This is a genomic window from Hymenobacter sp. BT18 (assembly GCF_012273015.1).
GTDB classification, from domain to species: domain Bacteria; phylum Bacteroidota; class Bacteroidia; order Cytophagales; family Hymenobacteraceae; genus Hymenobacter; species Hymenobacter lutimineralis.
Window position 1 is genome coordinate 2437263 of record NZ_CP050954.1, and the last position, 115343, is coordinate 2552605.

Here is a 115343-nt window from a genome sequence, read left to right on the forward strand (position 1 = left end):
CCCGATACCACGCCGGTGAACTGCTCGCCCACGCGGTCCTGCAGGAACTCTACTTGCTTGTACTTGATGCTGGCGCGCTCGGCATTGGCGGCCAGCTTCTCGCGCTCGGAGGAGTGCTTGCACTCTTCCTCAATGGGCTCCACTTCCACGTTCTTGCCGCCTTCCAGGTAGTGCTCCAGCAGGCGGTGCGCCATCATGTCGGGGTAGCGCCGGATGGGCGAGGTAAAGTGCGAGTAGTGCTCAAAGGCCAGACCAAAGTGGCCGCGCGGGTCGGTGGTGTACGTGGCCTTGGCCATGGTCCGGATAGCCAGCGTCTGGATGACGTTCTGCTCGGGCCGGCCCACCACTTCACTGCTCAAATCGTTGAGCTCGGCACTCAGCTTTTTGGGGTTGGAAAGGTCGAGCTGGTGGCCAAACTTCTGAGCAAAGAGGGCAAAGTTCTGCAGGCGCTCCTCGTCGGGGGCGTCGTGCACCCGGTAGACCATGGTGTAGCGCGGCTTGCGGTTCTTGAGCTTGAACACGAACTCGGCCACCTTGCGGTTGGCCAGCAGCATGAACTCCTCAATCATCTTGTGCGCGTCCTTGCGCTCCTTCACGTACACACCCAGCGGCTTGCCGTCGGCGTCGAGCTTGAACTTCACTTCCTGGGTTTCGAAGCTAATGGCGCCCTGCTTGAAGCGCTGGGCGCAGAGCTTCTTGGCAATGGAGTTCATCAGCTGGATTTCGGCCGTGTAGTCAGCTTCCAACCCTTCGATGCGCTCCTGGGCATCTTCGTAGGCGAAGCGGCGGTCGGAGTGGATGATGGTTTTGCCAAACCAGGAGTTGTAGAGCTTGCCGTTCTCGTCCAGCTCGAACACGGCCGAGAAGGTAAGCTTGTCCTCGTTGGGGCGCAGGGAGCAGAGGCCGTTGGAAAGGCGCTCCGGCAGCATCGGAATCACGCGGTCTACCAGGTACACGGAGGTAGCGCGGTAGCGGGCTTCCTTTTCCAGGGCCATACCGGGCCGCACATAGTGCGTTACGTCAGCAATGTGCACGCCAATTTCCCAATGCCCGTTTTCGAGCTTCTGAATCGACAGGGCATCGTCGAAGTCCTTGGCATCGACGGGGTCGATGGTGAAGGTGGTGATGTGGCGGAAGTCGCGGCGGCGCTCAATCTCGCCGGCCGGTATTTCCAGCGGAATGCTTTCCGACTCCGCTTCTACCTCGGCCGGAAACTCAAACGGCAGCCCAAACTCGGCCATGATGGCGTTGATTTCGGCTTCGTTCTCGCCGGCCTGACCGAAGCTGCGTGCTACCTCGCCCACGGGCTGGCGGCCGGCATCATGCTCCGGAAACTCGGTGATGCGCACCAGCACCTTCTCGCCGTGGTTGGCGCCGTGCAGGTTCTCGAAGGGCACGAACACGTCGAAGTACAGCTTGCGGTTGTCGGGCTTCACGAAGCCAATGCCACCTTTCAGGTAGAGGCGCCCCACAATCTCGGGGCGCACCCGGTTGAGGACTTCCACCACGTCGCCCACGGGGCGGCCGTCGCGGGAGCCGCGCAGGCGCAGGCGCACGGTGTCGCCGTGCATGGCAAACTTCAGCCGGTCGGTGAACACGCGCACATCCTGCTCGCTTTCCTCGGAGATGATGAAGGCGTACTTGTCGGTAGCCAGGGCCACGGTGCCGGTGATGGTGTCGCCCCCTTCGGAGCGGCCAGCGCGGCGCGGGGTGGTGGGCGCATCGGCGTCGGGAAAATCAAACCCGGCTTCGCGGCGACGGTGTACCACCGGGTCCTGCCCTACCAGCTCGGCGGGTCGGCCACCGCGGTTGACGGCGGCGAATGGCTCCCGGTCATTTTTGCGGGTTTTGCGGCCGCTGGCGGGCTCCGTAGCGGCTTGCGCGGTACTGGCATCGGTCAGGCGGTAGTCGTCGTTCTGCAGCAGGGTAAGCTGGCCGGATTTCTTCAGGCTCTTGAGGTGCGCAAACACGTCTTCGCGCTGCTCCTTGGTGGCCACGCCCAGGCGGCGGGAAAGCTGACGGTAGGATAAAACTTTGCCCGGGTTGTCGCGGAACACGCGAAACACGAGGTCTTTGGAAATGGGAGTGGCTTGGTCGCCACGGGCTGCCTTCGCGCGGGAGGCGCGGGGGGCGGCGGATTCGTCTTTTTCTTTCATGTAGAAAACGGGCCGCCAGTGGGTGTCTTTTTCGTAGGCGGCGGGGTTAAGTAAAATAGAAAGCGGCCGGATCAGGTGCTTTCCGGGGTGAAATTTGCAAGCCGTGTTACGGGCTTTGCAGGGATACTACGGAATATAGCGGGCAATAACTATTGCCGATCAAAAAATAGCCGGTTACCGTTGCGTTATGGCGGCCGAAGCGCGGTAGATGGGCCGCCGTTATCTGAGGTCTAAACGCACTTGCCGACGGAAAAGTGCCGAGTGTTTTTGTGCGAAGAGAATTAATAAACTGTCATGCTGAGCGGAGTCGAAGCATCTCTACCGCTTCACCGGCATCATTCAACGAAGCAGTAGAGATGCTTCGACTCCGCTCAGCATGACGGTCGACTATTGACATGAGCCTATTTAACCGCTACGCCCGGCTGGCAACGGCGGCCCGGATGTCGGCGGGGGTGTCTTTGGGAATGGCGGCCAGCAGCTGGCGGGTGTACTCGTGCCGGGGGTTGGCGTAGACTTCGGCGGCGGGGCCACTTTCCACGATCTGCCCCTGGCGCATTACTAGTAGCCGGTCGCTCATGAAGCGGGCTACCGACAGGTCGTGGGTGATAAAGAGGTAGGTGATGCCGAACTCGCGCTTGAGGTCGTTGAGCAGGTTGAGCACCTGGGCCTGCACCGATACGTCGAGCGCCGACACGGACTCGTCGCAGATGATGCACTTGGGCTGCAGCGCCAGGGCGCGGGCAATGCAGATGCGCTGGCGCTGGCCCCCGCTGAACTCGTGGGGATAGCGCAGGTAGTGCTCCTCCTTCAGGCCCACGGTGCGCAGCAGTTCCAGCACCCGGGCTTTCTGCTCCTGCTTGGTGCCGCCCACACCATGCACGCGCATAGGCTCCAGAATGGCCTCGCCTACGGTCATCATCGGGTTGAGGGCCGCGTAGGGGTCTTGAAACACCATCTGAAACTCCCGGCGGCGGCGGCGCAGCTGTTCGGCCGGCAGCTTGGCCAGGTCTACGCCTTCAAACAGAATGCTGCCCGAAGTCGGCTCCACCAGCCGCAGAATGGTGCGGCCCAAGGTGGTCTTGCCGCATCCCGACTCCCCTACCAGCCCTACTGTCTCGCCCGGATAAATATCGAAGCTTACTCCATCCACGGCCCGCACAAACTCCGGCTTGCGGTTGAAGAAGCCTTTGCGAATGGGAAAATGGACGTTGAGGTTTTGGATGCTTAAAAGGGGGCCTTGGGGGCTTGGGGGCTTGGGGGCTTGGTTAGTCGATACCTTGCTGGAAGTAGAACCGGAAGCTGTTTCGGCAGTAGGGGCTGGCAACAAAGTTTCTAGTCCGGCTTCCAGCGGCAACAGCTGACCCGATTCCAGCCCAGGAGCATTTTCTAATCCAAAAGCATGGTCTTCGAAGCGTGAAACAGCATGTTCCACGGGAAACGTTTTGGCGGTGTCAGGGCCATTTTGAGAGGCTGCGGCTGAGCTATCAGCTGGGTAGCCCTCAGCTACTTGCGCCGCCGTGGTTTCAGTGCTAATGAAGCTACCATCGGCGGTTTCCTGCATGAAATCGGCCACTACGGGAAGTTTTTTGCGCCCCACCGAAAGTTTTGGGCGGCAGGCCAGCAGTCCTTTGGTGTAGGGATGCTGGGGATTGGTGAAGATGTCGAGCACGGGCCCCTGCTCTACCACCCGGCCCCGGTACATAACCAGGATGCGGTCGGCTATTTCGGCTACTACGCCCAGGTCGTGGGTGATGAAGATGACGGCGGTGTGGTGCTGGCGGCGCAGGTCGTCGATGAGGCGGAGCATGCGGGCCTGCACCGTCACGTCAAGGGCCGTGGTAGGCTCGTCGGCAATGAGGATGGCGGGGTTACAGGCCATAGCCATGGCTATCATCACGCGCTGCTTCTGGCCACCGCTGATTTCGTGCGGGTAGCTTTTGAAGATCTTCTCCGGGCGCGGGAGCTGGGCCATGGTAAACAGCTCCACGGTGCGGGCCTCGGCCTCCTTTTCCGTGAGCGGGGTGTGCAGGCGCAGGGCCTCCACCACCTGGTGCCCGCAGGTATACACCGGGTTCAGGGACGTCATTGGCTCCTGAAATATCATGCCGATGTCGTTGCCGCGGACCTTCTGGAGCTGCTCCTCGGGTAGTTTCAGTAGGTCTACTTCCCCCAGCGCCTCACTCTGAAACCGAGCCACGCCGCTCACAATCTGGCCGGGCGGTAGCGGAATCAGCCCCATCAAAGCCAACGACGTTACCGATTTGCCCGAGCCCGATTCGCCCACAATGGCCAGCGTTTCGCCCCGCCGCAGGTCAAAGGAAATATCCGCCACGGCTCGCGTGTTGCCGCGGTGGCTCTGAAAATCGATGGTGAGGTTGCGGACGGAAAGCAGGGGCTGAGACATAGCAGATAGACAGACAAGTATGTAAAGATACACTACACTTCCTCCTGTCATCCTGAGCGCAACGAAGGACCTTTTCACGCGTGAACAACGCCGTCCAGTTGCTATCAAGGCACAATAAGGTCCTTCGCTGCGCTCAGGATAACAGGTAAAATAGTAAGCAAAAAGGCCCGCTAGAGCTATCCAGCGGGCCTTTTACCAGGTAGTCAAACGGACCTATCGTACATCAGTAGCCCCGGCATCGTGGCGGGCTTGGGCGGCGGCTACGTCGTCGGCGGCCAGCGGGTGGCTGTCATCCTGCTGGCTGAAAAACTTGCTTTGAAAGAGCAGAATGCAGGCCACGCCCACGAAGATGGCCGAATCGGCAATGTTGAAAATAGGCCACAGCGACAGATGCGTGCCGCCCACCAGCGGCCAGGAAGCGGGTAGGAAGCCTTCGTAGATGTCCACGTACAACATGTCGATTACCTGCCCATGAAACCACGGTGTAGGGGCATTAAACGGCGCATTGTTGTAGAGGATGCCGTAGAAGATAGAATCGATGACGTTGCCCAAAGCGCCGCCCAAAATCATGGCTACGCACACCAGCAGGCCTTTAGGCGCCTGCTGTTTCCAGAGGCGGTAGATGTAGTAGGCAATGCCCGTTACGGCCACCAGACGGAAGCTGGTCAGCAGGATCTTGCCGTAGGGCGGCGGCAATTCTACCCCGAAGGCCATGCCTGGGTTCAGCGTGTAGTGCAGCTTGAACCAGTCGCCGAGCAGCGGGATTTCGCCCGCCACCCCCAGGGGCATGTAGCGGTGCACAGCCCACTTCGACAGCTGATCAATGACGATGACCAGCAGCGCCACGAGGTAGTATTTCCAGTATTTCATTCGGTAGAAGTGAGAGGTTAGAAGTGAGACTTCGCCCTGACGCTCTGTCAGACTCGGAACCTCTCCCCTCTCGTAGCACAAAGTGACGAAGAATTTTAGACTTTCCGGCCGGCGACACCTCACTCTGCTTCGGAGCCCCGGTATATATTTTTCGGGCCTTTTGTGCCCTTTTTAACTGATGCGGCGGCCTGCCAGAAAGCTTTGTGCGCCGGTGTGCCAACCGACCTTTTCACGGAATCGGTTGGCACCTGACGCTTAGCTGTTTGCGACTTCCAGCTGCACGGGCACGTTGTACTCGTCGAATTCGAGCACCGAGCCACCGCTGATTTCCGGGGCGAAATTCAGGGCCAGCGCCTGCACTTCTTCCCGGATATAGTCGCCGAACGACTGCACGGCGGCTTCCAGCTCGGGCTGCTGCTGCAGCGTCACGCGGATTTTGTCCTGCACTTCCAGGCCGCTGTCTTTGCGCAGGTTCTGGAGGCGGTTCACCAACTCGCGGGCCACACCTTCCTGGCGCAGCTCGTCGGTCAAAGTCACATCGAGGGCCACGGTGAGGGGGCCGTCGGTGGCTACCAACCAGCCGGGCAAGTCCTGGGTGCGGATTTCCACGTCGTCGGGGACCAGGGTGTAGGCTTCCCCTTCGATTTCCACCGCCAGCTGGCCAGTCTTTTCGAGGGTGCTGATTTCCTCGGCCGTCATCTGCTGAATGCGGGCTCCTACGGCTTTCAGCTTGGCCCCGTACTGCTGGCCAAGGCGCTTGAAGTTGGGCTTCACCGACTTCACGAGCACCCCGCTGGTATCGTCGAGGAACTCCACGTGCTTCACGTTTACCTCGGCACAGATCAGGTCTTCTACTTTGCCTACCTGCTCCCGGGTGGTGTCGTTGAACACTGGCACCAGAATGCGCTGCAATGGCTGGCGCACCTTCAGCACCGACTTCTTGCGCATGGAGTGCGTGAGGGAAGAAATGCGCTGGGCTAGCTCCATCCGCTCTTCCAGGGCTTTGTCGATGCGGCTTTCATCGGCCTGCACCAGCAGCGTGAGGTGCACCGATTCGGGGGCCAGGGGCGTATTCTTAGCCACTGCCTCCTCGCGCATGCCGTCCGTCATGTTTTTGTAGAGCCACTCGGCGAAGAAGGGCGCAATGGGGGCCATGAGCTGGGCCACCACCACTAGGCATTCCTGCAGGGTTTCGTAGGCCGCCTTCTTATCAGCGGTCAGCTCCCCCTTCCAGAAACGGCGACGCGAGAGGCGCACGTGCCAGTTGGAAAGCTGGTCGGTGACGAAGTCCTGGATGGCGCGGGCCGCCTTGGTGGGGTCGTAGCCATCATAGTAGCCGCGCACTTCGAGGATAAGCGACTGGAGCTTGCTCAGAATCCAGCGGTCCAGCTCGCTCAGCTCGGCGTGCGGCACCCGGTCGAACTCACGGGCCTGGAAGCCGTCGAGGTTGGCGTAGAGGGCGTAGAACGAGTACGTGTTGAAGAGCGTGCCGAAGAAGCGGCGCTGCACCTCCGTGATGCCGTTCAGGTCGAATTTGAGGTTGTCCCAGGGCTGGGCGTTGGCAATCATGTACCAGCGCGTGGCGTCGGGGCCGAACTGGCTGATGGTCGTGAACGGGTCGATGGCGTTGCCGAGGCGCTTGCTCATCTTGTTGCCGTTCTTGTCGAGCACTAGGCCATTGGCCATTACATTTTTGTAGGCCACCGAGTCCTCCAGCATCACCGCCAGGGCGTGCAGGGTGAAGAACCAGCCCCGGGTTTGGTCCACGCCTTCGGCAATGAAATCAGCGGGGAAATTCTTCTCGAACTGCGCCTTGTTTTCCAGCGGATAGTGCCACTGGGCATAGGGCATGGCGCCGCTGTCGAACCACACGTCGATGAGGTCGGTTTCGCGGTACATGGGCTGGCCGCTGGGCGACACGAGGAACACATCATCCACGTAGGGACGGTGCAAATCCTTCATTTCCCCGGTAGCAATGGGGTTGTGCGTCATCACCTCGGCGGCTACAGCCTTGTCGATTTCGGCGCTCAACTCGGCAATAGAGCCGATGCAGATTTCCTCCGTGCCATCCTGGGTGCGCCAAATGGGCAGCGGCGTGCCCCAGTAGCGGGAGCGGCTCAAGTTCCAGTCGACCAGGTTTTCCAGCCAGTTGCCGAAGCGGCCGGTGCCAGTGGTAACAGGTTGCCAGTTGATGGTCTTGTTGAGCTCGATGAGCCGGTCCTTCACCGCCGTGGTCTTGATAAACCAGGAGTCGAGCGGGTAGTACAGCACGGGCTTATCGGTGCGCCAGCAGTGCGGGTAGGTGTGCTCGTACTTCTCTACTTTGAAGGCCGTGCCGTCGCCTTTCATGCGGATGGCAATGCTTTCGTCGAGGGTTTTGTAGTCGGCTCCGCTCTGGTCGTGGCCATCGTAGTTTTTCACCCAGCGCCCGCCGAATTCGCCCATCTGGGTTACGTAGCGGCCGGTGCGGTCTACCACAGGGCCGATTTTTCCCTGGTCGTCGGTTACCAGCAGCGCGGGAATGTCATTCTGCTGGGCCACGCGGAAGTCATCGGCGCCAAACGTGGGCGAGATGTGCACGATGCCCGTACCGTCTTCGGTGGTCACGAAGTCGCCGGGAATTACGCGGAAGGCGCGTTCCTCTCCTTCAAACGCCGGGAAGCCTTTATCCTGCCCGAACAGCCGCTCGTAATTGATGCCCACGAGGTCAACCCCGGTGAATTCGGCTTCTATTTCCCAAGGAATCTGCCTTTCTAGACTTCCCCAATCTGAGTACGTTGGCAGAATAGGCTTGCCATTTTCAGTAAATTCAGAGAAGTAGCTCTTTAACCTCGCTTTCGCTAAAACGACCCGGATATACTGTTTGGTGTAAGGATTAATAGTGCGTACAAGAACGTAAGGAATGTTCTTGCCAACAGCCAAAGCAGTGTTGGCTGGTAGTGTCCAAGGTGTTGTAGTCCAAGCCAGAATGAATACGTCAGTATTCTCGATTAACCAAGATGGACCACCAAACAGCTTCTCCGACTTCTCGTCCCGCTTTACCTTGAACTGGGCCACGATGGTCGTGTCCTTCACGTCGCGGTAGGTGCCGGGCTGGTTGAGCTCGTGTGACGACAGGCCGGTGCCGGCGGCCGGGGAGTAGGGCTGGATGGTGTAACCTTTGTAGAGGTAGCCTTTGTCGTAGAGCTTCTTGAGCAGGGCCCAGCAGCTTTCGATGTACTCGGGTTCGAAGGTGATGTAGGGGTCATCGAGGTCCACCCAATAGCCCATTTTCTCGGTGAGGTCGTCCCACTGGGCCTTGAAGCGCATCACGGTTTCGCGGCAGCGCTGGTTGTATTCCTCGATGCTGATTTTCTTGCCGATATCCTCCTTGGTGATGCCCAGCTCCTTCTCCACCTGCAGCTCAATGGGCAGGCCATGGGTATCCCAGCCGCCTTTGCGGTTTACTTGCTTGCCCAACAGCGTCTGGTAGCGGCAGAAGATGTCCTTCACCGTCCGGGCCATCACGTGGTGGATGCCGGGGGCGCCGTTGGCCGAGGGCGGGCCCTCATAGAACACGAAGGTGGGCTGCCCTTCGCGGGAGCTCACGCTTTTCTCAAAGATGCCGTTCTGCTTCCACCACGCCAGGATATCGGTACCAACCTGGCCATAGTTGAGCGGCTGCTTGTATTCGGGGTAGTTCATTATGGGAGTGCGTTGTATCAGGACATCATGCTGAGCGAAGTCGAAGCATGACAATTAACAATGAGTTTAGCTGTCCAGCTTGGGCTGTACCTGCATACGACCTAGGTTGAGCTCTAGGTCGTCGTCTTCCTCGTGGTAGTTGTCGTCGTAATGCTTGATGCCTGACTGGTTGATCGTGTCTTCATCGGCCCCGTGCTCGAAGGTGACGAGCAGGCAGGGCAGCAGTATCAGGTTGGAGAAGTTGGTAATCAGCAGGGAGGCCGACATGAGCAGGCCCAGGGCCTTGGTACCGCCAAACTCGGAGAAGGCAAACACCGAGAAGCCCAGGAACAGCACAATGCTGGTGTAGATCATGCTGGTGCCCGCCTCGCTGAGCGTGGTGCTGATGGCGGCCTTCACCCGGCGCCCGTTCACGGCCATTTCCTGGCGAAACTTGGCCAGCAGATGGATGGAGTTGTCGCCATCAATGCCCAGGGCTATGCTGAAGATCAGGGCCGTGCTGGGCTTGAGCGGGATGCCGAAGTAGCCCATAATACCACCCGTGAGCAGCAGGGTGAAGAAGTTGGGCAGCAAGGTGAAGAATACCGCCCGAATGCTGCGGAACAGAATCAGCACTACCAGGCCCACCAGCACAAAGGCTATAACAAGGCTTTCCTTGAGCGTACCGATGAGGTACTCATTGCCTTTGGTGAACAGGATAGTAGTGCCCGTGAGCTTTACCTCCATGCCCGTGCCCTTGAAGATGCGGTTGATTTCGGGCTTGATGCGGTTGTTAATGAGCGTATCGAGGTTCTGGGACCCGATATCGGCAATCTTAAGGCTGATGCGGGCTTCCTGGCCGGTGCTGTCGGTGAAGGAGCGCAGCAGCTTGTTGGTGAGCTGCCCCTCGGCTCCTTTCACCGACTGGGAGCGGGCCAAGTAGCTAAGCACGAAGTTTTTCTCGTCGTTGTCGGGCAGGCGGTAGTAGCTGGGGTCCCCGTTGTAGAACGACTGCGTGGCAGCCTTCAGAAACGTGACGATGCTGACGGGCGTGGTCAGCACCGGCTGGGTGCGCAGAAACTTCTCCAGGCGGTCAATCTTCTCCAGGTTTTTCAGCTTCAGAATGCCGCGCTTCTTGCCCGTATTCACCACCAGTTCCAGGGGCATCACGCCGTTGAAGTGCTGCTCGAAGAACTTCAGATCGGAGTTCACCGACGAGTCCTTGGGCAGGTCATCCACCATGTACGACACCGATTTTACCTTGGTAACGCCCACGGCAGCCAGCACCGAAAAGACCAGGGCCGCCAGATAGACCGTGCGGCGGCGCTCCAGCACCAGGTAGTCGAAGAACTCCAGCAGCTTGGTAAGCGGCTTGGCTTCCAGGTGCTCCAGCTGCTTGGGCGTGGGGGGCGCCAGAATGGTAAACACAATCGGCATCAGAATAAACGACACCGCAAAGGCCACGAAAATGTTGATGGTGGCTACCGCCCCAAACTGAAACAGAATGGCAATGTTGGTAAAGCAGAACACCACGAAGCCAATGGCCGTGGTGGTATTGTTCATGAGCGTGACCAGCCCGATTTTGCGCACAACCCGCGTCATGGCCAGCACCTGGTTGCCGGATTTGCGGTAGTCGTAGTGGTAACGACTTAGCAAATAGGTGCAGTTGGGAATGCCGATGACGATGATGATGCTCGGAATCAGGCCCGTAAGAAGATTAATCTTATAGCCCAGCAGCACCATAGAGCCCACGCACCACACCACCACCATCAGCACAATGAGCAGGGGAAACACCACTGCCGACCACGTGCGGAAGAACATGAGCAGGGTGAGGGCCATCATCACGATGGTGAGGCCCACGAACAGCTTCATTTCCGAGGCTACTTTGGTAGTCATGGTGGCCCGCACGTAGGGCAGGCCGGCGTAGTGCATCTTGATGCTCGTCTTCTGCTGGAACCGCTCGGCATGGCCCAGAATTTCCTTCATCACCGCCTCCCGACGCGAGGAGTTCAGGTACTTGGGGTCCATGGTGAGGGCCAGCAGCGTAGCCCCGGTTGTGGGCGAAATCAGCTGGCCTTTGTAGAACTCCTGGGAGTTGACGACCCGCATCAGCGAGTCGAGTTCCAGCTGCGTCTGGGGAAAGCGCCGGAAGATGGGCACCGCCCGGAACGTCTGGGTGGTGGTGTCCTTCACTAGGCGCGGCAGGCGCGTCACGCCCAGAATGCCGTTTACGCCCTCCACCTTGCTGAGCGTATCGGTCAGGAGCCGCAGCTCGTTGAAGTTGCCCAGCTGATACACGGAGCTATCCTGCATGCCCAGCACCAGCACGTTGCCGTCTTCCCCAAACCGCTGCTTGAAGCGCTGGAAGTACACCATGTCCGGGTCGTCGGGGCGCACTACCTGGGCAAAGTCGTAGGTCATTTCGACTTTGCGGGCCTGCCAGCCCATGAACACGGTAATAGCGGCCAGGAGCAGGACCAGAATCCGCCGGTTCTTGATAATAAAAAGGGCGAGTTTACTCCACATAGGCCGCTAAAATGCAGCAAAGGTACGTAATGCCCGGCAGCCGGAAGAAGTTACCCGCGCACCAGAACCTTCAGGACAAAAAATAGTTGTATTCCTACGCGAAGGATTTCGCAAATTATAGACAACTTTGTGTGCAACAGATTACGTAAAAGGCCAAATTTCAGAATATTAAGTGTGGTTTAATTTGCACTTTATTTAGTTCTGACTGGTTTTCACTCCGCCATGACCCTGTACCAGACGCCGGAAGCGTCCCTCACCTACCATCCGGCCACCGAAACCCTGCACCTCAGCTACAACGCTACCCGGCTCTCGGTGTCGTTTGGCCAGGCCTACCAACGGGCCCTGGAGGAAATGCTGCAGAAAAACATCGGCAAGCTCTTGCTCGACCTCAAGCGCAATGCCCCGCCGACGGATGAGGAGGAACACATCCTGGCCCCGCTCATCAACGATATTCCGGCCACCTTCAACCGCCCCATCTTCATAGCCGCCGTGCTTTCTGAAGGCCAGTATCAATACCAGATCGGCAACTACTCGGCCGGCACCACGCTGCCCCCGGAGCACGTAGAGTTCAACTACTTCACCTCCCGCCGTGAGGCCACCGCCTGGTTAGGCGACAATTAGCCAGCTCTCCTTTTTTACAGGTACCACAAGAAAGCCCCTGGATGCGCGCACCCAGGGGCTTTCTTGTGGTCTTCCGTTCCGGCTCCGGTAGGACGCCTTACAGCTGCTCGAAGATGCGCGAGAAGCTCACGGCGTGCCCAATGTAGCCGTGCAGCTCGCTGATGGGCATGCGGGTCTGCTCGCGCGAGTCGCGGTGGCGCACCGTTACCGTGTTGTCTTCCAGCGTCTGGTGGTCAACGGCAATGCAGAAGGGCGTGCCGATGAGGTCCTGGCGGGTGTAGCGCTTCCCAATGGCATCTTTCTCCTCCACAATAACGCGGAAGTCGTAGCGCAGGGTCTGGTAGATTTCGTTGGCTTTCTCGGGCAGGCCGTCCTTTTTCACCAGCGGGAAGATGGCGGCTTTCACCGGGGCCACGGCCGGGTGCAGGCGCAGCAGCTTGCGGGTTTTGGTTTTCTGCTCCTCCCCTTCGCCCTCGGTAATGGTTTCTTCCTGGAAGGCCTGGCAGAGCGTGGCCAGGAATAGGCGGTCGGCGCCCACCGAGGTTTCCACCACGAAGGGCACGTAGTTGCCGTAGGGCTTGCCGGTTTCGGGGTTGATGTCGTTGTCGAAGTAGTTCTGCTTTTTGCGACTCAGGGCCTGGTGCTGGGTCAGGTCGAAGTCGGAGCGGGAGTGAATGCCCTCAATTTCCTTGAAGCCGAACGGGAATTCATACTCAATGTCGACGGCGGCCTTGGCGTAGTGCGCCAGCTTGTCGTGGTCGTGGAAACGGAGCTTGGCGGCGGGCAGGCCCAGGGCCTCGTGCCAGCGGCGGCGCGTTTCCTTCCAGTGCTGGTACCATTCGCCTTCGGTGCCAGGGCGCACAAAGAATTGCATTTCCATCTGCTCAAACTCCCGCATACGGAAGATGAACTGACGAGCCACAATCTCGTTGCGGAAGGCCTTGCCAATCTGGGCAATGCCAAACGGCACCTGCTGCCGCGCCGACTTCTGCACGTTCAGGAAGTTCACAAAAATGCCTTGGGCCGTTTCGGGACGCAGGTAGATCAGGCTGGAGCCCTCGGCCACGGCACCCACCTGCGTGGAGAACATCAGGTTGAACTGGCGCACGTCGGTCCAGTTGCCGGTCTTGCTGACGGGGCAGAGAATTTTCTCGTCGATGATGAGCTGCTTAACCCCGGCCAAGTCCTCGGCCGTGAGCAGGCGGCCCATTTCGGCCAGCAGGGTTTCGGCGCGGGCTATTTCGCCGTTCTTCTCGTACTCGGCGGCTTTTTCTTCGAGCAGCACATCGGCGCGGTAGCGCTTCTTGCTGTCGAGGTTGTCAATCATCGGGTCGGAGAAGCCATCCACGTGCCCGGAGGCCTTCCAGGTGAGCGGGTGCATGAAAATGGCCGCGTCGATGCCCACCACGTTCTGGTTGAGCTGGGTCATGGCCTTCCACCAGAGCTGCTTGAGGTTGTTCTTCAGCTCCACGCCGTTGGGGCCGTAGTCGTACACGGCAGCCAGGCCATCGTAGATTTCGGAGGAAGGAAACACGAAACCATACTCCTTGGCGTGCGACACGATGTCGGCCAGGGTGCTTTCGGTAGTGGCAGCGGAGTTCTGGGCAGGGTTGCTCATGGAAGAATAAGGCGAAGTCAGTAAGTCAGGGCAAAGCCGCAGGGGCCCGCACAAAGTAACGGAAGCAGTACGTAGCGACGAAGAAACGGCCGGGAAAGCCCGCTGGCCGGGTGTCGGTCAGCAAAAGTAGTGCATCCGGGGCATGTGGCTTCAAGAAACTCAACTTGTTGAATATTCCTGCGTTTAGCGTCCCAACTGTCCGCGGTTAGGGCGGCGCGTAACAATTTCATAATCTTGCGCCCCTCATGGGCTTCCTACCTTTGATTGTTGAAAACTGATTACCCACCAACTCCCTTTTTATGTTTGGCTTAGAGCCTCATGTGCTGGTGCTGCTACTGCTGTGTCTGATAGCCGCCTGCGCGTTTGAATTTGTAAATGGCTTCCACGACACGGCCAACGCCGTGGCTACGGTTATTTACACCAATACCCTGCGGCCCTGGGTGGCCGTTATCTGGTCGGCATTCTGGAACTTCATCGGCGTGCTCACGGGCGGTATCGGCGTGGCCATGGGCATTGTGTACCTGCTGCCGGTAGAAAGCCTCGTGGACCAGAACATCTACCATGGCGTGGCCATGGTGGGGGCCCTCATCCTGGCGGCCATTATCTGGAACGTGGGCACCTGGTACTACGGCATTCCGGCCTCGTCTTCCCACGCCCTCATCGGCTCCATTTTAGGCGTAGGCATTGCCTTCTCCCTGCTCCCCGAATCGGGTGGGGCGGCCGTGAACTGGAGCAAAGCCACCGAAACGGGCATTGCCCTGCTGGTAGGCCCGCTGTTTGGCTTCACGCTCACCATCTTGCTGATGTTTGTGCTCAAGCGCTTCGTGCGCAACAAGGCCATCTTCAAAGAGCCGCACAAGCGCAAACCCCCACCCCTCTGGATCCGGCTGATTCTGGTGGCCACCTGTACCCTGGTAAGCTACTTCCACGGCTCCAACGACGGGCAGAAGGGCGTGGGCCTGATCATGCTGATTCTGATCGGCATTGTGCCCACCTTCTTCGCCCTGGACAACGACAAGAACCCCCTGGATATGCGCGACTCGCTGACCAAGGTGGAACTGGTCATCAACAAGATTGACCCCAACGAGCTGTCAGTGAAGGACCGCGGCAACCTGCAGCTGGTAAAGCAGCAAACGGCCGCGCTAGACCGCATTTTTGCCGGCAAGACCGATGTCAGCCAATTGCCGCAGGCGGAGCGTTTCCAGATCCGCAAGGCCATCCTGCTCACGTACAGCCGGGCCAAGAGCATCATGAGCAGCGAGAAGGTGAGCCTGAGCACCGCCGACCGCAAAACCTACGACGACGCCATTGCCAATATGCGCACCTTCACCGACTACGCCCCCTGGTGGGTGCTGCTGATGGTGTCGTTGTCGCTGGGCATTGGCACGATGGTAGGCTGGCAGCGCATCGTGAAAACCATTGGGGAGCGGATTGGCAAAGAGCACCTGACCTACGCGCAGGGCGCTTCTTCCGAGCTGGTCGCCGCCGTCATGATCGGGGCTTCTACCTGGGCGCATCTGCCCGCTTCTACCACCCACGTACTGTCGTCGGCCATTGCCGGCTCCATGGTGGCCAACCGCGGCATCAAGAACCTGAACCCCCAGATGGTACGCAACATTGCCATGGCCTGGGTACTCACCCTGCCGGTAACCATGTTCCTGGCGGGGGGCCTGTTCCTGCTGTTCCGGGCCCTCATTTAAGTAGCTGACTTCTAAGCGCAATCTTGGTTATACACAAAAAAGCCACCCGATTGGGTGGCTTTTTTTATGGAAGCACTTTGAAGTGCATAACTTTTGAATTATGCCACCTAAGGTTAGAGCAATATTAAAAACCAGCTGAAATGCCGGTGAAACCAGCGGGTTATGAATTACTTATCCACTTATCAACACGGAAAACAGGGTGTTTTGTGGATAACTAGGATTAGGAGGGCCACTGCACTTCCAGGTCCTCGTTGATAAACACTCCAAAGTTGATGAACTGCAGCTCCCCTTCATCAAAGTAAAGGTCAATCATTTCCTTTTCGTAGGACAAGCGCATTTCGCCGGTTTCCATGGTTTCGGTTTCGCTGGCCGTGTAGCCATGCTCACTCATCAACTCCTGGATAGCCTCGGGGCTACGGCCATGAATGGACTCCCCAAAAAGCCGCATACCGGGGTGGTCGGTTTCAATGCAGCTCAGGCGGTAGTCATCCTCCCGGTCGAAGTAAAGTGAGTAGCCTTCGTCGAGGTAGTTCCACGCCTGGTGCTCAAACTCGTCTTCGTCGTCCGACTCTTCGATTTCCTCGGGCTCTCCCATCAGGGCCCGCACCTGATCCATGCTGGCGCCAAACTTTAGCGGGCCCATGCCCTGGCCTAGTACGATTTCGTTTTCTTCGATGCTATTAGGGGTGCTCATTGGCGAATGGAATTTAGGGTTGGTGTCCGCAAAGGTAGGCTGATTGTTGAACGGCCGGATGAGTAGAGGGTTATATGGTTTTGGGGTAGAGGCTTGTTTCTGACACCGAAGGCAGACCCGCTTGCAACCCACCTGCTTTTGTAACCACCTACTTCTCGTAGCGGGCCTCAAAAGCGGCGCGCTGCCGCACGTACTCGGGGTGTAGGCGGGCCTCGTCCCACTTCTGCTTGAAAATGCGCGCAGCGGCCGCCTTTTCGGGGTCCTCGGGGGCGCGGGGTAGCTCGGCCCGCCCGTGGGCGCCACTCTGTCCCTTCTTATCAGCCGGCACGGGACCATCATACTTCTTGCCACCCCGGTGGTTGGCGTAACGCCGCGCCCGGGTGTAGCCCATCTGCAGAAACTTACGGGCCATGTCGGCCCCCACAAAATCTTCCTGGCGCAAATAGTCTTCAAACAGGGCGTAGATGCGCTCCGACGACTCCTGGGCTACTTCCGGCGTGCGAAAGCGCCAGTGCGGCAGAATCTCGCCCTTGTAGGGCTCTACCAGCAGTACCCCCTGCTCGCCCTTGCCCACCCGGTAAAGCTCCGGGTGCTCCCGAAAATTCAACTGGTGAAAGTTCTGGTCGTAGTTGAAAGGCATACCCGGCTATACTTCAGTTGCCCATTTTCAGTTGCCCGGTGTGCAGCAGTTCTCAATCGAACACGGACAAACTGAAAACGGGCAAACTGAAAACGGCCCCGAGTTATCCACTCAGTTAATAACTTTTTAAAAGTCTTTTTTTAAATCTCTTTTTTAATCCCCCGTCGTTAGGGCTGTGCATAAGTGGATAAGCAGCCGAGGTTGTCCACACGCGGAAAACTTGTGGACAAGCCCCACCTTATACACCCCTAATCCACAGCCATTGTGGATTACATAAAGCTGATTTAAAGGAGTTTAACTAAGTAATTCACAATCCACAGGGTTATCAACGAATCCACAATTCACAAAAAATGCCGTTGTGGATAGGACCTGAAACGTGGGGAAGTTGTCCACGCTTATCCACGTTGATAACTCGGGCAATGGGAGCTGTCAGAATAGGGGAACGGGCAAAAAAACTTTTCCGCAACTTCTCCACGCATTATCCCCAGGTTACGCCACTATTATCCACAAGTAAACACCCTGGTTCCTGAGGCGGTGGATAACCCTGTGGAATACCGATTGGGCTAGCAGCCAAAACCTAGATAGAAGGCTGAAAACGCAGTTTTGGTTGTGGATAAGTGCTTGTGGCGCACTTACTATATAGACCCGTGCCGGTAGAGCAGCCCCAAACAAAAAGCTCCCGACTGAACAGCCAGGAGCAAAGTAAGAACAGTAGATAAGACGCTCAGAAGGCTACCTGAATATCTTCCTCCTCCCAGTTGGCGCGTACCTGGAATGTGCGTGACAAGTTAAAAACCGGCTCGGGCAGCAGCCGGAACTGCGGGTCGCCCCCCTGCCAGCGTCCATCGGCGTTGGCATCCACGAATACGCGAATCCGGTACGTGCCCGGAACCAGGTTATCGAACCGGAACGTGCGGGGCGAGTCGAGGCTGCGGATGCGCTGTCCTTTCTCATCCAGTAGCAGCAGCTCGTAGCGTTTGTAGGTGGTCTGCACTTTGCCTGCCAGGCTACCCGTGGAGGCCTGTTCCGTGAGGGCAAAGCGCAGGGGCTTCAGACCCAGGCTGCGGCCAGAAATAGCGGTAACCACAGTGCTGTCGAGCTGAATACTGACGGTTTGCTTGGCCTTGGTATTCAGGTTTACGGTGAGCAGGGTACGGTCGGGGTTGAGGCTGGCATCGGTAGGCAAGCGCAAGGGCCGGCGCTTGGTGGAGTCTTCTACCAGCGTACCGATGGGCTTTTCGGCTACCAGGCGCAGGGGCTCGGTGAACTGCAGCGCCACCTGGCCTTGCCGAAAAACCTCCTTGCCATTGCCCACGAGCTGCCAGGCCGGTGGCCGGCGCGCCGGCACCGTGCCCGCGAATTTTACATTGAGCGTGTCGCGGCCGTCATTCCCGGCGCTGTCGGTGGTGGCCAGCAGGTAGCGGCCCTCCGGCAGCAGGGCCGACTTGTACAAGGCTACCGAACGGCCGCCATCAATGAGCTGCAAGGCTTCATTGGGGGTGGTGGTAGCCGTGCCGATGGGCGCAATGGTAGCCGAGCGGATACCTTCATTGAGACCAACCAGGAAGCGCACCGGATCGGCTTTTTGGGAGGTAATGAGGGCCCGGCGGGCATCGGGGCGGGTGAGCAGCAGCTGCACTGAGTCCGTACCGGGGCGGATGGTCAGCAAGTCGGGTAGGTACCCTATTTTTTCGCCGTCCTCGTAGCGGCTGCTTTGGTTTTTATCGGCCAGGGCAAAAATGCGGTAGCGGCCTTCGCGCAGGTTGCGCAGCTGGTAAACCCCGTTTTTGTCGGTACGGGCCAGGTAGTAAGGCCGCCCCTTGCGGATGTTGGCCGTATCGATAGCCGGGTACAGCAGCACCGAAACGTCGGCCGCGGGCTGGGACGTGAGCAGGTCGCGCACCCGTCCGGCCACGGCGCCCGAGTCAAGGGCCGGGCCGGTGCTGAAGCTGATGGCGGCGTCGCGGGCCGGCGTGCTTTCCGTGATATCGGTAATGGCGTCCCGGAAGTTGAAAGAATAGGTGGTATTGGCTTCGAAAGGCTTTTCAAACTCCAGCTCGACCGTGTTCTTGCCCTGGCGCACCTTGTACTTGTTGTCGTCGGAGAGCAGGGGGGCCACCAGCAGGTTTTTGCTAAGGTCCTTTACCTGCACAGGCTCCGAAAACTCCAGAATCACCGAGCGGCTGCGCACGTTCACGGTGCGGTTGGCGGGCACACTGCTCACCAGCTTCGGCGCCTCAGTGTCACGGGCGCCCCCCTCGGGCGTGCTGATGGCCGCGCAGCCACCCGCGGCGGCACCAACAAGAACAAGCAAAGGCAGGGCAAAACGAGCAGACATGAACAAGCAACAAGGTGAAAAGCCGAAAACGAGAAGCACCGCGCAAAAGTACGTAGGGCCGGCTCCTGACAGCCGGCCCTACGAAAACGGTGCCCGAAACAACCGGGAGCCTCCCTCCTACCCTGGCGAAGTGGCTAGGTTAAGCGCTGGCTGGCCGCTTGGTGGCCACGTAAATCAGGCTGCTGTACTGCTGCTGGTGGCGGGCGGCGTACTGGTTGGAGTGGTAGCCATTGCGCAGCACGGCCAGCATACCGGCCCCCCGCTCGGCGCGGTTTTTCTCGCTGAGCATGCTCACGTAGTAGGCATCCAGGGGCATGGGCAGAGTGTCGCGCAGCTTCAGCTTGTGCTTTTTGAGCAACTGCGCCATGGTTTTGGGGCTGAAATGGTAGAGGTGGCGTGGCACGTCCAGCGCGGCCCAGTCCTGCTGGTAGTGCTGGGCGTCGAAGCTCTCCACGTTGGGCACGGCAATCAGCAGCACCCCATCAGGTTTGAGCAGGCGAATGAGCTGGGTTAGCGTTTCGTTGAGCTCGTGCACGTGTTCGAGCACGTGCCACAGGGTAATAGCATCAAACGCGCCGGCCGGAAACTGCACCAGGCTTTCGGTGCCGATGGGCTGGCCTACGCGCCGGGTAGCTTCTTCACGGGCCCGGGCACTGGGCTCCCAGCCGGCCACCTGCCAGCCATTGCCTTTGGCGGCAGCCAGGAAATGACCGGTGCCGCAGCCGTAATCCAGGAGCTTGCCTTTGCGGGGGGCCAGCTGGTTGAGCAACGCCACCTTGCGGCGCATGGTGAAAAAGCGCGCGACTTTATAGGCCTGGTTGATGAGCCCGCCCGCCCCGCTGTTGTGCGACACGTATTCGTCCGACTCGTAGTAGCGGCCGATATGGGCGGCGTCGGGCCGGGGGTTGGTGAATTGAAAGGAGCAGGCCAGGCACTGCTGAATGGCAAAGCTTTCCTTGCTGACCGATTTGTCTTCAACGACCAGCTTGTTGCGAAACTCCGTTTTCCCGCACACCGGGCACTTGTCCAAACGCTCGTAAACCACAGACTCGGATTAAGGGTATTGATGCGCTGCGGCAAGGTGCCACAGCCCGGCAAAACACGAAGGTACAAAACCAAAGCGGCTGCAGAATCCGAAATGAATCTGCAGCCGCTATGATATGAAAAAGGTCTGTCTGAAAAATTACCGACCCAGGTAAACCATCAGTACCGAAACGTCGGCGGGGGAAACGCCGCTGATGCGCGAGGCCTGGCCCAGCGTTTCGGGCTGAATCTTGAGCAGCTTCTCCCGGGCCTCGTGCGAGAGGGCCGGCATGGCTTTATAGTCGAGGCGGCCACGGATGGTGAAGTTTTCCAGCTCCTGCACGCGGGCGGCCTGCTGGTGCTCCTTCTCCAGGTAGGCCTCGTACTTCACCAGGATTTCGGCCTGCTCCAGCGCATCGGGGCGGTACGGGGCCAAAGCCAGCGTGAAGCCGGGCAGCACCCGCGCCAAAGCGGCCAGGTCCACGCCGGGGCGGCGCAGCAGGTTCACCACGCGCGTTTTCTCGTGAATGGTGGCTGAGCCGATTTCCGCCAGCCAGTCGTTGATTTCCTGGGGCTCTATGGGGTGCGTTTTCAGCAGCTTGGCTACGGCGGCCGTCTGCTCTTCTTTTTCGCGCACGAGGTTCATCCGCTCTTCCGACGCCAAACCCAGCGCATAGCCCAGCGGGGTGAGGCGCAGGTCGGCGTTATCCTGGCGCAGGAGCAGGCGGTGCTCGGCCCGGCTCGTGAACATGCGGTAGGGCTCGTCGGTGCCTTTGTTTACCAAGTCATCAATGAGCACGCCGATGTAGGCTTCGCTGCGCTTGAGCACGAAGGGCTCCTTACCGTGCACCTTGTTGTGGGCATTGATGCCGGCCATCAGGCCCTGGCAGGCGGCTTCCTCGTAGCCCGTGGTGCCGTTGATCTGACCCGCGAAGTAGAGGTTCTGCACCAGCTTGGTTTCCAGCGTGAGGTTGAGCTGGGTGGGCGGGAAGAAGTCGTACTCGATGGCGTAGCCGGGCCGGAACATCTTGGCATTCTCGAAGCCGGCAATTTTGCGCAGGGCGCGGTACTGCACGTCTTCGGGCAATGATGAACTAAAGCCGTTCACGTACACTTCCACCGTGCTCCAACCCTCCGGCTCCACAAAAATCTGGTGCCGGTCCTTGTCGGCGAAGCGGTTGATTTTGTCTTCCACGCTCGGGCAGTAGCGCGGCCCCAGCCCCTTGATGCGACCCTGGAACATCGGCGACTTCTCGAAGCCTTCCTTCAGGATTTCGTGGACTTCGGCGTTGGTGTAGGTGATGTAGCAGGGGCGCTGCTTCGTTAGCGCGGGCGTATCGAGGTAGGAGAACTTGCTGGGCGTTTCGTCGCCGGCCTGCTCTTCCATTTTCGAGTAGTCAAGGGAACGGCCATCCACGCGGGGCGGGGTGCCGGTTTTCATGCGGCCGGCCTCAAAGCCCAGCTGCTTGAGCTGCTCGGTGATGCCGGTGCTGCCTTTCTCGGCGGCGCGGCCACCCCCAAACTGCTTTTCGCCGATGTGGATGAGGCCATTCAGGAACGTTCCGTTAGTCAGCACCACCGACTTGCCCCGGAACTCGATACCAAGCTGAGTTTTCACGCCCACGGCCGTGCCGTTTTCCACTACGATGCCCGTTACGGCCTCCTGCCAGAAGTCCACGTTCAGGGTTTGCTCCAGGGTATTGCGCCACTCTTCGGCAAAGCGCATCCGGTCACTCTGCGCCCGGGGGCTCCACATGGCGGGGCCCTTCGAGCGGTTCAGCATCCGAAACTGAATCATGGTTTTGTCGGTGATGATGCCCGACTGCCCGCCTAGGGCGTCTACCTCGCGCACAATCTGCCCTTTAGCCACCCCACCCATGGCCGGGTTGCACGACATCTGCGCAATGGTGTTCATGTTCATCGTCACGAGCAGGACCTTGGAACCCATGTTGGCGGCGGCGGCGGCGGCCTCGCACCCGGCATGGCCGGCTCCTACTACAATAACGTCGTACTCTTCTTGCTGCATGGCGGAATAAGCTCTGGCGCAAACCGCAAGGTTCGCGTTTCAATGGGAAGCGGTGAGGTAGCTGAAGAAACAGAAAACGCGAACCGCAAAGTTCGCGCTACCTCGCCCGCGCACTAGTTTTTGAGTGGGCGCGTTACCCGGCCCGCAACGGCAGTCAGCGCACGCAACCCCCTCAAAACGTGGGTAAAGATACGCACTCAGGCGCTTTTTTTAGTACGCGCTGCCTACCCCAGCTCGGACTCCTCCACGGCGCCATCCGACAGGCTGTCCATAATAGCCGCCGATTGGTTTGCTACCGCGGCCCACGAAAACGGTACCCAATGGCCACGCAGGCAGTCGAATACTTCCGTGGCGGCTTCGCAGGCAAAGAGCTTGTAATCAAACTTGGGATACTCGTGCACCACGTAGCCGGGGTAATAGTAGACGTGCTGCTGACGCCGGCCGTGGTTTATTTTCTGCAGCATAAGGTACTTGCCCAGGCTGTATTTGCGGTAGGCGGGGTCGTAGAAGTTCATAATGCCCGCCAGGCTGCGCGCCCCGCTGTCGAAGATGCCGGCCGCAATCAGCTGCTTTCCGTCCCGGATTTCCACCACGCCCGTGTTGAAGACGTTGTTGGTGGCGCCGGCCAGCAGGAAGGCTTCCACCGTTTCGGGCGCATCGAAGGTGATGGAGGCACGGTAGCGGGCGTACAATTCCTCCAGCTCCTCGGTGAGGCGGAAGGGCCGCAGCACAACCGAAAAACGCTCGTTGATGCGCAGCAGCCGGCGCTGTTCGGGCCCATACTCCACGCGGTTCAGCGCCAAACGCAGCCAGTGGGTGGTGTACAGCTGATTATCAATGGGCAAAAACCGGCAGGTAAATAAATCCTGGTGCATGCGGTAATACCCCTGCCCCAGATAATAATCCAGCGCTTCCCCCGGAATAGTTAAGATTGACTGCGGCGTGGTCGACATAGTAGAACGAGTGCAAAATTAGTAAACCGTCATGCTGAGCGAAGTCGAAGCATCTCTACCGCTTCGTTGCAACGGTAATCGATTAGCCAGAGGTAGAGATGCTTCGACAAGCTCAGCATGACGGTTTACTAATGGCGAACCAACGAAAACGCCCGCCGGATGGGCGGGCGTTTCAACGTGCTGGCGTAAGCTGGCTGCTTAGAACGTGCGCAACTGCAGGCAGTCGTCTTCTTTCTTGCGCATGGCCGTCTGGCTGAGCAAATCCTTATCAGCGTAGCCCAGCAGGTGGAGCACGCCGTGAATCATCACGCGGTGCAGCTCGTCGCGGAAGGAAACGCCGTGGGTTTGGGCATTCTCGCGAATACGCTCCACGGAAATAAAAATGTCCCCCTCAATGATGTCGGCGTCGTCGGCATTGTCGAAGGTGATGACGTCGGTATACGTGTCGTGGTCGAGGTACTCGACGTTTACCTTGTGCAGGTATTCATCGGAGCAGAAAATATAAGTGAGGTGCACGATTTCGTGTTCGTGCACTTTGGCAATCTTCTCAATCCAGGAAGTTAACTCCTCGGCGTCAGCCAAGGCAAAATCCACGTCTTCGACTACGAACTCAATGCCCAGCCGCTCGTGGTCGAAGTGGTCTTCGGCGAAGTCGTCGTGCTCGTTGGGGGGCAGCGTGCTCATGCCGCGGTGTGGTCAGAATCGGAGGAAGAAGTTTCAGTACCCGAGTTTTCGGGGGTGAGGAAAAACGTGAGCTGCACGTTGCGCCCGTCCTTGGAAAACTCTACCTCATCGGCCAGATGGCGGATCAGGAAGATGCCACGGCCCCCGGGGTTTTCGAGGTTTTCGGGCGCGGTAGGGTCAATCAGATTATTGAAGTCAAAGCCCTGGCCCTGATCTTCTACTTCAAACTTTACCCGGTTGGCATCGACCTCCAGGGAAAGGTGCACGTTTTTATCACGGTCAAACTTATTGCCGTGCCGAATGGCATTGTTCACCGCCTCCGTGACGGCCACCATGATGTTTCCGTAGATGTCGTCTTCGATGTGAAACGTATCCTTCGAGTTGTCGATGAAGCTTTCTACTACGCGAATGTTCTCGACGAGCGAAGGAATCTGAATCTTGACCTGTTTCATAAAAAAGGGAAAGGCGGCAAAGGCGGTAAAAATAGCAGAACGCTATTTCATTTTCTGAAAATATTCACTGACCTCACGCTGGTAGTAGGGCGTGAAGGCCGGCGGAACGGAACGGAGCACTTCCGTGGACTGATTTTTCTGCTGACGGTAACGGTTAAAAGCCGGGGGAAACACGGGTGGACGGTTTTCGGCGGCTTTTGCTTCCCGCTGCGTATCCTGGTCCCGCTCCCGGGCCGATTTCTCGGCTTCGAGCAGGCGAGTCAGGATTTGCTGCTGGCGCATCACCGTTTGCTCCGTTAGCCGCTTGTTTACGAGGTCCGTCTCCGTTTGTTCCATCATTTTTTTGACGTCGCCGAGGCCTCCGGCCCCCTGCTCACCTTTGCCCGGTTTCCCGCCCTGCTGCATCTTTTCGAGCTCTTTGAGGGCTTCGCGCATCATTTGCTGCTGGGCAGCTAGCTTAGCCAGCTCCTCCGATAAAGCCCGGCCGCTCTTGCCGCTTTGCTGCAGCTGCTGAATCTGCTGGTTGAGCTGCTGCTGCATCTTGCCCAGCTGCCCTTCGCCGGCCTGGCTGCCTTTTTTCTTTTTCCGGCCGGGCTTGCCCCCACCCTGCTGCTGGCTTTGGCTCTGGCGCTGCTGCTCCTGCATCTGCTGCAGGGCCGAGTTCAGCATCAGCGCCAGGTTGTTCATGCTCGTCATGGCCTGCTGCTGGCTGGCGGTGGCGCGGCCCACGTTGCGCTGCTGCAGCTGCGTGAGCGACTCATCCATGCGGCCGTTCATCTCGCTTACCTCGCGCGTTACGAAGCTCTGGAGCTGGAACACGCGCTTGGCCAGGGCGTAGAGCGAGTCCTGCACTACGCGGGCGTCGTCCTTGAGCTTGCGCTGCTGCTGGCCGAGTTGCACAAAGCGCGGGTCCTGCTGGTCTACCTGCCGGAAGTCTTTCATGAGGCCTTCCTGGTCGAAGGAGAGCTTGAGCAGGTTTTCGAGGATGTCGCGCAGGTCGTCGATGTTCTCCTGCTGCTCGTCCTGCTCTTCCTCGCTCATTTGCTGCTGCATCTTCTGGGCCATCTGCTGCATTTTCTGCGCGGCCTGCTTCTGGCTCTGGCTGGCTTTCTGGTTCTGGTTTTTGCCTAGCTGCTCCTGGCTTTGCTGCATCTGCTCGTCGACTTCCTGCTGCTGGTCCTTCATTTCGTCGGCCCCGTTCTGGTTGTCGAGCTGCTCATCCATTTTCTGCAGGTCCTTCAGGTTCTGCTGAATCTGGTCGAACTGCTGCTGCTTTTCCTGCTGCTCCTGCTTGAGCTGCTCATTTTTAGCTTTCTGCTCCTGGTTGCTGGCTTTGTTGTCGGGGTTCTGCTTGTCGTTCTGCTCGGTTTTCTCGGCCAGCTGCTGCTCTTCCTTGGCTAGCTGCTCCAGCTGTTTCAGGGTGGCTTCCTGCTTTTGCTCGAACTGCAGCTGCTTGAACATTTCGAGGGCACGCTCCAGCTCTTTCTGCAGGGTGTTTTCCTTGTTTTCGAGCTTTTGCATGAGCTGCTGCATTTCCAGCTGGTTCTGGTCCTGCTTCTGCTCCAGCAGCTTCTGCAGCTGGTCGTAGAGCTTCTTGGTTTCGGGGTCGAGCAGGGAGTCCATCAGCTTCTGCAGCTCCTGGGCCTTCTCTTTGAGCTCCTGACTTTTGGGGTCGAGCTGGTCCTGCTGCTGGTTGAGCTGCTCAAACATGCGGCGCACGTCCTGCATCTGCTCATCAAACTGCTGCTTTTGCTCCAGCATGTCCTGCAGCTGCTTGCGGTCCTGGAAGTTCAGGTCGCGCTTGGTTTTGAGCTTGTCTTCGGCCTTGGCCAGCTCCCGTTCCAGCTTCTTGCTTTGCTCCTGCGACTTGCTCAGCTGGCTTTGCACCGACGAAGCCTGGGCATTCAGCTGAGCCTGCTGCTCCCGCTTGGAAGGCACGCGGAACTCCACGGCGCGGGTGCGGACACTTTTCGGGCCGTGCACACCGTCGTTGTCCCACACCTGCAGAAAGTATTCCAGCCGGTCGCCGGGCTGCAGGCGCAGGCCGCGCAAATCCCACTGGTAGGCGTATACCTGGGCCGCACCGTGCTGCAGCGGAATAGCGCGGGTCTGGTAGGCGGCATTCGGCCGGGCTTTGGCACCCAGCACGCGGTAGTGCAGCTGCAGGCGCGAGAGGCCGTAGTCGTCGCGCACGGTCCCGCCCAGGGCCAGGTACTGCCGCGAAACGGTATCAGAAAAAGCTTCGAGCTTAATGTCCGGAACTTGGTCGGGAATGGCCGTGAGCTGGTACTCGATGGGGTCCCGGTTCAGGCTGGCGGCGTTGCGCAGGCGCACGGCGTAAGCCTGGGTGCGCATAATGCGGCGCGTGGCCTGAAACTGGCTGCCGCTGGCCTGCGCCGTCACCGTTTCGTCGGGGGCGCGAAACTGCAGCTCCAAGGCATCGGTAGCGGCCGTGCTGAACTCCCAGCGTAACGTACTGCCCTCGGGTACGGTGGCGTTGCCGGTGTTGCGGATGGTTTCGGCAGCTTTGCCGGTATAGGCCGGGTACGTGATGTGCAGGGCGAAGTCGCGCAGATCGGGCCGCTCGCGCACCGTCAGGGCGTAGCTATCCGAGGAGAAGCCAGCGGCGGCTAACTGAAAATCCACGTCGCGGCGCAGCTGCCGAAACTCGAAGGAGTACTTATTACCAGCTTCTTTGGTCAGGTGCCGCTCGTGGCCGTCGTATTGAATGGTAATGTCGTTGGGCAGGGCCTCGCCTTCCACGGCCACCTGCAGGCGGAAGTCTTCCCCTTTGAATGCCCGCAACGACTTATTCTCTACCACGAACCGAAACGGCGCCGGCGGCGCATATTTCTGCCGGTAGTTGAGGATGCGGCCCGTACCCTGCACAAACAAACTGGGATAAATCAGCAATACGGCCACGGCTACGGCGGCGGGCACGGCTACGTACTTCCACAAAGGCCGCGTCTGGGCCGGAATGTTTATGCCTTGGGCAAATTCGAGGCCCGTGAACTGGGCGGCTCGCTGTTCCAGGCTGGCCGCAATCAGGGCGTTTTCGCGGGCCTGGCCCTGCAGCTGCAGAGCGTTCAGCAGCTTGTCTTGTACCTGCGGAAACAGCTCCCCCACGCGCTGAGCGGCTTGTTCGTCGCTCAGCAGGCGGCGCAGGTTGGTGAGGGCAGCCAAGGGCTGCCAGATCCAGCGCACAAACGCGTACACGCCCAGCCCCAGAAATCCAAACAGCAGCCCGCCACGCACCCAGGTTGGCAGGTACAGAAAGTACTCCAGCAGGTTGAGCACCACGAACAGCGTGAGCAGCAGGCCACCAGCCACGAGGCCGCCGCGCACCAGCAAACTCAGGTAAAACTTGCGCTTAAAAGCTTCCAGCTGCGTGAGCACCTGCGCCAGCGCCGAGGAGCGGGCTGCAGGTGCCTTCGTCAGCCGGGGAGTTTCTTCCACCAGCATAAAAGAGGGCAATAAAGGGGAAAGCGGTGCAGAGGGGTCGGGCAGCAAGCTGCCGAACGGCACCGCCCCGTTAAATTTACGTCAGAACCCGCAGATACGCCGCAAAGATTCCCCAGCAACTACGGGGCAGAACTTAGCGGGCGGCGGATAGCTGCACGTAGGCCGGGCAATGGTCCGAATGCACCACATCGGCCAAAAGACCCGCCCCGGCCACGCGTGGTTGCAACGCATTGTCTACCAGGAGGTGGTCGAGGCGCCAGCCCACGTTGCGGGCCCGGGCACCGGCCCGGTACGTCCACCAGGAGTAGTGCCCGGGGGCGTCGCCGTGGATGTGACGGAAGGAGTCGGTGAAGCCATCGGCCAGAAACTCCCGGAACCACTGCCGCTCCTCGGGGGTGAAGCCGGGGGAGTTCTGGTTGGCTTTGGGATTGTGCAGGTCCAGCTCCCGCTGGCAGCAGTTGAAGTCCCCGCCAATAATGAGCGGGGGCGTACCGGCCGCTTGCAGCTCCTGCACGTAGCGCCGGAAAAAGTGCAGCCACTCTACCTTGAAAGCCTGCCGCTCGGGGCTGCTGGTGCCCGAAGGCATATACACGTTCAGCACCGAAAAGTCGTCGAAATCCAGGCGCAGCACGCGGCCTTCCAGGTCGTAGCAGTCGGTGCCGCAGCCTACTTCTACGTGGCGCGGTAGCTGACGCGTGAGCGTGGCTACACCGCTGTAGCCGGGTTTCTGAGCTGGGTGCTGGTACACGTGGTAGCCCAGTGCTTCCAGCCCGCTCACGTCCAGGGGCTCGCGCCCGGCCTTGATTTCCTGCAGACACAGCACGTCGGGTACCTCGGTCTGCACCCAGGCCAGCAGGCCCTTGCTCAGCGCCGACCGCAGCCCGTTGACGTTATAGCTGATGATTTTCAAATGGGGAGGAATGGTTAGGTGCTATTCTTGAAAAGGGCGATGCTGTTTGGCAACTGTCATGGCCAAGATTTGCACGTCATGACAGTTGCCAAACAGCATAACAACTTACCCGTTCAGTCGGTCCATTTCCTGGAAGTATTCCAGCATGTGCCACTTAAGCATGCGTTCCTGCTCCTTCAGGGTAGAAAACGGAACGGGTTTCACCAGCCGGAAATGGGGCCAGCCATCCTCATCCACGCGTTCCAGCTCGTAGTAGCCCGAGATGCTGAACAGGCGGCAGGTGGCAATGTGCATCAGGTCCTGCTTTTGCTCCTTGGTAAACGGGCCGGCCCCCTGCCCTAGCTCCTGCACGCCAATGAGCAGCAGCAGGGCGTTCAGGTCGGGCTTTTTGCCGAAGCGCTGGCGCAGGTCGTTCATCAGCTCCCACCAGCGCTGCTCAAACTGGGCTTCGGTTTCTTCAGGGTGCAGCATAGCTTAGGCGGTGTGCTCGGCGTGGGGCGGTGCCGGCGTAGCCGATTCCTGCTTGAGGGCTTCCCAGTACTCCACGGCGCGGCGGAAGTGCGGAATCACGATGCTGCCGCCGATGAGGTTAGCAATGGCGAAGACCTCGTAAATCTCCGTGTCGTTGATGCCCTCCTCGTGGCACTTACCCAGGTGGTACTTGATGCAGTCGTCGCAGCGCAGCACCATAGAGCAGGCCAGGCCAACTATTTCCTTAGTGCGCACGTCGAGGGCGCCTTCCTGGTAGGTGTTGGTATCGAGGTTGAAAAAACGCTTGATGACTTTGTTATCCGCCGCCATGATTTTTTCATTCATGCGCTGGCGGTAGTCGTTGAACTCAGAAACGAGGGACATATTAAGAAGGGGTGGAAACGGGAAATAATCGCAGCCGCAAAAGGCAATTGGCCGGCTGGGAATAGTAGACCCTAAAATTAGGCAGAAGTTTTGGCCAACCCTGATAATCCGGGCTTCACCCAGCTATCAGAATTGTTTCTTTCCTGCACCTCACCTGCTATCTTCCTGCTACTACGCTATTCTTCCCTACTGCTATGCCGCTACCCTCCGTTGTCGACGATTTTATCACGCTGCTATTCCCGCGGCAGTGTCTGGGCTGCTCGGGCGTGCTGGCCCGGGGCGAAGCGTTTATCTGCACCGACTGCCGGGCGCAGCTGCCCTACACCGATTATCATCGGCTGCCGGAAGCAGAAAACCCGCTGGCCCGTCGCTTCTGGGGCAAGGTGCCGGTGCAGCATGCTCTGAGCTACCTGCGCTTTCTGCGTCGGGGTCGGGTGCAGCATTTGCTGCACCAGCTTAAATACCAGAACCAGCCAGAGGTAGGCCGCGTCCTGGGGCACTGGTACGGTCACGAGCTTGCTCAGCACACTTCGCTAAGCGCAGACCTCGATTTGATTGTGCCCGTGCCGCTGCATCCGCGCAAGCTGGCCAAACGGGGCTACAACCAGTCCGATTCTTTTGCGGAGGGTCTGGCGGAAAGTTTGCAGCGCCCCTGGCAGGCCGAGGCCCTGCGCCGGGTGGAGCATACCAGTTCGCAAACCCGTAAAAACCGAATGCAGCGCTGGGAAAACGTAGCGGAGGTCTTCGAAGTAGTAAACCCGGCAGAAGTAACCGGCAAACATGTGCTGGTGGTGGATGATGTACTCACCACCGGGGCCACGCTGGAGGCCTGCGCGCTGGTAGTGTTGGCCGCCGGGGCCCGGACCGTGAGCATTGCCACCATCGCCTGCGCGGATAGATGAACCACGGATTCGCGCGGATTTTTCGGATTCCACGGATTTTGTAGGCGGTATGAAATTGTGGTCTGATGACGTTGAGCTTTGCCTTGTGCGTTTGTGCCATCCATTAGGTTTCGTGGGCGGCGTTGGGTCGCTTAAAGCCAAAAACAAAAGGGCTTGCCTCACGGCAAGCCCTTTTTAATCGTCTACAAAATCCGCGAAATCCGCGCGACTCCGTGGTTTACTTGTTCGAGCCAGCGTTAATCATGGCGCAACGGAAGCCGATGGCAGCCGTGGCGGAGTCTTCGGCCATGAAGCGGCGCGTACCCGGCGACAACCAGTAAGCTACGTCTTTCCACGAGCCGCCTTTGAACACGCGCACGTGGTCGTCAATCAGCGACTGGTAGCCTTTTTTGTCGTAACCTTCAGCTTTGTCGAGGAAGCCGTTACGACGGAAGGGGTTCAGATCTTCCTCGTCCTGGAAGGACAGCGGACGGTAGATGTCCTGCACCCACTCGTTCACGTTGCCCGACATGTTGTACAGGCCGTAGTCGTTTGGTGGGTAGGCATATACGTACTCCGTAATCATGGCGCCGTCGTTGAGGCTACCCGCAATACCGGCGTAGTCACCGCGGCCACGCTTGAAGTTGGCCAAGAACTGCCCCATCTTCTTGCCGTAGGGATTCCGCATCTGGCGACCATCCCATGGGTAGATGCGCTTGTTCTCCTGGTTTTCGTTGCCGGTTTCCTGGGTACCGATGAGGGCTTGCGCGGCGTATTCCCACTCAGCCTCGGTGGGCAGGCGGTAGTTCGGCAGGGTGTTGCCGTTTTCGATGGCAATCTTCGATTTGCCGGTGCCTTCAGCGCCTACAGCGGCATCAGCCGGAGCGTCGGCGTTTTTCTTCTTGCCGAAGAGTCCGCCGCCTTTCTTTTTGCCGCCGCCATCTTCGATGTCACCTTCACCAGCCAGCTTCTCGTTCACCTTGGCCGTGCGCCAGGTGCAATAGTCGTTGGCCTGCAGCCAGCTTACCCCCACTACTGGGAAGTAGCGGAAACCGGGGTAACGCAGGTAGTAATCCACGTAAGGGTCGTTGAACGACAGCTCCCGGGCCCAAACAGTGGTATCGGGCAAAGCCGACTGATAAAACTCCTCAGCCGAGTCTTTGCGGACAAAATGCAAATACTCCAGCCAGTGGATGTTGGCCACTTCGGCTTCGTCCATGTAGAACGAAGCAATGGTAACCGTGCGCTCCACGTTGTCGCGGGTCATGGCTACATCTTCCTCGGAAGAGCCCAGCACAGTACGGCCACCTTCGATGAATACCAAGCCAGGTCCTTCGGGAATGCCTTGATAGTCAGCAACCTTCATGCCCTGCTCGGTATTATATTCCAGGCCGGTAGTAGAGCTATACTTGCCGGGTTTGGTGCTGGTAGGAGGTCCTTGTTTACAGGACGCCAGCGCTAGGGTGCCCACAGCAGCGTAGCATAGGTATTTAGCGAGGTTCATACGGTAGACGAAATTACCTGAGAGGAAAAGCGTTAGTGAAGGCAATTTGAATGCAATAATACAAAAACTCAAAAGTAAGGACAAGGAACTAACCGGTAATTTTTCCGGCTTATTCGCCGACGGGCCGCTGCCAGCACATCTACCTGTTCTAAAGTCAGTACAATTTCGTGGGCGCCGCCTGCTCCCAACTTCCGCCGGCCAAGTTCCGCATCGTAGCTGTAGCCCACCCGAAACCCCGGCATTTGCACACCGACGATGGTGGTGAGAACAGCCGCAGGCCTGGGTGCGCCGGGCAAAGGAATGCCCCGGTACACCAGCCCCACCGTGAGCGGCGTGATGGTACCGTAGATACCAGCTTCGGCCCGCTGGCTACGGCCCTGGCGGGTGTAGGCAAGCGTGGGCGAAATGCTGGCTTCGCGGTAGTGCTGTTTAACGGTAGTTTCGGAGAAAAAGTGCTTTACTCCAGTGGTAAAAGTGAACCGCGTGGGCAAGGTTCCGGCAGCCTGAGTTCCCAGATTGGGGCGGTTGAGGTGGTAGGTGCTTAGCCCCACCCAGGCGTTTTTGGTGTAAAGCAGTCCTCCCAGGCCCACGCTCAGGTAGTGCACCGGGTCGAAAGGCACGGCTTCGGACGTGGGGCCGGTCGTAATTCCTTCGTCGGATAGTTGGTCGCCAAACACCAGGTTACTGTAGCTAATGCGTTGATTGCCATATGTAACCTGCGCGCCCCCACTCAGGTATACGCCGGCCGACAGGCGGGCATGGTAGGCATACAGCGCCGCCGCCTCCAGCCGGGTGTAGCCGATAGCGCCCAACCGGTCAAGATTCAAAACCACTCCAACGGCGCTACGCTGCTCGTTGAAGCGGTAGTCGGCGCCGAGGTGGGAGCTTTGGAACGAGCCAGCCAGGGAGGGGAACTGGTCGCGGTAGGCCAGCGTAATGCCGTAGTCGTGCTGGAGGCCCGTGAAAGCCGGGTTCAGCTGCAAACGGGTAGCGTAGGGCTGCGAAAAATACAAGTCCTGGGCCCCGGCCGATGCAACGCTAGCCGCCCATAAGCTCATCGTAGCCAGGAGCAGGCGCAGGCAAAGCATCGGGGGCAGTGGCATCATGGGCCATTCTAACGGCATTGGGCCTGATTTTGGTGTACGCGCCAGTGGCCGGCGGCTCGAAAATGGGGAAATCCCGGCATCTTTACCGGGTCGGGCGCCCCGCTTACGTACCTATACCAGCTCCCGATTCGTTTTGAGTTTTCTTTTTCAGCTGTACGGTTATGCGAAAAGTTCTTTTAGGAGCGCTGATTTTTCTGGTCGTGCTGGTGGCCGCGGTGGCCCTGGCTCCGGTTCTGTTCAAAGACAAAATAAAGCAGGCCCTCGATAAGCAACTGGCCCAGCGGGTGGCCGCGAAAGTGGAGTACAACCCCGACAATGTGAGTCTGAGTTTGCTCCGCTCCTTCCCCGATCTGTCCCTGGGCATCGATGGGTTGCGCATCATCGGGCAGGATTCGTTTTCGCGCGACACGCTGGCCTTTCTACCCTCCTTCCGGGTGGGGCTGGACTTGATGAGCGTGGTGCGGGGCGATGAAATCAAGATCAAAACCATCCAGCTCGACCAGCCCGACCTGAGTTTGCGGGTGCTGAAAAGCGGCCGGGCCAACTGGGACATTTTCCTTTCCGACTCGGCGGCCGCGGCCAAGGGCCAGGACACCAGCCAGGTGCGGGTGGCTATTAAGGGCTGGGAAATCAACGGGGGCAAGCTGCGCTACGAAGACCTGACCATTCCGTTTGCCATGCAGCTGCGCGGCATCGACCACACCGGCTCCGGCGACTTCGAGCAGAACGTGTTCGACATGGTCAGCCAAACTACGGCCCAGAGCTTTTCCATGCAGTTCGACGGTACCGAGTACGTGACCAACAAAAAGCTGACCGGCGACGTGACCCTAGCCATGGACCTGGGCAAGATGCTGTTCACCTTCAAAGACAACAAGGTGCAGCTGAACGACTTTCCGGCCACCTTCCAGGGCGCCATCGGCCTGCCCAACGACACGGATATCACCTACGACCTCACCTTCAAAGCCCTCGAAACCGACTTCAAGAACATCCTGAGCTTGGTGCCGGGCGCCTATAACGAGCAGTTCAAGGACATGGAGGCCACCGGCAAAGTGGCTTTCGATGGCTACTTCAAGGGCGTGCAGAACGAGGTGAAGATGCCGGGTTACGGCGTCAACCTGCAAGTGAAGAATGGCACTTTCCACTACCCGCAGCTGCCCCAGGAGGCCCGCAACATCAACGTGGACATGCAGGTAGACAACCCCTCGGGCTTTACCAATAACGTGAAGGTGAACGTGAAGCAGTTTCACCTGGACCTGGGCAAAAATCCCATTGACGGCAACGTGCTGATTGACGGGCTGGAGCCGATGAAAGTGGACGGGCGCGTGAAAGCCAACGTGGACCTGGCCGAGATGATGAAAGTATACCCCGTGCAGGATTTGCTGCTGCGTGGTTTGCTGGCCGTAGATGCCACTGCCAAGGGCACCTACTCCAAAACCCAGATGCCCGTGACCCAGGCGGCCCTGCGCCTCACCAACGGCTACGTGAAAAGCAAGCAGTTCCCGGCCCCCATCGAGAACCTGACCCTAAACGGCACCGTGACCAACACTACCGGCCAGGTAAACGACACGCGCATCAACATTCCGCAGTTTCGGATGCTGCTGGACGGGGAGCCGCTGGAAGGCCGCGTAGCCGCCCAGAACCTCGAAAAGCCCGTATTTGACGCCGACGTAAAAGGCATTATCGACCTGACCAAAATCACCAAGATCTTCCCCCTGGAAGGCATGACGGTGACGGGCCGCCTGAACGGCAACGTGGCCGCCAAGGGCAACATGGCCGATGTGGAAGCCGGCCGCTATCAGAACATTGTGGCCTCGGGCACGGTGCAGGCCAAAAATGTAACCTACAAAAGCACCGACCTGCCCCAGGGCGTGAAAGTCACCCAGGCCACGGCTACGTTCAACAACGCCAACATCGTACTGAAAGACATGCAGGGCTTCGTGGGCTCGTCGGACATTGCGGCTTCGGGCACCATCAGCAACTACATGGGCTACCTGTTCACGCCCGGCCAGCCCCTGCGCGGCAACCTCACAGTTAACTCTAAGCGCTTTAACGTGAACGAGTGGATGGTGGACGAGGTAACGGCCAAGCCCACCGCCACGGCCAAAACCGTCGCTCCCGCCGAGGCCCAGGGCGTGCTCCAGATTCCCAAATTCTTCGACCTGACCCTGAACTCCAACGTGGGCGAGGTGCAGTACGACAACCTCAAGCTCCAGGACGTGAAAGGCACCGTGGTGGTGCGCGACGAAGCCGCCCGCATGGACGGCCTGACGTTTAATACCCTAGGCGGGGCCTTTGCCACCAACGGCTCCTACAGCAGCAAGGACCTGCAGCACCCTAAGTTCAACTTCGGGCTGAACATCAAAAACCTGAATTTCCAGAATGCTTTCCGGGCGTTTGAGTCGGTGAAGAAGTTTGTGCCGCTGGCCTCGCAGGTAGAAGGCATTTTCTCCACCAACTTCAACGTGAGCGGGGAAATGGGACAGGATATGCTGCCCGTGTACAGCTCCCTCACCGGCAAGGGCGTGTTCGAGGTGGTGCGGGCCGCCGTGGGCAACTCCGGCGTGCTCAACAAAGTGAGTAACCTCACCCAGCTGAATGAGCTGAAGAAGTTCGTGGTGGAAAACAAAGACGTGGCGGCCGAGATGCTGAACGGCAACTTCATCGTGAAGCCCTTCGACTTTACGGTGGGCCAGATCAAAACCACCGTGGGTGGCTCCAGCAACGTAAATGGCAGCCTGGAATACGTGATGGCGCTGGACGTGCCCACGGGTAAAGTCGGCAACGCCCTCAACGCCAAGCTCACCCAGCTCAGCGGCGTGCAGGACATCAAAGGCACGGAGCGCGTGACCATGGGCCTGAAAATAGGCGGCAGCCTCACCAACCCCGACGTGAAGCTAACCACTGCCGGCGCCAAAGCCCAGGCCAAGGACCTGGCCAAAAACCTGGTGACGAGCGTGGTGCAAAGCAAGGTAGACGATGCCAAGCTCAAGCTAGCTTCTAAGGCCAAAGTAGCCCAGGACAGCCTGCAGAAGGAAGCCCAACGCAAGCAGCAGGAGCTGGCCGACAAGGCCCGCCTGGAACTGGAAAAGAAGCGCCAGGAAACCCAGACCAAAATCCAGGACAAGGCCAAGGATAAGCTCAACGGTATTCTATTCGGCAAAAAGCCCAAAGCCCCCGCCCCGGAACCGGCCAAAGCTGACACCACCAAACCATAGGACAAAAACCCATACAATAGGAATCATCCAAGCCCCGTTGATGTCTGTACGGTACGTTAATTGCTTGGCATTCTACGCTCCTTAATCAGTCGTTTTTCTTCAATTTCCCCTTTCTATGAAATTTCTTCGTTTTCTTCCTTTAGCGCTGGCCAGCCTGGTTTTCACGGGCTGCAACGACAAGGATAATGCCTCTGATGCCGCGGGCATCCAGGTACTGCTCATTGATGCCCCCGGCGACTACAAAGCCGTGAACATTGATCTGCAGAAAGTACAGGTAAACGCTACCGACGCCGCTGGTGAAGAAGGTTGGCAGGACCTCAACGTGACAGCCGGTAAATACGACCTGCTTAAGTTGGTAAATGGCACCTATGCACCAATTGTTGCCGGTCAAAACTTTCCGGCTGGCCGCATCCAGCAGATTCGACTGGTACTCGGCCCTAACAACACGCTGACACTGAAAGATGGAACCACGGTAGACCTGACAGTGCCCAGCGGCCAGACTTCGGGCCTGAAAGTCAACGTGGATGAGGATTTGAAAGCCGGTATATCTTACTCATTCGTGCTGGACTTCGACGTGGCTAAATCAGTGGTAGCCCGCGGCAATGGTCAGTACAACCTCAAGCCCGTTATTCGGGCCGTACCGTTTGCCGTAGCTGGTACCATCAAAGGCATGGTAATGCCTATTGCGGCCAAGCCTCAGGTAATGGCTATTCGTACCGACGTAGCCAATGGTGATACCATTAACACCTACACCGACGCCAATGGAGCTTTCCAGCTTTTCGGCGTTAAGGCGGGTACGTACCGCGTAGAGTTTAAAGCCGCTGCTCCTTACAAAGACTCGCAGAAGGATAACGTTTCGGTAGTAGCCGATAACGTTACCAATCTAGGCGTCATCACCCTCACGGAATAGCCCGACATCATCTTGGGCATAGAAAAGCCTCCCGCTATTAGCGGGAGGCTTTTTGTTTTTATAAAAGTACGCTTAGCCCAACTGCCGGATTAGCGCCAGTAGCTCTGCCTGGGTAGTGCGGGTTTTGTCTTTGGCGTACCAGGCGTGCACCTGCTCGGCGTAGGCTTCATGGGAAAGTCCCTGGCCTTTCAACTCCAGAAACAGGGCCTGCGCCGGAGCTGGGCGGGGTCCCCACTGGGCTACTTCCTCTAGGGTAACGGCATCAAGCATAATAAGCTTGGGAATGGCCCGGCCGCCATTGGTAAGATAGCGGTCCATGAGGTCCAGGTTTTCGTCGCGCAACAGGTAGCGGGTGGCGAGTTGGCCTTGGCTGGCCTGCGCTACGGCTTCCAGCGTCGGCACAATCTGGGCCGCGTCGCCGCACCAGCCCTCCGTGAGCACCAGCCATACATAGGGGCGCGCCAGCTCCTGCGCGGCTACCAGTAGCTCCGGCAGCACCTGTACGGTCTTATCTATCCGCTCCATGCGCTGCACGTTCAGGCGACCGTAGTGCGTGAGGGCCTCCGACTGATTTGGACCAGTCGTAAGCCCTTGAGCCAGCAGCTCGTTGATGAGCTGACGGTAGGCCGGGTAGGAATACGCCGCGCTTAGGCGCTCAGCAGAAAGAACAGGCAGAGCCATAAGAGAAAATTTCAGAAGGTAGAATGAAGCACAAAAAACCCTTTCCGGCAGCAGATGTTTGCGCCGAAAAGGGTTTACGGAAAGCGGACTAACGTCAGGCGTTACAAGCTGGGCACGTCGGCCGTAGCCGCCTGGGCCGACAGTTCCCGGCAGTAGGTGATGAAGTCGGTGTTGATGGGCTCCAGGCCGTGCTGGCGCAGGTCGCGGGCTACCTGGGCGCGGTGGTAGTTGGCGTGCACAGGCACGTGGGTGAAGATGTCGGCTACCTGGCTGGTGTATCCCTCCCCGATGGAGTTGGTGTAGGTAATCAAGCGGTTAAGCTCGTGCTCATCAGCGGTAGCTACGTAGTCGCGGAAACGGGCCGAGGTTTGCTCGTGCCAGTGGTGCAGGCCGGCCAGGTCGTGCTCCTGCCACACTTTTACGGGGCTGGGCGTAGCCGTGAGGCGACCCAGCCAGATGGCCTGGGCATTGAGCACGTGGCTGAACAGGCGCAGGCTGCTGGCCGGGAGGGTAGCGCCGGCGGCTACAAGGCCATCGAGATGACGGAGCAGGGTTTCGTTGGCCCACACGTTGTAGGCCCCCAGCTTTTCGTTGGTGTTAATCATGGGTAAAAAAGGAAACAGGACTAGATGAGTAAACCAGAGCGCGAAGGTGCTACGGCCGCGTAAGCGCCCCAGCCATCAAACGGCCTGATCTACACTTTCAAACGCTAGCGGGGGTCTTCCCACACGAGACGCTCCTCGGTGCGGCTCTTCTCAAAATCGGGGCATTTGCCGTCGCCGCGGCCCGTAAAGCCCCCATCGGGGTGGCAGAGCACGGTGCCCTTGGCGGAGTACAGCGTGGAGTACTGGTCGCAGCAGGGAGCGTTGAAATAGTACACCAGCTGGCCATCCAAGCGGTAGCTCAGGATGCGTGCCTTGGGGTTCTGGGGCTTTTCGGAAGCGCCCAGTTCGGCGATGCGCTTTTGCAGCCAGGCCGGGCGGGCAGTGGTGTCGAACATAGCCACGGTGGAAGAAGCCGGCCGGCTGGTGGTAGGATTCACGGTAGACGGCGACGAAGTGGCCTCCGATTGTACTTCCCGGGGGGTGTCGTTGGCGGGCGTACTCACCTCGGGGCGGCGGGTGCAGGCGCCGGCCAGCAGCAGGGCACCTAGCGGAGCAAGCGAAAAGATCAGGCGCATAGGGAAGAGAAACAGAAACGAGGGGCGAAAGTAAGGAAGAGCCGCCAACTTACGGGTTTACGCCAAACCAGCAGCGGAGTTGGCCTCGGCTGGCTACCAGCCCAGCAGCGCCCCTATGTGGGGCCCAAATACCAGCAGGCCTACCGCCAGCGCCGCCACGGCCCCCACCAGCACGGCTCCCGCGGCTACGTCCTTGGCGCGGCCCGCCAGGGGGTGGTACTCCGGCGACACCAGATTTACTACCGCTTCAATGGCCGTATTTACCAGCTCCAGTGACCAAACCAGTCCCACGGCCAGCGCCACTAGGGCCCATTCCCCGCGAGTAAGTTCAAAGTACCAGCCCAGCCCCAGCACTACCACCGTGGCTACGGCATGAAACTGCAGGTGCAGTTCAGTGCGCATAGCTGCTGCTACCCCCCGGAAGGCGTAACCAAAGCTGGCGGCGCGCTGGCGCAGCAGGGCCGGAAAGCGGCGAGGTTGGGGATCAGCCACGGTTGGTATCGAAAGCGCCGAAGATGGTTTGCCGCAGGGCTGCCCACTCCGGCCGGATGATGCTGAAGATGATGGTGTCGCGCCGGATGCCGCCTTGGGTGGGGCGGTGGCTGCGCAAAGTGCCCTCCTGGGAGGCGCCCATCTGCCGCATAGCGTTCTGTGATTTATGGTTCCGCGCGTCCGTTTCCAGCTCTACCCGTTCGTAGCTTAGCTCCTCGAAGGCATAGCGCAGCAACAGGTGCTTGGCCGCTCGGTTGAGGCCCGTGCGCTGAAAATCAGAGCCTATCCAGGTGTAGCCGATGCTCAGACGCTGCTCCTCCGGTACCACATTGTAGTAACTGGTGCTGCCCGCCACCCGGCCCATCTGTTTGTCGATGATAACGAACGGGTAACGGCTTGCCTGCTCCCGCCCTTGTAAAGCGGCCGCCACGTAGGCTTCCAGCGCAGGACGGCTGTCGGCGCGGGTGAGGGTATACAGCCACAGCGCCGGGTCGGCGGCGGGTTCCTGCAGCAAGTCGATGTCGGTGGCCAAGAGGGGGCGCAGCAAAGCCCGGTCGTTTTCGAGCAGAATGTCGCGGGTGAAATCCATGCAGGCAGGGGAAATACAGTATAACGCGTAAAGATGCCCGAAAAACCACAACGCCGCTGCTCCGGGGCGGAACAACGGCGTTGAAAAGCAATCTGCTAGCTGACGCTACTTCTTGATTTCGCCGACCATGTCTTCGGGCTTCAGCCACTCGTTGAACTGCTCTTCGGTGAGGTAGCCGAGCTGGAGGGCGGTTTCCTTCAGCGTAGAACCGTTTTTATGGGCTGTTTGGGCAATTTCGGCGGCTTTGTAGTAGCCAATGTGGGGGTTGAGGGCCGTTACCAGCATCAGCGAAGAGTCCACGTGCTTCTTGATGTTGGCTTCCAGCGGCTCAATGCCCACGGCGCACTTGTCGTTGAACGACACGCACACGTCGCCAATCAGGCGGGCCGAGTGCAGGAAGTTGTAGATCATGACGGGCTTGAACACGTTCAGCTCGAAGTGGCCGTTCATGCCGCCAATGTTGATGGCCACGTCGTTGCCCATCACCTGGGCCGCTACCATCGTCATGGCTTCGCATTGGGTAGGATTTACTTTGCCGGGCATGATGCTGGAGCCGGGCTCGTTATCGGGAATGTGCAGCTCACCGATGCCGGCGCGCGGGCCCGAAGCCAGCAGACGGATGTCGTTGCCGATTTTCATCAGCGAAGCCGCTACCGTTTTCAGGGCGCCGTGGGCTTCCACAATGGCGTCGTGGGCGGCTAGGGCCTCAAACTTGTTTTCCGCCGTTACGAAGGGCAAACCCGTCAGCTCGGCAATGTGCTTGGCCACGTTCTCAGAGTAGCCGGGAGGCGTATTGATACCGGTGCCCACGGCGGTACCGCCTAAAGCCAGCTCCGAGAGGTGCGCCAGCGTGTTTTTGATAGCGCGCAGGCCGTGGTCGAGCTGCGACACGTAGCCCGAAAACTCCTGTCCTACCGTCAGCGGGGTAGCGTCCATGAGGTGGGTGCGGCCGATTTTGACGATGTGCATAAACTGCTCCGACTTGCTTTTCAACGTGTCGCGCAGCTTCTCGATGCCGGGGATGGTGGTTTCTACCAGGATCTTGTAGGCTGCAATGTGCATGGCCGTCGGGAACGTGTCGTTGGAGCTCTGGCTCTTGTTCACGTCGTCGTTGGGGGCCAGCACCTTCTTCTCGTCCTGGAGGCTGCCGCCCTGGAGCACGTGGCCGCGGTAGGCTACTACCTCGTTTACGTTCATGTTGCTCTGGGTGCCTGAGCCGGTCTGCCACACCACTAGGGGAAACTCCTTGTCGAGCTTGCCTTCCAGGATTTCGTCGCACACGCGGCCAATCAGCTCAGCCTTGTCGGCGGGCAATACGCTAGCGTCGCGGTTGGTAAGGGCGGCGGCTTTCTTGAGGTAGGCAAAGGCACGGATGATTTCCTTGGGCATCCGGTTGATGTCCTGGGCAATCTGGAAGTTGTCGATGCTGCGCTGGGTCTGGGCGCCGTAGTAGGCGTCGGCCGGCACCTGCACGGTGCCCATGGTGTCTTTCTCGGTGCGGAACTGCGTCATGCTTCTGAACGTGGGATGAGAAGAGGAAATAACGGCGAAACGGGCCCCAGCCGGGGCTGCGGGGCAAAAGTACACAACCCCGCCCCGCCAGCTACCGAAATCCCCAAATTCTGCGGAGGCTGCCAGTGGCTGCGGGCGGCGCGGCTGCGTATAGCCTCTACTTGAGTATCTCACCTGCACTTTTTGCCTGCACCATGAAAAAGACCTTCGAAGACGAGTCCGACGCCTTATCCACTTCCCCAAGCACCCCCACCACGGCTCAAAACGCCGCTACTTCGCCTACCGCCGAAAATGCGCCCCCGGTGCCCACGGCCGGCAACGGGGCTCCCGACTATAGCCAGGTACACCTGAACACTGACCCTGGCCTCCCTGCTCCCGATGGACCCGGCGGCAGCGCCACGGACGCCGAAAGCGGCGGCGGTTATAGCGGTTAGCAGGTGTAATTGAATAGCCATTTACCATGCAAAAGGGCCCCGGCAACCAATTGAGTGGTTACCGGGACCCTTGTCTTCAGGTCATGTACGGTTATTCCAGCGGGTTGAAGGTGACGGACACGCGCATAACTGTGGGCACGCGCTTGCCGCGCACAATGGCGGGGTACCAGGCGGGGCCCTCCTTGAGCAGACGAATGGCCTCCGCATCGCACGCTTCCGACACCGGGCTGACGACTTTTATATCCTGCAAAGAGCCATCTGCAGCCACCACAAAGCGTAGCTTCACCACGCCTTCTACGCCTTTGGCCCGGTCAGCTTCGGGGAATTTCAGTTCCTTCTTAAGGTAGCGCCGGAACGCGGCGTGGCCTCCCGAGGGTACAGAGGCCAGATCCGGAGAAGGAGGCATCCGCATGGCTGAGCGGCCTTCGGCACTGGTTGCCGACTTCACAGGCGCCAAGGCTGGGGAACTGCTGGCGCGGACCTTATCAGCCGGAATGGCTACTTCGGCCGCCTCCGTGGGCGTATCGATGCTAGCCAGTACCACCGTAGATACGGGTACTGCCGCTAGCACCGGGCTGGGTAGTTCTTTAATTTCCAGAACTGTACTGGCTCGGGGAGCCATGGCCGTTACAGCATCCGCTGTGGTGGCGGGTAGCGGAGAGTTTTCGGCAGTACTACTTGTGGAAGCAGAAGCAATTGGGGTAGCAGTAGCGGCAGAGGCAAGTGTAGGAGAAGAAGATGAAAGTCCGCTGGAGATGGGCGCGGCTGATTGCTTAGTGGTAGCTGCCCGGACGGCAGCTGCTACCGCCACCCTGGCTGGCTGCGCAGAAGGCCGGTAAGTGCCTTGCGCAGGTGTAAGCCCGGTCTCAGCTCCAGCGGCATGGGCCGCCCCGGAGGTTTCCCGTGCTGCCGACGCTACCGGCTTGGTTGGCCCGGCCTGTACCTGAGCAGGAATAGGCGCGGAATCGGCGGGTGGGGCGGCCTTGGGGGCCGCGGCCGAATTGGCAGCCACCCGATTACGTTGTTGCGGCGGGTGCTGCAGATTCAGCCAGAACACACTGGCCGCTACCGTGAGCAGCAGCAAGGTGGCGGCCACGCCGGCCCAGGCGGCATAGCGGTGCGAGTGACGAGCCGCATCAATGGCCAAGCGGGCGTGCAAACGGCCCTGCACTGTGCGCAGCGCCGTTTCGGTAGTAGCGTAGTCTGTAGCGGAAAGGCCATCCAGTATTTCACCACAGTAGGCACAGTCGATGGTGTGCGCCTCCACGAGGTGCTGTTGGGCGGGCAGCAGCGTGCCGGCCGCGTATTGACGCAGCTGCTCTACCGATATGTGCTGATCGGGGGTGGCCGGGGGCACAAGCGAGAGGTTACGAGGCGGCATCGGTGGGGTAAGATTCAAGCATGCGTTTCAGGTTGCGTTTGCCATTCTGCAGGTAGCTTTTCACCAGACTAAGCTCATACCCGGTAGCATCGGCAATGTCGCGGTAGCATTTCTGCTGGAGGTAAAACATTTCCAGGCACTGGCGCTGCCCGTCCGGTAGTTCGGTAAGGGCGTGCTCCAAGTGCCGGAGGCGGGCTTCGGTAGAGGCGGCTTCATCAGGGTCATCGGAGGGTAGATGCCGACTGGCCGCCGATTCCATATCCGTGGCATCAGGAAAATGCAAAATAAGGGGCCCACCGTCGGGACTCGTCCGCTGCCGGGCCCGCAAGACCATCAGGCAATGGTTGCGGACGGTAGTGTGCAGCCAGGCCGTGAAGTTGCCTACCTCGTGCTTTTGCAGCTTGTCTACCAACTGCTCAAACAGCTGCATCACGGCGTCCTGGGCGTCCTCGTCGGGGCGCAGGTAGCGTCGGCAAATGGCAAATACGGCCGTCAGGTGCCGCTCGTAGAGCACGCCCAGGTCCTGCACGTCGCCATACTGGCGGTAGCGCAGCAGCAGTTCCTCATCGGAAAGCTCAGTGGGCAGCGTAGGACGGCGGCGAAAAAACATAGAACCCAGGGCCAGGCATAATCTTTCCTAAGCTACGGTTTTCGCTGGTAAAAAGAATATTCGTCTAAAAATCAACTTATACCCGGCCGCCTACGCCGCGCGGAGGTTACCAGCGCGGTGGTCTTAACAATTTGGGTCTGGCAGTGTGCAATTTGACGAGAGGCGGCATCAAGAGGGTATCCGTTCACCTTAGCCCATGTTTGTATGAAATGCCACTATGTATTGCTGGTTGCCAGTCTGCTGGCCGCCGCGCCCACGCTGGCTCAGTCGGTAGTGTCGCTGGGTCCTGCTGCCCCCACCATGCCGGCCACTTATTCCGTGCAAGGGCGCGTTACGGAGGCCGCCGGGAAAAAAGGCGGGGGCCTGCCGGGCGTGACGGTGCTGGTGAAAGGCACGACCATCGGGACCAGCACCGCCGCCGACGGGCGCTATACGCTGCAGGTGCCGGCCGGAAGTAAAGTGCTGGTTTTTAGCTTTGTTGGGTACGTCACGAAAGAAGTAAAGCTTACGGGCCAGGTTGTGGTGGATGTAACCCTGATGCCGGACACCCGACAGCTCAGCGAAGTAGTGGTGACCGGCGTGCAAGGCAAAGTGGCGGGGGTGAGAATCAGGGGAGCCGCTACGGTGCCGCCGGGCAGAAGACAACAAAAAGGCAAATACAAGAGCTATGATGCGGCCGGGTATCTGGTGCCGGCTCCGGAGCCCGGCGCCGGCGAAACATACGCCTCCGTTGCTGAAAATGGCTTTCATGCCGTGGGCAAAGAACCCCTGAGCACCTTCAGCATTGATGTGGATGCGGCCAGCTACAGCAACGTGCGGCGCTTTCTGCAGCAGGGGCAGTTTCCGCCCCACGACGCCGTGCGGGTAGAGGAAATGCTCAACTACTTTCAGTACGACTACCCCCAGCCGGCGCCAGCCGCACCGGAACCCTTCCACCTCATCACCGAGCAGGCTCAGTGCCCCTGGAACCCAGCCCACCAGCTGGTGCAGGTAGCGCTGCAGGCCCGCAAAGTGGCTACTGAGAAGCTGCCCCCTGCCAACCTGGTTTTTCTGGTGGATGTATCGGGCTCCATGCAGGGCGAAGACCGCCTTGGCTTAGTGCAGCAGGCGTTGCGTCTGCTCGCCAAGGAGCTGCGCCCCCAGGATAAGGTAGCCCTGGTAGTCTATGCCGGTGCGGCTGGTACGGTATTGCCGCCTACGGCCGGCAGCAAGCGCGCCGATATCCTGGCCGCCATCGAGCAGCTGGAAGCCGGGGGCTCTACGGCCGGGGGCGCGGGCCTGCGCCTAGCCTACCGCGTGGCGCGGGAGAACTTCAGTCGCGAAGGCAACAACCGCGTGATTCTGTGCACCGATGGCGACTTTAACGTGGGCGAGCAAAGCGACGAGGCCATGGAGCGGCTCATCACCGAGGAGCGCGAATCCGGCGTGTTTCTAACGGTGCTGGGCGTGGGCCAGGGCAATTATCAGGATAAAAAGATGGAGCTGCTGGCCGATAAGGGCAACGGCAACTACGCCTACCTCGACAACCTGGACGAGGCCCGGCGGGTGCTGGTGCAGCAGTTTGGCGGTACGCTGTTCACCCTGGCCAAAGACGTAAAGCTGCAGGTGGAGTTCAACCCGGCCCGGGTGCGCGAATACCGCTTGGTAGGCTACGAAAACCGCCTGCTGGCCGCCGAGGACTTCAACAACGACCGCAAGGATGCCGGCGAGCTGGGCGCCGGACACACCGTAACGGCCCTCTACGAAATCGTGCCCGTGGGCGCTCCACCCACCGTCGATCCGCTGAAGTACCAGCCGGCCCCACCCATAGCCCCGGCCGCAACCGCGGCCGAGCTGCTTACCGTAAAGCTGCGCTACAAAGAACCCCAGGGCCTCACCAGCAAGCTGCTGACTCACTCCCTGGCCGGGGCCGCCCGCCCGATAGAAAAAGCCAGTGAAAATCTGCGGTTTGCGGCGGCGGTAGCGCAGTTTGGAATGCTGCTGCGGCAGAGCGACTACCGGGGCACTGCTACCTGGGACGCTACAGCTCAGCTGGCCGGGCAAGCCAAAGCCTTCGACCCCGACGGGTACCGGGCGGAAATGGTACGCCTCATCCGGCTGGCGGAAGGAATTCGGTCCGCCCCCACCGACTACGGCAGCCGCTAAATCGGAACCTCAAAAAAATAATTTAAAAAAATTGAGCGGCGCGTGTGGAATCGTCGGTGGGCCGGCATCTTACCAAGTACCAGCGCCTGCATAAGGCAGCTAGGAGCTCATTTGCTACTTATCACCCCCGCGTTAAAGGCATGCGGTACCGGCTGGGTAACACCCGGTTGGCGCCGGGGCAGGCCGGGAAACTCGCTCACTCACCGACCTAGCCACCGTTTCAAAGCGTCTGTTTGCAGATAGATGCTTCCCCTTACTTGAAACGGTGGCTCCCGGTCTGTCCTGCTTAGTTTATGTACAGGTATATAGCTAGTTAGCCGTATGTATTAGTCGTTAGGATTATATCCAAAGGGCCGGCGAAAGCAGGAGAGGCGGAGGCCGGCCTTTGGAACCGCGCAAAAAAAGCCCGCTACAGCTGTAGCGGGCTTTTTTGTAGGGAAGAAGAGAGAGTTAGAAAGAGAAGTTGAGGGCCGCCTTAATCACGCGGTTCTGCGCATCGAAGCGGTTGTTTTTATCCAGGGACGACAAGCCGTAGTCATAGCCGGCGCTCAGGCCGAAGCCGCTGTCGAACTGGTAGCCCAGGCCGCCGGTTACGGCAAAGTCCACGGGACGGAACTGGCTTTTGATGTCGAAATCGTGCTGGTAGGCCGAGAAACCGAGGGCACTGGCTTCTACGCGGGCCTTGTTGCTGAGCAGGACAGACGCCTGGGGGCCGGCATACAGGTACAGGCCGGGCGTGAGGTGGGCTTTGGCAATCAGCGGAATATCGAGGTAAGCCATGCGGGCCGTGGCCGTCACCTTAGCGTTGAGGAAGTCAAGCTGCTCGAAAGGCAGGGTGCCGGTCAGGCGCGTGCCTTTCTCGGAGTACTGCACGCCGGGCTCAATGGAGAACTTGTCGCCCAAGGGCAGGGTGGCATACACCCCGGCGTGGAAACCAGGCTTCATTTCGCGGGTCACGCTGCCTTGGCTCAGATCGGCCAGGTTTTGGAGGCTTTCCACTGCGTCTCCCGACCAGTCGGCTACGTTCAGGCCCGCTTTGATACCAAACTTAACCCCAGTGCTGGTGCCAGCCGATGAATACGTAGAGCGGGCCGCCGGGCGGGGAGCCGGGTAGCCGACGCGGTGGGTTTGTACGGGGCGGGTCTGGGCTTCGGCGGCGGTAAAGGAAGCAGCAACAAAAAGGCAAGCAGCGGCCAGGCGGCCGAAAAGACGCGTGTTCATGGCAGTAAGATCTAGGAGTTCCGGGGAAGTGGAAAAGCGCCGGGGCCGCGTGTGCACGAGCAGCCGGTCGGCGTCGGATAGGTACTAATGGAAAACCGTGCCAAAAATGAAAAACCGCCTCGGCAAAGGTAAAAACCGCTATAGCCCCTTGAATAGTCGGATAACGAGCAAAAGAATTCAAGAAAACCGGGTTACGTAACCGGGGCTGCGGTATGAAAGAAACCGGAAGCGCTACCGCAGTACTTCACCTTAGCCGGACGTTTGGTAAGTCCGCTTGTTTGCCGGAACGGCTTGTTTTTCAACGCGAAGGAAACCACCGTCGGCCTGCCTGTCCACACTGTCGCGAGTGGGGCCGGAGCTTGGCCAGGGGCAGACATCCGTGAAGCCTTTCTCGTTTCACCCTCTTCTCTCTGCTACTCTTATGAACCGCTTGCTGCCCCTGTGTGGGCTGCTGGCTGGCGCGTGGCTATTGCCCGCCTGCTCCCAGCAGTACTCTACCGAAGACCAGAACCAAATTGCGGCGGCTCCTGCCTACCCGGAGCTGCAACAGGACGCCGAAGCAGTAGCCCCGCCCGCCGAGCCGCCCGCTGCCCCTCGCGACAACTATGCCGTCGTGCACGAAAATGCCTTCCAGGAAGCCCGACGCAACCCGCTCAGCACCTTTGCCATTGATGTAGACCCGGCTTCCTACGCCAATGTGCGCCGTTTTCTCACCCAGGATCGGCAGCTTCCCCCCGCCGACGCCGTACGGCTGGAAGAACTCATCAACTACTTTCACTACAAGTACCCACAACCCACGGCGGGACCAGCTTCCCTGAACGCGGAAGTAGCCCAATGCCCCTGGAACCCGGCGCACCAGCTGGTGCTGGTAGGCGTGCAGGGGCGCGACGTGCCCACGGCGCAGCTGCCGCCCGCCAACCTGGTATTTCTGCTGGATGTATCGGGCTCCATGAACGAGCCGGATAAGCTGCCCTTGCTGAAAGAATCGGTGCGGGCGCTGGTGCAGGGTGCCCTGCGTCCGCAGGATCATGTGTCTATTGTGGTTTATGCCGGGGCTGCCGGGCTGGTGCTGCCGCCTACGTCTGGCGCGGAGCCCGAGAAAATTCTGGTCGCCATCGAGCAGCTGGAAGCCGGGGGCTCTACGGCCGGGGGCGAAGGGCTGCGCCTAGCTTATCGTATTGCCCGGCAGCACTTCCTGCCCGGGGGCAATAACCGCGTGATCCTGGCCACCGATGGCGACTTCAACGTGGGCGAGCAGAGCGACGCCGATATGGAGCGGCTTATCACGCAGGAACGCCAGTCGGGCGTGTTTCTGTCGGTGCTGGGGTTCGGCCGTGGCAACCTGCAGGGCAGCAAGATGGAGCTGCTGGCCGATAAGGGCAATGGCAACTACGCCTACCTCGATAACCTGCGCGAGGCCCAACGGGTGCTGGTGCAGCAGTACGGCGGCACGCTGTTTACGCTGGCCAAGGATGTGAAAATTCAGGTGGAGTTCAATCCGGCCCTGGTGCAGCAATACCGCCTCCTGGGCTACGAAAACCGCCTGCTGGCCGCCGAGGACTTCAACAACGACCAGAAAGACGCCGGCGAGCTGGGCGCTGGCCAGCAGGTTACGGCCCTCTATGAAATAGTGCCTACCGCGAGCCGGCCCGAGCCGGCTTCCTCCACCGACGCCCTCCGCTACCAGCAACCCGCCGTTGCCTACGCCGCTACCGATGAACTCCTGACGATAAAGCTGCGCTACCAGGAGCCGCAGGGCAGCCCCAGCCGGCTACTCACGCTGCCCGTGCGGGGTGTGCGGTTCACAGAACCCATTGAGCAAGCATCGGATAACCTACGGCTGGCAGCCTCAGCGGCTCAGTTTGGCCTGCTGCTGCGGCAGTCTGCTTACCGCGGCTCGGCCTCCTGGCAGAATACAGCAGCCCTGGCTGGCAGCACACAGCCAGACCAAGACGGCACCCACACCCAGTTTCGGGAGTTGATAGCCCAGGCTGAGGCCCTAAGCCAAGCTAATAAGCAATAGCTAAGCAGCTGCTTGCCTTCGGTAAGGTGGTAGTCTCCTGTTCCAGAAACAACTTCCTGCGCGAAGGAGCCGCTACTGTTCCCGTACACGGGCTGGCAGTAGCATAAACCCGGTAGCCGGAGGTGCGGCCGGAGTTGGCGCGGGAGCTTCCGAGGCCGGCCGCAATGGCAGCACCTGCGGGTAGCGGGTGGGCAGTTGAGTTGTATCAACCGACTGGGGCAGCCGTGGCTTGAGTGCTTCTACCGAATCGGGCTGGAAGCGCAGCTCGGGTACCAGCAACCGCACCGAGCCGGGCTGCAGCGAACTAATGGCCTGCACGGCCGAATCGGCGGGCGGGGCAACTACGGCGGCAGGAGTAGCAAGGCGGTGTTCCAACTCGGCCAGCAGAAACTCGGCATCGGCGCGCAGCTGGGGCTGCTTGAACTGGGCCACGGCCAGGCGGGCCTGGTTGCGGGCGTCGGGCAGGCGTTTCAGCTCCAGGTAGTCGTAGGCCAGCTGAAAGTGGGCCAGGGCGTAGTCCTTGCGCAGGGCAATGGACCGCTCGTAGGCCGCGGCGCTGGCCGGAAAGTCGCCGAGGCGCATGAGGGCGTAGCCCAGGGCATAGTAGGAGAGGTAGTCGCCGTAGCCGTGGCCATGCGCCACGCGGTAGTGGCTTACCATGCGCTGAAACAGCTCATCCTCCGAGAATTCCTCTTCCGAGCAGGCGCACTGCTGCAGCTCGAAGTAGTAGTCGGCCAGGGCTTTTTCTACTTTATAGTTCTCCGGGAAGCGGCGGTGCAAGGAATCGAGCACCTGGCCTACCGGAAACTGGTAGCCGACTGAGTCGGAGGCATGGCGGCGCAGGGAGTCGAGCGACTCCGTGAGCGTCAGGTCCTTGAAGTTGAAGGCGCGGAAGTTCTGCTGCTGGGTGTGGTAGTGCAGAGCAATATCGGCAGCTCTGAGGGCTACGGCCGGCTGGCGGTGCCAGGGGTCGAACACCTGCAGGAGCTGAAACGCGGCTTCGTACTTGCGCCAGGCCAGCAGCGCATCGGCCTGCTTGAGCACAGTGGCCTCGGTGGGCTCGGCCTGAGCCCACGCGGCCCCGGAGGCAGCCATCCAAACCAGAAAACACAGAAAGCCGGAGCGCATCAGAAACCAACGAATAAGCAGCCGAAGATACGCCGTACCCGCCGGAAACAGCTAGTCCTGCCGGTGTATCGTGCTAGGGCCGGGTTTCCTTCAACCCTTTTTCAATCAACTCAAACATGGGGTTATCGGGCTTGGCTACTTTGCGCAGCTGCGTTTGGGCGGTCAGAAAATGAGGCCGGGCTTCCTTAGGACGCTGCAGCTGCATGTTCAGAATAGCCAGGTAGAAATGCAGCAGGCCCTGTGCCGCCGGGGTTTTGGGCGCCGTGGGCAGCTGGCTCCGAAAAACAGCCTCGGCTTCGGTCCACTGGTTGGCGGCCTGGTAGGTGTCCATGATGTCAATGAACATCTGGTCGTCGGCCGGGTCGAGCTGGTAGAGGCGGGCAGCCAGCTCCAGGGCCGTGGGGGCGCGCTCGGCTACGGCCAGCTGCAGCAGCTGCAGCAGCTGTAGCAGCGAGGCATAGCTGCGGGGCTGCAGGTCGAGGCTTTGCTGCAGAGCGACTTTGGCTTCGGCCGGCTGTTTCTGCTGCAGGTAGAGGTGGCCGAGCAAGCGGGCGGCATCCGCTTTCAGCTCCGGGTCGGTGTAGAGGCGGTACGCGGCCTGGGCGTGCGGGGTAGCGTCGGCCCAGCGCCCCAGCTGCACCTGGGCGAAGGCTAGGTTGTAGTGCGAAGTCGGGTACTCCGCGTTCAGGGCAATGGACTGCTCAAACGCGGCCAGACTGGGCTCGGGCTTTTTCTGCATTAGCAGCGCGTAGCCCACGGCGTAGTACGACATAAAGTCGCCGACGCCGTGGGCGTGGGCCGAACCGTAGTAGCGCAGCACCAGGGCCAGCAGCTGGGCATCGGTCTTATCCCGCTCGCCGCAGTGGCACTGCTGGGCTTGGTAGTAATAGTCGCCCAACCCCTTGCTGAGGGCATAGTTCTGCGGGGACTTCTGCTGCAGGCGCTTTAGCTCCTTCGGGATGTCGAGCAGGTGCATGCTGTAAGGGCCTTTCTGGCCGCGCAGCTGCGCCACCGTTTCGCCCGGCTGCAGGTTTTTCAGCCCAAAGCTTTTGTAGTTGACGCTGATGAGGTAGTAGCTGAGCAGGAGCTTTTCCTTAGCCAGCACCACATCCGGCTGCTGGTTTTGGGGGTCGGCCTTGTCCAGCAGCGCGTACGCCGCCTCATACTGCTGGGCGGTAGTTAGCTTATCGGCCTGCGTGAGGACGGCGGCCGTGGGCGCGGTTTGGGCCCGGGCCGCAGCGGAGAGCAGCAGGGCCGCCCCTAGAAAGTAACGATACATCAACCTTGGAATCAGTAGCAAAAAACAACAGAATGCACCGCTAAAATGCTGATTCTCCACGTAACCCGGGTTCGGAGAAATGAAAGATTTCCTGCTTCCTTATTTGGAATTGTCGGAATCAGCGCCCACCTTGCTCCTGCAAAGCACCTGATCCTCATGCCTCAGCCGACGAGCCGCTTCTTTTTTAGCTTTTATTTCTACTACGCCCACGCGTAGTCGAGCGGCCCCTCTGTAGCTTTTCCTCCCCGAAACTTCAGCGCCTCTCGACCAGCTCGAGAGGCGCTTTCTTTTTGACTTTGACTGATGCCCGCTTCTTCCACCAGCTTCTGTTTCTACGGCTATTACTGCTTCTTTTTTAAGAAGCAGCCGGCCCGCTGTTGCTGATGACTTGCCAAGCGCATCAACTCTCAACAACCAGGGCCCCGCACCACGGAGGCCCTTTTTTCTTGCCCACTATGTCGTCCAACCCGCTTTCCGCCATTGCTATCCAGGGCTACGCCGGTTCCTTCCACGAGCAGGCTGCCCGCCTGCACTTCGGGGCCGCGCCCGCGCTGCAGCCCTGCGCAACCTTTCAGGAAGTGGTGCAGCGCGTAGCTGATGGCCGCGCGTCGGCTGGGCTGATGGCCATTGAAAACACGCTGGCCGGCAGCATTCTGCCCAACTACCTGCTGCTGCAGCAGGGCACCGTGCGCGTGACGGGGGAAATCTACCTGCCCATCCGCCAGCACCTGTTGGCCTTGCCGGGCCAGACCCTGGCCGACATCAAGGAAGTCCACTCCCACCCCATGGCCCTGCGCCAGTGCAGCCCTTTCCTCGACCAGCACAGCTGGCGCCTGGTAGAAACCGACGACACCGGCCGCAGCGCCCAGCGCGTGCGCGACGAGCTGCAGTGGGGCGTAGCCGCCGTAGCCGGGGAGCAGGCGGCCCACCTGTTCGGGCTGGAGCTGCTGGCCCCCGACATCCACGCCGACCCCGGCAACTACACCCGCTTCCTGGCCCTGGCCCCGGCCAGTACCGAGGCACCTGCTTTGCCCCAGGCCGATAAAGCCTCGCTCTACTTCCACACGGCCCACGCCCCGGGCACGCTGGCGCGGGTGCTTACGCGCATTGCCGGCCACGGCCTCAACCTCACCAAGCTGCAGTCGAGCCCCCGGCCGGGGCAGCCCTGGCACTACTCCTTCCATATCGATGTGGAGTTCGACAACGTGTATCATCTGCACGAACTGCTGGCCGAGCTGCCCGAGCTTACCGAGGACCTGCAGGTGCTGGGCATCTACCACCGCGGCGAAATGAACGAATTGCTGCCCACGCCCACTGAATCCACGGCCGCCTGTTACTAATGCCTGCCTGAATTGGTTATCTACCCATGAACGTGACTCCCGCTTCCCGCCTCCGCCACACCGGCGAATACTACTTCTCGCAGAAGCTGCGCGAGCTGGCGGCCATGCAGCAGGCCGGCGCCAGCATCATCAACCTCGGCATTGGCTCCCCCGACCTGCCCCCGCACCCCAGCGTGACAGCGGCTCTCACCAGCTCGGCTGCCCTGCCCACCACCCACGGCTACCAGGGCTACCAGGGTACCCCTGCCTTGCGCGGGGCCATAGCCGAGTGGTACGGCGCCAGCTACGGGGTGCTGCTAAACCCGGCCACCGAAGTGCTGCCGCTGCTGGGCTCGAAGGAAGGTATTATGCACGTGGGCATGACGTTTCTGGAAGCCGGCGACACGGTGCTGATTCCGAACCCCGGCTACCCTACCTACCGGGCCGTGGCTCAACTGTGCGGGGCTACCGTGCGCGAGTACGACCTCACCGCCGAAGCCGGCTGGCTGCCCGACCTGGAGGCCCTGGCGGAGTCGGACCTGACGGGCGTGAAGATGATGCTGGTGAACTACCCCCACATGCCTACCGGCACCCGCGCCGATTTGGCTTTCCTCGCGCGGCTGGTAGAATTTGCTCGGGAGCACCAGATTATGCTGGTCCACGATAATCCGTACAGCTTTATCCTCAACGACGAGCCCACCAGCCTGCTGGCCGTGCCCGGGGCCCGCGAAGTAGCCCTGGAGCTGAACTCCCTGAGCAAGAGCCATAACATGGCCGGTTGGCGCGTGGGCATGCTGGTCGGCCGCGCCGACTGGCTGCAGGAAGTGCTGCGCTTCAAGAGCAACATGGACTCGGGCATGTTTCTGCCGGTGCAGCAAGCCGCGGTAGCCGCCCTCCGCCTCGACGATGAGTGGTACGCGGAGCTGAACGCCGTGTACCGCCGCCGCCGCGCCCTGGTGCTGGAGCTGCTGCAGGCGCTGGGCTGCCAGCCCGACCCTGAGCAAACCGGCCTGTTCGTGTGGGCTGCCGTGCCGGCTTCGGTAGCCGATGGCTACGCCCTGAGCGACGAAGTGCTGCGCGAAACCCACGTATTCATCACCCCGGGCGGCATCTTCGGCTCGAATGGCAACGGCTACGTGCGCGTGAGCTTGTGCCAGTCGGAAGAGGTGCTGAGCCAGGCGCTGGAGCGCATTGCGCAATGGCAGCAGCGGCAGCCCGTAACGTCCGTTAGCCGATGAAAACCGTCACAATAATCGGGCTGGGGCTGATTGGGGGCTCCTTGGGGCTTAGCCTGCGCCAGCTGGGTTTGGCGGAGCACATCATCGGGGTAGACCAGGACGCCGCCAACGCTCAGCGCGCCCAGGAGCTGGGCCTGGTAGATGAAACCACCGCCGACTTAGCCGCCGCCGTGCGCCGCGCCGACCTGGTGGTAGTTGCTGTGCCCATGGATGCCATGCTTACGGTGGTGCCCCAGGTGCTGGACGAGGTAGCGCAGCAGGTCGTCATCGACGTAGGCTCGACCAAGGCCACGCTATTGACGCACCTGCAAGAACACCCACGCCGGAGCCGCTTTGTGGCGGTGCACCCCATGGCTGGAACCGAGTACTCGGGCCCTGAGGCGGCGGTGCCGGATTTGTTCACCGACAAAACCCTGGTGGTCTGCGATGCCCAGCACAGCGACGCGGACGCGGTGCAGCTCGTGGAGCAGGTATTTCAGGGCCTGGGTATGCATCTGCTGTTCCTGGACGCCGCCGACCACGACCTGCACGCCGCCTACGTCTCGCACATTTCGCACATCACCTCCTTTGCCCTGGCCCTCACAGTGCTGGAAAAGGAAAAGGAGGAGCAGCGCATTTTCGATTTGGCTAGCGGGGGCTTTGCCTCCACGGTGCGCCTGGCCAAAAGCTCCCCGGCCATGTGGGTGCCCATCTTCCGCCAGAACCGCCTCAACGTGCTCGACGTGCTCGACGAGCACCTTCACCAGCTCCAGAACCTGCGCAACCTCATTGCCCGCGAAGATTTCAACGGCCTGCACCACGCCATCGAGCAAGCCAACCACATCCGCAAGATTCTGCCTTGATGCCAGTAGAAAAATATCCGTCATGCTGAGCGCAGCCGAAGCATCTTGGTAGTGTAGTAAACTCAAACGAAGCGGTAGAGATACTTCGACAAGCTCAGCATGACGGCCTGGAACAAACCGACACAACATCAAACACTCCACTCTCAGACATTCAACCCTCAATAATATGAACTCCCAAACCGCAACTCCGCAAACGCCCGAACCGATGCAGTCGGCCCTCTTCAACCGCCAGCCCAACGACAAGCCCTACCTGATTTCGGGGCCGTGCTCGGCCGAAACCGAGGAGCAGGTACTCGAAACCTGCCAGCGCCTGGCCGCCACCGGCAAGGTGCAAGCGTTGCGCGCCGGTATCTGGAAGCCCCGCACCAAGCCCGGCGGCTTCGAAGGCGTAGGCACCAAGGGCCTGCCCTGGCTTAAAAAGGCCAGTGAGCTAACGGGCCTGCCAGTGGCGGTGGAAGTAGCCACGGCCAAGCACGTGGAGGACTGCCTCGCCTTCGGGGTAGACATCATGTGGGTGGGTGCCCGCACCACTGGTAACCCGTTTTCGGTGCAGGAAATTGCCAACGTGCTGCGCGGGGTGCAGGTGCCCGTGCTGGTGAAAAACCCGATTCACCCCGAGCTGGAGCTGTGGGTGGGCGCCGTGGAGCGCCTCCAGAAAGCCGGCCTGGAGCAGGTAGGCCTCATTCACCGCGGCTTCTCAAGCTACGGCAACACCGACTTCCGCAACGCCCCCATGTGGCACCTGCCCATTGAGATGAAGCGCCGTTTCCCCGATATGCCCTTGCTCTGCGACCCCAGCCACATCTGCGGCCGCCGCGACACGCTGTTCGCCGTAGCCCAGCAGGCCCTAAACCTGGGCTTTGATGGCAACATGATTGAAAGCCACATCGACCCCGACAACGCCTGGAGCGACGCCAAGCAGCAGATTACGCCCGAGGTGCTGGGCCAGCTGATTGAAGACCTGGTGTGGCGCCACGAAACCACCGACCAGCGCGAGTTCCTGACGGCGCTGGCCGGCTTCCGGGAGCAAATCAACCAGCTCGATGCCGAGATTATTCAGCTGCTGGGCCGCCGCATGGGCATTGCCGAGAAGATCGGGCAGTACAAAAAGGAAAACGACATCACCATTCTGCAAACCAACCGCTGGAACGAAGTGCTGGAGCGCAGCCTGCGCCAGGGCGCCTCGGTGGGCCTGACGCCGGAGTTTGTAGAGCAGTATCTGGCCGCCGTACACCTGGAGTCTATTACCCACCAGAACAAGGTAATGGGCTAAGATTTTAGGTGTCTAGCATTAGTTGACAGTTGTTTGTCAGCTGTTATGCTGAGCAACGCGAAGGACCTTTTTACGTCAGAACGACCTCGTATTAACGACAGTCGCGCGGGCGTGAGAAGGTCCTTCGCGTTGCTCAGGATGACAACAACTCGGAATGCAAAACCATCACCCGGAAACCAGAAACTAGAAACTACCTTGCATCATGCTCTTCTATACCGTGATGAAGCCCCTGGTGCAGGTGGCGCTTCGTGTCTTTTTCCGTCAGCTGGAAGTTCGCAACCCCAAGCGGCTGCAGATGCCCGGGCCGCTGCTGATTGTGGGCAACCACCCCAATACGCTGATGGACCCGCTGGTAGTGGCCATCAACCGCCGCGACCCTATTGCCTTTCTGGCCAAGAGCACGTTTTTTCAGAACCCCATCGTGAAAGCCATTATGGAATCGGGCAACTCCATTCCGATTTACCGGCGGCAGGATGTGGAAACCGGGGCCGAGAAGCTCACGCCCGAGCAGCTGGCTGCCCAGAACGAAGCCATCTTCGGGCGCTGCTACGACTACTTCGACCGGCGTGGCACCATCATGATTTTTCCGGAGGGCAGCAGTATTCAGGAGCGGCGCCTGCGGCCCCTTAAAACCGGGGCCGCCCGCATTGCCCTGGGCGCCGAAGCCCGCCGCGGCTTTCAGCTGGGCCTGCAGATTCTACCCGTCGGCATCAACTACTTCGACCCGCAGCGCTTTCGCTCCGATGCGTTTCTGAACGTGGGGCCGCCCATTCAGGTGGCCGATTATGCCGCTCAGTACCAGCAAGACCCCGAAGCCGCCGCCGATGCGCTGACGGAGGAAATCCGCCAGCGCATGGAAGTGCGCTTGGTGATTACGCGCGACGCGGCCGAGGATGAGCTAAGCCAGCAGGTGGAGCGCACGTTTGGCTCCCACCTCAACCCCGACGACGACCCCAATACCCTCTACGACAATTTCCAGCTGAGTCGCACCGTGCAGCAGGGCATCCTGTACTTTGAGCAGCACGACCCTACCCGCCTGGCCGAAGTGCGTGGGCAGCTCTCAGCCTACCTCCAAGAGCTGCGCCAGCTGGGCCTGACGGATGAGGCCCTGGACTCGAGCCGGCAGCGGACCGGCAACCGGCTGTCGAGGGCGGCGGAAGCCACGCTGCGGCTGGTGCTGGGCTTCCCGCTTTACCTCTACGGAGCCGTCAACAACTACCTGCCCTACAAGCTGCCCTCGATGGTAGCGCGTCGGGCCACCAAAGATGCCGAGTTTGTGGCGCCCATTATGCTGGTGACGGGCATGCTCACCTTCAGCCTGGGCTACGTGTTGCAGACCATGCTGGTGCACCATTTCACCCAGGACTGGCGCTGGACCACGCTTTACGCCCTAAGCCTGGCCCCCACTGGCTTTTATGCGCTGAGCTACTGGAACAACTTGGCGGCGCGGTTGCGCCGGCTGCGGGCGTTGCGGCTGCTGCAAAAGCAGCGTCCCCGCATGGAGCAGCTGCACCAGCGGCGCAGCCGCATTCTGCAACTCCTGAATGAAGCCCGTGAAGCCTATTTGGCCGCGCGTAAAGCCAAGCGGGCCTGATCGGTAATCCTTAAAAGTCGAGCTTGAGGCCGAGGCTAAGCACCAGGACATCTGCGGGGGAAAGGCCGCTGCGGTTTTGCGCGTAGCTGATCAGGTATAGGTCGTTGCTGCTAAGCTCATAGTAAGCAGAAAGCAGGCGGGAGCGGCCGGAGGGCGTTTCCGGGAGCCGGTAGCCAATGCGGCTGCCCAGCAAGGGCCCTACCCGCGTGTCGGTGGAAAACCAGTAGTAGCCTTTGGTGTACTGCCCGGCCTCCTCGTCGTTGATGGTGCCGTGGGTGTAGCTGAAGTACGCGCCCACCATCAGGGGACGCACCTGCCACTTTTTGCCCACCGGCAGCACCCAGGGCGAGTAAAGGAACTTGGCCGAGGCCAGGGAAAGGGTGGACCCGGCGTACTTCTTCGGTACGTAGCCCACCAGAATATCCAGGTCGGCGTGGTCGCGCCAGAACGTGTAGCCGGCTCCGGCGGCCACCATGCCCAGACCACCGCCGGTTTGCAGCACCAGATGGCGTGGGCGGTACCAGGGAGTAAGGTTGGCCGAGGCAGCCTTGCCGGCCAGGGTATCCGGAGCCGTCTGCAGTACTTCAGTATCCGGGGCGACGGGAGCAGCCAGCGCCGAAAGGGGCAGGGCCGCCAGGGCGGCCAAAAATAGACGCTGTATCATTAGAACTGCACACGTTTAAGCCGAAATTCCTTGTCCCCCCATACCGTCATTACCACATATTCCCGCTCTTCGAACGCGGCGGAGTTGACGTAGGTAACGCCATCATTGAAGGGCTGGCCGATGCTGAAAGAATGGCGGTGGCCGTTCATCTCGAACACCAGGCGCGGGGCTTCCCGCAGCGCCTGAACGTAGCCGTCGCGCAAGGCGGGGTCGAAATCCCCATCCTGGGGCGGCACGTGGGACACAATGATCTGGCGGCGGGTAGAGTTGTCGGCCAGCTGCTGCTGCACCCAGGGCAGGTCCGGCACGAGGCCGTTGAAGTTGTACTCGCGGCCGTTCGTGTCGGTCATGATGAACCGGGTGTCGGCGTACGTAAAGGCGTAGTTGAGGGGGCCAAAGATGTGCTGGTAGGCTTCCCGGCCGTTGCCCACCTGGTCGTGGTTGCCGATGACGGTGAGATACGGCACGTTGAGCTTGCGCAGGTGGTCGTCTACCCAGCGCATTTCGCGGCCCAGCCCAAAGTCCGAAATATCCCCCGCCACCACCATAAACTGGATGCCGGGCTGCTGGTTCACGCTCTTCACCAGGTCTTCGGCATCGTCGTAGAAGCGTTGGGAGTCGCCGGTGAACACGAAGCGCAGCGTATCCTCGGTGGGTGGCTGCTGCTGCAGGCGGGCCAGGTTTTTGGCCGTGAGGTCTTGCTGGTCGCCGGGGGAGCGGTAGTCGTTGGGACTGAATTCCAATAGGTCGGAGCAGCCGGTGAGCAGCAGCCCCAGGGCAGCCGGAACAAGCGGCCGCAAAAAAGGTAAAGAGAGGGGCATAGCCACAGCACAAAAATCACAAAACCGCAGCCTCCCGGGAGGCCACAGACGCGGTATATACCGGTCGGCGGATGTAATAGTTGGGTTTTGTAGCTCAGCCGTAGTGCGTCATCGGCGGCGCGTTTCCGAAAAAAAGCCGCAGATGAAGATCTTAGCGCCTATCTGGGAAGGAAAAGAAAAAAGGCGTTTCCGAGTCGTGGGCGGTACTCGCCGACGCGTGGGAAAGCCTGGTCTGGTTACTCGTCCAGGTATTGATGCACAAACTTGATGGCCATGCTGCCCTCGCCCACGGCCGAGGCTACGCGGGCCATAGCGCCGGCGCGGCTGTCGCCGGCCGCGAAGATGCCGGGAATGCAGGTTTCCAGGGCGTAGGGTTCCCGCTGGCGCTTCCAGCTGCTAGCGTAGCGCGGGTCCTGCACCAGGTCGCGGCCGGTGAGCACGTAGCCCCGCCCATCGCAAATCACCTGTTCGCACACCCACTCGGTGCTGGGTCGGGCCCCAATGAACACGAAGAGGGCCCGCGCGGGCCGCGCCTCTTCCTCTCCGTTCCGGCTGATTACTACGGTTTCGAGGTGGTCCTGGCCCCGCACGGCGGCTACCTGGGTGTGCGGCAGAATCTCAATATTGGGGGTGCGCCCGATCTGCTCAATCAGGTAGGCCGACATGCTCGCCGCCAGGGACTCGCCCCGGATGAGGATGTACACGCGCCGGGCATACGTAGCCAGGTACATGGCCGCCTGCCCGGCCGAGTTGCCCCCACCCACGATGTACACGTCCTGCTCCTGGCAGGAGCGGGCCTCGGTGCGGGCCGCGCCATAGTACACCCCGGCCCCGGTCAGCTGGTCGATGCCGGGGACTTCCAGGGTGCGGTAGCTCACGCCCGTGGTCAGCACCACGGCCCGGGTGCGCACCTCGTTACCATTGCTCAGCGTCAGTACTTTATAGCCGTCCTTCACGCAGAGGTTGGTTACTTCCTGTGGGGCCAGAAACTCGGCCCCCAGCCGCACCGCCTGCGCCCAGGCGCGGTGGGCCAGCTCGGTGCCGCTCAGGCCCGTCGGGAAACCCAGGTAATTTTCGATGCGTGAGGAAGTGCCCGCCTGTCCACCCGGCGACTCCCGCTCGATAATGAGCGTCTTTAGCCCTTCAGAGGCGCCATATACGGCTGCGGCCAGCCCGGACGGCCCGGCCCCAATCACCACTACATCGTACAGCTCCTGGGTGGCGGCAATGGCCAAGCCCATCTTTTCGGCTACGGCGGCGCGCTCGGGCCGGGCCAGGGCGGTGCCGTCTTCAAACACCACTACGGGTAGGTCGGCGGTGGTGAGGCCTACGCGGGCCAGCAGAGCCGCGGCTTCAGGCTGGGCCTCGAAGTCGAGCCACTGAAACGCCACCATGTAGCCCGCCAAGAAGTCCTTGAGTGCGTGGGAAAGCGGCGACCATTGAAACCCGATCAGGCGGATGCCCTGAAACCGGGGCTGGTGCGTGGCCTGCCACGCGCTCAGCAAATCGTGCAGGGTAGGGTAGAGCAGCTGCTGGGGCGGGTCCCAGGGCTTCATGAGGTAGTAGTCGAGGCGGGCGTGGTTGATGGCGCGGATAGCGGCCTCCGTGTCGGCGTAGGCCGTGAGCAGCACCCGCCGCGCCTGGGGAAACAAAGCCCGCACCTGCTCCAGCAGCTCCACGCCTTCCATCTCGGGCATGCGCTGATCGGCCACTACCAGCGCCAGGGACTCATTACGCACTTGCAGCTCGCGCAGGGTGGCCAGGGCTTCGGCCCCGGAGTTGGCCCGCAGCACCCGGTAGTCGCGCCGAAACTCCTGGCGCAAATCCCGGTCGATGGCGGCCAGCACTTGGAGGTCATCATCAACGGCCAGGATAACGGGTTTCTTTTCCATAGGTCAGGAGGATACTAGGTGAAGAGAGAATAGGGGCAGCCATAGCAAGCAGGCATATGCATCAGGCTTTCGTGTTGACCAGTGCGTAAAGCAAGGCAGCTCATGGCTTTCTTTTGTGCAAATTTTAGATACGCTTGTTGGTATCCAAAACGGCGTGTTTCCGAGAAGGCACCGAGAAGGCACCCCGAATCTTCCTCGGAACCACTCCCTAAGAAAAATACTACCCAGGCAGAGTGCCTTAGCTCAGCACCGGCAGCCAGGCGCAAAACTCGGTTTGGCCGGGCTGGGAGCGGAGCTCAAGCCGGCCGCCGTGGTCCCGGATAATGCGCTGGGCAATGTCGAGCCCCAACCCCGTGCCTTCGCCGGCCTGCTTGGTGGTGAAGAACGGTTCAAAGATATGCGGCAATACCTCAGGCGGAATGCCGGGGCCATTATCGATGATGTATACCTGTACAAAGCTGCCCTGCTGCCGGGTGCGCACCTCCAGGCGCCCGCCTAGGGGCAGCACGTCCAGGGCGTTGTCGAGCAGATTGGTCCACACTTGGTTGAGGGAGCTCACCTGCCCCCGGATAGGGGGAAGCTGGGGCGCAAAGTCGCGCACCAGTTGAATCTGCCGCTCGCGCAGGCGGTAGCTCAGGATGTTGAGGGTGCTTTCGAGGCCAGCCTGTACGCTGAGGGAGGCATACTCCGCACCCCGGTCCATGTGGGAGTAGGTTTTCACGTTGCTCACCAGCGTGCTGATGCGCCCGGAGGCCTCTTGCACGTCGCGCAGCAGGCAGCGCGAGGTCAGCTGGCTTTCCAGCCAGGCCAGGGCTGCGGGCCGGGCCTCGGGAGGCAAGGAGGCAGCCAGAGGCACCAGCTCTTCGCGGGTGCGGCCCGCTTCCAGCAGGGAGGCGGCCAGCCGGTAGCCGTCGGGCACGCCCTGGGTTTCCAGCCAATCGGCCAGCAGGTCTTCCTCATCGGCGCACTCCAGGGCCGTAAAGCCTCCCCGGTTTTCAGTGCCGGCGGGCTCGGCCAACGCTACGAGGGCCGCCAGGGCCTCCGGCGAAGGGCAGTGCTGCACTAGGGCAGTCAGCAGGGCCGGCTGCTGCTGCACCCGGTCGGTGAGGGCCTGGGCCGCCCGCCCGATGGCCGCGGTAGGATTGTTAAGCTCGTGGGCCAGCCCGGCTGAGAGCTTGCCCAGGGCGCGCAGCTTCTCGTCGCGCTCCTGGGCGCGGGCCTCGTCGCGGGCCCGGTCGCTCATGGCACTTACCAGACGCTGCACCAGCTCGGGGCTCACCTGCTCCAGCTCCGGGAACAAGTTACGGTGCAGCACAAACAGCACCGTGGGTCCGGTGGCTACGCCGTACCCGCTGATGGTGCGCAGGCGGGAGTAGGGCAGTACGCCGCTGATCTGGCCGGCCTCCAGCCGGAACCCCGGCTCCCGCTGCCCATTTACCATCCGAAAAAACTGCAGGCCCCCTGCCAGAATGGCCATCATGTACTCCGCTGGCTCGCCGGGCCGGGTAATTTCTTGCTGGTCGGCAAACGTGCGCCGCTCACCGTGGGCGAGCAGCCAGTCGTACGTGGCAGGGGGCAGATCTGCCAGCAGGGGCAGACGCGCAAGGTCGGCGGGCGTAAGGGGAGCAGGCATAGCACGCACAGCAGAAGTAGGCCGTGTGGCTACAACTACCGAACTACGAAGCAAGTTTGCAAGCCCGGGAGCAGCTTACTCGCGCTCCAGCTTCAGGGTGCGCCGGCCACTGGGCGTTTGCACCGTCAGCACGTAAAGGCCCTTGGGCAGGTTGTCGAGCTCGGCCAGCGTAACATCGTGGGCCCCGGGGGGCAAAGTCCGCTGCCGGCGCACTACTTCCCGGCCCACGGCATCGTGCAGCACAAACGTAGCTGGTCCGCCGACCATGCCGGCCACGCGCACCACCAGGCTGGAGCCGAAGGGGTTGGGGTAAGCCTGCACGCTGTAGGCCGCCGGCACGCTGTAGGTTACCGGGCGCACTTCCGAAAGGTGGGCGCTTCCGTCCTCGTCTACCTGCCGAAGGCGGTAATACACTACGGGAGCCCCATAGCGGCTGAGGTTAGCATCGGTGAAGGCGTACTCGTGGCGCTGAGAACTAGTGCCGGCTCCGCGCACTGTACCAATAGCGCGGAAGCTTAGCCCGTCGGTGCCGGCTTCTACCTCAAACCGATTATTGCGCAGCTCGGAGGCAGTAGCCCAGCGCAGCACCGCCGCCGGGCCGCGGCGCTCGGCCGTAAAGCTCAGAAGGCTAACGGGCAGCGGATTAGCCGCGTTGGAGATGGTAAGGTAGCCGAGGCTCTGGCCCGTAGCGGGAGCAGTAAACGTAAGACTGCGCACCAGCGTGGTGGCATCCTGGGTGGCAGGGGCACTGCTGCCAGCGGGTGCCCACGCGGTGGGGCCGCTGGCACTGTACCAGCCCTGAGCGTTGCTGAAATCGGCCAAGCCGTTGTCGTCGTCGGGTAGCCACTGCAGGGTGACGGCCAGGGGCCCGGCTGGCTGGGTGGCAGTGACCACGTTCCAGATCCGGTCGATGCCCTGGAGGCTGGTGTTGGCCGCGTTTACGCCGTAACTCAGCCCTGCCGTTTGCAGGCCGGCCGTGCGTGTCACCACCACCATGCCCAGAGAGGTGCGGTCTAGGATAAGGCCATTGCCGAAGTCCTGCAGGCCAGAGCCGTTGTTGTCCACCACGCTCAGGTTGCCCTGCACGTAGCGGCCCACGGCCTCGCCCGAAAGGGTAGCCCCATCGGCTAGCGTAATGGCCGAGGTGGCGCTGGTGCGTACCATGCCTTGCGTCAGCAGCAGCTGCCCGCCAACGGTGAGGTTGGTGGGCACGCTCAGGATATTGCTGCCGGCCGCGCCCGTGTTGCTCACGGTCAGGTAACCGACGGTAGCCGTACCGGGGGTGAAGGTTTGGTTGGCCGCGCCGGCAAACACCAGGGTACCCGGCGAAGTAAGGGCCCCGGTATTTGTCAGGTCCCCCGTAACTTGAACCGTGCCCGCGTTGGTGAGGGTACTGGCTGCCTGGTTGTCGAGGCTGCCACTTACGTACAGCGTTGCCCCGGCCCCCACCGTTAGCTGGGCACCGGCATTGGTAAGCGTTTGTGCAGCGACTGTGCCAGCAAGCAGCAGTAGCAGTGAAAGAGAGGAAACGTGTTTCATACAACGGCGCGCTACGAATAATCGAAGATAAGAATACTAATGACTTAGCGTGGGTTGCTTGGCATAAGCCTGCGGGCCCAGCAGGCTTTCCAAGGCCCGCAGGCGACTTTCCAGCGCGGCCGTACTTGCCTGGGCCTGGGCGTTCAGATGGCGGTTGGCGGCTTCCAGACGCAGGTTGGCCGCTTTCAATGCCTCTACCTCTCGGATCAGGGCCTGAATAGCAATCAGGTTTACCCCGTCGAAGTCGGCCTGGTTGATGCTGGTCGGGCTGCCACTGCGACCTACGCCGTCGTGGCCGAAGGCGGCGTAGAAGTCCTGGGCCATGGGGCCGTAGTGGCGCATGGTGTCGGCACTCTGGCCTTTGTAGTTCCAGGAGCCCAGGCGCATCCGGCTGATCTTTTGCAGAAACGCGGCCCCGTCGGCCAGCCGGACATGCTCCTTGCGGGTAGAGTCCGATACCGTTTCCCAGGCATTGCCCCCGGCAGCCACTTTCACACCGGTAGTCAGGCCGGTGTTGGTGTAAAGAAAATAGCCGTTGACAAAGCGGGCGTTAAAGGTGTTGGTGGTCGTAGCGGTCAGGTAATTGTACGTTGTAAGGCCCGTATTGGCATCGTATACAGCGCCTGTTACGCTGTTGTCAGCAAATACGAACGAACCCCGGCGGGCACCGGTATGGGCGTAGTAGCCTAAAGCCACGGATGTGTAACCCGTGGCTACATTTCCCTCCCCTATAGCCACCGAAGAGGTTTGGGCAGCGGAACTGCCGTTTCCGAGGGCAACACCGTAGTCGCCTGAGGCGCGGTTGTTATAGCCTATAGCCACTGAATGAAGGCCAATATTGGCCCCGTCCCACTGAGTACCATTGACATACCCAGCTCGGAAGGCGGCTTTAGCCGGGTACCACAGCAGGCGGGCGCCGCTGCCTTCCTGGGGCGGATCGGCAGCGGTGTTGCCCACAAAGTTGCCAGTGGCCAATAAACCATGGTTACTGTGTACTTCGAGCCCGGCGTAGGACGTATTGTTATAGCTGTCGAGGGTGCGCAGAGTGCCCACGCCAACCTGGCCGTCTGAGTACACCCGCAGCCCGATAGTACCTACAGCATCAGTGCTGCTGTTCTGCCCAACGAGCACCTTATCAGCCAGATTCAGGTTCTGGGTAGCGGTGTGGTTGCCTAGGTTGTCGGCCCCGGTGGGCAGCGTCACGCTGTTGCCGTTGGTCAGGCTCAGGGTCTGGCCGCTCAGGGTTAGCTGTTGCGCGTCGGCGTCTACCGGCACGGTGGCCGTGCTCAGGTTGCCGTTGGCATCGGCCGTCACCATGCGGGTGCCGGTGCCGGCCAGTCCGGCCAGCCGCACGGTGCTGGTACTGCCGGCCACGTGCAGGGTGGCTCCGGGCGTGGCCGTCCCGATACCCACGCTTACCGCGTCGACGCCGGTGCCGCCCAGTGCCAGGGTATTGTTTTGCCCCACGCGGGCGTTGTAGCCCAAGGCCGTGGCGTTGGTCAGGCCTGCAGTGGCTGGCCCCGCCTGGTAGCCCACAAACGTGCCGAAGTTACCCGACCCGTTGTCGTAGCCCGCGTGGTAGCCCAGGGCCACGTTGTACGAGCCAGTGGAAGTATAGCCCGCGTTGTACCCGGCAAAGGTGTTGTTGACCCCGCTGACGTTGAGGTAGCCGGCCTGGTAGCCCATAAACTGGTTTTGGCTGCCGGTGCGGTTGCTGATGCCCGCCGCGTTGCCGCTGAAGTAGTTCAGGCTGCCGCTCGTGTTGTTGTAACCCGCCATATAGCCGGTGAACTGATTGCTATGGCCAGTCGTGTTGCTGTAGCCGGCCGTGTGGCCGCTGAAATAGTTGTAGTTGGCCGTGGTATTGCTGAAGCCGGCGCCCGCGCCGCTGAAGTAGTTGAAGAAGCCGGTAGTGTTGCTGTTGCCCGCCAAATAGCCGGTAAACTGGTTGAGGCTCCCGATGGTGTTCTTCTGCCCGGCTTGGTAGCCCGCAAAGTAGTTGGCCTCACCGGTCGTGTTCAGCTGTCCGGCTTGGTAGCCCACAAACTGATTGCGGATGCCCGTGCTACTGTTGCCGGCCTGATAGCCCAGCAGCAGGTTGTTGCCGGTGGTGTTCTGGCCCAGGTTCAGCCCCCCGTCGGCCCGGATGCCCACGCCCACGGCCGTGCCCACGTCGGCGCCCGTGCCGGTGAGGGCCTGGGTGGCAACGTGGTTGCCCAGGTTGTCGGCTACGTTGGTTTTATCAGGCAGGTATAGCCACTTGCCCGTGCCGGTGCTGCCGACGGCGCCGGTGGCGTACCAGAAGCCTACGGAGTCGGTGGCCAGGGTAGCAGTACCGGTCTGAAAAACCATCAGCCCCTGGGGTGGGTTGAGAAGGGCCCGGCGCTGGGCCTGGGTCAGGCGCGGAATCAGCAGGCCCTTGTCGTTGGCCGGCGCGGTAATTTCCAGGGCGGCCTGGCTGCTGGGGGCAGTAGTACCGATGCCTACTTGGGCCCAGGCCGCCCCGCTGGCAAGGCCAAGCGCGGCCAGGAGCAGCAAGAAACGGGACGGGCAAACAGAAAAAGCAGATAAACGTGCAGTCATATCGGGCGTAAAAGCAGAATAAAGGGCCTTGATTAAGCCCGTAAAGCTACTTTTACCTTGAGCGCAGCCCTAGTAAATTTCTGCCAATTTGCTTTTGCGCCAGGCTTGTTTGTTTGCTTGAATCCGGCTGTTTCAGGTAGTGGCCGGGCGCAACAGTTCGCTGGCCCGCTGGCCATAGTGCCGGTAAAACACCCGGGCAAAATAGTCGGTATCCTCGAAGCCCACGGCAAAAGCAGCTTCGGCCACGGTGGCCGCTTCTCCGGAGAGCAGCAGCTCCCGGGCGCGGTCGAGGCGGAGCAGGCGCAGATAGGTGGCCGGCGTGAGGCCCGTGAGTTCCTTGCACTTGCGGTAGAGCGTCCGCTCACTGAGCCCGATGAGCTTGGTGGCGCTGGCAATGGTGATAAATGGGTTGGCCATAATCTGGCCCGCGACCTGCCGGAACTGGCGCAGCAGCAGCAGCTCCTCGTCGGAATACTCCCGGCCCTGGGTAGAAAGCAGCAGCAGTGAAGACGAATCCTTACGGGCTTTGGCAGGCATCGGCAGAAGGAAAATACGTGGCCGCAAAGCTCGCCGGGCCTGGTGGGGAGGACTAGTAAATTTCTGCCAATCCCGCCTTAGCAGGGAGTAGCAGCCCGCCTACGCTTAATTTCTACTCCTTCTCCGCTAAAACAGCTTGGCTCTTCCCCGGTGCAGGCCACCGTAAAGCACGACCAGCATCGGAGAAGAGCCAAGGGGAAAGGCCGGCGTGGTCGGTTACTTGCTTTCTGCGGGCGCGGCAACCTCGCAGTTATCGGGTTTCAGGTCGGCGTTTTTCTTTTTGTAGGTCGACTCGGTTACTTCCGTAAAGACCATTTTCACGGTCATCAGCCGGGTTTTTACGTCGCCCTGGATGTAGTAAACCTTGCCAGCCTCCAGGTTCAGGTCGAACTTGTCCTGGTCGGGGATGTTGAGCCCCCCGGCTACGGAGGTGAAGGCCGTTTCGCCGGGTTTGAGCTTGGCCACGAAATAGCGCTTGTTGCTGAGGCGGCACAGCTCGGCCCCGTTAGCGCGCACGGTAAAGTTGACGCCGGCCTGGGCCAGCATGGGCGGGCGGTAAAACACCACGGTGGCCATATCGGGCGTGGGTTCGGGCAGGGCGCCCTGGGCATAGCTGGCACTGGCGGCGGCCAGCAGCAGGCCTGTGCAAAGAAGGTAACGCATACAGGGGTAAAAGGGAGAAGGGTTGGTAGATGAGCTCAAGGTACAGAGTCAGGGGGAAGGTGCAAAGGTTGCCTGGCCGCAGAGGCCCCCGAATAATTCTGGTGGGGTTCCGGCTAAGTACTTAGGGCGCTACGGCGTGAGGCCGCTCGCCCGGGGGCGCGCGGAAGCCCGCAAAAACTCCTTTCTTGCTAAACTTTTTGGCCGCCGTTTGCCTTCTGTCTTTTTGCCCCTGTCTTTCCCTCCTATACCGCTATGGCTAAAGTAAAAACCCTCTTTTTCTGCCAGAACTGCGGCGCCCAGAGTGCCAAATGGATTGGCCGCTGCCCCAGCTGTGGGGAGTGGAACACTTACGTGGAAGAGGTCATCGAAAAAGCCGATACGGCCACGGCCAATACGGCCTGGAAAGCCTCCACCACCGTGGGCAGCTCGCCCACGAAAGCGGCTAAGCCCAAGCCCCTGGGCGAAATCCTCTACGAAGAAGAGTCGCGCCTCGACACCCACGACGGGGAGCTGAACCGCGTGCTGGGCGGGGGCCTTGTGCCCGGCTCTTTGGTGCTCATAGGAGGTGAGCCCGGCATCGGCAAAAGCACGCTCATGCTCCAGATTGCCATGCACCTGGGCCGGCTGAAGGTGCTGTACGTGAGCGGGGAGGAAAGTGAGCAGCAGATTAAGATGCGGGCCGAGCGGTTGGGCCAGCAGCACGCGGGGCTCTACATTCTCACCGAAACGGGCACGCAGAACATCTTCCGCCAGATCGACCAGCTCCAGCCCAACGTGGTCATTATCGACTCCATCCAGACCCTGCACTCCTCGCTGGTAGAAGCCGGGGCGGGCTCGGTGAGCCAGGTACGGGAGTGTACCCAGGAACTGCTCAAGTACGCCAAGGAAACCGGGGTGCCCGTGCTGCTCATCGGCCACATCACTAAGGATGGCTCTATTGCCGGACCCAAAATTCTGGAGCACATGGTCGACACAGTGCTGCAGTTCGAGGGCGACCGGCACCTGACCTACCGCATCCTGCGCACCATCAAAAACCGCTTTGGCTCCACCTCCGAGTTGGGCATCTACGAAATGCAGGGCTCGGGGCTGCGGCAGGTGAGCAACCCCTCCGAAATCCTGCTCAGCCAGCGCACCGAAACGCTCAGCGGCATTGCCATCGGGGCTACGCTGGAAGGCAACCGCCCCCTGCTGGTGGAAGTGCAGGCCCTCGTGACGCCCGCCACCTACGGCACGCCCCAGCGCTCGGCCACGGGCTTCGACGCCAAGCGCCTGCAGATGCTGCTGGCCGTGCTCGAAAAGCGCAGCGGCCTGCGCCTGGGCCAGCACGACGTGTTCCTGAACATTGCCGGCGGCCTGCGCCTCGACGACCCCGCCCTGGACCTGGCCGTGTGCGCCGCCGTGGTGAGCAGCCTGAACGATATTCCGCTGGCGGGCGAAATCTGCCTGGCGGCGGAAGTGGGACTTAGCGGAGAAATCCGGGCGGTGAGCCGGCTGGACCAGCGCCTGAGTGAGGCCGAGAAGCTGGGCTTTGCGGAAATGTACATCTCCCAGTTCAACGCCCGCGGCCTGGACCTGAGCCGCTACGGCATCCGGGTGCACCCCTCCGGCCGCCTCGACGAAGTGCTGTCGGGTTTGTTTGGCTAAGCGGGCTAAATTCGGCCCTGGAGCGGTGGGTTACGAAAAAATTATGTCCTTGGATTGGACTTTCTGAACCTGAATGCCGTATCTTCGGTATAGCAATTGACTTTTCCCGCGAAAAGGGGTGGAAAAGTTGGGTTGCTTTCAGGTGCCGAAAGTAGCCGTGCGCCGTGCTTGCTCCGTGTAAAATCCTCCGATACTGCTTTTTCGATGACTTCAGTTTTCCGCCTGACTGCTAGTTGCCTTGTGGCGGCGCTGCTGAGCCCGGTGCTTGGCTGGGCCCAGGGTACCGTGGTGCTGACTGGCAAAATCAGCAACCGCACCAGCGACTCTATTGCCGTAGCAGTGCGCGAAAATCCCCTCGAAGCTCACGAACAGCTTACCTACGCTCGCGTCAACGACAAAGGAGAGTTTCGGCTGGCCGTGCCGGTAAGCGGCCCCACGAAAGCCGACCTGGTGTACGGCGACGACGCCACCCAGCTGTTTGTGGAGCCCGGCAACACGTTGGATATCCGGTTTAAGGGTTCCGATCTGGTGGGCACGGTGAAGTTTAAGGGCACGGGCGCCGAGGCCAATACCTTTCTGGCTGAGATGGACGAGCGGTTCGTGGAAAACGACGGTTTTCAGGTGCTGCCTGACAATATCATGCTTTACGAGCCCGGCTTCCTTGATTTTCTGGACTACCGCCGCAAGCACGAGCTGAAATTCCTCGAAGAAAACCAGGAAAGCCTGACGCCTACTTTCCGCAACTACATTAAGGCGGAAATTGACTACACCTACGCCAACGACCGGCTCACCTTTCAGGACCTGCGCGAGCAGGTAGTAGCCACCGAGCCCCGTCTGAAAATGACCCCGACGTTCTACGACTTCCTCAACGACGAGAAGCTCGTGAACAACCCCTCGGCCATTGGCAACGAAACGTATCAGGAATTCCTGCTCAACTACATTCACTACCAGGCCGTTATTCAGAATCACCGCCGCACCGACCCGGATTTTTTCCAGGTGTGCTACGAGCTGGCCAAGACCAAGCTCAGCGGCCCCATTCGTCCTTTGGTGATGGGCCGCGTGATGCAGGAGTCGTTCCGGTTTGGCCATGTGAAGGTGTCGCAGGCCATGCTCAGCGACTTTGTTGCCATTGAAGGCGCCAAGAAGTACGCGCCCGCCCTGCAGGCAGATTTCGACGCGCACAAGGCCTTTTCCATCGGTGCGCTGGCTCCCGATTTCAAGCTTGTGGCTGTGAATGGAGATTCGGTTTCCCTGCGCAGCTTCGCTGGCAAGCTGGTCTACCTCAACTTCTGGAAAAGCACCAGCGGCCTTTGCCTGCGCGACCTGCCCTACGCCGCCGATCTGGCCAAGAAATTCGACGGCAAAAACATTGTTTTCCTGAACATTGCCCTGGACGAAAACGAGCCGGCCTGGAAACAGCTGGTTATCAGCAAAAAGCTGCCCGGGGTGCATGCCCGCGCCGTGGGGGGACTGCGCTCGGCCCTGGCCAAAGCCTACGCCCTCGACAACGTGCCGGCCTATTTCCTGCTGGCCGAGGATGGTACCTTCCTCAATACTAAGCCCAAGCGCCTGAGCAGCCACGCCGCCGTGGATGAAATCAAGGATTCGTTTGGCAAAGCCGCGCTATATACCAGCACGGCTGAAATCAAAAAGTAGCCTTTAGGGTTTTAGCTTGGCCGCCGCCTCCCGGAACCCCGGGAGGCGGCGGTGTTTACAGCGGGTCCGTAGCGGCTGGCTGGGTTTCCTTGCCGACCTTTACCCCTCAGATGGCTTCCTTACTTACCGATTCGCTCAACTTTCTTTCTAAAGCCACGCCGCGCCGCCTTTGGAACGCCGCGCAGGTGACGGGCGGCTATTTGCTAAGCAAGGCTACGGGCAAAGCCCGGCACTGGGGCCTGCCCGTGGCGCTGTCGTTTGAGCCCACCACCAGCTGCAACCTGCGCTGCCCGGAGTGCCCCAGTGGACTGCGCTCTTTCACGCGCCCCACCGGCATGCTGCCCGACGAGCTGTTCCGGCAGACGATTGATGAGGTAGCTTCGCGGCTGTGGTATCTGATTTTCTACTTCCAGGGGGAACCCTACCTGCACCCCAACTTCCTGGACCTGGTACAGTACGCCTCGAAAAAGGGCATCTACACCGCAACCAGCACCAACGCCCATTATCTCAACGATAAAAACGCCCGGCGCACCGTAGAGTCAGGGCTCGATAGGCTGATTATTTCCCTCGATGGCACCACCCAAGAAGTGTACCAGCAGTACCGCGTGGGCGGCAAGCTCGATAAAGTACTGGAGGGCACCCGCAACCTCATCAAGTGGCGGCGGGAATTGAAGTCGCAGACGCCGCGGGTGGTGTTTCAGTTTCTGGTGGTGCGCCCCAACGAGCACCAGATGGCCGAGGCGAAGCAACTGGCCCGGGAGCTGGGCGTGGATGACGTGTGGTTTAAAACGGCTCAGATCTACGACTACCAGCAAGGCTCCCCGCTGATTCCGACCATCGATTACTACTCGCGCTACCAGAACAACCAGGACGGCACTTGGAGCATCAAGAACCGCCTGCTCAACCACTGCTGGAAGATGTGGCACTCCTGCGTGGTCACCTGGGACGGACTGGTAGTGCCCTGCTGCTTCGATAAAGACGCTGAGTACCGCCTCGGCGACCTGAAAACGCAAACCTTCCGCCAGCTCTGGCACGGCCCCAAGTACCGCCAGTTCCGCGCCTCCCTCCTCAAAGGCCGCGACCAGATAGACATGTGCCGCAACTGCACGGAGGGTACCAAGGTGTGGGGGTGATGAAGAACGAGGAATACAGAATTGGCCGTCCGGACGCTAAGTAAGCGGTCCGGAACGGCCAATTCTGTATTCTTCTTTATCAATTACTAATTACCTACTTGTGGCTTTTATGCAGGTTTTTGCCGAGGTCTTCTACCTGCTTCAGAAAGTCAAGCGCGTCGGAGTCGCCGTAAGTGCCGTAGGCCGAGGAAATGGTGCCGCGTACTCCGTCGCTGGTTTCCAGTGCGTACAGAATCGACATATCATCGGGGTCCGATTCGCCCTCAAAGCGGTAGAAATCAACGATGGTCACCTGCTCCGGGCCGTAGGTCTTGCTGGACTCCGTGCTGATGGTGCACAGGCGGCCACCTTTCACCTGAAAGTCCTGGGTGAAGCCATCGGCGGATAGTTTCTTCTCAACGTTGATGAGGGAGCGTTCTTCTTCTTTGTCTTGCATGGCGAAAGGGGCGTTGGATGTGGGAGAGAGTCGGGAGTAGAGGAGGCGCTAAAAAGACCTGCCCCCGTCCCGGCTATACGAGGCCAGGACGGGGGCAGGTTGTCGGAAATTAAAGCGGAGTTAAGACGCTAGCCTACGGGCTGCCTGCTTGCGGCGGCTTCGATGGTCCGCTGCAGCCGGTCTACATCAATGGTAGAGCAGGCTCCGCAGCCTTTGGCGCAACCGGCCGCGCTTTTGGTGAAGAAGGCGCGCCAGAAAATGCGGCCTACATAAAACGCTGCTCCCGCGAAAAGCAAGGCAATGATGAGGTATTGAATCCACATGATGGGTACAAAACTACGAAGCAGGCGTTTTCGTTTTCCGGTGCTGGATTTTTCTTGTCGGTCAGCTACAGCGCCAAGCCAGACACCAGGGCAGCAGGCCGCGGCCTACGACCAGAACTCACCGATAACTTGCTGCATTTCGGCGTGCACGGCGGTGTTGGAAGCCAGCACCTCACGCCCGAACACCGGGTCGCCGTCGTGCAAAAACTGCGTGACGTGGCCGCCTGCTTCCCGCACCAGCAGAATGCCGGCCGCTACGTCGTAGGAGTTGATGTTGAACTCAAAATAGCCATCGAAGCGGCCCGCGGCTACCCAGGCCAGGTCTACGGCGGCCGAGCCCACACGGCGGATGCCATTGGTGCGGCGCATAAACTCCTTCAGGATTGGCAGATAGGTATCGACGCGGGCAAAGTTGCTGTAGGGGAAACCCGTGGCGATAAGGGAAGAGTTTAGCTCGGCCGTGCCCGATACGTGAATGCGCTGCTCGTTGCAGAACGCCCCGCCGCCGCGCACGGCCCGGAAGCACTCGTCCTGGTTTACTTCGTACACCACGCCCACTACCAGCTCATTGCCCTGCAGCAGGGCTATGCTCACGGAGTAGCAGGGCAGGCCGTGAATGAAGTTGGTGGTGCCATCCAGCGGGTCGATAATCCAGGTAAACTCCTCGGCCCGGCTGGGGGCACCGGCGGTACCTTCCTCCGTGATAAAGCCGGCCTGGGGCAGCAGCTCCCGCAGCCCCGCCACCAGCAGCTTCTCCGACTCCTGGTCCACGTACGATACCATGTCGTGCAGGCCCTTGTGCTCCACGCGGCTGCGGTCGAAACGGGCCGCCTCCTGGCGAATAAACTGACCGGCCCGGCGAGCTACCTCGGCGGTTTCGAGGCTGAGTTGAATGAAGTCCATCGTTAGGGTTATTTGTTATTAAGGCGTCATGCCAAGCGTAGCTGAGGCATCTCGCGTGCTGATGTGTTGTGATGGTAATTACCACACTAGCGAGATGCTTCGGCTTCGCTCAGCATGACGTTCTTTTTACGCAGGAATGTATGAGCCGCGAGCCACGCCAGCAGCAACACTGCCAGCACTTGGCAGGCAGGGCCAATCAGCTCCCCGTAGCGCACGTAGAACGTTTCTTCGGTATTGAGGCGCACGGTGGCCCGGCTGACGGTTTGTACCCACCAGCCGGTGCGCTGGATGATTTCACCTTTCTGGTTGATGAAGCCCGAAATGCCGGTGTTGGCGGAGCGGGCTATGTCGCGGCGGGTTTCGATGGCGCGCAGGGTAGCATACTGCAGGTGCTGCTGGTGCCCCGGCGAGTCGCTCCACCAGCCGTCGTTGGTGATGATGCCAATCAGGGAAGCTCCTTTGCGGACGTAGTCGCGCACGAAGTCGCCGTAGATGGATTCGTAGCAGATAACCGGGGCCACGCGCAGGGCTGGCGTCTTGGTTTGGTACACCGTGCGCTCGGGCTGGGAGCCCAAGCCCCCGGCCGTGCCGCCCAGGTCAATAACGAAAGCCGACAGCCACGGCGGCACGCCCTCCACGCCCGGCACCAGCCGCGACTTATGGTAGAACTCGGGGGCACCTACTGGCCCCGCCAGGTGCACGGCCGTATTGAAGATGTCGTAGTACCCCAGGTCTTCGCGGAAGCGGGCCGTGGGGCTGGCCTCTTCTTTGGTAGGGTAGCGGCCCACGCTGGTTAGGCCCGTGATGAGCTCTACGCCGGGGTGCTGCCCCAGCCATTGCCGGATGCGCTGGATCTTGGGGTTGCTGTCGAAGGAGTCCTCAAAGTAGATTTCGTCCAGCGACGTTTCCGGCCACAGAATCAGCTTAGTCTGGGGCGTTAGATTTTGCTCACTTAGCGTGAGTAAGCGCGTGAGTTGCTCATCGAAGGAAATGAACTTGCTGCCACTGGCAAACTTCTCGTTGAAAGGGTCGACGTTGGGCTGGATGGCCAGGATTTCGGCCGTATTCCCCTTCTCTTGGTAGGTGCTGCCTATCAGGTAAGAAGCGCCAATGGGCAGTAGCGCCGCCAAAGTAGGCCAAACCCAGGGGAGCCGGCGGCGGGCCGTAGAGGCCGTGCCCCCTGCTGCCGCCGAACGGTGCTGCAGGCCGAACCAGGCCCCAAACACGAGGATATTCACCAGCCAGATCCACACGGAGCCGCCCAGGAAACCGGTGTACTCGTACCATTGCACCCACTGGTTGGCCTTGGCAAACCCGTTGCCCAGCGTGAGCCAGGGCCAGGTCAGAAACCAGTGCAGGTGCAGCTGCTCGAAGGCAATCCAGTAAATGGGGAGAGAAATATATCCCGCCGTAGCGCCCAGACGCTTTTTGGTGTGGTAGAACGCCATGAGCGGCGCGCTCATCATCAGAGCATTGCACACCACGGCTGTGATGCCCCCGCCCAAGGTGCTGTAGCTCACCCAATACGTGGTGAACAGGTTCCACAACAGCAGGAGCAGGTAGGAATAGCGCCATACCTTCCAGCCGCTAGCCCCGCGCTCCGTGAGCAGCTGCTCCAGGCGCAGGTAGGGCACCCAGCCTACCAGCAGCAATAGGGCCAGCGGCGCCGGGTGCACGGGCCAGCCGGCCCATAACAGAAAGCCGCCCAGCCAGGCCAGCAGAAACGGCAGGCCCACGGCCAGCTTGCTTTTGGGTAAGGCGGGGGCCGCCGGCATAAGCGTAGAATTAGTCGTCGGCACGGTGGTCTTCTTTGATACGTTCTTCTTTGCGGCCCTGCACTACCAGCACGATTTCGCCTTTGATGGCCGCGCGGGCCGCGAAGTTGGCAGCCAGCTCGGCTAGAGGCGCCGTCACGGTTTCTTCGAACAGCTTGGTCAGCTCCCGGCTCACGGAGGCCGGCCGCTCGGGGCCCAGCACGTCGGCCAGCTGCTCCAGGGTTTTCACAATGCGGTGGGGAGACTCGTAGAAAATCATGGTGCGGGTTTCCTGGGCCAGCTCCCGCAGGCGCGTCTGGCGGCCTTTCTTCACTGGCAGAAAGCCTTCGAATGTAAACCGCTCGGCCCCGAAGCCCGATTTCAGCAAGGCGGGCACCAGAGCGGTGGGGCCAGGTAAGCATTCCACCTTCAGGCCGCGGGCCAGGCACTCCCGCACCAACAGGAAGCCAGGGTCAGAAATTCCGGGGGTGCCAGCGTCTGAAACCAAGGCCATGGTTTCGCCTTTTTCCAGCCGTTCGAGCAGGCGCTGTACCTGCTGGTGCTCGTTGTGCAGGTGGTAGCTAAGCATAGGCTTCTTCAAGCCCAGGTGCTGCATAAGGCGGCCGCTGGTGCGCGTGTCCTCGGCCAGCACGGTATCTACCTCGCCAAGTACTCGAATAGCCCGCAGCGTAATGTCCTCTAAGTTGCCGATGGGGGTGGGCACTAGGTAAAGCAGGGTGGGAGCGGGAGTTTCAGCCATAGCCACAAAGGTAGACCACAGATGCTGACGGATGCAGGAACGGATAAAAACGGATGGCGTGGCAGGGGCCCGCGCCCCGGCCTCTACGCGCTGGTGGCTTTATACATTTCCGCCAGCTTATCAATGGCTGCGGCCAACTGGTGGTCTTTGGCGGTGATGCTATTACCCGAATCGTGCGTCCGTAGCCGGAAGGTTACCACATTGTACTCATTGCTCCACCACGGGTGGTGTTCCTGGTATTCGGCTTCCTCGGCCACGTCGGTCATGAAGCTGAACGCGGTTTGAAAGTCTTTGAAGCGGAAAGAGCGGGTGAGGGCGTTGTCTTGTTCGAGCCACATAGAAGAATGTAAAAGAAGCTGGTATGGATATTCTGCGACGAAGCCCAACCTTATCCAAAAACGACGGGCAGCGTAAATTCAGGTAACAACCAACCTCGCCAAGCTATGCCACTGCACCGCCTGCTAGACCAGAAACTCAGCAAACTATACGAGCCCTCTTCGCGCATTGATGACGTATTCAAGGGGTACGACATCACCTTTATTACGAACGAGCACGGTGAGCCGGTAACGCTGTTCTTCGGCAAGCGCCGGCCCGATGGGGCCATAGCCGGGGAACGGTACACGCGCACCATCAAGCGGGAGCCGGGCAGCCTGGTTGTGAAATCGAGCCACTGGGACCTGCGCGGTAAGATTATGCGCTAAGCCGCGCCCGCACTTCCATCAAGGCAAACCCTAGCAGGTTGAGGCCTGCCCACTCGGCTGGGTCGGCGGCTTTTGGGTCGTCTTGAGCAAGGCCAATTCCCCAGATGGGGTCTACCGGGCTAGCTTCTACCAATACCCGCTGGTCAGTGGTCAGCAAATACTCCAGCAGGGCAGGGTTCTGGCTGAACTTAGCTTCATTGCCCCGCACAACTACTTCAAACCGGGTAGCATTCCACCGGGCCTCGTCGAAGTGCTTGATCTGACGGCCCAGCTTTTTGGCCTCATTTGGGTGCCGGGCGTGCAGGATAGCTTGGCGGGTAGTTTCATCGTCGAAAAGACGCGCCTTTTCAGCCATCATGTAGTGCTCCGCGGTGGCATATGTTTCGTTAGCTACCGTGAAAGCAGCTGGGTACCACTGGCTGAAGCACTCTTTACCAACGGCTGTATCGGGTTTGCCCGTGTGGCCCCAGAAGTACAAATACTTTGCTTGGTAGCCTGCTGCCAGGTGAGCGAGCAAGCTTTCAACAGACCGAATTTGGGGAGTTGCTTTAAGAGCCATAGCGCAGGAAGAAGCCGGGATTTTGTGCGGGTAAGCAGGGCATCAAACCTAAACCTAAATCTGCAAACGGCAGTACACCCTAAGCAAACACCTTTCCCATTCCAAGCGCTGACCTTCCTATGGCTATTGACCCCAACAACCGCCCCGTGCGCGTTATCAACGACGACACCACCGACCAGGAACTGGAAGCCGGACACATCATTCCCGGCGCCGACCCACCCAAGAACGAGGATGCCCGCGGGGGCTTCGGCAACCGCGACGGCAAGGAAGGCTTCGGCACCGATAGCGGCTCGGGCATCACGGCCGTGTCGGTGAACGAAAATACCGACGACCTGCAGCTGCCCAAAGACAACATCCGCAGCACCGACGAAGGCCAGCCTGACCGCCCCAACCAGGATTTGCCCGCCGACGAAGATCCGGATCTGGAAGCGCGCCGGCCCGTGGACGAACTGGATGCGGACGATGACCGCCCCGGCCGCGACGAGATGCGCAACCCCAACTCCCGCGTTGGGATGGGCCAGATGGAGCCGCGCACCGTTGACAACTCGGAGCTGGCCCGCCAAGGCACTAACGCCGACCTGACCGACCCGAACGCCACCGATACGGCCATCGACCAGTAACCTTTTACCCGGCTTCCTATCCTTATGAGGGTAGGAAGCTGTTTTTTCTCACGCTAACCCAACTTCTGCCATGCCTTACAAAAGCAATAACACCAACCAGCAGTCGAAGGAAAACCACGGCAACCCCACCGGCGCCGGCCAGCCCAAAGCCGAGTCGTTGCCGGTAAACCAGCACGACCCCGAGCTGGAGGACCGCTTGGAGCAGGACGCCCTTGACGCGCCCCAGCGCCACCCCAACCGCAACCTCGACAAGCCAGAGATTGACAAGCCGGCCTACAGCTAATAAGCCAGTAACGTACTTTCAAGCACCTTCCGGTTTCGGGAGGTGCTTTTTTGTGCTACCTCCCATTCAGAATTCTTAATGGCCCGCTACGTTACCACGGATATTCATGGCTGCCTGCGCACCCTGCGTCGGGCGCTGGAAGAGGTTGTTCAGTTTACCCCGCGCGACGAGCTGTACGTGCTGGGCGACTACGTAAATAAAGGTCCCGACAGCAAAGGCGTGCTCGACTACCTGATGCAGCTGCAGGCCCACGGGCTGGCGGTGCATTGCCTGCGCGGCAACCACGACCAGGAGCTGCTGGATGCTGCGCAAGGGCGCACCGCCGCCCTGTGGGCCTCTGCCTCCGACCGGGAACAGACCCTGCGGAGCTTCGGCGTGCCTACGGCTGCGGCTATTCCAGAGGTGTATATCCGCTGGCTGGAAGCCCTGCCCTACGAGGTTGAGTTGCCCGATTTTGTGTTGGTACATGCCGGCTACGACTTTCGGCAGCCCCCGGAGCAGATGCGCCGGGACTATCACACGATGATGAACATCAAGCACTTCACCTTTGATGCCTCCCGGCTCCAGGGAAAGCGGCTGGTGCACGGGCACGTGCCCACCCCTAGCGCCCACGCCAAGCAACTAGCGCAGACACATGCTCAGGTGCTGAGGCTGGATACGGGCTGTGTGTACCGGCACAACCCGGAGCTGGCGCAACTAAGCGTACTGAATTTGGATACCTATATGCTCCAGCAGGTGCCCAATTGTGAGCTGCCCTATCCCATAGCTCGCCGCCCTGCTTAAGAGCCTGCCCAAGTATGAGGGCTGTGCCGCGATAAAACAAGGCGGATTTGACGCTATTTGTGACATGGGTATGAATAAGGTCAGCAAGAAAATTTATAATTGATATTCCCTGCGCAAACTGGAATATTCTGAGTAAAATTTCCTTTTCAACTGTAGCGCGGAAAAGATTAAGTTATCTATTATTTGGGCTAAAAGCCTTATAATCATCAATTTGAAAATATTTTTTTCTTAATCAACTACCTGGATGAAGTGTGTTTATACATGGCTTTACACCAGAATTGACATGTGATTTTCGTTGGCTATATTTGTAAAGTTACATTTGGTTGATGAAGCCAACTGACTTGCCGTTGATTAGTGGATGGAGTTGTAATGCCCTGATTCTTTCTGGTGGCTCTTGAGCCTGCCGACTAGTGCTGCGCCCCGGCAGCTACCAAGCCTGATGCTCTGATTCTGAAGCGCGTTTTCCGCGTTTCCTGGCCTCCTGTTGAGTTTTTTGGCCGATTTTTCCCGTTTTCACCCTTTTTTCTGAGTCATGAAACAGCTCTCCGCCCTTAAATCCACTCCCCAACTGCCGGCGCATCCGCAGCCTACTATGCGGTGGTTGCTGCTGGCCGGACTCCTGCTGTTCTTATTGTTGGTGCATACCAGTCGGGCGCAGGCCCAGGTGGTGCGCACCGTGGGCAGCGGGGGCGAATACGCCACCCTGGCCGAAGCCCTGCAGGGTCTTTCAAGCACTGATGCATACGAAATCCAGCTCCTGAGCGGCACATTTACCGAGGACGTTACCATTACAGGTACGTTTCCGGGGGCCGCAGCCCTGACCATTAAGCCTGGTGCGGGCAGCACGGTAGTGTGGGAAGGCACCCTGAAACTGGAAGATGGGGCTGTAAATGTGACAGTAGACGGAAACAACGGTACCACGGCCCGGGCCCTCACTCTGCGCCAGCCCGATGTCGCCCGCTCAACCGTTCAATTCGCCGATAACGCCCAGACGGTAGTGCTGCGTGACCTGATTATTCAGGGTAGCACGGCCAGTGCCGGAAGCGGGGTCGTTGTTTTTGGTACTCGCAACCGGAGTGTTCAGCTATTGGGCAACCAGATCGGCAACGTACCCGGAGCTGCCCTGCCCGCCAACCTGGTGTACACGGCCAGCACCACGCCTGCCACCCTCAACGAGCAGATTACCCTGCGCAAAAACGAGCTGTTTAACTTCTCCGCTACCGGTGTTCAGGTGAGCAGTGGCAATGGTGGCGGGTGGCTGATCAGCGAAAATAACTTCTACTACAACCAAACGCCGGCCCCCGCTACGGCCCAAACGGCCATTGACTTTCAGCCGGGCGCTGCTTCGGATGGGAACACCATCACCTACAACACCATTGGCGGCCGCAACGTCACGGCCAGCGGCATCTGGGAAAATACCGGCGCCGACGACTTTCAGGGTATTGTAGTAAGCTGCGGAACGGGTACGGGTGCTTTAGTAAACACGCTCAGCAACAACGTTATCCGCAACATCAGTCTTACCCGCCAGAACACCAGCCAGGCCCTGACGGCCCTGCTCGTCGAAGCCGGTCGCGTGGAGCTGACGGCCAACACCATATCCGGGGTAGCCAACACGGGCTCCGAAGGGGTAAACAGCCTCGTGGCCCGGGGCCATGTGGTGTTGAGCGACTTCACCGTGAATAGCGGCCAGATCATGGCCGTAGAGCGCGGCTTGCTGGACGTGCAGAACAACCTGACCAACAGCGGTATTCTCAACCATACCGGCGGTAACATGCTGGTGCAGGGCAACTTCACCAACAACGGCACCTTCGCCCAAACCCAGGGTGACCTGGAAGTGAAAGGCGACATGGTGAACCGCAACATCTTTAACTGCACCACGGGCGCCGTGAAGCTTACCGGCAACCGCGACCAGAAAGTAAGCGGCGGCTCCTACTTCAACCTGGAAGTGAATGGCACCGGCACCAAAACCCTCACTGGCGGCCTCATCGTGTACAACGGCATTCAGATGACGCAGGGCATCCTCAACACCGGGAGCTTCCGCATCAGCCTGGGCTTGCTGGCCAACGTAGTGGAAACCGATGCCAGCTACATCCTGGGCAAGGTGGAGGCCTCGGGGCGGGCTCCCGAGGAAGGCAAAGCCGAGGACTTCGGCAACATTGGCCTGATCTTCACTCCACAGACGGGCGCTACCCTGCCCGGGTACATGATGGTGGTACGCACCACGGGCACAGCTGTGACCGGGCAGATTCAGCGTTACTTCGACCTGGAAGCCGACGTTATGACCGATTTGAAAGCGTCGATGGTCATCAAGTACCTTCCCCACGAGGCTCTGTTTCTGAACCTGGGCCGGCTGGAGTTCCTGCGCTCTACCGACAATGGGGGCACCTGGACGCCCGAGGGTATTACCAGCCGGGGTACCAACGTGGCCGAGCTGGGGTTGGTGACGGGCTTGGGGCGCTGGTCGCTGGGCGTGTTTGATAAGCCCCTGCCCGTAACCCTGACGGCCTTCCAGGCCCGCGCCGAGGGTGCCAATGCCGTGGTGACGTGGACCACCGCCACCGAAGTAAACAACCACGGCTTTGGGGTAGAAGTATCGACTGATGGCCGCACGTTCCGCACCCTGGGCTTTGTGCCCGCCGCAGGCCGGGGCCAGCAGTACCGCTTCGTGGATACCGAAAAGCAGAAGGCCGGCCTGCGCTACTACCGCCTGCGCCAGCAAGACGTAAATGGCCGCAGCACCCACACCGAAGCCCGCACCGTAGCCTTCGGCTCCGTGGGGCTGGCGCTGGCCGCTTACCCCAACCCCTTTGCCGGTAATCTGGACCTTACCGTAACGACCCCCACCAGCGGCACCGCCACGCTGCGCCTCGTAGATGCCCTGGGCCGCACCGTCTGGACCAGCACTCAGCGTGTGCAGCCGGGCGCCAACCAGCTGGTAGCTGCTCCTGAATGCCAGGCCGGTACATACCTGCTCGAAGCGACCCTCAATGGCCAGGTGCTGCGCCAGCGTGTGGTGCGCCGCTAACAAGCTACCCCTTACCTGCTCTCCCTTTCCTGCCCAAACCCGCCTGGTACTTCCGGGCGGGTTTGTTGCTTTCAAGCAGATGCCAAGCCAGTTGGCAGTTCCCGGGCCCCGCCTTACCTTTGAAGCTATGGAAACCAAAGCCCCCGCACTAGCTCAGGACACGGCCGTGTTCGACCTTATTCGTCAGGAAAAAGAGCGCCAGACGCATGGTATTGAACTCATTGCTTCCGAAAACTACGTTTCGGAACAGGTAATGCGGGCCCAGGGCTCCATCCTCACCAACAAATACGCCGAGGGCCTGCCCGGCAAGCGCTACTACGGTGGCTGCGAAATCGTCGACCAGATCGAGCAGCTGGCCATCGACCGGGCCAAGGAACTGTTTGGCGTGGAGTGGGTGAACGTGCAGCCGCACTCCGGGGCCCAGGCCAACGCCGCCGTAATGCTGGCCATTCTCAACCCCGGCGACAAAATCCTGGGTTTCGACCTCTCGCACGGCGGCCACCTCACGCACGGCTCCCCCGTCAACTTCTCGGGTAAGCTCTACCGCCCCTCGTTCTATGGCGTGGAGCCCGAAACCGGCCTCATCGACTGGGAGAAGGTGAAAGAAACTGCCCGCCGTGAGCAGCCCAAGCTCATCATCTGCGGGGCCTCGGCCTACTCCCGCGACTGGAACTACCAGGCCCTGCGCGAAGCCGCCGATGAAGTAGGTGCCCTGCTGCTGGCCGATATTTCGCACCCCTCGGGCCTGATTGCCAAAGGCCTGCTCAACAACCCTTTCGATTACTGCCACATCGTAACCACGACCACGCACAAAACCCTGCGGGGGCCCCGCGGCGGCCTCATTATGCTGGGCAAGGACTTCGAAAACCCCTTCGGTTTGAAGACGCCCAAAGGCGAGCTGCGCATGATGTCGGCTCTGCTGGACTCTGGGGTGTTCCCCGGCACCCAGGGCGGCCCCCTGGAGCACGTGATTGGGGCCAAGGCCGTGGCCTTCGGCGAATGCCTCAGCGACGCTTACACGGAGTACACGCACCAGGTTATCCGCAACGCCCAGGCCCTGGCCAAAGGCTTTACGGACCGGGGCTACCAGATTATTTCCGGCGGCACCGACAACCACCTCATGCTGATTGACCTGCGCAGCAAGGGGCTGACCGGCAAGCTGGCGGAAAACACTCTCATCAAGGCCGACATCACCATCAACAAAAACATGGTGCCCTTCGATGACAAGTCGCCCTTCGTGACCAGCGGTATGCGCATCGGCTCGGCCGCCGTTACCACCCGGGGCCTGCGGGAGGCTGATATGGGACGCATCGTGGAGTTTATTGACGACGTGCTGATGCACCACGCCGACGAAGCCCACCTGCTGCGGGTGCGCCGTCAGGTAAACGAGTGGATGCAGCAGTACCCGCTCTTCGCCTAGTTTCGATGGGTGAATGGGTGAAGGGGGGAATAAGCATAGGAAAACTGCGGGGGCAACATCCCGGGGCAGTTCATTTCCGTTTGTTTGCTCGGCCCATTTGCATTCTGCTGGCTCATTCACTCATTCACTCACTTACGCACACTCTCATTGAATACTGAACCATCCCGGCTGGGAGACCACCAGGAAATGTCCTTCATCGACCACCTGGAGGCCCTGCGTTGGCATATTATCCGGGCGGCTATTGCCGTGGTAGCCTTTGCTACGGCCGCTTTCTTCGCCAAGGACTTTCTGTTTCACGACCTGATTCTGGGCCCGTCGCGCGCCGACTTCTGGACTTACCGCATGTTCTGCCGGTTTGGCCAGTGGGTGGGCGCCCCCGATCTGTGCATGGACAAGATTGGGTTCGTGATTCAGAACCGCGAAATGAGCGGTCAGCTCACCATGCACATCAGCACCTCGTTTATTGTAGGGCTGGTGCTAGGCTTCCCTTACCTGTTTTGGGAGCTGTGGCGCTTTATCAAGCCCGGATTGTACCCGCACGAGCAGGCCAACTCCCGGGGGGCGGTGTTCTTCGTGTCTATTCTGTTTGCCATTGGGCTGCTGTTCGGCTATTACGTAGCGGCCCCGCTCAGCATCAACTTTCTGGCGGGCTACGTGGTGGACCCCACCATCGAAAACCAGATTGACATGCAGAGCTACCTGAGCACGCTCACCACCATGAGCTTGTCTTGTGCCTTCGTGTTTGAGCTGCCCATGATTGTGTTCTTCCTGGCCAAGGCCGGGCTGATTACCCACGAAATCATGCGCATGTACCGCAAGCACGCCATTGTGGTCATTCTGGTCGTAGCGGCCGTCATCACTCCGCCCGATGTGTCAGCCCAGATTATTGTGACCATTCCCATCATCCTGCTTTACGAGTTCAGCATCCACATTGCCCGCGTGGTGCGCCGCAACAGCACCCAGCGCCTCAACGAGCAGCTGGCCCAGAACCAAGGCATCAGTTAAATGTGTGGTAAATGTGCTAATGTGACAAATGTGGTTGAATGTGTTAATGCAAGAACGACCATTAGCACATTCAACTACATTTCCCCCATTAGCACATCAGCGAAGCGCGGCACATTCTTCACATTAGCACATTTACCACATTAGCAAAGCGCAGCACATTCAAATCACACTAGCACATTCAACAATGAAAACCCTTGCCATTGGCGCCGACCACGCCGGCTTTGCTTACAAGGAAATGCTTAAAACCTGGCTCGCAGAGCAGGGCTACATTGTGCGCGACTTTGGGACCCACTCTGCCGACTCTGTAGACTACCCTGATTATGTGCATCCGCTGGCTACGGCCATCACGCAGGGGGAGTTTGAGCAAGGAATTCTGGTGTGCGGCTCGGCCAATGGCGTGTGCATTACGGCCAACAAGCACGCTGGCATCCGGGCGGCTATTGCCTGGGAACCGGAGCTGGCTGCCCTGGCCCGCCAGCACAACAACGCCAACGTAATTTGCCTGCCCGCCCGCTTTGTGAGCGAAGAAGCCGCCCGCGCCATCGTAGCACAGTTCCTGACGACCGACTTTGAGGGCGGCCGCCACCAAACGCGGGTAAATAAGATTAACTGCTAAATAGCCAGTTACTTCAATTGATAAAGTCCCGGCGTGGCGGTGCGTGTATAGCGCCCGAACACGGCCGGGACTTTGTATTGCAGCTCCGGCATCAGGCGGGCTTGGTCGATGATGTAAGCCGGGGGCTGCGGACCAATGTTGCGGGCCAGACGGAATACGGCTGCGTACTGATCGAGGTGACCAAAGTCTACCTGGGCCAGCTGCCAGTCGAGGTAAGGCGTGGCCAACTGGTTTTGCAGGTACGGGCGCCGGTCGGGACCCAGCACCAGCAGCCGCTGGTTTTGCAAGCCGGCGTAGGTAGGGTTGGGCTGGGCGGCATATTCGGCCTCCAGGGGCAGCGGCAGCACGTGGTCGAGTAGCAGCACGCCCCGGTAGCGTACTACCTCCACCACGGCCAGCAATACCAGCATTAGCAGGCCCGGTACCCAACTCCGCTGGGACTTCTGCCAGAGAAACAAGCTGAAGTAGGATAGCGGTGCCAGCACCAGCGCCAATGACCCGGGCGCCGTGCCCCGCGTGAGCAGCAGCAGCGCCAGGGCCTGCAGTAGCCATACCAGCATCAGCTGCAGAAACTTCGCCTGAAAAACCAGCCCCAACGACGTAGTAAAGGTGCGGGCCAGGCTGGCCAGCAGCACAAGGCCGGGCACGATTAGCAGTCGTAGCTGCAGGTCGCGGGGCAAGCCATCCTGGGCGGCCGCCAGGCCCCGCATCATGGGCTCCAGGTGAAACTGCGCGAAGCTGGGCAGGGCGTCGGCGTAGAGGTAGAGCGTGGCTACCGCCGCGTAAGGAAATAGGAAGCCGCAGACCAGCAGCAAAAAGCTCCGAAACGAGTTGGCCGCGAAGATGATAACGGCGAACAGCCCCACCACCAGAAACAGCGCCAGGGGCAAGAAAGCCAGGGCCCCCAGACCAATCAGAAAGCCCGCCCGAAACAGGCGGCGGTTGTCGTAGCCTTCCCGCAGGGTGGGCAGCAGCGCGCTCAGTGAGAATACAATGCTGGTTTGGCCCAGCAGGAGCGGGGAGAGGGTGTCCAAATCAGTGCTGACGCTGGCTACCAACAGGTAGGTAAGCGCCACGATATAGCCCCGCTCGGGGTGTACGCCACTGCGGTTGAGCACAAAGTTGAAGCGTAAGGCCTGCGCCAGCAGGGCCCCGAAAGCTAGCAGCCGGTACAGCCACACCGGCCGTGAGGCTATGGCATCGAGCCCGCCCAGGAACCAGGCGACCAGGGGCGCGGTGCTGTCGTACAAGTCGCGGTAGGGCAGGGCACCCTCGTGCACCCGCTCGCCCACAAGCAGGGCGTGCAGCTCGGCTGGGGTGAGCGGGATACCCAGCGCGTGCAGCGGCAGCCGCAGCGCCAGGATAAGCAGCAGCAGCGCCAGCAGCCGGCTGGGAAGCGTGCTTTTAAAGAATTGGAGCACAGGACGAGAATGGAAACCTAGATGCGCAAAGGTACGCGTACCGGCTTATGCACCATTGCCCCGGCCGCTGCCCATACAACCCCCCAACTCCCTATCTTTGCCAGTTCTTATGGAAAGCAAACGACAACAGAAATTTGCCAGCTTGTTGCAGCAGGAGCTGGCTACCGTTTTTCAGCGGGATGTGCCCCACCTGTTTACGGGCCTGGCGCCGGGTATCAGCGCCATCCGGGTTTCGCCCGACCTGGGCTCGGCCCGCGTGTACCTGAGTGCCCTGCTGGCCGGCAGCGGCGAGCAGATGCTGGAACAAGTGCGCGATAACGAAAAAGTTATCCGCCTGGCCCTGGCCAAGCGCGTGCGCCAGCAGGTGCGCGTAGTACCTGCCCTGCAATTTTTTCTGGACGATAGCGCCGCCTACGCCGCGCGCATGGATGAGGTGTTTGGGGGGCTGAGCATACCGCCCCCGCCGGCCGACGACAAGGCCGAACAGCCCGATGCCCCCAAGCGCCCCCGCCTATACTCCGACGAAGACGAAAAGTAAGTGAGCGGGAAAGTGAATGAGTGAAATGCTTGCTCGGTCACTTTTGCCATCTGTCACTCATTTCGTCATTTACTTATTTCACAGTGCATTACGACCCGATTAAGAAAACGCTGGGCCAGGTCTTCAACCGCACCCCCTGGCTGCGGCGCGTGTTCTATTACCTGCTCGACTTGCTGCTGCTGCGTACCTGGCACGTGCACCGGGAGCTGCGGACGTGGGCCAAAGGCCGCACGGAGGAGCCGCTTGTAATCCTTGATGCCGGCTCCGGCTACGGGCAGTACACCTACTGGCTTTCGGGCCTGAGTCGTAAGTGGCAGATTCTGGCCGTGGATGTCAAGGAAGAGCAGATAGCCGATTCCAACCAGTTCTTCCGTCAGATTGGCCGGCCCTACGTGCAGTTTGCGGTGCAGGACTTGGTGCTGTACCAGGAGCCCAACACCTTTGATCTGGCCTTGTCAGTAGATGTGATGGAGCACATTCTGGAAGATGTAGAGGTGTTTCGCAACATCCACGCCTCGCTCAAGGACGGTGGCATGCTGCTCATCTCCACCCCTTCCGACCAAGGCGGCTCTGATGTGCACGGCGACGGGGAGTCTTCATTTATCGAAGAGCACGTGCGCGACGGGTACAACATTCACGAAATTCAGCAGAAGCTGCGCACGGCGGGCTTCGAGCGGATTGAGGCCCGCTACAGCTACGGCGAGCCGGGGCAGATTTCCTGGCGCCTGAGCATGAAGTACCCCATTCAGCTGCTGGGTGTGTCGCGCTGGTTTTTCCTGCTGCTGCCGTTCTACTACCTCATTACCTTCCCTTTCTGCCTGCTGCTGAACTGGCTTGATGCCAGCCGGGTGCATGACTCCGGCACGGGCCTGATTGTGAAAGCCTGGAAGTAGCTGTTTCGGTACGGGTCCCGTATCTTAGAGCCATAAAAAGTAACAAAGCGTCCGGAAAAATTCATGCGCTGGCTCCGTTCCTCCGTATACCGCCTCACACCCCGTTTTTAGTTTTTCCGCGCCCTGCATGAACGTTCCGTTCCTCATTGCCCGGCGTTATTTTCTCTCGAAGAAGAAGCGCAACATCATTAGCATCATCTCCAACATTTCGATGGTGGGGGTAGCCGTGGGCACCATGGCCCTGATTATTGTGCTGTCGGTTTTCAATGGGCTGGAGGACCTGGTGCGCTCCTTGTACGGTAAGTCGGACCCCGACCTGAAGATTGCGGCGGTGGAGGGCAAGTCCTTCGCGGTGAACGAGCAGCTGCTGAACCGTATCCGGCAGGTGCCCGGCGTGGCCCTGGTAACGGAGGTAATTGAAGACAACGCTCTGCTGCGCTACCACGACCGCCAGATGGTGGTGAAGATGAAAGGCGTCACGGAAAACTTCTTTGCCCAAAGCAACATCGACTCGGCCCTGGTGCAGGGTGACCACCGCCTGCTGAAAGACGGTGCGGAGTATGCCCTCATTGGCGCCGGGGTGCAGCACGAGCTCAGTATTGCCCTCGACAACCGCCTGGCGCCCCTGCAACTGCTGTACCCGCGCAATACGGGCAAGCGCACGTTGTCCTTTAACCCCGAAACGGCCTTTAATGAGCAGCCCATTTTAGCGGGGGGCGTTTTTCTGATTGAGCAGCAGATAGACGACAGCTACATCTTCGTGCCCCTGAGCTTTGCCCAAAACCTGCTGGGCTACGGCAACCGCCGCACCAGCCTGGAAGTAAAGGTGAGCGACAGTTGGGAAGTAGACCAGGTGCAGGAAGAAGTGAAAAAGGCCCTGGGGGCTAAATTCTCGGTGTTCAACTCCGATGAGCAGCACGTGAGCCTGTTGAAGGCCATTAAAGTGGAGAAGATGTTCGTCTTCATCACCTTCGCCTTCATCCTGCTTATTGCCTCCCTCAACATCTTCTTCTCCCTATCGATGCTCGTCATTGATAAGCGCAAGGATGTGGCCGTGCTGCAAGCCATGGGCGCCACCAGCCGTACTATTCGCAATATTTTCCTGTTTGAAGGGGCTATTGTGGCGCAGGTAGGCGCTATTACCGGCCTGGCTTTGGGCATCACCATCTGCTGGCTGCAGCAAACCTTCGGGCTGGTATCCATGGGTATGGCTACAGCCGTGGTGGACTCGTACCCGGTGAAGATGCAGGCCTCCGATATTGTCCTGACGGGTATTGCCATTGTGTGCATCACCATTGCTGTATCCATCCGGCCGGCCCTTAGTGCCTCCCGCCTCGACCTACGCGACAACCTCTAAGATGAGGGGCCAGCAGGTAAGCAGCAACTTGCTTACGGTTAATTGGGAGTAGCATAATTCAGGAAGAACATTATGACTATTTATAGATAAAACTTGGCTTTGTGCCGAATTATTCGGTATATGGCATTTGTTATTACTTTCGATGCCGCTTCCGGCTATTGTTATGAAAGTCTCCACGGCGCAGCCATTTCAAATAGTATACTCCCTGCTGGAGCACGAGTTCCTGGGGTATCTGTTTGAGTCGTACGTGGTCCAGCGCAATAGCCGTGGTCAGCTTACCCTCCAGCACCAGAGCGTATCGGCCAAGAATGCCGCCGAATTTGCCGATGGTTTAGACCCCCTTGACTTCGAAATCATTGCCCTGACGGACCAGATTCAGCAGGACACTGTCATCAAGGAGTTCTGGCCGAAGAAAATCAGCCCGGCCGATTTCTTTTTCAAGATCTACGACCCCGAGAAGGGGGATAAAGGGCTGCAGGACCGGATTTGCCAGTACGTGCAGCACCGCATGGGCCAGATTCTGGCGCGGCTGGCGGGCAAGTGCGTGTTTATCATGGGCAAGGACGGGGAACCTACTTGGCGCGAAATTGACCTGGCGCCCGAGCCCGCCTCAGTGCTGTTTCACTTCCGGCGCAACGAAGACAACACCCACTATTTCCCCACCATCAAGTACCAAGGCCAGCGGCTGGACTTTCAGTTTAAAAATGCTGTGATGGTGTGCAGCCAGCCCGCCTGGATGCTGCTGGAAGGAAGGCTCTATAGCTTCTGCAACGAGGTAGACGGCCGCAAGCTGCAGCCTTTCCTGCAGAAGAAATTTATCGTGATTCCGCGACAGGTAGAGGAAAGTTATTTCCAACGCTTTGTAGCGCCCTTGGTCGAGTCGTTTGACGTGCACGCCCGGGGCTTTGATATTCGCTCAGAGCGCTACGTGGGCAAGCCCCATCTTACCTTCTCCGACGTGCCCGGCCCGGAGCTGGTGGTCGAAGAGCGGCCGGTGGCCCGGGCAGCCCGCGGCCGCGCCACCAGCGAAACCAGCGCCGTAGCGACCCTGGCGGCCCCGGCCGAGCATATCCACTTCGACTTGTCGTTTCGCTACGGGAGCCATACCGTGCACAACAGCTTCGATAAGCGCGTGTGCGTGAAGCTGGAGAAGACCAACGGCAACTACATCTTCCACCGGCTTATTCGCAACCTCGACCACGAGCAGGCCATCATCGGGGAGCTGCGGGAGCGGGCCCTGGAGGTGCGCAACGGCCGGGCCGTACTCGAAAAGGCTACCGCCTTCCGCTGGCTGCACCACTACGCCGAGGACCTGGAGCGCCTGGGCTTCACGGTGGAGCAGGGTAGCCATTCGGGCAAAGACTATTTCATCGGAGCCGTTACCGTGCAGGTGGGCATCACCGAAACTAGCGACTGGTTTGACGTGCATGGCACCGTGCGCTTCGGCGACTACGAAATTCCCTTTATCCGGCTGCGGCCCTATATCCTTAACCGCCGCCACGAGTTCCGGCTACCCAACGGGCAGATTGCCATCATTCCTGAGGAGTGGTTTACGGAATATCTGGAGCTGTTTGCCTTTGCCGAGGAGCACCACCACTCGCTCACGCTCAAAAAGCACCACGTAGCCCTCATCAGCGACCTACAGAACGGCAACCTGGCCAAGGTGACGATGAGCCGCAAGCTCGAAAGGCTTCGCAGCTTCGAGGCCGTGGAAGATCAGCCCATTCCGGCCGGGTTCCGGGGTGAGCTGCGGCCCTACCAGAAGGCGGGCTACAACTGGCTGCACTTCGTGCAGCAATACCACTTTGGGGGCTGCCTGGCCGACGACATGGGGCTGGGCAAAACCATCCAGACGCTGGCCATGCTGCTGAACCGCAAGGAAAGCGGGGCGGCGGGCGGGGCGGCTTCCCTGCTGGTGATGCCCACTTCCCTGGTGTATAACTGGATGACGGAGGCCTTTAAGTTTACGCCGGGCCTGCGCCTGCTCATCTACACGGGCACCTACCGCGACAAGGACGTCGCCCAGTTTGCCGATTACGACGTGGTGTTGACCAGCTACGGCATCGTGCGCCTCGACGCCGACCTGCTGAAGGACTACCACTTCGACTACGTGATTCTGGACGAGTCGCAGGCCATCAAAAACCCCAGCTCTACCACGTCGCAGGCCGTGCGCCGCCTCAACTCCCGGCACCGCCTTATCCTGACGGGCACGCCGGTAGAAAACAGCACCATGGACCTCTGGTCGCAGATGTCCTTTATCAACCCGGGCCTGCTGGGGTCCCAGGCCTTCTTCCGCAAGGAATTTCTCAAACCCATTGAGAAAGAGAAGGACGAGCAGAAAACCCGGCGCCTGCACTCCCTCATCAAGCCCTTTATTCTGCGGCGTCACAAGGCGCAGGTGGCCCGGGAACTGCCGGAGAAGATTGAGCACCTGAGCTACTGCACCATGACGGAGGAGCAGGCCCAGTGCTACGAAGAAACCAAGAGCTTCTACCGCAACAAGATTCTGCAGAACATTGAGGAGCACGGCACGGCCGGCACCCAGTTTATGCTGCTACAGGGCCTCACCAAGCTGCGGCAGATTGCCAACCACCCCCGCATGGCCGACGAAAGCTACGAGGCGGAGTCGGGCAAGCTGCGGGAAGTAGTGCGCATGATTCGAAGTGTGGTAGCGGAAGGGCACAAGGTGCTGGTATTTAGCCAGTTCGTAAAGCACTTGGACCTGGTGCGGTCCTCCCTCGACGAAAAGCAAATCAAGTACGCCTACCTCGACGGCAATACCCGCGACCGGGCCCGCGAAGTAACCCGCTTCCAGGAAACGGAGAGCCTGCGCGTGTTCCTGATTTCGCTGAAAGCCGGGGGCGTGGGCCTCAACCTCACCGCCGCCGACTACGTCTTCATCCTCGACCCGTGGTGGAACCCGGCCGTAGAAGCGCAAGCCGTAGACCGGGCCCACCGCATTGGGCAGCAGCGCACCGTGTTCACCTACAAGTTCATCAGCAAGAACACCGTCGAGGAAAAGATTCTGGCGCTGCAGGCCAAGAAGATTCAGCTGGTAACCGACCTGATTACCACAGACGAGGCCATCATCAAGAGCCTGACTAAGGAGGATATTGAGGAGCTGCTGGGTTAAGCACAGGCGTTACGCACGGCAGCGCAGAAGGGATGGGATGACCGCGCTGCACGCGTTACTTAGGCTATTGGCGCCGCAATACCCCTAATTTGCTGTAGTGGGTATTGTGGATAGTGCCGAAACCCCCGCTACAATGGTGGCTTGGTACATTTCGAGCGGACGATTGAACCGGGCGCTGAAGCCAGCCGCTACGGCCGCTTGGAAGGCGGGCACGTGCGCTGGCTCTATCAGATTGATGGTGCACCCCCCAAAGCCGCCGCCCATCATGCGGGCGCCAAATACACCGCGCTGCGCACGGGCCAGGTCTACCAGCACGTCCAGTTCCTGGCAGCTTACTTCGTAGTCGTCGCGCAGGCCGGCGTGTGAGGCGTACATCTCCTGCCCAAAGGCGGCCAGGTTGCCCGCTTCCAAGAAAGCGCAGGCCGTCAGCACTCGTTCGTTCTCGGCTATTACGTAGCGGCAGCGGCGGTATACTACCGCGTCCAACGCCGCGCGGTGCTCTTCCAGCATCGTGCGAGTAACATTGCGCAGGGTTTGCACCTGAGGGTAGTGTTGCCGTACCACGGCTACGCCCTGCTCGCACTGGCCGCGGCGGATGTTGTATTCCGAGTCGGCCAGGTTGTGCTTCACGCCGGAGTTGCAAAGCACTACCTGAGCGGCGGTAGTATCGAAAGGGAAGTACTCGTACTGGAGGGAGCGGCAGTCGAGGCGTACTACGTGTCCGGCCCGGCTCATCAGGCTGGCAAACTGGTCCATTAATCCGCACTGCACCCCGGCGAAGGTGTGCTCGGCTTGCTGCGCTATCTGCGCCAGCGCCAGGGGAGGGAAACCGAGGTTATACACCTGGTTCAGGGCAAACGCCAGCCCGCATTCTACTGCTGCCGAGGACGACAAGCCGGCGCCCATGGGAATGTTGCCCCCAAAGACGCAGTCGAAGCCGCCTACCTTGGCCCCGCGGGCTTGCAACTGAGCTACTACGCCCAGCAGGTAGTTGGCCCAGGGCACGGGGCCCGGTTTCAGGTCTTGCGTAAGCGCCACTTCGTGCCTTTGGTGCTTGTCGTGAGCCACCAAGCGGATGCGGTTAAGCGCGTTGGGGGCCACTGCAAAGTAAATTTCCTTGTCGATGGCGGCGGGCAGCACAAAGCCCCCATTGTAGTCAGTATGCTCCCCGATCAGGTTGACGCGGCCGGGGGCCCGCACCAGTAGCTCGGGAGCATGGCCAAACGCTTCTTGAAACGAACTGCTGACGGCATTCACTAGGCTCATGGCTGGAAAATTCTGGTGTTCAAGGGAAGCGGGTGCCTCCCACATGCAAGAAAAAACAGGCGATACTGCTCGGTTGCACTTAGTGAGCGGGGCGGGCCTAGTTCCAGGACAGTATGGCTGGTACTACGGTTTCGATGCACACTAGGCCCGCAGGCGGCAGTGCGGCCCCTATCATTCGGCTGTCTTTTTCTGTACGGCAGGCGCTGAGTCGCGGTTGAATAGCTTGACGAAGCGTAGTCGCTCGTTTTGTATAACCCTGGACGACCAAACGGGTGTCAGCTGGTAATTGCACGTCGCACCCGGCGGCTATTATTGTTTGATGAATTGCTGCGTTACGTGTTGGCCAGCCCGTTCTAGCTGCACCCGGTAGCTACCAGTTGCCAAGCCCGATACATCTACCCGCGGATTGGAAGCACTGCTTAGCTTTTTCGTCAAGACGAGCTTCCCCGTGGCCGTGTAAATGCGCACGGTAGTAGCCAAGGGGCCAGCCGGTAGCTTAAGCATTAGCATGCCACTAGTAGGGTTGGGGTAAATAGCGGCATCCACTGCCGCATCTTCGGGGCGCTGGCGAGAGGACGTAACCGCCGCTGCGAAAAGCTCCACATTATCCAGGCTGCACCAGTTGCCCGCATTGGCATCCGACCACAGCCCAACTTCGCACTGCCCATTCGTGACCTCAATATTAGGTAGTTGAATCTGCGTCCAGGCGCTGGTAACCGGCAGGGCAAGGTTCTTCTCCGGGCCACCGTAGTTTTTCGCGTACAGCTGGCAGGCTTTCTGGCTTCCGCCGTTCAGTACCCAAGCTCGTAAGGTGTAAGTGCCGTTGGGCAGGCCAGTTTTCAGCTGATAGGTGCTGGCCTGGTAAGCGGTGCCCAGCCAGTGTGTTAGGCGGTAGGTGCTGGCCTGGCCCCCGGTTTCGGTTTTGTCGGCGGCATAGTTGGCGGGGGCGTTGGCCCAGCTTGTCCAGCTGGAGGGCGTCTGGGTTGCGGCGCCGTTGGCTTCAAACCCGGGGTTCGTCAGCAGGTTGGTAATGGGCGTAACGGGTGGGGGCGTGGTGGGCGTTGCCAGAAAGGCATTCAGGGCCGGGGAAGGCTTGCCGTCGTTGTCCCAGGCGCTAAGCTGGTAGCCACTGAAGCTGCGGTAGCCTTCGGGTTCCCAGTAAAACACGCCCAGGCCTTTATCCTCCGGCACCGCAAACACCGCGTTCTGGACGGCCACCAGCATGTCGTACACGTTCTGGGGGGCGTTGGCGCAGTCGCCGCCTATCTCGGCAACTAGTACAGGCTTGCCATAGCGGCTGGCCATGTCGTTGAGGTTGTATTGCAGGCCGCTGATGGAAGCCGTGTAGTCCTGGTTGAGCCAGTAAGGGTAATACGAGAGGCCAATCACGTCGTACTTGCCCCCATGGGCCGTGAGCTGGTCGAAAAACGAGCGGAAAGGAGCGTTGTCATTGCCCTTGTCGAGATGAATGACCACCTTGGCCGTGGGGCTCACAGCCTTCACGGCCTCGTAGCCTCGGTTGAGGAGCTGCGTGAGCTGGGCGAAGTTGGCGGTGCTGCCTTCCGGCCACAGCAGGCCGTTGGATATTTCGTTGCCTACCTGCACCCATTCTGGGGTTACGCCGTTGGCTTTCAGCGCAGTCATCACGCTGAGCGTGTGGTCGTACACATCGGCTTGCAGCTGGCTGAAAGAATGCTGGGCCCAGGCCGCGGGTTTGGTTTGCTGCCCGGGGTCGGCCCAACTGTCGCTGTAGTGAAAGTCAATCATCACCCGCAGGCCCATGTTCCTGGCCCGCATGGCCATCGTCACCACTTCGGCGGGGCTGCAGTGCCCATTCACCCAATCCACCATCGAGGGGTTCACCCACACCCGCAGCCGGATGGAGTTGATGCCTTTCGCCTTCAGAATAGCAAAGCAATCCTGCTCTACGCCCTGCTCATCGTAGAACTTGTAGCCGTTGGCCTCCATCTGCTGCAGCCAGCCGGTATCTGCGCCTTTGGCAAACGACTGGGCCATTGCCGACGAAGAAAAAAGGCCAGCGGTGCACCAAACAGCGCCCACCAGCAGCGCCTGGCGTAGGGCAAACGAGGAAATTCGGGTCTTCATCGGGGTAGGTTTTGAGTGCCGGCCTGGGGCTGCGCGGCCCGTTTGGGCGAAGCGGGTGGGACCCAATAGGTGCTGGCGCGTACGCAGGACGGGCCTCAGCAAAGCTAGCGGCTTACTCCGTGAAAATCAGGTTTCAACACCGCGGTTTTGCGTTCTGGTCCTGGCTGCCTGCCCCATAACCGGGGGCGTTGGCTCGGCGGGCAAGCCGCGCGGCTGCCAAACCGTGAGCTGCCGAAACCCCAATGGTCAGGATAAGATGGTCAGGATAAGGAGAAGAAAGACGGCAGGCCTTGGCCGGGAAATAGGACCAGGGCGAACAATGCGCCGCCGCTCGGGTTAGCACAGCCTATGCACCTCCTTCTTCGCACGCACGTAGCCGCTCCGCCCGCTCAGGTCTGGCAGGGCTTTACCCGGGAGCTGTTTCTGGCCCTGGCCCCGCCGTTTCCGCCCATGCGCCTGCTGCGCTTCGACGGCTGCCAGCGCGGCGACGAAGTGGAGATTGAGCTGGGCGGCGGACCGCTGCGCCGCCGCTGGACCTCGCTCATCACCGAGCACGGCGTGCAGCCCGATGGCACCTATTTCTTCGTGGATGAGGGCCAGGAGCTGCCCCCGCCGCTGGTAGGCTGGCGCCACCGTCACCTGCTGCAGCCCTCCGCAGATGGGGGAACCATCATCGTAGAGGATATCACCTACCACACCCGGTTTGCCTGGCTGGATAAGCTGATGTACCCCGTCATGTGGGCGCAGTTTGCGGTGCGCGGGCCCGTGTACCGCCGGTGGTTTGGGAAGCCAGGGCCCACTGGGCGCTAATTGAACTCCGGACCCCGTAGATAACCGGCAGCGTAGTTGAGTTGATTGCCGTACAAGCACCACGTCAACGGGTATATTGCCGTTCATCCTGCTTTGGGTTATGCTTGATTCTACTTTTTTTGCGCGGCCTCGGCTGCGGCAGTTACGGCAGTGCGTTGTGGTGTTTGTGGGGGCGTTGGGGCTGGCCGGATGTGCCGGTACGCGGGCTGCCTACCAGTTTCAACCCGCGGCGCAGCCTGCTTCTGCTGCTGATACGCCAACGGTGGTTAGCTCCCCTACTTCCGTATCACCCTCTAAGGGTCAGATTAACACTGCTTCCGTCAGCTTTTCACAACCCACTCCCCCAATCCGACGGCCGCGTCGTCGGGTGGCCCCTGTAGCGCGCCGGCAGATGATGGCCGTAAGCCAAGCGCTAAATAAGCGTCCTGTTTTAGCCCGATCGGCCGCGCAAGCTGCCAAGAAGCACTGGGCTAAGCCAACGCAAGCTGAGGAAGTAGGCCTGGGTACTACCGTACTGGGCGTATTGGGGCTGGTGGTGTTTCCACTCAGCCTCATTGGTCTGCTGATCTGGGGCGGGCCGGTGTGGGCGGTGCTGGCCGGGCTGGCCGCACTAGCAGTACTCATTGCCTGGCTCGACCCATTTGCATAAGCGGGTAGACACTCGCCCGTTACAGGCCTTGTAAGTGGGCGTGCCTGGCAAGGGTCGTCAATCCTGCGCCCGGATGGCTACCTTTGTTGTCCATTTCTCTTGCTACTCGCTGCTATGCCTGCTTCTGTCACGCTCAAACCCGGTAAAGACCAGTCCCTTCGTCGCCTGCACCCGTGGGTGTTTTCCGGGGCCATCGGCCGCATGCAGGGCGAAGTAGTGGAAGGCGAGCTGGTAGCCGTGCACGCGGCTAATGGCGAGCTGCTGGGCGTAGGCCACTACGCGCCCGGCTCCATAGCCGTGCGGATGCTGGCTTTCGGCCCCGAGGCCCAGTGGCCCGATGCGGCTTTCTGGGAAGAGAAAATCCGTAACGCCTACCAGCTCCGCCAGGGTTTGGGCCTTACGGGTACCGGCAACACCAACGTGTACCGCCTGGCCCACGCCGAAGGCGACGGGATGCCCGGCCTCATTATCGACGTGTACGGCGACACGGCCGTGGTGCAGGCCCACAGCGCCGGCATGTACAAGGCCCGCCCCCTCATTGCCGAGGCACTTCAAAAAGTAATTCCTGGCCTACGGGCCATCTACGATAAAAGCGCCGAAACCGTGCCGGCCAAGGCTGCGCCCGACGCCCAGAATGGCTACCTGTTAGGGGAAAGCAGCGGCCAGGAGCACGTGGTGCAGGAAAACGGCCACCCGTTTGCCGTAGACTGGGAAACGGGGCAGAAGACGGGCTTTTTTATCGACCAGCGCGACAACCGCAGTTTGCTGGCCCGCTACGCGCCCGGTCGCCGGGTGCTCAATACCTTCTGCTACACCGGCGGTTTCAGCTCCTACGCCCTCATGGCCGGGGCCGAACTGGTGCACTCCGTGGACTCCAGCAAGAAAGCCATTGACCTGACCCAGCGCAACGCGGCCCTCACCGGCCACGAAAACCGGCACGAGGCCTACGCCCAGGATGTATTCACCTTCCTGAAGGACCGCCACAACCAGTACGACCTGATTGTGCTGGACCCGCCGGCCTTTGCCAAGCACCTCTCGGCCCGCCACAACGCCCTCATGGGCTATAAGCGGCTGAATGCGGCCGGCATCCGGCAGATTGCGCCGGGTGGTCTGCTGTTCACGTTCAGCTGCTCACAGGTAGTGAGCATGGAGTTGTTTGAAGGCGCCGTGCTGGCCGCCGCAATTGAAGCCGGCCGCCCCGCCCGTATCCTGCACCGCCTTACCCAGCCCGCCGACCACCCCGTAAGCCTCTTCCACCCCGAGGGCGAATACCTGAAAGGGCTGGTGCTGGCCGTGGAGTAGCGGGCTCAACTGCCAGAAATGCAGTATCATTGAGTGGGCGGTACTTCCACCATCTCACTCCCGATGCACAGATTTTTTTGTTTGCTCCTGGCTTGTCTGCTGGGGGCCTGTGAGCAGCGGCAGCCGGTTTCCTCAACTCCTGCCCGGCTCCCTGCTAATGTCGCTGACAGTGTGGTGTCTGCACCCGTGCCCGCTGTGCCGGTGACTCAGCCCGATACAACGGATGCTAGTCGGACGGTAGTTGGGTACCGGGAAGGCCACGATACTACCTTCTACATTGGCCGGCAGCAGTACCGGCTGCTGCTGCGCGCCGAAACCGATTCAACGCAGCCACTCGTTACCACCACAGAGGGGATAGTGGGCCCGGCCTTTGCCGATGATACCAGCACCTTTGCCCAAACCAAGCGGGTAAGAGGCTACGCGGGCAGGCAAATCATTACGCTGCTGGACCCCAATGGGCGGCAGGTATTCCGGCGGGTGTTACACAAGCCTGACTTCTACTCCGTGGCCAACCGCGACATCATAACCGTGAGTGAGCCGGCGCGGCCTGTGTTTGTTGGCTATCAGGCCGCTACCCAAACGCTGGGCTTTACCCTTGATATCGGTATTCCCTACAGCGACGTATGGCAGCGGTGCCTTATCCTGCTCGGCTTCGATGGGCGCGTAAAACAACTGGCAACCAGCTATTGGTCTAATTGGGACGCGCCCGACTGTGCCCCCCGCCTGCTGCCCGATGGGGAGGTACTGACTTGTCAGGAGCTGCTGCTGCCCAATAAGCAGCGGGTAAGCCTGCTTAAGCCGCCGGCGCAGCTGCTGGCCGCATTCATGCTGACGGACACAACCTTGTGCACCGTATACCGGTACGGTCAATATAGGAATCAGCCGGCTGCTGCCGCCGGTATGTCTGATGAAGAAGAGCTCAGTGCAGACTTTCAAGGGCCGGAATGGGTAGCCGATAAACGCCGCCAGAGCAGTCCCAACGCCTTCGTAATCAATGCCCGCGGGCAGGTGCGCCATTCCTTTCAATACCACGGCTACCGGGAGCAGATTGGCTTCTGGGTACCCCGACGCTACCTCTGGCAGACGCACACCTACTACCTACTCGACGAAGAGCGTGGGCTGACGGCACTTGATAAGCATAATGCCAAAAGCATAGCAACCATTTCGTTTAAGGAAATGCAGCCTTTTCAACCGCCCCGGCTACCAGGGGAGGTCCGTTTCCAGATGAAGACAGAAGGGCACGACTTCACATTCTACGTTGACCCCACCCAGCCTCGGCGGCTGCGCTACCAGCGCCGCCCGCACCGGGACGACTGAGTCAGTATTTGCCCGAGGTACGCCCTAAGGCCCTACTTAATTGCCCCCGGCGCGGGCAGCTGCATCAGAAACTGGCCGCCGCTGCCGCCGGTATAGGTGGGCACGTTGCTGCCGCCTTTTTCCCAGGCCTCAATCCAGCGCATCTGCACCAACAGGGGCGTAAGCGACTGTTGCTGCTTCTGGTTGGCGTAGGCCTGGGCGTCGGCGGCAATGCGGATGGCTTTGGCCCGGCCCTCCGCCTCGGCAATGTTGATACGGGCCTGAGCCTCGGCCTGCCGGATGCGGTTTTCCGTCTGCAGGCCGGTTTGCACGGCCGTGTTCTTGGCGTCGATGGCGGCTTTCAGGCTGGCGGGTGGTTCCAGCTTAGTGGTAATCTGCTGCACGGTGAAGCCCATACTTTGCAGCTGGCTCAGGAGGTTGGCCTTCACCTGGGCCTCGTAGGAGCCCCGGTTGCTGATGAGCGAGTCGGCGGTGTAGCGGTTGGTAGCCACGCGGTACGCCTCGTACACGGCCGTTTTCAGAAAGCCATTCTCGATGTCGGTGAGCGGGCGGCGGTACTGGCGGAAGATGTCATCGACCTTGTCCGACTGAATAAAGTAGTTGAGGCTGGGGGCCACGCCAAACCCGGAGCCGTCCTTGCTCTGCACCTCAAACTCCTCGTACTCTTTGTGCTGGGTATACACCGGAAACTCGTACACGGCCGTGCTCAGGGGGCTGTAGAAAACCCAGCCCGTAGCGTAGGTAATGTCATCAACCCCGCGGGCGGTGCCGGCCAGGTTCACTTTGATGCCCACGTTGCCGGCATCAATGCGCTCTACTTTTATCAGGCTGCAGCCACCTGCCAGGGCCAAAACGAGCAGGCCTAAAAAGATCAGCGGTTTAAGCCAGGAGCGTCCAGTAAGAGCGTCAAATTGAGCCATCGGAGGGAGGGTTGAAAGGCTGGGAAGAGAAATACCGCGTGAGCCAGCGCCCCGCCTGGTAGAGTGATAAAGCTACCCCGGCTACCAGCACCGCCAGGCCGGCCGCGCCCCAGCTCAGCCACCAGTTGGAAGCCCGGCTCATCCAGTCGAGGCAGCGGGGTAGGGCGTAGGGCAGTAAGCCGCCGTAGAACAGCAGCCAGACGACTACCCAACCGTAGGAAATGCGCGTAGCTGCCATAGCGTAAGGAGAGCCACAAGGTACGCGGCCGGGTTTCAATATCTGAACAATACCGCATTCCGGCACTACGCAGCGGCGGGGAGTTAGCTTGTCGTACTTTTGCCCGGGCGCATACAGCCTGTGCTCGGCGAGTTGCCCCAAAGGTGTTTGCCGGAGGGCCTCTGCGCTGGCTCTGGTGCCGGAAGTAAGGCTCAGGAACATGGACGGGCACTTGCCTACGGTAGCTTCGCTTTTAACCGGGCAGTTTTTTATTGGGTATTTCTGAAGCCATCCGCCGCCTATTCAGGTTATAGCTACCACACCAAGCGTATTTGTCCGTGAGCCTGCTCCGTTCGTCCTCTCATCCTGTGGCCCTCATTGTAGGCGCTGGTATTGCCGGCATTGCCACGGCCGTGCGGCTGGCCGTGCAGGGCTACCGCGTTACTGTATTCGAAGCGCAGGCCTCCTTCGGGGGCAAAATGCACCAGCTGGAGCTGCCCGGCGGCTACCGCTTCGACGGGGGGCCTTCCCTGTTTACGCTCCCTCACCTGGTGGATGAGCTTTTTGAACTGGCCGGCCGCAACCCCGCCGACTACTTTCGCTACGAGCGGCTCGACCCCATCACCGAGTATTTCTTTGCCGACGGTGTCCGCCTTACCGCCTGGGCCGAGGAGGCCAAGTTTGCCGGGGAGGTAGAGCAGAAGCTGGGAGTGCCCGCCACCGATGTGCTGGCGTTTTTGCGCCGCAGCGGCCAGGCCTACGCGGGTACCGCCGACACTTTTCTGCGCCGCTCCCTGCACAAAGCCGGCACCTACCTGCGGCCCGAAGTGCTAAAGGCCGTGGCCGTGCTGCCCCAGCTGGGCTTGCTCAGCACCATGCACCAGCGCCACGCCGCCGCCTTCTCCGATGCCCGCGCCGTGCAGCTCTTCGACCGGTTTGCCACCTACAACGGCTCCGACCCGTACCAGGCTCCCGCTACCTTGTCGTTGATACCGCATCTGGAACACGGCTTGGGCGCCTACTATCCGGAAGGCGGCATCTACGCCATTGCCGAAAGCCTGGTGCGCCTGGCTGAGGAGCTGGGCGTGGAGTTCCGCTACCAAGAGCCCGTCTTGGAAATCCTGACAGACGGCTCTCAGGTCAAGGGCGTACGCACGAGTCAGGGCACCTACGACGCACAGGTGGTGGTCAGCAACATGGACGTGGTGCCCACGTACCGCCGCCTGCTGCCGCGCCTGCCCGCGCCCGAAAGCACTCTGCAGCAGCCCCGCTCGTCCTCGGCCCTAATTTTTTATTGGGGCATTGGGCGGGCATTTCCGGAGCTGGGCGTGCACAATATTTTCTTTTCCGCCGACTACCGCCGCGAGTTCGAGGCCATTTTTCAGGAAAAAACTGTAGCCGACGACGTGACAGTGTACGTAAACATCACCTCCAAGAAAACGCCCACCGATGCGCCTGCGGGCCACGAGAACTGGTTTGTGATGGTGAACGTCCCCCACGACCAGGGGCAGGACTGGGCGCAACTGGTTGCACGCACCCGGCGGGCGGTACTGGCCCGGCTACACAAAGCGTTGGGCGTTGACGTGACTGCCAGCATCCGCGCCGAGCACGTCTGGGACCCGCCCGGAATTGCGGCCCGCACCTCTTCCCTGGGCGGGGCCCTCTACGGCAGCTCCAGCAACAATATGCTGGCGGCGTTTCTCCGGCACCCAAACTTTTCACGTAAACTCCCGGGCTTGTATTTTTGCGGAGGCAGCGTCCATCCTGGTGGCGGTATTCCCCTGTGCCTACTCTCGGCCGCTATTGTAGCCGACCTTACTTCTGCCTGATCTACTGCCCTGCGCATGCCTACTACCGATTTTCTACCCCACCCGCCCGCGGCCCCGCCCGCCGTGCCCGCGCCTGGCAGCCGCCAGCGCCTGCGCGTGGCGCAGGGCATTATTCTGCTGTTTCACGTCACCGGGTTTATTGGGCTGGGCTTTTCGCAGGACCCCAGCTTCTACCTGCGCTTTGTACCCCTGAACCTGCTGCTCACGGCCGCCCTGCTGCTGGCCTTCCAGCCTAGTCGCTCGGGCAGTTTCTACGTTTTTTGCCTGGTGACGATGCTGGTGGGCTTCGGGGTAGAAGTGCTGGGCGTGCAAAACAAAATCATCTTCGGCAACTACGAATACGGCCCGGTGCTGGGCTATGCGGTGCTAGGAGTACCCCTGCTTATCGGCTTAAACTGGTTGATGCTCACTTATATGGCCGGGGTGCTGGCGCGCTACCTGCCCTTGCCCAATATTCTGCGGGCGGTGGTAGCCGCTCTGCTCATGGTGGGCATGGATGTGTGCATTGAGCCCGTGGCCGTGCAGTTCGACTTCTGGCGCTGGATGGCCGACGTTATTCCCCTCCAGAATTTCAAAGGCTGGCTGGCGGTGTCCTTCATTCTGCAGATCTTCTTCAACCGGAGTCAGTTTGAGAAACGCAACGAGCTGGCACCCTTTGTCTATCTGGTACAGTTGCTTTTCTTCTTCGGACTGGGCCTGTTGAGCTAGCCTGCCGTTGTTCTATGTGCTAGCTTGCCGGTCCGGCGACGAGGTCCTCGTGCCCGCAACTAGCCTATAGCAACGTATATGACTACTCCTTCTCTGCAGCAAACGTTACTGGAAGAAACGCAGCTGCTGTTTCTGCAGCATGGCATCAGCGGCCTGTCCCTGGAGCGCATTATTCAGTTGCTGAACGTGTCGCCGGCTACGTTTCATGGCATGTTTGCCGATAAGGACGACCTGGTGCTGCAGGTAGCCCGCTACGACCTGGAACGCCAAAAGAAAGAGCATACGGCCCTGTTCACGCAAGTCAGCAGCCCGGTAGAGCGCATCCTAGTCCTGTTGCAGCACGGCATCGGGGAAATGCAGAAAGTGCCCGGCACCAACTACCGGGAAATTCAGCAGGAGCACCCCGCCACCTGGGAGCTGCTCATGGACCACCTGACCACGTATTCCTACCCCCAGATTCAGGGCCTGCTCAACGACGGAATCCTGCAAAAGCAGTTCCGGGGCGACATCAACATTGAGCTGGTCACGAAGATCATTCTGGAGCAGCTGCACCTGATTTTGAACCCCGTAGTATTTCCGCCTAGCCGCTACAACCTGGCCGAGGTGTTCCGCAGCGTGTACCTCTACTACATCCGCGGCCTGTGCACCGAGGAGGGTATCCAGGTGGCGGCGGCGCACTTTTCGCGCCTGTAGCCCGCAGTAGGCAGTTGCCTGGCTTCAATTAAGCTAATAAGCAAAAGCCCCGGCTGCCAATGTTGGCAACCGGGGCTTTTGCTATAGGGATTTTCGTGCCGACCCAGGTCAGCAGCCGGGTTAGTTCAGCGACACGCGTACTTTTTTGGTATACTCGCGCAGGGCCTCCTTAAACTCCATCTGGTGGTCCTGCATGTGGTTCAGGATAAAGATGGCGGCCAGCACGTGCGTGAGCTGCTCGCCTTCATCCTCGCCGGGCACCTCGAAAGCGGGAGCCTGCTCTTCCAGAATAGCTTCTTCGGCGGCTACCAGGTCGGGCAGTGTTTGGGTTTCTACCAGTTGCTTGATGGCTGGAATCTTCATTAACTACAGGCTTAGTTGAGGCGGTTGATAAGATTGGCTACGGCTTCTTCCTTGCTGGCCGATACCGTATCGAGCAGCTCCCCATCCTTAAAAATAGCGAAGAAAGGCAGCGTGCTTACGCCCGCCAGCTTGCGGGCCTCGGGGCTGGTTTCGGCGTTTACATCCAGAAACGCAATGTCCTGGTTTTGCTCTGCCTCCGAAAGGCGCTTGTATTTAGGCGAAAACAGGCGGCAGTTGCCGCACCAGTCGGCGTAGTATTTCACAACTACTTTTTCATTCGAATCGAGCAGCTGGCGGAAATCCGCGTCGGTTGCTTTAGTAACAGGCATGGTCAGAAACAAAAAATGGACGGGCAAAGATACAAGCCAGAGAAGAATGATTCTTATCTGCCGAGGGTCTTAACCGGGCGGAGCGCGAAATGGTTGCCCGCAGAAAGCAAATTTTCGGGCATCAACCTTCGCCCCAGGCCCTGCGTTTGCCCTAGCGGGCCGTCCTTTCAGCCGGGCCAGAAGCTGTATGCAAGACCTGATTTTTTTTGGCGACTCCCTCACGGCTGGCTACCATCTGCGGGCCGCTGATGCCTTTCCTGCCCTGTTGCAAACCCGTATCGACGCCCTGGGGCTGCCCTATAAAGCCTATAACTACGGGGTAAGCGGCGAAACCAGCGCCGGCGGCCGCCAGCGCGTGGCCTCGGTGCTGACACGGCACCCGGTAGCCGTGTTTGTGCTGGCTTTGGGCGCCAACGACGGCCTGCGGGGCATTCCCATCCGCGAAACCGTCCAGAACCTGCAGGATATCCTCAACCAGGTGCGGCAAAAGTACCCGCAGGCGCGCATAGTGCTGGTGGGTCTGGAGTTCCCGTTTGACCTGGGCCCGTTGGGCGGGCACCGTTTTGGGCAGTACGCCACCGAGTTTAAAGCCCTATTTCGGGCGTTGGCGGAAAAGAACAGCCTGCCCTTTGTGCCCTTCCTGTTGCAAGGCGTGTTGGGCCAGCGCCACCTCAACCTGCCCGATGGCGTGCACCCCAACGCGGCGGGGCACAAGCTACTCGCCAACAACGTGTGGGCCGTACTGGAAGGCATACTGAAGAATTAAGGCATTGCAAGCTTATTAAGAAAATTTCTAAATAGGCTTGTGCGGTGCCATTTCGGCTGGTACTTTTGGCGCAGTTTAGATTAATTCTAAAAAGCCGTTGGGAGCTCCCCTTCGGTATTCTGCCGCCAACTTACTATGACGCACACCTTCACCACCGGACTGGTCAGCTCTCTTAAAGCGTTTGCTGCCCTGCTTCTTCTGCTTGTTACCGCTCTGCTTCCCAACTCGCTGCTGGCGCAAACCAACGGCATCATTCGGGGCACCGTGCGCACCGCTGATGCCCAGCCCGCCGAGCAGATAAACGTAGCCTTGGAAGGCACTGCCCGCGGCACTGCCACCGATGCCCAGGGCGCCTATGTTCTCCGAGGGGTAGTGCCCGGTAGCTACACCCTGGTGATTTCGCTGCTGGGCTACGAGCCGAAGCGGGTGCCGGTAGAAGTGAAAGCTGCCGAAACCACCCGGGTAGCGGAAGTAGTGCTGGCCGAAAGTGCTCAGCAGTTGCGCGAGGTAGTTGTGAGCGGCAACCGCACCAATAAGTTTGCCCGCAAGCAGTCGATGGACGTAAACAAGATGCCACTCGATAACCTGGAAAACCCGCAGGTATACGCCACCGTGGGCAAGGAATTGCTGACGGAACAACTGGTGTTTTCGGTGGATGATGCCACCCGCAACGCCCCAGGTCTGCAGAAGATGTGGGATGCTACTGGCCGCGGCGGCGACGGCGGTGCCTTTTATGCCGCGCGGGGCTTCGTTACGCAAAGTCAGCTGCGCAACGGCGTAGCCGGCAACGTGACCGGCAACATTGATGCGGTCAACCTGGAGAAGCTGGAAGTTATCAAAGGCCCCTCGGCTACCTTGTTCGGATCGGCGCTGACCTCGTACGGCGGCCTGCTGAACCGTGTTACGAAGAAGCCTACGGACACTTTCGGCGGCGAAATTAATGTGGCAGCCGGTTCCTACGGCTTCCACCGCGTGAGTGCCGACGTGAACTTGGTGGATCAGAGCACCCCCGCCGACCAGCCCAAGACCCTAGGCTTCCGTTTAAACACGGCGTACACGTACGAAGACAACTTCCAGAATAAGGGCTACACGGGCTTCAACAAGAACTTAGCCGTGGCACCCAGCCTGCAGTGGCGCCCCACCGACCGGCTGACGGTCAACGTGGATGCAGAAATTTATAACGGCCGCGGTACGGGCAACCAGTTTATCTTCTTCTACTTCCCGTCGGCTACGCTGGGCTTCGACCGGGCCGATAAGTCGCCGTTCGATTACCGCCAGTCGTATCAGGGGCCAGGGCTGATTCAGGAGTCGCGCAGCACCAACCTTTTTGGGCAGGTACGCTATACTATTTCGCCCAGCTTCACGGCTACCACCTACCTGACCAGCAGCAACAGCTACTCGGACGGCAACTCGGCGTACTTCTACCTAACGCCTTCTACCCCAGGCTTCCGCCTCCGCCACCCCGAACTGCCCGAAGCCGACAACTACCTGGTTCGGGCCGACCAATCGACCGACAACAGCCGGCGGCAGCTGTGGGAAGCGCAGCAGTTGTTCAACGGCGACTTTCAAGTAGGCAGCTTGCGCAACCGTGTGGTGCTGGGCCTGGATTTCCTGCGCGTCGACTCGGATATCAATTTCATCGGGGGTAACGCCGATACCGTGGCCTTGTCCTCGCCTCGGCCCGTGCTGGACCAATTCAACGGGACCAACATGAATGCCGTGTACGCCCGCGGCGGCGGTGGGCGCTACCTGGTTACTACTAAGTCGAATACCTATAGTGCCTTTGTATCGGATGTACTGAACCTGACGGAGCAACTGAGCGTGCTGGCCGCCCTGCGCGTAGACCACGTCAACAACACCGGCGGGCTGTTTTACTCGCCCGTGGCGGCGTATAAGCAGACTACTTTTTCGCCGAAATTCGGGATGGTGTATCAGCCGGTGAAAGACCGGGTGAGTGTGTTTGCCAACTACCAGAACAGCTTCAACAACCTGGGTATTTACCTGGCCGAGGACGGCCGCCGCCCGCTGGCCCGGCCAGAGCGGGCCAACCAGTGGGAAGGTGGGGTGAAGCTGGATGCCGCAGCCGGCCGCCTCAGCGCCACGGTGAGCTACTACGACATACGGGTGCAGGACCGGCTGCGGCTGCTGGGCTACGCGCCCACCACCTTCGAAGCCATCAATGCCCAGGATGCCACCCAGCGCAGCAAGGGGGTAGAAGTTAGTGTTATTGCCAACCCCGTGAGCGGCCTGAATGTAGTCGGGGGCTTCTCCTACAACGACTCGAAGTTTGAGGACTCGCCTGAGGACGTGAACGGCCGCCGGCCCAACACCGCTTCTTCGCCCTACCTGGCCAACGTTTGGGTAAGCTACCGGCAGGCTGAGGGCGCGCTGCGTGGCCTGGGCGCGGGCTTTGGCGGCAACTATGCCAGTGAAAACCGCGTGCTGAACACGAACACCAACGTGTTTACCCTGCCCAGCTACACGGTGCTCAACGCCAGTATCTTCTACGACCAGCCTAAATACCGCATTTCAGCCAAGGTGGACAACCTCACCGATAAGCAGTACTGGACGGGTTACACCACCATGAATGCGCAGAGGCTGCGCAGCGTTGTGGGCAGCATTGCCTATAAGTTTTAAGCTCAAGTAGTACGCCCGCCTTGGGAGCAGCCTGCGGTGCTGGGTTGCTCCGAAGGCGGGCTGAGCCTTGGCACTAACCGGCCGGAGGCAATGTTAGCTTCGTTTCTACTCCTTCGCTATGACCCCATTCAAGAAAGCTGTTGGCAAGCTGCACCTCTGGCTCGGGCTGGCATCGGGGCTGGTGGTGTTTATTGTGAGCATCACCGGGGCCATCTTCACGTTTCAGGACGACATCCGGGACCTGACGGAGCCCTGGCGCAAGGTGGCCGTGCAGGCTACGGCACCCGTGCTGCCCTCGCGCCTGCAGGCCGCGGCCCTGGCCGGCCAGACAGATGCTACGGCCGCAGATACTTGGGTAACGTACTTCGGCCCTGACCGCTCCGCCACCGTTTTCTACACGGCCAAAGATGGGGCCCTGATGCTCGTTTATCTGAATCCCTACACGGGGCAGGTGCTGCACAAGCAGGACCTGCGTACGCACTTTTTTACCATCATTCAGGAAATCCACATGCACCTGCTCCTGCCCGAGGCGGTGGCCAAGTGGGTGGTGGGTGGCGGTGTTTCCATTTTCGTGGTGATGCTGCTCACCGGCCTGGTGCTGTGGTGGCCCAAGCGCCAGCAGGAGCGCAAGCAGCGTTTCACCATTAAGTGGGGTGCCCGGTGGCGGCGCGTCAACTACGACCTGCACAACGTGCTGGGCTTTTACGCGGCCAGCATTGGGCTGGTGCTGGCGTTGTCCGGCTTGTTCATGATTTTCCCTTGGATGCTCAAGCCGATTGTGTTGGTGGTGGATGGGGGCAAGCCGGCTCCGCCGGAGATTATGGAAACCAAGCTCGACACCCTGCAAACCGTAACGGCGGCCGCCCAGCCTCTCCCCGACATCGTGTACCGCAACGTGCGCCGCCTTTCGCCCACCCACGAGATGGTCCTCATCGGGCCCACCGGCACGGGCAAAGCCCCCGCGTACTGCTGGACCTATCAGAAAGCCCTGCACTATTACCACCGCGACGAATACGCCTTCCACCCCTTATCGGGCCAGTTGCTGGAGTCGCGTTTCCACGCCCGCAAAAGCGCCGGCACCAAGTTCGCCGATATGAACTACGACCTGCATACTGGCCAGATTCTAGGCTTTGGGGGCAAACTGGTAGCCTTCCTGGCCAGCCTGATTTCGGCCAGCCTGCCCGTGACGGGCACCATCGTGTGGTGGGGGCGCCGTAGCAAAACCCGGCAGAAAAACCGGCAATTAGTAGCCGGCTAAAACCCAAACGGCCCCAACCATGCTGCTGGTTGGGGCCGTTTGCTTTCAAATCAAACTAGTACGCTAGGCGTTGTACATCTTCTCGTAGTACTCCTGCGCCATCCGGCCCGACTCAAACGTGGGCTCTACCTCACGCATGGCGTTTTTCTGGATTTCGAGGAACCGCTCGGGCTGGCCGTAGTAGATAGGCAGGATTTCCTGCTCCAGCACGTCCAGGATGCCGGTGGCTTCGAGGTCGTCCTTCACGTGCTCAGGCTCGTTGATGTTGGCCAGGGGAATGAGGAAGCCGTTTTCGCCCTCACGCACAAACTCCGGAATCCAGCCATCGGCAATGCTCAGGCTTACGCAGCCGTTCATGGCGGCCGTCATGCCGCTGGTGCCCGAGGCCTCCCGCGGGAAGCGCGGGGTGTTCAGCCAGATGTCGGAGCCCTTTTTCAACGCCGCCGACAACGCCAGCTCGTAGCCCGTGAGGACCGCGCAGTTCTTAAAGCCCCGGGTTTTCTGGATGATGTCGTTGAACATGCCGATAGCACCGTAGTCCTTGGGGTAGGGCTTGCCGGCCCAGATAACCTGCACGGGTCGTTCGGTATTGGTTACCAGCTTCACAAACCGCTCGAAATGGCGCAGAATAAGGTCGGCGCGCTTGTAGCCGGCAAAGCGGCGGGCCCACACAATGGTCAGCACCTCGGGGTCGAAGATGTTGCCCGTCTGGTCGGCCACGATGTCGAACAGCTCCTTTTTCAGCTCCCGCTTACGCTGGCGCAGGGCCGCATCATCGTTGGCTTCCAGGGCCTTGTGGAGCTGGGCATCGCGCCAGTAGGTGCCGTTTTGGGAGTTGGTAATGTAGGTGATGGGGCAGATGCCGGGGTTGGAGCCCCACATCTGGTTGGCTACATCCCCGTGCACCCGGGAAACGCCGTTGGCAATGCGCGCCATCCGCAGGGCCGTGAGCGTGTAGTTTAGCCGGTCGTTTTCTACGCCCACCAGCTGCCGCACTTCGCTGCCTGAAATCTTCCCAAAGAAGGTCATGTCTTCGAGCAGGCGCATGGGCTGCTCCTCGTTGCCAGCCAGCTCGGGCGTGTGGGTGGTGAAAACCAGCCGCTTTTGCACCTCCGCCAGCTGGCGGCCGTGCTTTTCGTAGAGGTAAAATGCCAGGGGCAAGCCGTGGCCCTCGTTGAGGTGGTACACCTCTACCTGGTGGCCGAGCAGGTCGAGCAGGGTGCCGCCGCCGGTACCCAGCACCATGCTTTGCGCTACCCGGGCGGCCTGGTCGGCGTCGTAGAGGCGGTGGGTGATGGTACGGGAGATGTAGTCGTTTTCGGGAATATCGGTGGTGAGGAAGAACATGGGCGCCGTGCCGAACACCTCCGGGGCCAGGTACAGGGCCTTCACTTTAACCTCGGCGCCGTGAATGGTGATGGGAAACACCAAGCCGGTGTCCTGCAAGAAAGAGTAGGCTTTGTGGCGGTAGTCCACGCGCATGGTCTGGTCTTCGTTGCGCGTCTGGTCGTAGTAGCCATCCGACCACAAGATGCCGATGCCGACCAGGTTCTGACGCAGCTCGTAGGCCGAGCGCATGTGGGAGCCGGCCAGAAATCCCAGGCCGCCGGAGTAGGTTTTGAGCGCCTGATCAAGCGCGAATTCCATGGAGAAATAGGCCGCGGCGGTGCTGTACTCGGCCGCAGGCTGGTAGAAGGAGAACGTGAAAGCCATCAGGAAGTTGGAAGGGGAAAAGGCAGAAAAAGCGCGGAACTCTATGCAGCCGGGAAGGTGCAAAATTCCGGGGAGAAGATACAGTGCCAGCGGCATTTCCACGCTATACGCCGGGTTTCTGTACGTTCGGCCCGGCCCAACCGATGCGAGTTTCCCGGTTTTTTATAACAATACCTTAATATTACCATGCGGCAAACGCTGGTTCTACCCCGCTAGCTTTGCCGACTCTCTTACTTCTCTTTTTTCACCACCCCAACCTTTCCTTCATGCACATTGCCCGTTTGCTTACCGCCAGCCTACTCGGCGTGGCCTTCGCCTGCACGTCCATTCAGGACCCCGCCCCCCAAGCCCCAGTAGCCGCCGCTGCCGCCCAAAACATCAGTGCCACCGGCTTTCCCGAAACCTTTGAGAGTGGGGTTAAAACCGCCTACACTACCGGCTCCGTCACGCTCGGCTCGGGCTCCTGGACGCTGAACGACGCCCTGCTCGGCAACACCACCGCCGACCGTAAAACCGGCACGCAGTCGGTGCGGGTGCGCAACGTGGGCTCCCTGAGCATGAACTTCAACACCACCGCCGGCGCGGGCGTCATCACGGTGCAGCACGCCGTGTACGGCACCGATGGCAGCTCGCAGTGGGAGCTGTGGGCCAGCACCAACGGCGGCTCCTCCTACGCCAAAGTGGGTAGCACCATCACCACCAGCAGCACCAGCCTCGGCACGGCTTCCTTCACGGCTAACCTCACGGGCAACGTGCGCCTGCAGATCCGCAAGACTTCGGGCGGCACCAACCGCATCAACATCGATAACGTGACCATCGAGCAGTACGGCGGCACCACCACACCGCCCCCCACTGGTACGGCCAAGAAATTCCTGTTCGATGGTTCGCACGGGGAGCTGGCTGGCAACGCCGACTGGGTGCTGGACGTGAACAGCGGGGTGGCGTCGTCCATACCTACGCCAGCCCAGAGCGGCATCACCAGCACCACGTCCGAAACCTACTGGACGGGCGCCATCTCGGCCTGGGGCGTGGCCCTGGTAAAGCGCGGCCACACCGTGGAGCAGCTGCCGGCCGGGGGGCGCATCACCTACGGCGACGCCACCAATACCCAGGATCTGAGCAAGTACAGCGTGTTTGTGGTGGATGAGCCCAACGTGGTGTTCACGGCCGCTGAGAAAACGGCCATCCTGCGCTACGTGCAGAACGGCGGTGGCCTGTTCATGATTTCCGACCACATCATTTCCGACCGCAACAACGACGGCTGGGACTCCCCCGAAATCTGGAACGACCTGATGCAGAACAACTCGGTACAGGCAAACCCCTTCGGCTTCTCGGTGAACTCCGACAATATCGTGGAGAACAGCAGCAACGCGCTGGTGAGCAGCACCAACCCCATCATGAACGGGGCTCTGGGCACGGTGTCGCAGCTGTCCTTCCACAACGGGGCTACCATGACACTGAGCCCCACTGCCAACTCTACCGTGCAGGGCCTGATCTGGCGCGTGGGTGTAGCCCAGGGCAATAGCAGCGTAATGGCCGCCAGCAGCACCTTCGGGACCGGCCGCGTGGTCATCATCGGCGACTCGTCTCCCGCCGACGACGGCACCGGCTCGCCCGGCAACACCGTGTACGACGGCTGGAACGAGAACGTAAGCCACGCCCGCCTGCATCTGAATGCCTCGCTCTGGCTGGCTAAGCTCTAGGAGAATAACTGCTTAGTTGAAATAAGAACCCCTGGTAGCCAGCTGCCAGGGGTTTTTTGTGCCTGGCCAAAGAGTGAGGTAGCGGAAATGCTTGAGCAGGTAATGACAATTAGCTACGGCTACAGCAGAAGTTCACCGCAAAGTTGGCCAGCCAGGCGGCCTGTGAGCAGGCCCTCTGGGAGGTAGCCACAGTAGTGGCTATAGTCGCGTTGTCCAAGGACATTTAGTATCTGCCGGCAAGCAATGAAACGAGCCAATCCTGGCAGAAGACACTGATGCTACCCGATTCGCTGCCCAGGCGAAAGTAACTCCTCACTTTCCCAGCGAAAGCCGCTTGCTTAGCGAATAGGATTTAACCCCGGCCAACGCCCGCGCCCCGCAAGTGGCGCGGGCGTTTCGGTATGACGGTTTTAGGCCTCTAAAGCGAAATTTCGCCGTTTTTTCAGCTTCAGGAATTGCGTCGGCGTTTTTGGATACTGGCAATTGAGCCAATATCTTGCCACTCATCCCACCGCTGAAATCCCCTATGACAGGCTCTTCTTTGTTCTTCGGGGCGCTTAGTCGGGGCCTTGCCAACCAACCGCCACGCTTCCGCCTGCTGCCCTACAAGGCCTGAGCCATAGAATTGAACAAGCAAACAGGCACCTAAGAACGTGAAAGCCTGGTTTCAAAGGTGGCTACCTGCTGCCCCCGAACATCCGCCAGGCTTCTAAGATCTTAACGCCCAAGTACTCCCAATATGCCCAACCTACAAGCCTGCATTTTCGACCTCGATGGCGTCATCGTGGATACTGCCAAGTTTCACTACCAGGCCTGGAAAACGCTGGCCCACGGCCTGGGCTTCGATTTCACGGAGCACGACAACGAGCGGCTAAAGGGCGTGAGCCGCATGCGGTCCTTGGAAATCATTCTCGAAATCGGCCAGCAAACGTTACCGGAAGACCAGAAGCTGGCCTTGGCCACGCGCAAAAATGAAGCATACCTGGAAGACGTGCACCGCATGACCGAGGCCGATGTGCTGCCCGGGGTGCGCCGCTTCCTGGAAGAGTGCCGCGCCGCCGGCCTGAAAACCGCCCTGGGTTCCGCTTCCAAAAACGCCCGCCTCATCCTCGACCGGGTAAACCTGCTGCCCCTCTTCGACGCCATTGTGGATGGCACCGACGTGGCCAATGCCAAGCCTGACCCCGAGGTGTTTCTGAAAGGGGCGGAGGCCCTGGGCGTGGAGCCGGCTCACTGTGTGGTGTTCGAAGACGCCGTAGCCGGCCTCGAAGCGGCCCGCAACGGCGGCATGCACTGTGTTGGTGTCGGGG

Annotated in this window: 94 protein-coding genes (2 of these 94 cut by a window edge); 40 read left to right on the forward strand and 54 right to left on the reverse strand. The window is 60.2% G+C overall.

Annotation, left to right across the window (positions count from 1 at the left end; translation table 11 throughout):
- From rnr to HER32_RS10300, 5 genes are all read right to left on the reverse strand, one after another.
- A protein-coding gene (gene rnr, locus HER32_RS10280) for a ribonuclease R (RefSeq protein ID WP_168681802.1) crosses the window boundary here: on the reverse strand, positions 1-2156 show its 5' portion. 352 nt of this gene lie to the left of the window's left edge; the window shows 2156 of its 2508 coding nt (coding positions 1-2156); it begins with the start codon at positions 2154-2156; its stop codon lies beyond the left edge, outside the window.
- A gap of 412 nt (positions 2157-2568) precedes the next feature.
- Positions 2569-4560, reverse strand: coding sequence for an ABC transporter ATP-binding protein (locus HER32_RS10285; RefSeq protein WP_168681803.1), 1992 nt, complete (start codon positions 4558-4560; stop codon positions 2569-2571).
- 213 nt (positions 4561-4773) lie between these two features.
- Entirely contained in the window at positions 4774-5430 is a 657-nt protein-coding gene (locus HER32_RS10290) for a lipoprotein signal peptidase (RefSeq protein WP_168681804.1), read from the reverse strand.
- Positions 5431-5685: 255 nt separating this feature from the next.
- Positions 5686-9114: an isoleucine--tRNA ligase gene (gene ileS / locus HER32_RS10295; protein WP_168681805.1), complete on the reverse strand. Its 3429-nt coding sequence runs from the start codon at positions 9112-9114 to the stop codon at positions 5686-5688.
- A gap of 66 nt (positions 9115-9180) precedes the next feature.
- A complete protein-coding gene (locus HER32_RS10300; protein ID WP_168681806.1) occupies positions 9181-11619 on the reverse strand; it encodes an efflux RND transporter permease subunit in 2439 nt (812 codons plus the stop codon).
- A gap of 222 nt (positions 11620-11841) precedes the next feature.
- On the opposite strand from HER32_RS10300, the gene HER32_RS10305 reads away from it, so the two are divergent.
- Positions 11842-12240, forward strand: a complete 399-nt coding sequence (locus HER32_RS10305) for a hypothetical protein (protein WP_149070290.1) — start codon at positions 11842-11844, stop codon at positions 12238-12240.
- Between the two features lie 97 nt (positions 12241-12337).
- On the opposite strand, the gene HER32_RS10310 is transcribed toward HER32_RS10305, so the two are convergent.
- Positions 12338-13858 carry a glycine--tRNA ligase gene (locus HER32_RS10310; RefSeq protein ID WP_168681807.1) on the reverse strand — a complete coding sequence of 507 codons (1521 nt, stop codon included), beginning with the start codon at positions 13856-13858 and terminating at the stop codon, positions 12338-12340.
- A 299-nt stretch (positions 13859-14157) separates the two neighbouring features.
- Here HER32_RS10310 and HER32_RS10315 point away from each other — a divergent pair, with 299 nt between their 5' ends.
- Positions 14158-15558, forward strand: a complete 1401-nt coding sequence (locus HER32_RS10315) for an inorganic phosphate transporter (RefSeq protein WP_149070288.1) — start codon at positions 14158-14160, stop codon at positions 15556-15558.
- A 220-nt stretch (positions 15559-15778) separates the two neighbouring features.
- Here the strand turns inward: HER32_RS10315 and HER32_RS10320 are convergent, their stop codons facing one another.
- The 12 genes from HER32_RS10320 to HER32_RS10375 all read right to left on the reverse strand — a co-directional run bounded on the left by HER32_RS10320 (position 15779) and on the right by HER32_RS10375 (position 29595).
- Entirely contained in the window at positions 15779-16252 is a 474-nt protein-coding gene (locus tag HER32_RS10320; protein ID WP_149070287.1) for a hypothetical protein, read from the reverse strand.
- A 148-nt stretch (positions 16253-16400) separates the two neighbouring features.
- Positions 16401-16892 (reverse strand): DUF4385 domain-containing protein, encoded by a 492-nt coding sequence (locus HER32_RS10325; RefSeq protein WP_168681808.1) that lies wholly within the window; start codon positions 16890-16892, stop codon positions 16401-16403.
- A 724-nt stretch (positions 16893-17616) separates the two neighbouring features.
- Positions 17617-19230 (reverse strand): Ig-like domain-containing domain, encoded by a 1614-nt coding sequence (locus tag HER32_RS10330; RefSeq protein ID WP_149070285.1) that lies wholly within the window; start codon positions 19228-19230, stop codon positions 17617-17619.
- A gap of 139 nt (positions 19231-19369) precedes the next feature.
- Positions 19370-20275: a class I SAM-dependent methyltransferase gene (locus tag HER32_RS10335; protein ID WP_168681809.1), complete on the reverse strand. Its 906-nt coding sequence runs from the start codon at positions 20273-20275 to the stop codon at positions 19370-19372.
- Between the two features lie 138 nt (positions 20276-20413).
- On the reverse strand, positions 20414-22279 hold the full coding sequence (gene mnmG / locus HER32_RS10340) for a tRNA uridine-5-carboxymethylaminomethyl(34) synthesis enzyme MnmG (protein ID WP_168681810.1): 1866 nt from the start codon (positions 22277-22279) through the stop codon (positions 20414-20416).
- A gap of 224 nt (positions 22280-22503) precedes the next feature.
- Positions 22504-23232 (reverse strand): GNAT family N-acetyltransferase, encoded by a 729-nt coding sequence (locus HER32_RS10345; protein WP_168681811.1) that lies wholly within the window; start codon positions 23230-23232, stop codon positions 22504-22506.
- Between the two features lie 198 nt (positions 23233-23430).
- The gene (gene ybeY, locus HER32_RS10350) at positions 23431-23916 is read right to left on the reverse strand and encodes an rRNA maturation RNase YbeY (RefSeq protein WP_168681812.1); all 486 of its coding nucleotides are present in this window, start codon (positions 23914-23916) and stop codon (positions 23431-23433) included.
- Entirely contained in the window at positions 23913-24368 is a 456-nt protein-coding gene (locus HER32_RS10355) for an ATP-binding protein (protein ID WP_168681813.1), read from the reverse strand. Before HER32_RS10355 ends, ybeY begins: the two co-directional genes overlap by 4 nt.
- A 42-nt stretch (positions 24369-24410) precedes the next feature.
- Positions 24411-27830: a DUF4175 family protein gene (locus HER32_RS10360; RefSeq protein ID WP_168681814.1), complete on the reverse strand. Its 3420-nt coding sequence runs from the start codon at positions 27828-27830 to the stop codon at positions 24411-24413.
- A 133-nt stretch (positions 27831-27963) separates the two neighbouring features.
- Positions 27964-28740 (reverse strand): exodeoxyribonuclease III, encoded by a 777-nt coding sequence (locus HER32_RS10365; RefSeq protein ID WP_168681815.1) that lies wholly within the window; start codon positions 28738-28740, stop codon positions 27964-27966.
- 105 nt (positions 28741-28845) lie between these two features.
- Positions 28846-29211: a hypothetical protein gene (locus HER32_RS10370; RefSeq protein WP_168681816.1), complete on the reverse strand. Its 366-nt coding sequence runs from the start codon at positions 29209-29211 to the stop codon at positions 28846-28848.
- Positions 29212-29214: 3 nt separating this feature from the next.
- Positions 29215-29595: a carboxymuconolactone decarboxylase family protein gene (locus HER32_RS10375; protein ID WP_168681817.1), complete on the reverse strand. Its 381-nt coding sequence runs from the start codon at positions 29593-29595 to the stop codon at positions 29215-29217.
- A 194-nt stretch (positions 29596-29789) separates the two neighbouring features.
- Between HER32_RS10375 and HER32_RS10380 the strand changes: the two genes are divergently transcribed.
- Positions 29790-30497 (forward strand): ComF family protein, encoded by a 708-nt coding sequence (locus HER32_RS10380; protein ID WP_168681818.1) that lies wholly within the window; start codon positions 29790-29792, stop codon positions 30495-30497.
- A gap of 217 nt (positions 30498-30714) precedes the next feature.
- Here the strand turns inward: HER32_RS10380 and HER32_RS10385 are convergent, their stop codons facing one another.
- Both HER32_RS10385 and HER32_RS10390 read right to left on the reverse strand, forming a co-directional pair.
- Positions 30715-31980 (reverse strand): SUMF1/EgtB/PvdO family nonheme iron enzyme, encoded by a 1266-nt coding sequence (locus HER32_RS10385; protein WP_149070274.1) that lies wholly within the window; start codon positions 31978-31980, stop codon positions 30715-30717.
- A 68-nt stretch (positions 31981-32048) separates the two neighbouring features.
- Positions 32049-33086, reverse strand: coding sequence for a PorP/SprF family type IX secretion system membrane protein (locus HER32_RS10390; RefSeq protein WP_168681819.1), 1038 nt, complete (start codon positions 33084-33086; stop codon positions 32049-32051).
- A gap of 161 nt (positions 33087-33247) precedes the next feature.
- Here HER32_RS10390 and HER32_RS10395 point away from each other — a divergent pair, with 161 nt between their 5' ends.
- Positions 33248-36301: an AsmA-like C-terminal region-containing protein gene (locus HER32_RS10395; protein ID WP_168681820.1), complete on the forward strand. Its 3054-nt coding sequence runs from the start codon at positions 33248-33250 to the stop codon at positions 36299-36301.
- Positions 36302-36416: 115 nt separating this feature from the next.
- Positions 36417-37211 (forward strand): DUF4382 domain-containing protein, encoded by a 795-nt coding sequence (locus HER32_RS10400; protein WP_168681821.1) that lies wholly within the window; start codon positions 36417-36419, stop codon positions 37209-37211.
- Between the two features lie 72 nt (positions 37212-37283).
- Here the strand turns inward: HER32_RS10400 and HER32_RS10405 are convergent, their stop codons facing one another.
- The 6 genes from HER32_RS10405 to fumC form a co-directional block, all read right to left on the reverse strand.
- The gene (locus HER32_RS10405; protein WP_168681822.1) at positions 37284-37892 is read right to left on the reverse strand and encodes a thioredoxin family protein; all 609 of its coding nucleotides are present in this window, start codon (positions 37890-37892) and stop codon (positions 37284-37286) included.
- A 101-nt stretch (positions 37893-37993) separates the two neighbouring features.
- On the reverse strand, positions 37994-38497 hold the full coding sequence (locus tag HER32_RS10410) for a DinB family protein (RefSeq protein WP_168681823.1): 504 nt from the start codon (positions 38495-38497) through the stop codon (positions 37994-37996).
- A gap of 104 nt (positions 38498-38601) precedes the next feature.
- Positions 38602-39072 carry a DUF6970 domain-containing protein gene (locus HER32_RS20225; RefSeq protein ID WP_232066225.1) on the reverse strand — a complete coding sequence of 157 codons (471 nt, stop codon included), beginning with the start codon at positions 39070-39072 and terminating at the stop codon, positions 38602-38604.
- Between the two features lie 93 nt (positions 39073-39165).
- Positions 39166-39564 (reverse strand): diacylglycerol kinase family protein, encoded by a 399-nt coding sequence (locus tag HER32_RS10420; RefSeq protein WP_232066226.1) that lies wholly within the window; start codon positions 39562-39564, stop codon positions 39166-39168.
- A complete protein-coding gene (locus tag HER32_RS10425) occupies positions 39557-40153 on the reverse strand; it encodes a GNAT family N-acetyltransferase (protein WP_168681824.1) in 597 nt (198 codons plus the stop codon). Before HER32_RS10425 ends, HER32_RS10420 begins: the two co-directional genes overlap by 8 nt.
- Before the next feature lie 105 nt (positions 40154-40258).
- A complete protein-coding gene (gene fumC / locus HER32_RS10430; RefSeq protein ID WP_168681825.1) occupies positions 40259-41665 on the reverse strand; it encodes a class II fumarate hydratase in 1407 nt (468 codons plus the stop codon).
- Between the two features lie 194 nt (positions 41666-41859).
- Between fumC and HER32_RS10435 the strand changes: the two genes are divergently transcribed.
- On the forward strand, positions 41860-42099 hold the full coding sequence (locus HER32_RS10435) for a hypothetical protein (protein WP_168681826.1): 240 nt from the start codon (positions 41860-41862) through the stop codon (positions 42097-42099).
- A 91-nt stretch (positions 42100-42190) separates the two neighbouring features.
- Here the strand turns inward: HER32_RS10435 and HER32_RS10440 are convergent, their stop codons facing one another.
- Both HER32_RS10440 and HER32_RS10445 read right to left on the reverse strand, forming a co-directional pair.
- The gene (locus HER32_RS10440; protein WP_168681827.1) at positions 42191-43480 is read right to left on the reverse strand and encodes an energy transducer TonB; all 1290 of its coding nucleotides are present in this window, start codon (positions 43478-43480) and stop codon (positions 42191-42193) included.
- Complete coding sequence (locus HER32_RS10445; protein ID WP_168681828.1) at positions 43467-44090, reverse strand: RNA polymerase sigma factor; 624 nt, start codon at positions 44088-44090, stop codon at positions 43467-43469. The genes HER32_RS10440 and HER32_RS10445 overlap by 14 nt, the downstream gene beginning before the upstream one ends.
- Positions 44091-44294: 204 nt before the next feature.
- Here HER32_RS10445 and HER32_RS10450 point away from each other — a divergent pair, with 204 nt between their 5' ends.
- Positions 44295-46235, forward strand: coding sequence for a vWA domain-containing protein (locus HER32_RS10450; RefSeq protein WP_168681829.1), 1941 nt, complete (start codon positions 44295-44297; stop codon positions 46233-46235).
- A gap of 450 nt (positions 46236-46685) precedes the next feature.
- Here HER32_RS10450 and HER32_RS10455 read toward each other — a convergent pair whose 3' ends face one another.
- Complete coding sequence (locus tag HER32_RS10455; RefSeq protein WP_168681830.1) at positions 46686-47456, reverse strand: porin family protein; 771 nt, start codon at positions 47454-47456, stop codon at positions 46686-46688.
- 421 nt (positions 47457-47877) lie between these two features.
- On the opposite strand from HER32_RS10455, the gene HER32_RS10460 reads away from it, so the two are divergent.
- On the forward strand, positions 47878-49479 hold the full coding sequence (locus HER32_RS10460; RefSeq protein WP_168681831.1) for a vWA domain-containing protein: 1602 nt from the start codon (positions 47878-47880) through the stop codon (positions 49477-49479).
- Between the two features lie 72 nt (positions 49480-49551).
- Here the strand turns inward: HER32_RS10460 and HER32_RS10465 are convergent, their stop codons facing one another.
- Both HER32_RS10465 and HER32_RS10470 read right to left on the reverse strand, forming a co-directional pair.
- Entirely contained in the window at positions 49552-50607 is a 1056-nt protein-coding gene (locus HER32_RS10465) for a tetratricopeptide repeat protein (RefSeq protein ID WP_168681832.1), read from the reverse strand.
- A gap of 73 nt (positions 50608-50680) precedes the next feature.
- Complete coding sequence (locus HER32_RS10470; protein WP_168681833.1) at positions 50681-51886, reverse strand: tetratricopeptide repeat protein; 1206 nt, start codon at positions 51884-51886, stop codon at positions 50681-50683.
- A gap of 455 nt (positions 51887-52341) precedes the next feature.
- On the opposite strand from HER32_RS10470, the gene HER32_RS10475 reads away from it, so the two are divergent.
- The 5 genes from HER32_RS10475 to HER32_RS10495 all read left to right on the forward strand — a co-directional run bounded on the left by HER32_RS10475 (position 52342) and on the right by HER32_RS10495 (position 58152).
- Positions 52342-53226: a prephenate dehydratase gene (locus HER32_RS10475; protein ID WP_168681834.1), complete on the forward strand. Its 885-nt coding sequence runs from the start codon at positions 52342-52344 to the stop codon at positions 53224-53226.
- A gap of 26 nt (positions 53227-53252) precedes the next feature.
- Entirely contained in the window at positions 53253-54443 is a 1191-nt protein-coding gene (locus HER32_RS10480; RefSeq protein WP_168681835.1) for a pyridoxal phosphate-dependent aminotransferase, read from the forward strand.
- The gene (locus HER32_RS10485) at positions 54440-55285 is read left to right on the forward strand and encodes a prephenate dehydrogenase (RefSeq protein ID WP_168681836.1); all 846 of its coding nucleotides are present in this window, start codon (positions 54440-54442) and stop codon (positions 55283-55285) included. Before HER32_RS10480 ends, HER32_RS10485 begins: the two co-directional genes overlap by 4 nt.
- Before the next feature lie 166 nt (positions 55286-55451).
- Complete coding sequence (locus HER32_RS10490; protein ID WP_232066227.1) at positions 55452-56558, forward strand: chorismate mutase; 1107 nt, start codon at positions 55452-55454, stop codon at positions 56556-56558.
- A 202-nt stretch (positions 56559-56760) separates the two neighbouring features.
- On the forward strand, positions 56761-58152 hold the full coding sequence (locus HER32_RS10495) for a lysophospholipid acyltransferase family protein (RefSeq protein WP_168681837.1): 1392 nt from the start codon (positions 56761-56763) through the stop codon (positions 58150-58152).
- 10 nt (positions 58153-58162) lie between these two features.
- Here HER32_RS10495 and HER32_RS10500 read toward each other — a convergent pair whose 3' ends face one another.
- The 8 genes from HER32_RS10500 to HER32_RS10535 form a co-directional block, all read right to left on the reverse strand.
- Positions 58163-58816: a hypothetical protein gene (locus HER32_RS10500; protein ID WP_168681838.1), complete on the reverse strand. Its 654-nt coding sequence runs from the start codon at positions 58814-58816 to the stop codon at positions 58163-58165.
- Positions 58816-59637, reverse strand: a complete 822-nt coding sequence (locus HER32_RS10505) for a metallophosphoesterase family protein (protein ID WP_149070254.1) — start codon at positions 59635-59637, stop codon at positions 58816-58818. The genes HER32_RS10500 and HER32_RS10505 overlap by 1 nt, the downstream gene beginning before the upstream one ends.
- 236 nt (positions 59638-59873) lie before the next feature.
- Positions 59874-61529 carry an FAD-dependent oxidoreductase gene (locus HER32_RS10510; RefSeq protein WP_149070253.1) on the reverse strand — a complete coding sequence of 552 codons (1656 nt, stop codon included), beginning with the start codon at positions 61527-61529 and terminating at the stop codon, positions 59874-59876.
- A gap of 238 nt (positions 61530-61767) precedes the next feature.
- The gene (locus HER32_RS10515; protein ID WP_168681839.1) at positions 61768-63162 is read right to left on the reverse strand and encodes a sensor histidine kinase; all 1395 of its coding nucleotides are present in this window, start codon (positions 63160-63162) and stop codon (positions 61768-61770) included.
- Between the two features lie 75 nt (positions 63163-63237).
- Entirely contained in the window at positions 63238-64701 is a 1464-nt protein-coding gene (locus HER32_RS10520; protein ID WP_168681840.1) for a T9SS type A sorting domain-containing protein, read from the reverse strand.
- A 36-nt stretch (positions 64702-64737) separates the two neighbouring features.
- Entirely contained in the window at positions 64738-67284 is a 2547-nt protein-coding gene (locus tag HER32_RS10525; protein ID WP_168681841.1) for a tail fiber domain-containing protein, read from the reverse strand.
- A gap of 132 nt (positions 67285-67416) precedes the next feature.
- A complete protein-coding gene (locus tag HER32_RS10530; protein ID WP_168681842.1) occupies positions 67417-67821 on the reverse strand; it encodes a helix-turn-helix domain-containing protein in 405 nt (134 codons plus the stop codon).
- A gap of 216 nt (positions 67822-68037) precedes the next feature.
- Entirely contained in the window at positions 68038-68484 is a 447-nt protein-coding gene (locus HER32_RS10535) for a DUF2846 domain-containing protein (RefSeq protein WP_149070247.1), read from the reverse strand.
- 252 nt (positions 68485-68736) lie between these two features.
- Here HER32_RS10535 and radA point away from each other — a divergent pair, with 252 nt between their 5' ends.
- The 3 genes from radA to HER32_RS10550 all read left to right on the forward strand — a co-directional run bounded on the left by radA (position 68737) and on the right by HER32_RS10550 (position 72917).
- A complete protein-coding gene (radA, locus tag HER32_RS10540) occupies positions 68737-70128 on the forward strand; it encodes a DNA repair protein RadA (protein ID WP_168681843.1) in 1392 nt (463 codons plus the stop codon).
- Positions 70129-70332: 204 nt separating this feature from the next.
- Positions 70333-71784 (forward strand): TlpA family protein disulfide reductase, encoded by a 1452-nt coding sequence (locus HER32_RS10545; RefSeq protein WP_149070243.1) that lies wholly within the window; start codon positions 70333-70335, stop codon positions 71782-71784.
- A 110-nt stretch (positions 71785-71894) separates the two neighbouring features.
- Positions 71895-72917, forward strand: coding sequence for an SPASM domain-containing protein (locus tag HER32_RS10550; protein ID WP_149070242.1), 1023 nt, complete (start codon positions 71895-71897; stop codon positions 72915-72917).
- Between the two features lie 94 nt (positions 72918-73011).
- On the opposite strand, the gene HER32_RS10555 is transcribed toward HER32_RS10550, so the two are convergent.
- The 6 genes from HER32_RS10555 to HER32_RS10580 all read right to left on the reverse strand — a co-directional run bounded on the left by HER32_RS10555 (position 73012) and on the right by HER32_RS10580 (position 77479).
- Positions 73012-73353, reverse strand: a complete 342-nt coding sequence (locus HER32_RS10555; protein ID WP_149070241.1) for a hypothetical protein — start codon at positions 73351-73353, stop codon at positions 73012-73014.
- A 128-nt stretch (positions 73354-73481) separates the two neighbouring features.
- Positions 73482-73676, reverse strand: a complete 195-nt coding sequence (locus HER32_RS10560; protein WP_168681844.1) for a FeoB-associated Cys-rich membrane protein — start codon at positions 73674-73676, stop codon at positions 73482-73484.
- A gap of 105 nt (positions 73677-73781) precedes the next feature.
- Positions 73782-74579, reverse strand: coding sequence for an inositol monophosphatase family protein (locus HER32_RS10565; protein WP_168681845.1), 798 nt, complete (start codon positions 74577-74579; stop codon positions 73782-73784).
- Positions 74580-74665: 86 nt separating this feature from the next.
- Positions 74666-76354 (reverse strand): apolipoprotein N-acyltransferase, encoded by a 1689-nt coding sequence (gene lnt, locus HER32_RS10570; protein WP_168681846.1) that lies wholly within the window; start codon positions 76352-76354, stop codon positions 74666-74668.
- A 10-nt stretch (positions 76355-76364) separates the two neighbouring features.
- Positions 76365-77093 carry a 16S rRNA (cytidine(1402)-2'-O)-methyltransferase gene (gene rsmI, locus HER32_RS10575; RefSeq protein WP_168681847.1) on the reverse strand — a complete coding sequence of 243 codons (729 nt, stop codon included), beginning with the start codon at positions 77091-77093 and terminating at the stop codon, positions 76365-76367.
- An 83-nt stretch (positions 77094-77176) separates the two neighbouring features.
- On the reverse strand, positions 77177-77479 hold the full coding sequence (locus HER32_RS10580) for a 4a-hydroxytetrahydrobiopterin dehydratase (RefSeq protein ID WP_373281607.1): 303 nt from the start codon (positions 77477-77479) through the stop codon (positions 77177-77179).
- 57 nt (positions 77480-77536) lie between these two features.
- On the opposite strand from HER32_RS10580, the gene HER32_RS10585 reads away from it, so the two are divergent.
- Entirely contained in the window at positions 77537-77794 is a 258-nt protein-coding gene (locus HER32_RS10585) for a hypothetical protein (protein WP_149070236.1), read from the forward strand.
- On the opposite strand, the gene HER32_RS10590 is transcribed toward HER32_RS10585, so the two are convergent.
- Positions 77784-78311 (reverse strand): NADAR family protein, encoded by a 528-nt coding sequence (locus tag HER32_RS10590; protein ID WP_232066228.1) that lies wholly within the window; start codon positions 78309-78311, stop codon positions 77784-77786. The two genes, HER32_RS10585 and HER32_RS10590, sit on opposite strands and share 11 nt — an antisense overlap.
- A 161-nt stretch (positions 78312-78472) precedes the next feature.
- Here HER32_RS10590 and HER32_RS10595 point away from each other — a divergent pair, with 161 nt between their 5' ends.
- The 7 genes from HER32_RS10595 (at position 78473) to rpiB (ending at position 86105) form a co-directional block, all read left to right on the forward strand.
- Positions 78473-78973 carry a hypothetical protein gene (locus tag HER32_RS10595; protein WP_168681848.1) on the forward strand — a complete coding sequence of 167 codons (501 nt, stop codon included), beginning with the start codon at positions 78473-78475 and terminating at the stop codon, positions 78971-78973.
- A 70-nt stretch (positions 78974-79043) separates the two neighbouring features.
- A complete protein-coding gene (locus tag HER32_RS10600; protein WP_168681849.1) occupies positions 79044-79256 on the forward strand; it encodes a hypothetical protein in 213 nt (70 codons plus the stop codon).
- A gap of 78 nt (positions 79257-79334) precedes the next feature.
- Entirely contained in the window at positions 79335-80039 is a 705-nt protein-coding gene (locus HER32_RS10605) for a metallophosphoesterase family protein (RefSeq protein WP_168681850.1), read from the forward strand.
- A gap of 532 nt (positions 80040-80571) precedes the next feature.
- Positions 80572-83064, forward strand: coding sequence for a T9SS type A sorting domain-containing protein (locus tag HER32_RS10610; protein WP_168681851.1), 2493 nt, complete (start codon positions 80572-80574; stop codon positions 83062-83064).
- Between the two features lie 127 nt (positions 83065-83191).
- Entirely contained in the window at positions 83192-84484 is a 1293-nt protein-coding gene (gene glyA, locus HER32_RS10615) for a serine hydroxymethyltransferase (protein ID WP_168681852.1), read from the forward strand.
- A 147-nt stretch (positions 84485-84631) separates the two neighbouring features.
- Complete coding sequence (gene tatC, locus HER32_RS10620; protein WP_232066229.1) at positions 84632-85489, forward strand: twin-arginine translocase subunit TatC; 858 nt, start codon at positions 84632-84634, stop codon at positions 85487-85489.
- A 184-nt stretch (positions 85490-85673) separates the two neighbouring features.
- Positions 85674-86105, forward strand: coding sequence for a ribose 5-phosphate isomerase B (gene rpiB / locus HER32_RS10625; protein ID WP_168681853.1), 432 nt, complete (start codon positions 85674-85676; stop codon positions 86103-86105).
- A gap of 8 nt (positions 86106-86113) precedes the next feature.
- On the opposite strand, the gene HER32_RS10630 is transcribed toward rpiB, so the two are convergent.
- Entirely contained in the window at positions 86114-87526 is a 1413-nt protein-coding gene (locus HER32_RS10630) for a hypothetical protein (RefSeq protein ID WP_149070228.1), read from the reverse strand.
- A gap of 109 nt (positions 87527-87635) precedes the next feature.
- On the opposite strand from HER32_RS10630, the gene HER32_RS10635 reads away from it, so the two are divergent.
- The 4 genes from HER32_RS10635 (at position 87636) to HER32_RS10650 (ending at position 93447) form a co-directional block, all read left to right on the forward strand.
- Positions 87636-88064, forward strand: coding sequence for a ribosome-binding factor A (locus HER32_RS10635; RefSeq protein WP_149070227.1), 429 nt, complete (start codon positions 87636-87638; stop codon positions 88062-88064).
- Between the two features lie 83 nt (positions 88065-88147).
- On the forward strand, positions 88148-88957 hold the full coding sequence (locus HER32_RS10640) for a class I SAM-dependent methyltransferase (protein WP_168681854.1): 810 nt from the start codon (positions 88148-88150) through the stop codon (positions 88955-88957).
- Between the two features lie 127 nt (positions 88958-89084).
- Positions 89085-90314 (forward strand): ABC transporter permease, encoded by a 1230-nt coding sequence (locus HER32_RS10645; RefSeq protein WP_168681855.1) that lies wholly within the window; start codon positions 89085-89087, stop codon positions 90312-90314.
- Positions 90315-90477: 163 nt separating this feature from the next.
- On the forward strand, positions 90478-93447 hold the full coding sequence (locus tag HER32_RS10650) for a DEAD/DEAH box helicase (RefSeq protein WP_168681856.1): 2970 nt from the start codon (positions 90478-90480) through the stop codon (positions 93445-93447).
- Positions 93448-93531: 84 nt separating this feature from the next.
- On the opposite strand, the gene galK is transcribed toward HER32_RS10650, so the two are convergent.
- Positions 93532-94713: a galactokinase gene (galK, locus tag HER32_RS10655; protein WP_168681857.1), complete on the reverse strand. Its 1182-nt coding sequence runs from the start codon at positions 94711-94713 to the stop codon at positions 93532-93534.
- Positions 94714-95022: 309 nt separating this feature from the next.
- A complete protein-coding gene (locus HER32_RS10660; RefSeq protein ID WP_168681858.1) occupies positions 95023-96819 on the reverse strand; it encodes a glycosyl hydrolase 53 family protein in 1797 nt (598 codons plus the stop codon).
- 348 nt (positions 96820-97167) lie between these two features.
- On the opposite strand from HER32_RS10660, the gene HER32_RS10665 reads away from it, so the two are divergent.
- The 4 genes from HER32_RS10665 to HER32_RS10680 all read left to right on the forward strand — a co-directional run bounded on the left by HER32_RS10665 (position 97168) and on the right by HER32_RS10680 (position 100897).
- Positions 97168-97629: an SRPBCC family protein gene (locus HER32_RS10665; RefSeq protein ID WP_149070221.1), complete on the forward strand. Its 462-nt coding sequence runs from the start codon at positions 97168-97170 to the stop codon at positions 97627-97629.
- Between the two features lie 100 nt (positions 97630-97729).
- Positions 97730-98278 carry a hypothetical protein gene (locus tag HER32_RS10670; RefSeq protein WP_168681859.1) on the forward strand — a complete coding sequence of 183 codons (549 nt, stop codon included), beginning with the start codon at positions 97730-97732 and terminating at the stop codon, positions 98276-98278.
- Between the two features lie 114 nt (positions 98279-98392).
- Positions 98393-99580: a class I SAM-dependent rRNA methyltransferase gene (locus tag HER32_RS10675; RefSeq protein WP_168681860.1), complete on the forward strand. Its 1188-nt coding sequence runs from the start codon at positions 98393-98395 to the stop codon at positions 99578-99580.
- Between the two features lie 171 nt (positions 99581-99751).
- A complete protein-coding gene (locus HER32_RS10680; RefSeq protein WP_168681861.1) occupies positions 99752-100897 on the forward strand; it encodes a hypothetical protein in 1146 nt (381 codons plus the stop codon).
- A gap of 32 nt (positions 100898-100929) precedes the next feature.
- On the opposite strand, the gene HER32_RS10685 is transcribed toward HER32_RS10680, so the two are convergent.
- Together HER32_RS10685 and HER32_RS10690 are read right to left on the reverse strand one after the other, a co-directional pair.
- The gene (locus HER32_RS10685) at positions 100930-101817 is read right to left on the reverse strand and encodes a prohibitin family protein (RefSeq protein WP_168681862.1); all 888 of its coding nucleotides are present in this window, start codon (positions 101815-101817) and stop codon (positions 100930-100932) included.
- Positions 101804-102055: a hypothetical protein gene (locus HER32_RS10690; protein WP_168681863.1), complete on the reverse strand. Its 252-nt coding sequence runs from the start codon at positions 102053-102055 to the stop codon at positions 101804-101806. Before HER32_RS10690 ends, HER32_RS10685 begins: the two co-directional genes overlap by 14 nt.
- Positions 102056-102402: 347 nt before the next feature.
- Between HER32_RS10690 and crtD the strand changes: the two genes are divergently transcribed.
- The 3 genes from crtD (at position 102403) to HER32_RS10705 (ending at position 105264) form a co-directional block, all read left to right on the forward strand.
- Positions 102403-103863 carry a 1-hydroxycarotenoid 3,4-desaturase CrtD gene (crtD, locus tag HER32_RS10695; protein ID WP_168681864.1) on the forward strand — a complete coding sequence of 487 codons (1461 nt, stop codon included), beginning with the start codon at positions 102403-102405 and terminating at the stop codon, positions 103861-103863.
- Positions 103864-103878: 15 nt separating this feature from the next.
- Positions 103879-104571, forward strand: coding sequence for a carotenoid biosynthesis protein (locus HER32_RS10700; protein WP_168681865.1), 693 nt, complete (start codon positions 103879-103881; stop codon positions 104569-104571).
- A gap of 78 nt (positions 104572-104649) precedes the next feature.
- A complete protein-coding gene (locus HER32_RS10705) occupies positions 104650-105264 on the forward strand; it encodes a TetR/AcrR family transcriptional regulator (RefSeq protein WP_168681866.1) in 615 nt (204 codons plus the stop codon).
- A 120-nt stretch (positions 105265-105384) separates the two neighbouring features.
- On the opposite strand, the gene HER32_RS10710 is transcribed toward HER32_RS10705, so the two are convergent.
- Together HER32_RS10710 and HER32_RS10715 are read right to left on the reverse strand one after the other, a co-directional pair.
- The gene (locus HER32_RS10710) at positions 105385-105627 is read right to left on the reverse strand and encodes a DUF6952 family protein (protein WP_149070213.1); all 243 of its coding nucleotides are present in this window, start codon (positions 105625-105627) and stop codon (positions 105385-105387) included.
- Positions 105628-105638: 11 nt separating this feature from the next.
- Positions 105639-105956 (reverse strand): thioredoxin family protein, encoded by a 318-nt coding sequence (locus tag HER32_RS10715; protein WP_149070212.1) that lies wholly within the window; start codon positions 105954-105956, stop codon positions 105639-105641.
- Between the two features lie 187 nt (positions 105957-106143).
- Between HER32_RS10715 and HER32_RS10720 the strand changes: the two genes are divergently transcribed.
- The 3 genes from HER32_RS10720 to HER32_RS10730 all read left to right on the forward strand — a co-directional run bounded on the left by HER32_RS10720 (position 106144) and on the right by HER32_RS10730 (position 110617).
- Positions 106144-106722, forward strand: a complete 579-nt coding sequence (locus HER32_RS10720; protein WP_168681867.1) for an arylesterase — start codon at positions 106144-106146, stop codon at positions 106720-106722.
- A 135-nt stretch (positions 106723-106857) separates the two neighbouring features.
- Positions 106858-109359 carry a TonB-dependent receptor gene (locus HER32_RS10725; RefSeq protein ID WP_168681868.1) on the forward strand — a complete coding sequence of 834 codons (2502 nt, stop codon included), beginning with the start codon at positions 106858-106860 and terminating at the stop codon, positions 109357-109359.
- Between the two features lie 118 nt (positions 109360-109477).
- Positions 109478-110617 carry a PepSY-associated TM helix domain-containing protein gene (locus tag HER32_RS10730; protein WP_168681869.1) on the forward strand — a complete coding sequence of 380 codons (1140 nt, stop codon included), beginning with the start codon at positions 109478-109480 and terminating at the stop codon, positions 110615-110617.
- A 63-nt stretch (positions 110618-110680) separates the two neighbouring features.
- Here the strand turns inward: HER32_RS10730 and glgP are convergent, their stop codons facing one another.
- Complete coding sequence (gene glgP / locus HER32_RS10735; RefSeq protein ID WP_168681870.1) at positions 110681-112330, reverse strand: alpha-glucan family phosphorylase; 1650 nt, start codon at positions 112328-112330, stop codon at positions 110681-110683.
- 266 nt (positions 112331-112596) lie between these two features.
- Here glgP and HER32_RS10740 point away from each other — a divergent pair, with 266 nt between their 5' ends.
- Positions 112597-114033, forward strand: coding sequence for a hydrolase (locus tag HER32_RS10740; protein ID WP_168681871.1), 1437 nt, complete (start codon positions 112597-112599; stop codon positions 114031-114033).
- Positions 114034-114772: 739 nt separating this feature from the next.
- A protein-coding gene (gene pgmB / locus HER32_RS10745) for a beta-phosphoglucomutase (protein ID WP_168681872.1) crosses the window boundary here: on the forward strand, positions 114773-115343 show its 5' portion. Its footprint extends 92 nt past the window's final position; 571 of the gene's 663 nt are visible here — the first part of the coding sequence; it begins with the start codon at positions 114773-114775; its stop codon lies beyond the right edge, outside the window.

Excerpts from the sequence above, each read along its gene's own strand:
- HER32_RS10285 (WP_168681803.1), bottom strand. The coding sequence starts at position 4,560 with ATGTCTCAGCCCCTGCTTTCCGTCCGCAACCTCACCATCGATTTTCAG.
- HER32_RS10290 (WP_168681804.1), bottom strand. The coding sequence starts at position 5,430 with ATGAAATACTGGAAATACTACCTCGTGGCGCTGCTGGTCATCGTCATT.
- ileS (WP_168681805.1), bottom strand. The coding sequence starts at position 9,114 with ATGAACTACCCCGAATACAAGCAGCCGCTCAACTATGGCCAGGTTGGT.
- HER32_RS10300 (WP_168681806.1), bottom strand. The coding sequence starts at position 11,619 with ATGTGGAGTAAACTCGCCCTTTTTATTATCAAGAACCGGCGGATTCTG.
- HER32_RS10305 (WP_149070290.1), top strand. The coding sequence starts at position 11,842 with ATGACCCTGTACCAGACGCCGGAAGCGTCCCTCACCTACCATCCGGCC.
- HER32_RS10310 (WP_168681807.1), bottom strand. The coding sequence starts at position 13,858 with ATGAGCAACCCTGCCCAGAACTCCGCTGCCACTACCGAAAGCACCCTG.
- HER32_RS10315 (WP_149070288.1), top strand. The coding sequence starts at position 14,158 with ATGTTTGGCTTAGAGCCTCATGTGCTGGTGCTGCTACTGCTGTGTCTG.
- HER32_RS10320 (WP_149070287.1), bottom strand. The coding sequence starts at position 16,252 with ATGAGCACCCCTAATAGCATCGAAGAAAACGAAATCGTACTAGGCCAG.
- HER32_RS10325 (WP_168681808.1), bottom strand. The coding sequence starts at position 16,892 with ATGCCTTTCAACTACGACCAGAACTTTCACCAGTTGAATTTTCGGGAG.
- HER32_RS10330 (WP_149070285.1), bottom strand. The coding sequence starts at position 19,230 with ATGTCTGCTCGTTTTGCCCTGCCTTTGCTTGTTCTTGTTGGTGCCGCC.
- mnmG (WP_168681810.1), bottom strand. The coding sequence starts at position 22,279 with ATGCAGCAAGAAGAGTACGACGTTATTGTAGTAGGAGCCGGCCATGCC.
- HER32_RS10345 (WP_168681811.1), bottom strand. The coding sequence starts at position 23,232 with ATGTCGACCACGCCGCAGTCAATCTTAACTATTCCGGGGGAAGCGCTG.
- ybeY (WP_168681812.1), bottom strand. The coding sequence starts at position 23,916 with ATGAGCACGCTGCCCCCCAACGAGCACGACGACTTCGCCGAAGACCAC.
- HER32_RS10355 (WP_168681813.1), bottom strand. The coding sequence starts at position 24,368 with ATGAAACAGGTCAAGATTCAGATTCCTTCGCTCGTCGAGAACATTCGC.
- HER32_RS10360 (WP_168681814.1), bottom strand. The coding sequence starts at position 27,830 with ATGCTGGTGGAAGAAACTCCCCGGCTGACGAAGGCACCTGCAGCCCGC.
- HER32_RS10370 (WP_168681816.1), bottom strand. The coding sequence starts at position 29,211 with ATGCTGCACCCTGAAGAAACCGAAGCCCAGTTTGAGCAGCGCTGGTGG.
- HER32_RS10375 (WP_168681817.1), bottom strand. The coding sequence starts at position 29,595 with ATGTCCCTCGTTTCTGAGTTCAACGACTACCGCCAGCGCATGAATGAA.
- HER32_RS10380 (WP_168681818.1), top strand. The coding sequence starts at position 29,790 with ATGCCGCTACCCTCCGTTGTCGACGATTTTATCACGCTGCTATTCCCG.
- HER32_RS10385 (WP_149070274.1), bottom strand. The coding sequence starts at position 31,980 with ATGAACCTCGCTAAATACCTATGCTACGCTGCTGTGGGCACCCTAGCG.
- HER32_RS10390 (WP_168681819.1), bottom strand. The coding sequence starts at position 33,086 with ATGATGCCACTGCCCCCGATGCTTTGCCTGCGCCTGCTCCTGGCTACG.
- HER32_RS10395 (WP_168681820.1), top strand. The coding sequence starts at position 33,248 with ATGCGAAAAGTTCTTTTAGGAGCGCTGATTTTTCTGGTCGTGCTGGTG.
- HER32_RS10400 (WP_168681821.1), top strand. The coding sequence starts at position 36,417 with ATGAAATTTCTTCGTTTTCTTCCTTTAGCGCTGGCCAGCCTGGTTTTC.
- HER32_RS10405 (WP_168681822.1), bottom strand. The coding sequence starts at position 37,892 with ATGGCTCTGCCTGTTCTTTCTGCTGAGCGCCTAAGCGCGGCGTATTCC.
- HER32_RS10410 (WP_168681823.1), bottom strand. The coding sequence starts at position 38,497 with ATGATTAACACCAACGAAAAGCTGGGGGCCTACAACGTGTGGGCCAAC.
- HER32_RS20225 (WP_232066225.1), bottom strand. The coding sequence starts at position 39,072 with ATGCGCCTGATCTTTTCGCTTGCTCCGCTAGGTGCCCTGCTGCTGGCC.
- HER32_RS10425 (WP_168681824.1), bottom strand. The coding sequence starts at position 40,153 with ATGGATTTCACCCGCGACATTCTGCTCGAAAACGACCGGGCTTTGCTG.
- fumC (WP_168681825.1), bottom strand. The coding sequence starts at position 41,665 with ATGACGCAGTTCCGCACCGAGAAAGACACCATGGGCACCGTGCAGGTG.
- HER32_RS10435 (WP_168681826.1), top strand. The coding sequence starts at position 41,860 with ATGAAAAAGACCTTCGAAGACGAGTCCGACGCCTTATCCACTTCCCCA.
- HER32_RS10440 (WP_168681827.1), bottom strand. The coding sequence starts at position 43,480 with ATGCCGCCTCGTAACCTCTCGCTTGTGCCCCCGGCCACCCCCGATCAG.
- HER32_RS10445 (WP_168681828.1), bottom strand. The coding sequence starts at position 44,090 with ATGTTTTTTCGCCGCCGTCCTACGCTGCCCACTGAGCTTTCCGATGAG.
- HER32_RS10450 (WP_168681829.1), top strand. The coding sequence starts at position 44,295 with ATGAAATGCCACTATGTATTGCTGGTTGCCAGTCTGCTGGCCGCCGCG.
- HER32_RS10455 (WP_168681830.1), bottom strand. The coding sequence starts at position 47,456 with ATGAACACGCGTCTTTTCGGCCGCCTGGCCGCTGCTTGCCTTTTTGTT.
- HER32_RS10460 (WP_168681831.1), top strand. The coding sequence starts at position 47,878 with ATGAACCGCTTGCTGCCCCTGTGTGGGCTGCTGGCTGGCGCGTGGCTA.
- HER32_RS10465 (WP_168681832.1), bottom strand. The coding sequence starts at position 50,607 with ATGCGCTCCGGCTTTCTGTGTTTTCTGGTTTGGATGGCTGCCTCCGGG.
- HER32_RS10470 (WP_168681833.1), bottom strand. The coding sequence starts at position 51,886 with ATGTATCGTTACTTTCTAGGGGCGGCCCTGCTGCTCTCCGCTGCGGCC.
- HER32_RS10475 (WP_168681834.1), top strand. The coding sequence starts at position 52,342 with ATGTCGTCCAACCCGCTTTCCGCCATTGCTATCCAGGGCTACGCCGGT.
- HER32_RS10480 (WP_168681835.1), top strand. The coding sequence starts at position 53,253 with ATGAACGTGACTCCCGCTTCCCGCCTCCGCCACACCGGCGAATACTAC.
- HER32_RS10485 (WP_168681836.1), top strand. The coding sequence starts at position 54,440 with ATGAAAACCGTCACAATAATCGGGCTGGGGCTGATTGGGGGCTCCTTG.
- HER32_RS10490 (WP_232066227.1), top strand. The coding sequence starts at position 55,452 with ATGAACTCCCAAACCGCAACTCCGCAAACGCCCGAACCGATGCAGTCG.
- HER32_RS10495 (WP_168681837.1), top strand. The coding sequence starts at position 56,761 with ATGCTCTTCTATACCGTGATGAAGCCCCTGGTGCAGGTGGCGCTTCGT.
- HER32_RS10500 (WP_168681838.1), bottom strand. The coding sequence starts at position 58,816 with ATGATACAGCGTCTATTTTTGGCCGCCCTGGCGGCCCTGCCCCTTTCG.
- HER32_RS10505 (WP_149070254.1), bottom strand. The coding sequence starts at position 59,637 with ATGCCCCTCTCTTTACCTTTTTTGCGGCCGCTTGTTCCGGCTGCCCTG.
- HER32_RS10510 (WP_149070253.1), bottom strand. The coding sequence starts at position 61,529 with ATGGAAAAGAAACCCGTTATCCTGGCCGTTGATGATGACCTCCAAGTG.
- HER32_RS10515 (WP_168681839.1), bottom strand. The coding sequence starts at position 63,162 with ATGCCTGCTCCCCTTACGCCCGCCGACCTTGCGCGTCTGCCCCTGCTG.
- HER32_RS10520 (WP_168681840.1), bottom strand. The coding sequence starts at position 64,701 with ATGAAACACGTTTCCTCTCTTTCACTGCTACTGCTGCTTGCTGGCACA.
- HER32_RS10525 (WP_168681841.1), bottom strand. The coding sequence starts at position 67,284 with ATGACTGCACGTTTATCTGCTTTTTCTGTTTGCCCGTCCCGTTTCTTG.
- HER32_RS10530 (WP_168681842.1), bottom strand. The coding sequence starts at position 67,821 with ATGCCTGCCAAAGCCCGTAAGGATTCGTCTTCACTGCTGCTGCTTTCT.
- HER32_RS10535 (WP_149070247.1), bottom strand. The coding sequence starts at position 68,484 with ATGCGTTACCTTCTTTGCACAGGCCTGCTGCTGGCCGCCGCCAGTGCC.
- radA (WP_168681843.1), top strand. The coding sequence starts at position 68,737 with ATGGCTAAAGTAAAAACCCTCTTTTTCTGCCAGAACTGCGGCGCCCAG.
- HER32_RS10545 (WP_149070243.1), top strand. The coding sequence starts at position 70,333 with ATGACTTCAGTTTTCCGCCTGACTGCTAGTTGCCTTGTGGCGGCGCTG.
- HER32_RS10550 (WP_149070242.1), top strand. The coding sequence starts at position 71,895 with ATGGCTTCCTTACTTACCGATTCGCTCAACTTTCTTTCTAAAGCCACG.
- HER32_RS10555 (WP_149070241.1), bottom strand. The coding sequence starts at position 73,353 with ATGCAAGACAAAGAAGAAGAACGCTCCCTCATCAACGTTGAGAAGAAA.
- HER32_RS10560 (WP_168681844.1), bottom strand. The coding sequence starts at position 73,676 with ATGTGGATTCAATACCTCATCATTGCCTTGCTTTTCGCGGGAGCAGCG.
- HER32_RS10565 (WP_168681845.1), bottom strand. The coding sequence starts at position 74,579 with ATGGACTTCATTCAACTCAGCCTCGAAACCGCCGAGGTAGCTCGCCGG.
- lnt (WP_168681846.1), bottom strand. The coding sequence starts at position 76,354 with ATGCCGGCGGCCCCCGCCTTACCCAAAAGCAAGCTGGCCGTGGGCCTG.
- rsmI (WP_168681847.1), bottom strand. The coding sequence starts at position 77,093 with ATGGCTGAAACTCCCGCTCCCACCCTGCTTTACCTAGTGCCCACCCCC.
- HER32_RS10585 (WP_149070236.1), top strand. The coding sequence starts at position 77,537 with ATGCCACTGCACCGCCTGCTAGACCAGAAACTCAGCAAACTATACGAG.
- HER32_RS10595 (WP_168681848.1), top strand. The coding sequence starts at position 78,473 with ATGGCTATTGACCCCAACAACCGCCCCGTGCGCGTTATCAACGACGAC.
- HER32_RS10600 (WP_168681849.1), top strand. The coding sequence starts at position 79,044 with ATGCCTTACAAAAGCAATAACACCAACCAGCAGTCGAAGGAAAACCAC.
- HER32_RS10605 (WP_168681850.1), top strand. The coding sequence starts at position 79,335 with ATGGCCCGCTACGTTACCACGGATATTCATGGCTGCCTGCGCACCCTG.
- HER32_RS10610 (WP_168681851.1), top strand. The coding sequence starts at position 80,572 with ATGAAACAGCTCTCCGCCCTTAAATCCACTCCCCAACTGCCGGCGCAT.
- glyA (WP_168681852.1), top strand. The coding sequence starts at position 83,192 with ATGGAAACCAAAGCCCCCGCACTAGCTCAGGACACGGCCGTGTTCGAC.
- rpiB (WP_168681853.1), top strand. The coding sequence starts at position 85,674 with ATGAAAACCCTTGCCATTGGCGCCGACCACGCCGGCTTTGCTTACAAG.
- HER32_RS10635 (WP_149070227.1), top strand. The coding sequence starts at position 87,636 with ATGGAAAGCAAACGACAACAGAAATTTGCCAGCTTGTTGCAGCAGGAG.
- HER32_RS10645 (WP_168681855.1), top strand. The coding sequence starts at position 89,085 with ATGAACGTTCCGTTCCTCATTGCCCGGCGTTATTTTCTCTCGAAGAAG.
- HER32_RS10650 (WP_168681856.1), top strand. The coding sequence starts at position 90,478 with ATGAAAGTCTCCACGGCGCAGCCATTTCAAATAGTATACTCCCTGCTG.
- galK (WP_168681857.1), bottom strand. The coding sequence starts at position 94,713 with ATGAGCCTAGTGAATGCCGTCAGCAGTTCGTTTCAAGAAGCGTTTGGC.
- HER32_RS10660 (WP_168681858.1), bottom strand. The coding sequence starts at position 96,819 with ATGAAGACCCGAATTTCCTCGTTTGCCCTACGCCAGGCGCTGCTGGTG.
- HER32_RS10665 (WP_149070221.1), top strand. The coding sequence starts at position 97,168 with ATGCACCTCCTTCTTCGCACGCACGTAGCCGCTCCGCCCGCTCAGGTC.
- HER32_RS10670 (WP_168681859.1), top strand. The coding sequence starts at position 97,730 with ATGCTTGATTCTACTTTTTTTGCGCGGCCTCGGCTGCGGCAGTTACGG.
- HER32_RS10675 (WP_168681860.1), top strand. The coding sequence starts at position 98,393 with ATGCCTGCTTCTGTCACGCTCAAACCCGGTAAAGACCAGTCCCTTCGT.
- HER32_RS10685 (WP_168681862.1), bottom strand. The coding sequence starts at position 101,817 with ATGGCTCAATTTGACGCTCTTACTGGACGCTCCTGGCTTAAACCGCTG.
- HER32_RS10690 (WP_168681863.1), bottom strand. The coding sequence starts at position 102,055 with ATGGCAGCTACGCGCATTTCCTACGGTTGGGTAGTCGTCTGGCTGCTG.
- HER32_RS10700 (WP_168681865.1), top strand. The coding sequence starts at position 103,879 with ATGCCTACTACCGATTTTCTACCCCACCCGCCCGCGGCCCCGCCCGCC.
- HER32_RS10705 (WP_168681866.1), top strand. The coding sequence starts at position 104,650 with ATGACTACTCCTTCTCTGCAGCAAACGTTACTGGAAGAAACGCAGCTG.
- HER32_RS10710 (WP_149070213.1), bottom strand. The coding sequence starts at position 105,627 with ATGAAGATTCCAGCCATCAAGCAACTGGTAGAAACCCAAACACTGCCC.
- HER32_RS10715 (WP_149070212.1), bottom strand. The coding sequence starts at position 105,956 with ATGCCTGTTACTAAAGCAACCGACGCGGATTTCCGCCAGCTGCTCGAT.
- HER32_RS10720 (WP_168681867.1), top strand. The coding sequence starts at position 106,144 with ATGCAAGACCTGATTTTTTTTGGCGACTCCCTCACGGCTGGCTACCAT.
- HER32_RS10725 (WP_168681868.1), top strand. The coding sequence starts at position 106,858 with ATGACGCACACCTTCACCACCGGACTGGTCAGCTCTCTTAAAGCGTTT.
- HER32_RS10730 (WP_168681869.1), top strand. The coding sequence starts at position 109,478 with ATGACCCCATTCAAGAAAGCTGTTGGCAAGCTGCACCTCTGGCTCGGG.
- glgP (WP_168681870.1), bottom strand. The coding sequence starts at position 112,330 with ATGGCTTTCACGTTCTCCTTCTACCAGCCTGCGGCCGAGTACAGCACC.
- HER32_RS10740 (WP_168681871.1), top strand. The coding sequence starts at position 112,597 with ATGCACATTGCCCGTTTGCTTACCGCCAGCCTACTCGGCGTGGCCTTC.